Annotated in this window: 113 protein-coding genes (2 of these 113 cut by a window edge); 72 read left to right on the top strand and 41 right to left on the bottom strand. The window is 42.7% G+C overall.

Annotated features, from left to right (window positions below; all coding sequences use genetic code 11):
- Positions 1 to 463, top strand: the 3' portion of a protein-coding gene (kduI, locus tag ACVW0P_RS06620; RefSeq protein WP_457131372.1) for a 5-dehydro-4-deoxy-D-glucuronate isomerase. 368 nt of this gene lie to the left of the window's left edge; only the last 463 of its 831 coding nucleotides appear in the window; the start codon falls outside the window, past its left edge; it ends in the stop codon at positions 461 to 463.
- A 23-nt stretch (positions 464 to 486) separates the two neighbouring features.
- The gene (locus ACVW0P_RS06625; protein WP_457131373.1) at positions 487 to 1086 is read left to right on the top strand and encodes a TMEM175 family protein; all 600 of its coding nucleotides are present in this window, start codon (positions 487 to 489) and stop codon (positions 1084 to 1086) included.
- Here the strand turns inward: ACVW0P_RS06625 and ACVW0P_RS06630 are convergent.
- Positions 1079 to 1726 carry a YceH family protein gene (locus tag ACVW0P_RS06630; RefSeq protein ID WP_457131374.1) on the bottom strand — a complete coding sequence of 216 codons (648 nt, stop codon included), beginning with the start codon at positions 1724 to 1726 and terminating at the stop codon, positions 1079 to 1081. The two genes, ACVW0P_RS06625 and ACVW0P_RS06630, sit on opposite strands and share 8 nt — an antisense overlap.
- A gap of 88 nt (positions 1727 to 1814) precedes the next feature.
- On the opposite strand from ACVW0P_RS06630, the gene ACVW0P_RS06635 reads away from it, so the two are divergent.
- The 3 genes from ACVW0P_RS06635 to ACVW0P_RS06645 are packed head-to-tail and all read left to right on the top strand — an operon-like array spanning position 1815 to position 3445.
- Complete coding sequence (locus tag ACVW0P_RS06635) at positions 1815 to 2180, top strand: hypothetical protein (protein ID WP_457131375.1); 366 nt, start codon at positions 1815 to 1817, stop codon at positions 2178 to 2180.
- A 19-nt stretch (positions 2181 to 2199) separates the two neighbouring features.
- Positions 2200 to 3015 carry an SDR family oxidoreductase gene (locus tag ACVW0P_RS06640; protein WP_457131376.1) on the top strand — a complete coding sequence of 272 codons (816 nt, stop codon included), beginning with the start codon at positions 2200 to 2202 and terminating at the stop codon, positions 3013 to 3015.
- A gap of 40 nt (positions 3016 to 3055) precedes the next feature.
- Positions 3056 to 3445, top strand: coding sequence for a hypothetical protein (locus tag ACVW0P_RS06645; RefSeq protein ID WP_354429771.1), 390 nt, complete (start codon positions 3056 to 3058; stop codon positions 3443 to 3445).
- A gap of 13 nt (positions 3446 to 3458) precedes the next feature.
- Here the strand turns inward: ACVW0P_RS06645 and ACVW0P_RS06650 are convergent, their stop codons facing one another.
- The 8 genes from ACVW0P_RS06650 to ACVW0P_RS06685 form a co-directional block, all read right to left on the bottom strand.
- Entirely contained in the window at positions 3459 to 3848 is a 390-nt protein-coding gene (locus ACVW0P_RS06650; RefSeq protein WP_457131377.1) for a group III truncated hemoglobin, read from the bottom strand.
- A gap of 164 nt (positions 3849 to 4012) precedes the next feature.
- A complete protein-coding gene (locus tag ACVW0P_RS06655) occupies positions 4013 to 6679 on the bottom strand; it encodes a family 78 glycoside hydrolase catalytic domain (protein ID WP_457131378.1) in 2667 nt (888 codons plus the stop codon).
- A 139-nt stretch (positions 6680 to 6818) separates the two neighbouring features.
- Positions 6819 to 7556, bottom strand: coding sequence for a 3-keto-disaccharide hydrolase (locus tag ACVW0P_RS06660; RefSeq protein WP_457131379.1), 738 nt, complete (start codon positions 7554 to 7556; stop codon positions 6819 to 6821).
- A gap of 9 nt (positions 7557 to 7565) precedes the next feature.
- A complete protein-coding gene (locus tag ACVW0P_RS06665; RefSeq protein WP_457131380.1) occupies positions 7566 to 9293 on the bottom strand; it encodes a GMC oxidoreductase in 1728 nt (575 codons plus the stop codon).
- A gap of 211 nt (positions 9294 to 9504) precedes the next feature.
- Positions 9505 to 10638: a PfkB family carbohydrate kinase gene (locus ACVW0P_RS06670; RefSeq protein ID WP_457131381.1), complete on the bottom strand. Its 1134-nt coding sequence runs from the start codon at positions 10636 to 10638 to the stop codon at positions 9505 to 9507.
- Complete coding sequence (locus ACVW0P_RS06675) at positions 10598 to 11332, bottom strand: glucosamine-6-phosphate deaminase (RefSeq protein ID WP_457131382.1); 735 nt, start codon at positions 11330 to 11332, stop codon at positions 10598 to 10600. Before ACVW0P_RS06675 ends, ACVW0P_RS06670 begins: the two co-directional genes overlap by 41 nt.
- 3 nt (positions 11333 to 11335) lie before the next feature.
- Entirely contained in the window at positions 11336 to 12427 is a 1092-nt protein-coding gene (locus ACVW0P_RS06680) for a Gfo/Idh/MocA family protein (RefSeq protein WP_457131383.1), read from the bottom strand.
- Positions 12428 to 12442: 15 nt separating this feature from the next.
- On the bottom strand, positions 12443 to 13126 hold the full coding sequence (locus ACVW0P_RS06685; RefSeq protein ID WP_457131384.1) for a GDSL-type esterase/lipase family protein: 684 nt from the start codon (positions 13124 to 13126) through the stop codon (positions 12443 to 12445).
- A gap of 133 nt (positions 13127 to 13259) precedes the next feature.
- On the opposite strand from ACVW0P_RS06685, the gene ACVW0P_RS06690 reads away from it, so the two are divergent.
- From ACVW0P_RS06690 to ACVW0P_RS06775, 18 genes are all read left to right on the top strand, one after another.
- Positions 13260 to 13517, top strand: a complete 258-nt coding sequence (locus ACVW0P_RS06690; protein WP_457131385.1) for a hypothetical protein — start codon at positions 13260 to 13262, stop codon at positions 13515 to 13517.
- A 38-nt stretch (positions 13518 to 13555) separates the two neighbouring features.
- The gene (locus tag ACVW0P_RS06695) at positions 13556 to 14029 is read left to right on the top strand and encodes an inorganic diphosphatase (protein ID WP_457131386.1); all 474 of its coding nucleotides are present in this window, start codon (positions 13556 to 13558) and stop codon (positions 14027 to 14029) included.
- Between the two features lie 280 nt (positions 14030 to 14309).
- Entirely contained in the window at positions 14310 to 14756 is a 447-nt protein-coding gene (locus tag ACVW0P_RS06700; RefSeq protein WP_354429791.1) for a MerC domain-containing protein, read from the top strand.
- Between the two features lie 28 nt (positions 14757 to 14784).
- Entirely contained in the window at positions 14785 to 15237 is a 453-nt protein-coding gene (locus tag ACVW0P_RS06705; protein ID WP_457131387.1) for a Fur family transcriptional regulator, read from the top strand.
- A gap of 60 nt (positions 15238 to 15297) precedes the next feature.
- Complete coding sequence (locus ACVW0P_RS06710) at positions 15298 to 16548, top strand: cation:proton antiporter (protein ID WP_354429795.1); 1251 nt, start codon at positions 15298 to 15300, stop codon at positions 16546 to 16548.
- Positions 16548 to 17867: a TIGR00341 family protein gene (locus ACVW0P_RS06715; RefSeq protein ID WP_354429797.1), complete on the top strand. Its 1320-nt coding sequence runs from the start codon at positions 16548 to 16550 to the stop codon at positions 17865 to 17867. The genes ACVW0P_RS06710 and ACVW0P_RS06715 overlap by 1 nt, the downstream gene beginning before the upstream one ends.
- A gap of 158 nt (positions 17868 to 18025) precedes the next feature.
- A complete protein-coding gene (locus tag ACVW0P_RS06720) occupies positions 18026 to 18844 on the top strand; it encodes an N-acetylmuramoyl-L-alanine amidase family protein (protein ID WP_457131388.1) in 819 nt (272 codons plus the stop codon).
- A 237-nt stretch (positions 18845 to 19081) separates the two neighbouring features.
- The gene (locus ACVW0P_RS06725; RefSeq protein WP_457131389.1) at positions 19082 to 19786 is read left to right on the top strand and encodes an HAD family hydrolase; all 705 of its coding nucleotides are present in this window, start codon (positions 19082 to 19084) and stop codon (positions 19784 to 19786) included.
- A 134-nt stretch (positions 19787 to 19920) separates the two neighbouring features.
- Positions 19921 to 20784: a phosphoribosyltransferase family protein gene (locus ACVW0P_RS06730; RefSeq protein ID WP_457131390.1), complete on the top strand. Its 864-nt coding sequence runs from the start codon at positions 19921 to 19923 to the stop codon at positions 20782 to 20784.
- A 65-nt stretch (positions 20785 to 20849) separates the two neighbouring features.
- Positions 20850 to 21404 (top strand): TerD family protein, encoded by a 555-nt coding sequence (locus ACVW0P_RS06735; protein ID WP_457131391.1) that lies wholly within the window; start codon positions 20850 to 20852, stop codon positions 21402 to 21404.
- 96 nt (positions 21405 to 21500) lie between these two features.
- Positions 21501 to 22115, top strand: coding sequence for a TerD family protein (locus tag ACVW0P_RS06740; protein ID WP_457131392.1), 615 nt, complete (start codon positions 21501 to 21503; stop codon positions 22113 to 22115).
- A gap of 119 nt (positions 22116 to 22234) precedes the next feature.
- Positions 22235 to 23374, top strand: coding sequence for a toxic anion resistance protein (locus ACVW0P_RS06745; protein ID WP_457131393.1), 1140 nt, complete (start codon positions 22235 to 22237; stop codon positions 23372 to 23374).
- Positions 23375 to 23381: 7 nt separating this feature from the next.
- Positions 23382 to 24344: a hypothetical protein gene (locus tag ACVW0P_RS06750; protein WP_354429809.1), complete on the top strand. Its 963-nt coding sequence runs from the start codon at positions 23382 to 23384 to the stop codon at positions 24342 to 24344.
- Positions 24345 to 24354: 10 nt separating this feature from the next.
- A complete protein-coding gene (locus ACVW0P_RS06755) occupies positions 24355 to 25176 on the top strand; it encodes a TerC family protein (RefSeq protein WP_457131394.1) in 822 nt (273 codons plus the stop codon).
- Positions 25177 to 25300: 124 nt separating this feature from the next.
- A complete protein-coding gene (locus tag ACVW0P_RS06760; RefSeq protein ID WP_457131395.1) occupies positions 25301 to 25747 on the top strand; it encodes a phosphatidylglycerophosphatase A family protein in 447 nt (148 codons plus the stop codon).
- Between the two features lie 67 nt (positions 25748 to 25814).
- On the top strand, positions 25815 to 27134 hold the full coding sequence (locus ACVW0P_RS06765) for a sensor histidine kinase (protein ID WP_457131396.1): 1320 nt from the start codon (positions 25815 to 25817) through the stop codon (positions 27132 to 27134).
- A 51-nt stretch (positions 27135 to 27185) separates the two neighbouring features.
- Positions 27186 to 27560: a response regulator gene (locus tag ACVW0P_RS06770; RefSeq protein ID WP_354429817.1), complete on the top strand. Its 375-nt coding sequence runs from the start codon at positions 27186 to 27188 to the stop codon at positions 27558 to 27560.
- Positions 27561 to 27564: 4 nt separating this feature from the next.
- On the top strand, positions 27565 to 28611 hold the full coding sequence (locus ACVW0P_RS06775; protein ID WP_457131397.1) for an adenylate/guanylate cyclase domain-containing protein: 1047 nt from the start codon (positions 27565 to 27567) through the stop codon (positions 28609 to 28611).
- Between the two features lie 116 nt (positions 28612 to 28727).
- On the opposite strand, the gene ACVW0P_RS06780 is transcribed toward ACVW0P_RS06775, so the two are convergent.
- The gene (locus ACVW0P_RS06780; protein WP_457131398.1) at positions 28728 to 30197 is read right to left on the bottom strand and encodes a YitT family protein; all 1470 of its coding nucleotides are present in this window, start codon (positions 30195 to 30197) and stop codon (positions 28728 to 28730) included.
- A gap of 423 nt (positions 30198 to 30620) precedes the next feature.
- Here ACVW0P_RS06780 and ACVW0P_RS06785 point away from each other — a divergent pair, with 423 nt between their 5' ends.
- The 8 genes from ACVW0P_RS06785 (at position 30621) to ACVW0P_RS06820 (ending at position 42919) form a co-directional block, all read left to right on the top strand.
- Complete coding sequence (locus ACVW0P_RS06785; protein ID WP_457131399.1) at positions 30621 to 31703, top strand: LLM class flavin-dependent oxidoreductase; 1083 nt, start codon at positions 30621 to 30623, stop codon at positions 31701 to 31703.
- A gap of 159 nt (positions 31704 to 31862) precedes the next feature.
- Entirely contained in the window at positions 31863 to 33233 is a 1371-nt protein-coding gene (locus ACVW0P_RS06790) for a serine/threonine protein kinase (protein WP_457131400.1), read from the top strand.
- 95 nt (positions 33234 to 33328) lie between these two features.
- Entirely contained in the window at positions 33329 to 34273 is a 945-nt protein-coding gene (locus ACVW0P_RS06795) for a hypothetical protein (RefSeq protein ID WP_457131401.1), read from the top strand.
- A 97-nt stretch (positions 34274 to 34370) separates the two neighbouring features.
- Positions 34371 to 35828, top strand: a complete 1458-nt coding sequence (locus ACVW0P_RS06800; RefSeq protein WP_457131402.1) for a PP2C family protein-serine/threonine phosphatase — start codon at positions 34371 to 34373, stop codon at positions 35826 to 35828.
- Complete coding sequence (locus tag ACVW0P_RS06805) at positions 35815 to 39885, top strand: FtsW/RodA/SpoVE family cell cycle protein (RefSeq protein WP_457131403.1); 4071 nt, start codon at positions 35815 to 35817, stop codon at positions 39883 to 39885. The genes ACVW0P_RS06800 and ACVW0P_RS06805 overlap by 14 nt, the downstream gene beginning before the upstream one ends.
- A gap of 66 nt (positions 39886 to 39951) precedes the next feature.
- Positions 39952 to 40743 (top strand): FHA domain-containing protein, encoded by a 792-nt coding sequence (locus ACVW0P_RS06810; RefSeq protein ID WP_354429831.1) that lies wholly within the window; start codon positions 39952 to 39954, stop codon positions 40741 to 40743.
- Positions 40736 to 42151: a serine/threonine protein kinase gene (locus ACVW0P_RS06815; RefSeq protein ID WP_457131404.1), complete on the top strand. Its 1416-nt coding sequence runs from the start codon at positions 40736 to 40738 to the stop codon at positions 42149 to 42151. The genes ACVW0P_RS06810 and ACVW0P_RS06815 overlap by 8 nt, the downstream gene beginning before the upstream one ends.
- A gap of 9 nt (positions 42152 to 42160) precedes the next feature.
- Positions 42161 to 42919, top strand: coding sequence for a ThuA domain-containing protein (locus tag ACVW0P_RS06820; protein ID WP_457131405.1), 759 nt, complete (start codon positions 42161 to 42163; stop codon positions 42917 to 42919).
- Here the strand turns inward: ACVW0P_RS06820 and ACVW0P_RS06825 are convergent, their stop codons facing one another.
- Positions 42920 to 44068, bottom strand: a complete 1149-nt coding sequence (locus ACVW0P_RS06825; RefSeq protein WP_457131406.1) for a hypothetical protein — start codon at positions 44066 to 44068, stop codon at positions 42920 to 42922. It abuts the gene before it with no gap.
- Positions 44069 to 44292: 224 nt separating this feature from the next.
- On the opposite strand from ACVW0P_RS06825, the gene ACVW0P_RS06830 reads away from it, so the two are divergent.
- From ACVW0P_RS06830 to ACVW0P_RS06840, 3 genes are all read left to right on the top strand, one after another.
- On the top strand, positions 44293 to 44745 hold the full coding sequence (locus ACVW0P_RS06830) for a DUF4395 domain-containing protein (RefSeq protein ID WP_457131407.1): 453 nt from the start codon (positions 44293 to 44295) through the stop codon (positions 44743 to 44745).
- A gap of 150 nt (positions 44746 to 44895) precedes the next feature.
- Positions 44896 to 45489, top strand: coding sequence for a cupin domain-containing protein (locus tag ACVW0P_RS06835; protein WP_457131408.1), 594 nt, complete (start codon positions 44896 to 44898; stop codon positions 45487 to 45489).
- A 77-nt stretch (positions 45490 to 45566) separates the two neighbouring features.
- The gene (locus ACVW0P_RS06840; RefSeq protein ID WP_457131409.1) at positions 45567 to 45914 is read left to right on the top strand and encodes a cupin domain-containing protein; all 348 of its coding nucleotides are present in this window, start codon (positions 45567 to 45569) and stop codon (positions 45912 to 45914) included.
- Positions 45915 to 46028: 114 nt separating this feature from the next.
- On the opposite strand, the gene ACVW0P_RS06845 is transcribed toward ACVW0P_RS06840, so the two are convergent.
- The gene (locus ACVW0P_RS06845; RefSeq protein WP_354429842.1) at positions 46029 to 46247 is read right to left on the bottom strand and encodes a DUF6965 family protein; all 219 of its coding nucleotides are present in this window, start codon (positions 46245 to 46247) and stop codon (positions 46029 to 46031) included.
- A 128-nt stretch (positions 46248 to 46375) separates the two neighbouring features.
- Here ACVW0P_RS06845 and msrA point away from each other — a divergent pair, with 128 nt between their 5' ends.
- Positions 46376 to 46867, top strand: coding sequence for a peptide-methionine (S)-S-oxide reductase MsrA (gene msrA, locus ACVW0P_RS06850; protein ID WP_457131410.1), 492 nt, complete (start codon positions 46376 to 46378; stop codon positions 46865 to 46867).
- Between the two features lie 73 nt (positions 46868 to 46940).
- Here the strand turns inward: msrA and ACVW0P_RS06855 are convergent, their stop codons facing one another.
- Positions 46941 to 48608 (bottom strand): hypothetical protein, encoded by a 1668-nt coding sequence (locus ACVW0P_RS06855; protein WP_457131411.1) that lies wholly within the window; start codon positions 48606 to 48608, stop codon positions 46941 to 46943.
- Positions 48609 to 48810: 202 nt separating this feature from the next.
- Here ACVW0P_RS06855 and ACVW0P_RS06860 point away from each other — a divergent pair, with 202 nt between their 5' ends.
- The 6 genes from ACVW0P_RS06860 (at position 48811) to ACVW0P_RS06885 (ending at position 58462) form a co-directional block, all read left to right on the top strand.
- A complete protein-coding gene (locus ACVW0P_RS06860; RefSeq protein WP_457131412.1) occupies positions 48811 to 49809 on the top strand; it encodes a FecR family protein in 999 nt (332 codons plus the stop codon).
- Between the two features lie 40 nt (positions 49810 to 49849).
- On the top strand, positions 49850 to 53494 hold the full coding sequence (locus ACVW0P_RS06865; protein WP_457131413.1) for a SusC/RagA family TonB-linked outer membrane protein: 3645 nt from the start codon (positions 49850 to 49852) through the stop codon (positions 53492 to 53494).
- A 13-nt stretch (positions 53495 to 53507) separates the two neighbouring features.
- Entirely contained in the window at positions 53508 to 54977 is a 1470-nt protein-coding gene (locus tag ACVW0P_RS06870) for a RagB/SusD family nutrient uptake outer membrane protein (RefSeq protein WP_457131414.1), read from the top strand.
- A 19-nt stretch (positions 54978 to 54996) separates the two neighbouring features.
- A complete protein-coding gene (locus ACVW0P_RS06875; RefSeq protein ID WP_457131415.1) occupies positions 54997 to 56340 on the top strand; it encodes a zinc-binding metallopeptidase in 1344 nt (447 codons plus the stop codon).
- A gap of 21 nt (positions 56341 to 56361) precedes the next feature.
- Positions 56362 to 57675 (top strand): DUF4302 domain-containing protein, encoded by a 1314-nt coding sequence (locus ACVW0P_RS06880; protein ID WP_457131416.1) that lies wholly within the window; start codon positions 56362 to 56364, stop codon positions 57673 to 57675.
- Between the two features lie 223 nt (positions 57676 to 57898).
- Complete coding sequence (locus ACVW0P_RS06885; RefSeq protein WP_457131417.1) at positions 57899 to 58462, top strand: RNA polymerase sigma-70 factor; 564 nt, start codon at positions 57899 to 57901, stop codon at positions 58460 to 58462.
- 7 nt (positions 58463 to 58469) lie between these two features.
- On the opposite strand, the gene ACVW0P_RS06890 is transcribed toward ACVW0P_RS06885, so the two are convergent.
- The 5 genes from ACVW0P_RS06890 to ACVW0P_RS06910 all read right to left on the bottom strand — a co-directional run bounded on the left by ACVW0P_RS06890 (position 58470) and on the right by ACVW0P_RS06910 (position 65208).
- Positions 58470 to 58715 (bottom strand): hypothetical protein, encoded by a 246-nt coding sequence (locus ACVW0P_RS06890; protein WP_457131418.1) that lies wholly within the window; start codon positions 58713 to 58715, stop codon positions 58470 to 58472.
- Between the two features lie 28 nt (positions 58716 to 58743).
- Positions 58744 to 59634, bottom strand: coding sequence for a hypothetical protein (locus ACVW0P_RS06895; RefSeq protein WP_457131419.1), 891 nt, complete (start codon positions 59632 to 59634; stop codon positions 58744 to 58746).
- 47 nt (positions 59635 to 59681) lie between these two features.
- Positions 59682 to 60908, bottom strand: a complete 1227-nt coding sequence (locus ACVW0P_RS06900) for a family 16 glycosylhydrolase (RefSeq protein WP_457131420.1) — start codon at positions 60906 to 60908, stop codon at positions 59682 to 59684.
- 17 nt (positions 60909 to 60925) lie between these two features.
- On the bottom strand, positions 60926 to 62800 hold the full coding sequence (locus ACVW0P_RS06905) for a glycoside hydrolase family 30 beta sandwich domain-containing protein (protein WP_457131421.1): 1875 nt from the start codon (positions 62798 to 62800) through the stop codon (positions 60926 to 60928).
- Positions 62801 to 63297: 497 nt separating this feature from the next.
- Positions 63298 to 65208 (bottom strand): 7TM diverse intracellular signaling domain-containing protein, encoded by a 1911-nt coding sequence (locus ACVW0P_RS06910; RefSeq protein ID WP_457131422.1) that lies wholly within the window; start codon positions 65206 to 65208, stop codon positions 63298 to 63300.
- A 339-nt stretch (positions 65209 to 65547) separates the two neighbouring features.
- Between ACVW0P_RS06910 and ACVW0P_RS06915 the strand changes: the two genes are divergently transcribed.
- From ACVW0P_RS06915 to ACVW0P_RS06965, 11 genes are all read left to right on the top strand, one after another.
- Entirely contained in the window at positions 65548 to 66237 is a 690-nt protein-coding gene (locus tag ACVW0P_RS06915; protein ID WP_457131423.1) for a VIT1/CCC1 transporter family protein, read from the top strand.
- A 542-nt stretch (positions 66238 to 66779) separates the two neighbouring features.
- The gene (locus ACVW0P_RS06920) at positions 66780 to 67580 is read left to right on the top strand and encodes an extracellular catalytic domain type 1 short-chain-length polyhydroxyalkanoate depolymerase (RefSeq protein ID WP_457131424.1); all 801 of its coding nucleotides are present in this window, start codon (positions 66780 to 66782) and stop codon (positions 67578 to 67580) included.
- Positions 67581 to 67633: 53 nt separating this feature from the next.
- The gene (gene acpS / locus ACVW0P_RS06925; RefSeq protein WP_457131425.1) at positions 67634 to 68014 is read left to right on the top strand and encodes a holo-ACP synthase; all 381 of its coding nucleotides are present in this window, start codon (positions 67634 to 67636) and stop codon (positions 68012 to 68014) included.
- Complete coding sequence (locus ACVW0P_RS06930) at positions 68011 to 69288, top strand: phenylacetate--CoA ligase family protein (protein ID WP_457131426.1); 1278 nt, start codon at positions 68011 to 68013, stop codon at positions 69286 to 69288. The genes acpS and ACVW0P_RS06930 overlap by 4 nt, the downstream gene beginning before the upstream one ends.
- Before the next feature lie 114 nt (positions 69289 to 69402).
- On the top strand, positions 69403 to 70953 hold the full coding sequence (locus ACVW0P_RS06935; RefSeq protein ID WP_457131427.1) for an HAL/PAL/TAL family ammonia-lyase: 1551 nt from the start codon (positions 69403 to 69405) through the stop codon (positions 70951 to 70953).
- Between the two features lie 10 nt (positions 70954 to 70963).
- The gene (gene fabG / locus ACVW0P_RS06940) at positions 70964 to 71692 is read left to right on the top strand and encodes a 3-oxoacyl-ACP reductase FabG (protein ID WP_457131428.1); all 729 of its coding nucleotides are present in this window, start codon (positions 70964 to 70966) and stop codon (positions 71690 to 71692) included.
- 8 nt (positions 71693 to 71700) lie between these two features.
- Positions 71701 to 72114, top strand: coding sequence for a 3-hydroxyacyl-ACP dehydratase (locus tag ACVW0P_RS06945; protein ID WP_354429880.1), 414 nt, complete (start codon positions 71701 to 71703; stop codon positions 72112 to 72114).
- Positions 72114 to 73241, top strand: coding sequence for a beta-ketoacyl synthase N-terminal-like domain-containing protein (locus tag ACVW0P_RS06950; protein ID WP_457131429.1), 1128 nt, complete (start codon positions 72114 to 72116; stop codon positions 73239 to 73241). Before ACVW0P_RS06945 ends, ACVW0P_RS06950 begins: the two co-directional genes overlap by 1 nt.
- Before the next feature lie 7 nt (positions 73242 to 73248).
- A complete protein-coding gene (locus ACVW0P_RS06955) occupies positions 73249 to 75072 on the top strand; it encodes a beta-ketoacyl synthase N-terminal-like domain-containing protein (protein ID WP_457131430.1) in 1824 nt (607 codons plus the stop codon).
- 1 nt (position 75073) lies between these two features.
- Positions 75074 to 76138, top strand: a complete 1065-nt coding sequence (locus ACVW0P_RS06960; protein WP_354429885.1) for a beta-ketoacyl synthase chain length factor — start codon at positions 75074 to 75076, stop codon at positions 76136 to 76138.
- The gene (locus ACVW0P_RS06965) at positions 76132 to 76500 is read left to right on the top strand and encodes a hypothetical protein (protein ID WP_457131431.1); all 369 of its coding nucleotides are present in this window, start codon (positions 76132 to 76134) and stop codon (positions 76498 to 76500) included. The genes ACVW0P_RS06960 and ACVW0P_RS06965 overlap by 7 nt, the downstream gene beginning before the upstream one ends.
- Here ACVW0P_RS06965 and ACVW0P_RS06970 read toward each other — a convergent pair.
- Genes ACVW0P_RS06970 through ACVW0P_RS07005 form a run of 8 tightly spaced genes read right to left on the bottom strand, consistent with a single transcriptional unit; the run spans position 76493 to position 82759 of the window.
- Complete coding sequence (locus ACVW0P_RS06970; RefSeq protein WP_354429887.1) at positions 76493 to 76756, bottom strand: phosphopantetheine-binding protein; 264 nt, start codon at positions 76754 to 76756, stop codon at positions 76493 to 76495. The genes ACVW0P_RS06965 and ACVW0P_RS06970 overlap by 8 nt on opposite strands.
- A 14-nt stretch (positions 76757 to 76770) precedes the next feature.
- On the bottom strand, positions 76771 to 78051 hold the full coding sequence (locus tag ACVW0P_RS06975) for an ABC transporter permease (protein WP_354429889.1): 1281 nt from the start codon (positions 78049 to 78051) through the stop codon (positions 76771 to 76773).
- Positions 78044 to 78793: an ABC transporter ATP-binding protein gene (locus tag ACVW0P_RS06980; protein WP_457131432.1), complete on the bottom strand. Its 750-nt coding sequence runs from the start codon at positions 78791 to 78793 to the stop codon at positions 78044 to 78046. The genes ACVW0P_RS06975 and ACVW0P_RS06980 overlap by 8 nt, the downstream gene beginning before the upstream one ends.
- Complete coding sequence (locus ACVW0P_RS06985; RefSeq protein WP_457131433.1) at positions 78790 to 79803, bottom strand: BtrH N-terminal domain-containing protein; 1014 nt, start codon at positions 79801 to 79803, stop codon at positions 78790 to 78792. The genes ACVW0P_RS06980 and ACVW0P_RS06985 overlap by 4 nt, the downstream gene beginning before the upstream one ends.
- Positions 79793 to 80200 (bottom strand): hypothetical protein, encoded by a 408-nt coding sequence (locus tag ACVW0P_RS06990; protein WP_457131434.1) that lies wholly within the window; start codon positions 80198 to 80200, stop codon positions 79793 to 79795. Before ACVW0P_RS06990 ends, ACVW0P_RS06985 begins: the two co-directional genes overlap by 11 nt.
- Before the next feature lie 9 nt (positions 80201 to 80209).
- A complete protein-coding gene (locus ACVW0P_RS06995) occupies positions 80210 to 81352 on the bottom strand; it encodes a beta-ketoacyl-ACP synthase III (RefSeq protein WP_457131435.1) in 1143 nt (380 codons plus the stop codon).
- A gap of 10 nt (positions 81353 to 81362) precedes the next feature.
- Positions 81363 to 82262, bottom strand: a complete 900-nt coding sequence (locus ACVW0P_RS07000) for a hypothetical protein (RefSeq protein WP_457131436.1) — start codon at positions 82260 to 82262, stop codon at positions 81363 to 81365.
- Positions 82263 to 82264: 2 nt separating this feature from the next.
- Positions 82265 to 82759 carry a hypothetical protein gene (locus ACVW0P_RS07005; protein ID WP_354429901.1) on the bottom strand — a complete coding sequence of 165 codons (495 nt, stop codon included), beginning with the start codon at positions 82757 to 82759 and terminating at the stop codon, positions 82265 to 82267.
- A gap of 227 nt (positions 82760 to 82986) precedes the next feature.
- Between ACVW0P_RS07005 and ACVW0P_RS07010 the strand changes: the two genes are divergently transcribed.
- From ACVW0P_RS07010 to ACVW0P_RS07030, 5 genes are read left to right on the top strand one after another with little or no spacing between them, the layout of a single operon-like run.
- Positions 82987 to 83805, top strand: a complete 819-nt coding sequence (locus tag ACVW0P_RS07010) for an SDR family oxidoreductase (RefSeq protein ID WP_457131437.1) — start codon at positions 82987 to 82989, stop codon at positions 83803 to 83805.
- A gap of 18 nt (positions 83806 to 83823) precedes the next feature.
- Positions 83824 to 84294 (top strand): 3-hydroxyacyl-ACP dehydratase FabZ family protein, encoded by a 471-nt coding sequence (locus ACVW0P_RS07015; RefSeq protein WP_457131438.1) that lies wholly within the window; start codon positions 83824 to 83826, stop codon positions 84292 to 84294.
- Positions 84291 to 85562: a beta-ketoacyl-[acyl-carrier-protein] synthase family protein gene (locus tag ACVW0P_RS07020; protein WP_457131439.1), complete on the top strand. Its 1272-nt coding sequence runs from the start codon at positions 84291 to 84293 to the stop codon at positions 85560 to 85562. The genes ACVW0P_RS07015 and ACVW0P_RS07020 overlap by 4 nt, the downstream gene beginning before the upstream one ends.
- Before the next feature lie 2 nt (positions 85563 to 85564).
- Positions 85565 to 85822, top strand: a complete 258-nt coding sequence (locus tag ACVW0P_RS07025; protein ID WP_354429909.1) for an acyl carrier protein — start codon at positions 85565 to 85567, stop codon at positions 85820 to 85822.
- Entirely contained in the window at positions 85819 to 86469 is a 651-nt protein-coding gene (locus ACVW0P_RS07030) for a 4'-phosphopantetheinyl transferase family protein (RefSeq protein WP_457131440.1), read from the top strand. The genes ACVW0P_RS07025 and ACVW0P_RS07030 overlap by 4 nt, the downstream gene beginning before the upstream one ends.
- Before the next feature lie 1436 nt (positions 86470 to 87905).
- Here the strand turns inward: ACVW0P_RS07030 and ACVW0P_RS07035 are convergent.
- Complete coding sequence (locus ACVW0P_RS07035; RefSeq protein ID WP_457131441.1) at positions 87906 to 88193, bottom strand: hypothetical protein; 288 nt, start codon at positions 88191 to 88193, stop codon at positions 87906 to 87908.
- 232 nt (positions 88194 to 88425) lie between these two features.
- Here ACVW0P_RS07035 and ACVW0P_RS07040 point away from each other — a divergent pair, with 232 nt between their 5' ends.
- The 4 genes from ACVW0P_RS07040 to ACVW0P_RS07055 all read left to right on the top strand — a co-directional run bounded on the left by ACVW0P_RS07040 (position 88426) and on the right by ACVW0P_RS07055 (position 90219).
- Positions 88426 to 88707: a hypothetical protein gene (locus tag ACVW0P_RS07040; protein WP_457131442.1), complete on the top strand. Its 282-nt coding sequence runs from the start codon at positions 88426 to 88428 to the stop codon at positions 88705 to 88707.
- 1 nt (position 88708) lies between these two features.
- Complete coding sequence (locus ACVW0P_RS07045; RefSeq protein WP_457131443.1) at positions 88709 to 88936, top strand: hypothetical protein; 228 nt, start codon at positions 88709 to 88711, stop codon at positions 88934 to 88936.
- The gene (locus ACVW0P_RS07050; RefSeq protein ID WP_457131444.1) at positions 88917 to 89234 is read left to right on the top strand and encodes a hypothetical protein; all 318 of its coding nucleotides are present in this window, start codon (positions 88917 to 88919) and stop codon (positions 89232 to 89234) included. Before ACVW0P_RS07045 ends, ACVW0P_RS07050 begins: the two co-directional genes overlap by 20 nt.
- A 61-nt stretch (positions 89235 to 89295) precedes the next feature.
- Positions 89296 to 90219 (top strand): IS1595 family transposase, encoded by a 924-nt coding sequence (locus ACVW0P_RS07055; protein WP_457131445.1) that lies wholly within the window; start codon positions 89296 to 89298, stop codon positions 90217 to 90219.
- Positions 90220 to 90280: 61 nt separating this feature from the next.
- On the opposite strand, the gene ACVW0P_RS07060 is transcribed toward ACVW0P_RS07055, so the two are convergent.
- Entirely contained in the window at positions 90281 to 90760 is a 480-nt protein-coding gene (locus tag ACVW0P_RS07060; protein ID WP_457131446.1) for a hypothetical protein, read from the bottom strand.
- 57 nt (positions 90761 to 90817) lie between these two features.
- Here ACVW0P_RS07060 and ACVW0P_RS07065 point away from each other — a divergent pair, with 57 nt between their 5' ends.
- The 5 genes from ACVW0P_RS07065 (at position 90818) to ACVW0P_RS07085 (ending at position 92852) form a co-directional block, all read left to right on the top strand.
- On the top strand, positions 90818 to 90955 hold the full coding sequence (locus ACVW0P_RS07065; protein ID WP_457131447.1) for a hypothetical protein: 138 nt from the start codon (positions 90818 to 90820) through the stop codon (positions 90953 to 90955).
- An 88-nt stretch (positions 90956 to 91043) separates the two neighbouring features.
- Positions 91044 to 91244, top strand: coding sequence for a hypothetical protein (locus tag ACVW0P_RS07070; protein ID WP_457131448.1), 201 nt, complete (start codon positions 91044 to 91046; stop codon positions 91242 to 91244).
- Positions 91241 to 91825 (top strand): NAD(P)/FAD-dependent oxidoreductase, encoded by a 585-nt coding sequence (locus ACVW0P_RS07075; RefSeq protein ID WP_457131504.1) that lies wholly within the window; start codon positions 91241 to 91243, stop codon positions 91823 to 91825. Before ACVW0P_RS07070 ends, ACVW0P_RS07075 begins: the two co-directional genes overlap by 4 nt.
- A gap of 40 nt (positions 91826 to 91865) precedes the next feature.
- Positions 91866 to 92156, top strand: coding sequence for a DUF3606 domain-containing protein (locus ACVW0P_RS07080; RefSeq protein ID WP_457131449.1), 291 nt, complete (start codon positions 91866 to 91868; stop codon positions 92154 to 92156).
- A gap of 33 nt (positions 92157 to 92189) precedes the next feature.
- Positions 92190 to 92852 carry an ATP-binding protein gene (locus ACVW0P_RS07085; protein ID WP_457131450.1) on the top strand — a complete coding sequence of 221 codons (663 nt, stop codon included), beginning with the start codon at positions 92190 to 92192 and terminating at the stop codon, positions 92850 to 92852.
- 587 nt (positions 92853 to 93439) lie between these two features.
- Here the strand turns inward: ACVW0P_RS07085 and ACVW0P_RS07090 are convergent.
- Complete coding sequence (locus tag ACVW0P_RS07090; protein WP_457131451.1) at positions 93440 to 94498, bottom strand: PAS domain S-box protein; 1059 nt, start codon at positions 94496 to 94498, stop codon at positions 93440 to 93442.
- A 207-nt stretch (positions 94499 to 94705) separates the two neighbouring features.
- On the opposite strand from ACVW0P_RS07090, the gene ACVW0P_RS07095 reads away from it, so the two are divergent.
- The 5 genes from ACVW0P_RS07095 to ACVW0P_RS07115 all read left to right on the top strand — a co-directional run bounded on the left by ACVW0P_RS07095 (position 94706) and on the right by ACVW0P_RS07115 (position 101748).
- Positions 94706 to 95059, top strand: a complete 354-nt coding sequence (locus ACVW0P_RS07095; protein WP_457131452.1) for a hypothetical protein — start codon at positions 94706 to 94708, stop codon at positions 95057 to 95059.
- Positions 95028 to 98300, top strand: coding sequence for a PAS domain S-box protein (locus tag ACVW0P_RS07100; RefSeq protein ID WP_457131453.1), 3273 nt, complete (start codon positions 95028 to 95030; stop codon positions 98298 to 98300). Before ACVW0P_RS07095 ends, ACVW0P_RS07100 begins: the two co-directional genes overlap by 32 nt.
- 738 nt (positions 98301 to 99038) lie before the next feature.
- Entirely contained in the window at positions 99039 to 99368 is a 330-nt protein-coding gene (locus ACVW0P_RS07105; RefSeq protein ID WP_457131454.1) for an adenylate/guanylate cyclase domain-containing protein, read from the top strand.
- Between the two features lie 295 nt (positions 99369 to 99663).
- Positions 99664 to 100524, top strand: coding sequence for a helix-turn-helix domain-containing protein (locus tag ACVW0P_RS07110; protein WP_457131455.1), 861 nt, complete (start codon positions 99664 to 99666; stop codon positions 100522 to 100524).
- A 123-nt stretch (positions 100525 to 100647) separates the two neighbouring features.
- Complete coding sequence (locus tag ACVW0P_RS07115) at positions 100648 to 101748, top strand: medium chain dehydrogenase/reductase family protein (protein WP_457131456.1); 1101 nt, start codon at positions 100648 to 100650, stop codon at positions 101746 to 101748.
- Between the two features lie 214 nt (positions 101749 to 101962).
- Here ACVW0P_RS07115 and ACVW0P_RS07120 read toward each other — a convergent pair whose 3' ends face one another.
- Both ACVW0P_RS07120 and ACVW0P_RS07125 read right to left on the bottom strand, forming a co-directional pair.
- Positions 101963 to 102352, bottom strand: coding sequence for a tyrosine-type recombinase/integrase (locus tag ACVW0P_RS07120; RefSeq protein ID WP_457131457.1), 390 nt, complete (start codon positions 102350 to 102352; stop codon positions 101963 to 101965).
- A 1021-nt stretch (positions 102353 to 103373) separates the two neighbouring features.
- Complete coding sequence (locus tag ACVW0P_RS07125; RefSeq protein ID WP_354429940.1) at positions 103374 to 103598, bottom strand: helix-turn-helix domain-containing protein; 225 nt, start codon at positions 103596 to 103598, stop codon at positions 103374 to 103376.
- Between the two features lie 128 nt (positions 103599 to 103726).
- Here ACVW0P_RS07125 and ACVW0P_RS07130 point away from each other — a divergent pair, with 128 nt between their 5' ends.
- On the top strand, positions 103727 to 104788 hold the full coding sequence (locus tag ACVW0P_RS07130) for an IS110 family RNA-guided transposase (protein WP_457131458.1): 1062 nt from the start codon (positions 103727 to 103729) through the stop codon (positions 104786 to 104788).
- 296 nt (positions 104789 to 105084) lie between these two features.
- Here ACVW0P_RS07130 and ACVW0P_RS07135 read toward each other — a convergent pair whose 3' ends face one another.
- From ACVW0P_RS07135 to ACVW0P_RS07180, 10 genes are all read right to left on the bottom strand, one after another.
- Complete coding sequence (locus ACVW0P_RS07135; protein WP_457131459.1) at positions 105085 to 106662, bottom strand: hypothetical protein; 1578 nt, start codon at positions 106660 to 106662, stop codon at positions 105085 to 105087.
- 9 nt (positions 106663 to 106671) lie between these two features.
- The gene (locus ACVW0P_RS07140; RefSeq protein ID WP_457131460.1) at positions 106672 to 107223 is read right to left on the bottom strand and encodes a WcaF family extracellular polysaccharide biosynthesis acetyltransferase; all 552 of its coding nucleotides are present in this window, start codon (positions 107221 to 107223) and stop codon (positions 106672 to 106674) included.
- Positions 107210 to 107779 (bottom strand): exosortase Y, encoded by a 570-nt coding sequence (gene xrtY, locus ACVW0P_RS07145; RefSeq protein WP_457131461.1) that lies wholly within the window; start codon positions 107777 to 107779, stop codon positions 107210 to 107212. The genes ACVW0P_RS07140 and xrtY overlap by 14 nt, the downstream gene beginning before the upstream one ends.
- The gene (locus tag ACVW0P_RS07150; protein WP_354429949.1) at positions 107769 to 108650 is read right to left on the bottom strand and encodes a glycosyltransferase family 2 protein; all 882 of its coding nucleotides are present in this window, start codon (positions 108648 to 108650) and stop codon (positions 107769 to 107771) included. The genes xrtY and ACVW0P_RS07150 overlap by 11 nt, the downstream gene beginning before the upstream one ends.
- Positions 108651 to 108688: 38 nt before the next feature.
- Positions 108689 to 109828 carry an XrtY-associated glycosyltransferase XYAG1 gene (locus ACVW0P_RS07155; RefSeq protein WP_457131462.1) on the bottom strand — a complete coding sequence of 380 codons (1140 nt, stop codon included), beginning with the start codon at positions 109826 to 109828 and terminating at the stop codon, positions 108689 to 108691.
- Positions 109825 to 111225 carry an exosortase Y-associated Wzy-like protein gene (locus tag ACVW0P_RS07160; protein ID WP_457131505.1) on the bottom strand — a complete coding sequence of 467 codons (1401 nt, stop codon included), beginning with the start codon at positions 111223 to 111225 and terminating at the stop codon, positions 109825 to 109827. The genes ACVW0P_RS07155 and ACVW0P_RS07160 overlap by 4 nt, the downstream gene beginning before the upstream one ends.
- Complete coding sequence (locus ACVW0P_RS07165; protein WP_457131463.1) at positions 111215 to 112396, bottom strand: glycosyltransferase family 4 protein; 1182 nt, start codon at positions 112394 to 112396, stop codon at positions 111215 to 111217. Before ACVW0P_RS07165 ends, ACVW0P_RS07160 begins: the two co-directional genes overlap by 11 nt.
- Before the next feature lie 276 nt (positions 112397 to 112672).
- On the bottom strand, positions 112673 to 113944 hold the full coding sequence (locus ACVW0P_RS07170) for a glycosyltransferase (protein ID WP_457131464.1): 1272 nt from the start codon (positions 113942 to 113944) through the stop codon (positions 112673 to 112675).
- 159 nt (positions 113945 to 114103) lie between these two features.
- Positions 114104 to 115060 (bottom strand): hypothetical protein, encoded by a 957-nt coding sequence (locus ACVW0P_RS07175; protein ID WP_457131465.1) that lies wholly within the window; start codon positions 115058 to 115060, stop codon positions 114104 to 114106.
- Positions 115044 to 115343 carry the end of a glycosyltransferase gene (locus ACVW0P_RS07180; protein WP_457131466.1) on the bottom strand. Its footprint extends 924 nt past the window's final position, so 300 of the gene's 1224 nt are visible here — the last part of the coding sequence; the start codon falls outside the window, past its right edge; it ends in the stop codon at positions 115044 to 115046. Before ACVW0P_RS07180 ends, ACVW0P_RS07175 begins: the two co-directional genes overlap by 17 nt.

Here is a 115343-nt window from a genome sequence, read left to right on the forward strand (position 1 = left end):
GTTTTATATTCTATCAGCACCGGCGCATGCATCCCACCCAACAGCACTATTATCGCATGCGGATGCTGTTAAAGTTACTTTGGGCAGTACGGCAACATCAAACCTGCGTACTATTAATAAATATATCCATTTGGAGGGTATTCAAAGTTGCCAGCTGGTGATGGGCCTTACCATTTTGCACGACGGCAGTGTTTGGAACACCATGCCCGCCCACGTGCACGACAGGCGGATGGAGGCCTATTTCTATTTTGACCTGCCGGAAGGGCAACGAATTTTCCATTACATGGGGGAGGGGGAAGAAACACGCCACGTGGTGATGGATAATTACGATGCCATTGTTTCGCCGCCATGGAGCATCCACTCGGGTAGTGGCACGGCGAGCTATAGTTTTATATGGGGCATGGCCGGCGAAAATCTGGATTATACCGATATGGAACCCGTAGCGATAACAGATCTTAAATAACGACAGGGATACAATAAATAAATATGGGTAAAGGACGTTTAGAAGCATTTAGCGATGGGGTAATCGCGATCATTATCACTATTATGGTGCTGGAACTTAAAGTGCCGCACGATGCCAGCTGGGAGGCCCTGCGCCATCTCGGCCCGATATTTCTGAGCTATGTGTTGAGTTTTGTTTACGTGGGTATTTATTGGAATAACCACCATCACTTACTGCACGCGGCAAAGTCTGTTAACGGGCCTATTTTATGGGCTAACCTGTTCCTGCTATTCTGGTTGTCCGTGGTGCCATTTGTAACTGCATGGATGGGAGAGAACCATTTTGCGCAGGTGCCGGTTATTTGTTATGGAGTAGTGCTCATTATGAGTTCGATATCCTATGGCATTTTAGTGAATCTACTCGTTAAGCATCATGGCGAGAATTCTGTTTTAGCCTATGCCGTAGGTAATGATACCAAAGGGAAGGTCTCTACCGGGATCTATGCCGCTGCTATCGCAGTGTCATTCATCCACTCGTGGATTGCTTTTTTGATGTATTTTGTTGTTGCGCTGATCTGGTTGGTACCCGATAAACGGATAGAACGAAAATTGAACGACGATAACGCCGCTCATCACATTAACTAAGCTCTTTCATCAACTTATCAAATGCTTCTTTCAATTCGGCCAGTTCGGTTTCTACCTTGCTTAGGCGTTCTTCCAGTTCGGATGTGTTTGCACGGCGGCTCGGTTCATCTTGCGTGTCGTCTTCTGTAATTGTCCCGCCTAACAGATGACGGTAGCGCATTTCTTTTTGGCCGGGGCGTTTGGGTAATTGTATTACAAATGGGGTTTCGCCGGTAGCCAGTTTCTCCAGCATCGCTTGTACTTCGTCCAGGTCCTCAAACTCATACAACCTGCCCGAGTTAGTGTTGATCTCGCCCGGGGTTTGTGGCCCGCGCAGTATCAGCAAACAAATCACCGCAACTTCTGATGGTACAACCGGAAACACTATGCCAAAATTGTGTTTGTACTTGGTAGCCCTGCTGCTGCCACCTGTTGCGGTACTTATCAATCCTTTTCGTTTTAGGGTATCCAGCGCAAGCATTACTGTGTTCTCGTCATAATCAACAACCGGGCGGCGTGCTGTTTTTTGGTTGCAGGCAGCGGTAAGGCCATTAAGCGTCATGGGGTAATAATCGGGTGTGGTTTTGCTTTTTTCCATTAGCGAGCCAAGCACACGTAATTCGGTATCGATTAAAACGGGTAAAGTTTGTGGAGTCTCCATGCACAAATATAACATTGGTTTTTGTTGACGGAATTTTTTGTTTCGTTGCATATCTTGAAACTTATAAAAAGATATATTTACACAGGTTATGACAATTCAACAAAAACTCATCAACACTATAAAACACCAGGCTGAAGTGTTTCTTTTAGATGCAGGTGAATTTTATCCGTTTGGAACATACATTGATAAAGAAGATTGCGTAGTACCCGTTGGCGTCGGTTCAGAAATTGATACGCCTGCGTCACAAGAGTTGATTGAAGTTCTCGAAAATCACTTCAGGTCAGAGATAGCAAATAATTATAAATTAGCTGCATTAATAGTTGATGTGCGTGTAACCGAAAACGGACAAAAAGTTGATGGTTTACAGATAAGGTTGTTTGAACATGGGAACGAAGTGTCGGAAACTATTCTAAAATATATAGTTAACGAAACGCACGTTGAATTCAGTGGTTGATAATTATCTTAGCCCTAATATGACGGTTAGTATTTTGGGTTGCGGATGGTACGGCTTGGCACTTGCCAAAGCGCTTGTTGTACGTGGTACACGCGTTAAGGGTTCTACCACCTCGCCAGAGAAATTACATGTTTTAAAAGAAGCGGGTATTGAACCCTATCTTATCGATCTGTCAGCCGATCAACTTAAATATGACCCCGGTTTTTTTGCCTGCGATGTATTGATAATTGCCATCCCGCCAAAAGCCCGCTCGGGCGCAGGGGCGGAGTATGTGCCCAAGTTGAAAAACGTTATCAATGTTGTTGAGAAGCACGGAATAAATAAAATAAATAAGATCATCCTCATCAGCTCCACCGGTGTTTATGCCGACCAAAACCTGGAACTAAATGAGCTAAGCGACCCCAAACCGAACACGCCATCGGGACTGATACTATTTGAGGCCGAAGAACTTTTTAGGCAACAAGCCGCTTTTAAAACTACCATCATCCGCTTTGGTGGGTTAATTGGGCCAGGCCGCGAACCGGGCAGGTTCTTCGCAGGGAAGAAAGAAATCCCCAATGGTTTAGCACCTGTAAATATGATCCATCAAAAGGATTGCGTTGGCTTTACACTTACTGTGATCGATAAAGATGCCTTTGGGTACACGCTTAACGCCTGCACACCACACCATCCTCCCAAACTTGAATTTTATACCCAAGCTGCCGCAAGGGCAGGATTGGATGCGCCGGAGTTTTTGCCCGAACTAAAGGAGTGGAAAATTATATCAAGCATAAATAACAACAAGTATTTAGGTTACGAATACCATATCAAAAACTGGTACGACTGGCTTAAATAGGCTGTATGGCAATAAAATAATTTATTATTTTAGCAGTACCATGTCGCAATACGTTATTCCCCTAAAATACCGCAGGATGGAAAACCTGCACATCGTTTTCTGGCTTTTTAAAGATATTGGCTGGTGCCTTTTGTGGAAACCGCTGGGCTTGGTAATGATAATCCCGACGTTGTTTATTTCGATAATGATAGCCTACCGCACCCGCGATATGGTATCCGAACTTTGCCACAACCTGGCTATCACTTTTTGGATCAGCGCAAATTCGTACTGGATGATAAGTGAGTTTATGGGTTTCGACGGGCACCGCGTTTATGGAACAATAACGTATAAACAGCTCGCCATAATCCCATTTATGCTTGGCGTATTTTGCCTGGTTTATTATTATGGCTACTGGCAGCCTAAGCATCCGAACGAGGTAGAAACGTTGTAGTTTAAAATTCAGCCTAAACGATGTTCCACGGGTTACTTTTCAAATAAGCGATCTTATGTTGAAACATCTCGGCCATTTTGCCGGCGCGCCATTTTGCTTCGGTTGCTTTATCGCCTGTAAAAAGTTCGTCCACGGTTTGGGTGAAAAAGGCCAGCCATTGCGTAAAATGCTCCGGCCCAACAGGCAACTGGGCATGCGGCGGAAACGGCCTGCCGTTGTAAGTATATTCCTCCAATAAAACGGTTTGCCAAAAGCGGTACATTTTCTCGAGGTGGATGGGCCAATTGTCCTTTATCCGCTCATTAAATATCGGCCCTAATAACCCGTCAGACTGGATGCGATTGTAGAAGGTATCAACAAGGAGTTTAATATCATCAAGGGTTAATATTAGGCTATTGGGCATAGTGTAAAGGTAAGTATTAAGTCATCGAAGTCCGCAGTCCGAAGGTCCGAAGAAAGTCAAATCCCCTTGTCATGCTGAACGTAGTGAAGTATCTATTCGCCACCATGCATTCACGTCATGCAAAGTTCAATAATAGATCCTTCGCTATCGCTCAGGATGACAAATTATTTGATAGTAAACGTATAACTCCCCGCACCCACATGGTAAATACCGTTAACCGGCTTGCCAGCTAACGATGCCTTTTTACCACCGCTAAGGGGAAAAGTAATATCTGCTGATGTATTAGCCGGTACTGTAACGGAATATTCCACGGCGTCGCCGGTGCGTTTCCACGAGGAAATAACTTTGCCGTATGGGCTTTCATGCTCTGCAGTAAACTGTTCTAAACCTGTTACAAAATTTGGCTGTAGGACCAAATTTTTAAAACCGGGTTGTTTTTCATCTGGCTTAATACCTGCAATGCCGCTGTACAACCATGCACCTATATTGCCAAACATAATGTGGTTTAGGGATATATCGTTCTTGGCATCAATGTTCCAATTCTCGTAGAGGGTGGTTGCTCCATTCACCATCCACCAACCCCATGACGGATAGGTTTCCTGCGATGCGATTTTGTAGGCAACATCCGGGTAGCCGTTATCACTTAAAGCACCTAAAATAGCTTTGCCGCCCAAGATCCCCACATCCAGGTGGAAGTTATCTGCTTTAACACGCGCTGCTAAACGCGCTGCAATTTTACCTTTGTAGGCATCGGGTACCATGCCCCAGTAAAGCGGTACAGCAAGTTCTGTTTGCAGGCCTTTGTTGTAATTACCGGTTTGTTCATTAAGGTATTTGTCGTTAAAGGCCTTCTTTATTTTATTGGCTAACGCGGTGTATTTCTGCTGATCGGCCTTGTTGCCCAATATCCCCGCGACTTTAGCCGCGATTGTAACATCCGCAAAGTAGTAAGCTGTTGACGTAACCTCGACAGGTGATACCGATTTTACAGGCACCCAATCGCCAAGTCCCCAGGTGGTAAGGCCGGTAGGGTATAGGTCATTAATGTGGTTTACATATCGGGTAATATTTTCATAGTTATCTTTCAGCACTTTGGTATCGCCATAAAACATATAAATATCCCATGGGATAAGGGCGATGGTACTGGTCCAATCCGGCCCGTTGCCCCATTCGTAACCCCAGCCGGCAGTAGGGATTATAGATGGCAGCGTACCGTTTGGCTGCTGCTCGTCGCGGTGGTCTGCCATCCATTTTTCATAAACGGTAATGCCGTCAAAGTTGTACAGGCCAGTTTCGGCTGCTATATGCGCATCACCCGTCCAGCCGTTCTTTTCGCGTTGCGGGCAGTCGGTAGGGTAGCCAAAAAGGTTGCTCAGGTACGAATTATTCGTTGCCGACCAGATCTGATTAATGGTTGGATTTGATGAATTTACCTTGCCTATTGGCGGCACATCGCTGTGCATAAAATACCCGGTAAGGCTTTTTGTGCTCAGTTCTATAGGCTCGCTGCTGGTAACCTCTACATACTGGAAGCCCTTATAATTAAACTTAGGCATAAAGGTTTCTTCGCCTTTGCCACTTAGCGTAAAAATATCAACCTGGAACGGGTCTTTATCATCAGTAGGGCGGTAGTGCAGGTCGATATTAGATAAGTCTACGTGACCATTTTTATAAAGTCTTTCACCATGTTTAAGGCGAATCACCGTACCTTCTTTACCTTTTACGGTGAATTTAGTAACGCCGGAGATATTCCTGCCCAGGTCAAAAACGATTGCACCATCATCCATCTTGGTCATCGTTTTTGTAGGGATCTCATCCACATTACGGATGGGGTGCAGGGCCTGCGCGGTTACATTTTGTGATGGCACAGGGCGGGCAAAAGCCGGTTTCCATTTGGTATCATCAAAATTGATGGTATTCCAGCCGGGTTGGTCAAGGCGGGCATCGTAATGCTCGGCAGTATAGATGCTGTTTAAAGTAATCGGGCTAAAGCTTGTTTTCCATTGCTCGCTCGAGCGTACGGTTTCAAATGTGCCATCCTCATAAGTAATTCTCAAATCCAAACAAAAAGTTGGGCGGTTGCGCCACGATGCTTTGTCGAAATCCCAAACAGCGGTGCTTTGGTGGTTGTACCAACCATTGCCGAGCAATACGCCGATGGCATTTTTCCCGGCTATAATGTTTTTTGTAACGTCGTAAGTTACGTATAAGGTACGCCTGTCAAAACGGGTGTACATCGGGTCTAAACGGTGGGTTCCAATTTTTTTGCCATTGATGTAAAGTTCATACAAACCCGCAACAGCAATATAAGCCCTTGCCGATTTTACCTTTTTACCCGTACCAAACGTAGTGCGAAAGTAAGGGGCGGGTTTTACATTTACGCCCTGCTCGTCGCTTATCCAGGTGCCTTTCCAATTGGTCATTTTTAGCATGCCCATTTCAAAGCTGCTTACTGCCGATGATGCAGCCTTTACGCCATCTTTATCCCATACATCAACCTTCCAGTAATACTTTTTGAAGGGTTGCAACACTTTGCCGTTATAGGTAGCTAATATATTTGATGAAGTTGTTTTGGCAGATGCCCAGTCGCCGCCTTTACCACGACTAACTTCTGCCGAATCCATCCCCACAAAAACCTGGTAAGCGGTTTGTTTTGCGCCCTGGCGGCTATCTGCCAACATCCAGGTTAAACGGGGGTGTATGTTATCTAAACCAATTGGGTTAACCAGATATTCTGCACGTAGGTTAATAGCTTTTGCAGGCGTAGCGGCTTTTGTAGTAAAAGAAAGGGATAAAAAAGTACCAATCAGTATGTTCTGAAATAGGCGCATAGTATCGAAGATGTTGTTAATTGGTTATTTATAATCTGGTAAGATAAAATGTTTTTGATAGAAAACTGTTACCCGCTGTCTTTATAAAACAGCAAAGCCTTCCGTGCTGGCAGGGAAGGCTTTGTGTATCAATCTGTTTTTAGAGTTTCTTTATTTCGACGTTTTTAAACCATACATCTGCGCCATGGTCTTGCAGGGCTATGTGGCCTTTTTTATAAGTGCCAAAGCCCGGCCACTCTTTAAATTTGCTGCCGGCTATCAATTTGTTCCATTTGGTATCCCACATACTGGTTTGCAGCACCACTTCGTGGTTAATCAATATGGTAAGTTTGCCTTTGTTGGCTATCACCTCGGTTTTGTTCCAGCTGCCTGCCTTGTTTACTATCTCTTTATCTATCGACATCATATCGTACAGGTCGCCTGCGCGGTGTTTAATAAGTTTGCCATCCTCGTTTTCTAAATTATCCGCAATTTGCGTTTCGGGGCCGGTTTGCCATGGGTATTTGTATTTGGAGGTGTCCTCGTGCACATAAAACATAATACCGCTGTTACCCGCGCGGCTTATCTTCCATTCCACCTTCAAATCAAAATTTTCGTATTCGTCATTAGTGACAATATCGCCGCCACCCGCGCTTTGCCATTCGGCTTTTTTAGAAGCATTAAGGTGCAGCTCGCCATCTTTCAATTTCCAGGATGAACCAACAGCGCCTTTGCCATAAGTATGCCAGCCCGCCATTGTAGTATCGGCCAAAAGATCTATCCATTCGCCGGGTTTTTCTGTTGATGCAGTTGTACTGTCCTGGTAGTTTGCGGCCCTTTTGCCTTTGCAGCCGCTAATCGCTATAGCGGCCAATAATATAAAGCTCAGTTTTCTCATTGATAATTTTTACAGGTTACCTTTTTTTATCTCGTTAACAGCAAACGTGGCCGCCCTTGCAGTAAGTGCCATGTAAAGTATAGATGGGCTTTGGTTACCGGTACTGGTCATACAGGCGCCATCGGTTACAAATACATTTTTGCAGGCATGCAGCTGGTTGTTTGCGTTTAGTAATGAACTTTTTGGGTCTTTACCCATGCGCACACCGCCCATTTCATGGATATCTAACCCCGGCGACTGCTTATTGTTGTATTTGCTGATATTTTTTACACCCGCTTTCTCCAGCATTTCGGCAGTTGTATTCAAAAAATCTTCGGTCATGAGGTCATCGTTGGGGTGATACTCAACTGATGTTACCAGCAATGGAATGCCCCACTGATCTTTTTCATTTTCGCTGAGGCGTACGTGGTTGCTCTCTACAGGCACAGTTTCGCCCTGCAGGTAGGCAAATACATGCCAGCCCCCCGGTTCGCAAAGATCGTCTTTATATTGTGCGCCAACCTGTCCCTGTTCGCTATCGTTGGGGTGCTGGTCGCGGTAGGCATTCATGAAGGTAGTGTAACCGCCAAAATAATTGGTATCGCGCTTATGCAGGTTGCGGTAATTCACCAGGATAAGATCCGTTGGGTTGCGGCCGAAATAGTACTTATCAAGGTGGCCATCCAACGTTCCCGAAACTGAGGCGCGGTAATTATGGAAAGCGATGTATTTACCCAGCATCCCGCTATCGTTACCCAAACCGTTAGGGAACCTTTTTGATTTTGAGTTGAGCAGGATAAGGTTGGTATTTAACGCCGAGGCATTTATGAAGATCACCTTTGCGTGGTATTCGATAACTTCTTTAGTGTTGGCATCTATGACGCGCACGCCGGTTGCCTTGCCTAACTGCTCATCATAAATAACAGAGTGCACAACCGAGTGCGGGCGGATTGTAAGGTTGCCAGTTTTTTGCGCCCAGGGCAGTGTAGAACTCACCGAACTGAAATACCCGCCAAACGGGCATCCGCGCATACACATATTACGCGCCTGGCATTTGCCGCGGCCTTGATCAAGGTGAACCTGTTGCGGGTCGGTTAGGTGGGCCCAGCGGGCATGTACCAGATGGCGGTCGGTATAGTTATCTTTTAACGATTGCTTAATGTGTTGCAGTGGTACGTTCATCTCAAACGGGTTCTGGAACTCGCCATCAGGCATAGCCTCCAATCCGTCTTTGCTGCCGCAGATGCCTATAAATTTTTCTACATGCGAGTACCACGGGGCAACATCGTTATAACCGATGGGCCAGCCGATGCCGTAGCCAAAACGCTCGGGCGCGGTAAATTCAAACTCGCTCCAACGCTGGGTGGCGCGCCCCCAGGTAAGCGATTTTCCGCCAACCTGATACCCGCGGATCCAATCAAACGGTTTTTCCTGCACGTAAGGGTGGTCGGCATCTTTCACAAAAAAGTGTTCGCAGTCGTCGCCATAGCCGGCTGCTTTGGTAATTAGCGGATTTTCTTTGTTGTGTTTTAAACTCATACGGCCGCGGTAAGGAAACTCCCATGGCGGGGTAGTGGCTGTAGGATAATCTTTTAAATGTTTTACATCGCGGCCACGTTCTAAAACGAGGGTTTTTAATCCCTGCTCGCAAAGTTCTTTGGCTGCCCAGCCGCCGCTAATACCCGACCCTATTACGATTGCATCAAAAGTATTGGTTGCCGTTGCACCCAAACCTTTATCCGTAGAATTTGCTGACATGAAAGTTTATAATTTTGGTATCCTAAAGATGCAATAATTTATCTGGAAAAGGAAAACGAAGAATTTTACTCACCCTGCGGTACTGCGTGCGCGACCTTCTCTTCGTTGCGCGCAAAGAGGGCAATAAAAATCGCTTCACCCTCTTTACGCAGCAGAGAGGGTGGGATAGCGTAGCGAAGCTGATAGCTATCGGGACGGGGTGAGTAGACTATCAAACTTTATTGAAATATTGAAGTAATTCCGCAATCCCCGGGCTTTCGCCGGTATTCATATAAATGTTAGATGTCGCATTAGCCATTATCAATTCCGCTTCAGCCTCTAAGCCTAATAGGATAGCCAAGCAATAACCCGCGTTAAAATTATCGCCTGCACCGGTAGAAATCTTTGGCTCAGTAATAAAATCAGGTTCGGAAATATAACTGCCCTTTTCATCCCATGCAATTGAAATTTTAGAATTGTGGATGATAAGCGTTCGAATGTTCAACGTGGCGAAAAGTTTGTCGCCAATAGCTTGCACATCGGTAGAAACTGCATCATTGATATATGTTTTGTAGAGGATGCCTGCCTCGTTGCGGTTGAGGCTAAGCGTTACTTTGCCATAATTGCCAAACAGTCTGATGAGTTTGATGGCTGACCTGATAGCTTCCGCACTACGTTTAGAGCAATCCGACAGGTCGAAAAAGAATTGCTTCGGGTTAGATGTGCCCGGTAACACATCATCTAACAAACCGTGCCACATGCTGTTGCTGTGGTCAAGTTCGCTCCAATTTACGAGGCAGATAAGCTCCGCGTTAGCGAAAACCTCTTTGAGTTTTTCCAGGCCGATGGTTTGTTTAATAGTATCCCAGTTGGCATGGTTCAGGTCCGTCATTTGTGCCAGCATGATCTTGCCGTCCGCAAATTCCATGGCGGTTGTAAAACCGGGATTGGTATAGCTATGCAAAGTGCAATTAGCATGCATGCCGGTAAATGCGGGCGCGATATTAGGCACGCCAAAGGCCCCAACACAATTTACGCCGATCCCTGTGCCAGCAAGGGCGTTAGCCATAATAGGCATATTACCGCCAAGTTTTTGTACCAGTTCTTCGCTTTCTAAACTAAAACCCGAGCCGCTTTTACTGCTAATGTAACCACCGAACTCGCCGATGGTCCGGAAGTATACCGTGCTATCAGCGCTCTTATAGTTCACCACTTTTACAATAGAATCTACAAAGCCATCAAAGCCGGCGGCGACTTCTTTGCCGGCCAACAATGTGGGAGCGTTTTGCAGCGCCTGCCTGATTTGCTTAAGCTTATCGCTCATATCAGGAAGCGTGCTCCAGTTCTGATGCTGCCTCTTTATCAAGCAAAATATGAGCGTTAGATAGCGTTTGCAGGATGGATGCAGGGACTTCCGTACCAACCAAGCCCTGTAAACTTTCGTGTATAATATTTGCTTTCTTAGCGCCTGACGCGATCAGTATGGCTTTGCCGGCTTCCGCCAGATGTTTAAGGCCGAGGGTGATACCTTCGGTAAGCGGGGTTTCTTTGAAGAAATATTTTTGACCAACTTGTACGGTTATCGGGTCGAGTTGGGAACGGTGAGCATAAAGACCGAACGGTGTGCCCGGCTCATTTAACCCCAGGTGGCCGTTCATGCCGATACCTACCATCATGATATCCAGCCCGCCTTTGCTGCTGATAAAGCTGTTCATGCGGTCGCACTCGGCGTCAAGGTCATCTGCCTTGGCATCAAATAGGGTAACGTTGTTTAATTTGATATCAAGCTTATCTAAAAAATTATGCTTCAGGTAGTATTTGCAGCTGCCCTGGTCGTTCTCATCCATGCCCACCCATTCGTCAAGACCAATGAAAAACGATTGGCTCAAGTCTATCTTGCCCTCATTTGCCCATTGCACAATATAGCCCAGCATCCTGGTAGGGGAATCGCCCGATGGGAAACAAATTACAGAAGCCGGCTTTTCGGCCAGTTGTTTGGCAACCAGTTCGGCAGCCGCTTTAGACATTTCGTCGTTGGTATCGTATATTGATATTTTCATGATCTAATCTTGTTTTGCGTTAAGCCACAGGTCAATAGGGCGGTCAACTTTTGGGGTGAACGGCAGGTTTATTTTCTTACCCTGCCCGGCAGATGCGTATGCCGCGTAAAGCATTTCCAGCACAGCGCGACCGTCTTCGCCGGTCACCAGCGGGATTTTATCTTCGCGTACGCACTCTATAAAATGTTTCAATTCGTGCGGGTAGCCCTGGTTAAACACTTCCTCGAAAATGGTAAAACTCCAACCCGCAGAAGTGTCAGCCTTTTCCATAGCGTAGCCATAGCCCTCCCTGCTGTAGGTAAGGGAAGAGCTGCCCATGAACAGATCGGCATAGATAACGCCGCCTTTTCCGTAGATCTCACATCTGTCATCCATACCGCCGTGTTTGGCCCAGCTATCTTCGGCAACACAGGTAACGCCATTCTCAAATTCTACGATCACTACGGCGTTGTCTTCGCCTTTGGTGCGGTTGCCGTGCAATACCGTACTCATGGTGGCATAAACGCTTTTTACCTTGGCATTCCCAAGCATCCAACGGAACCAGCCCATGGCATGGCAACCCATATCCATAAGCACGCCGCCCCCGGCCAGGTTGATGTCGTAAAACCAATCGGTATGCGGGCCGGAATGCTTTTCGGCTTGTTTAAGCATGTAAACCTCGCCAACGGCACCTTCTTTTACTACCTGCCTTGCACGCTCATATTTCGGCGCGAAGCAAAGTTCTTCAGCGTACATCAGTTTTACGTTGTTGGCTTTACAGGTGGCTATCATCTCGTCGGCTTCCTCTAAGGTAACAGCCAGCGGTTTTTCTATAATAATGTGTTTGCCAGCGTTTGCAGCTTTGATGGTATTAACGGCATGCAGGTAATTAGGCACGCAAATGTCAACCACGTGGCAATCGGTTTCGGCAAGCAGTTTATCCACGTGATCAAAATAAGCGGGGATGTGGTGCTTTTCGGCAAAGGCTTTGGCTTTATCAATATTACGGGCATAGACAGCCACAATTTCGGCCTCGGGAATAAAGCGCTGGTACGATTCTACGTGGATATCGGATATAAACCCGGCGCCCAATATGGCAACTTTAGTTTTGGTCATGTTTTAATAGATGTATTACAGGTATTTCATTTTTTTAAGATAAGCCACCCAAACCACGTACGCTTCGGGTTTTAGGTGCAGGCCCTCGTAAGTGTATTTGGCCATCAAGCGATTTTGTTTGTCGAGGAACAGTGGGTGCAGGTTGATATAAGTGTACCTCAAACTTGCGGCTCGCGCCTTCAGCATGGCATTTACCCGTGGGATATGCTCTGCCTTATCGTAGTGCTGCGGGAAATTCTTGACAGTTGGATTTAATGGCAAAATGCTTTGCACATAGATTTTCGTAGCAGGGCTGCCGGCTTTTACCAGCCTGATGATCTTAAAATAATTATAGGCGATAACCGAATCGGGGATGTCCTTCCCGATATCATTTATTCCCAACAATATAAACAGCTTTTTAGGCTGGCGGATGATCACATCGTTGATACGTTTTAGTACGCCATAGGTAATATCACCGCCGATGCCCCGGTTTACCACGGTGGTGTCGTTAAGTAGTTTGGCCCAGTTACCCATCTCGGTAATGCTGTTGCCCAAAAATATGATGCCACCTTTGGTTACAGGTTGCTTTTTAAATTCTTGTAACCTTTGAGTGGTATGCTCGGGAATAAAGGGGATGGTATCAAACAGGTTTTGGTTAGACGGACGGGTTTGCGCACACGCGAAGGCAGGCAGCAAAAGTATTATCAGCAGGTATTTCATATCAGTTTATGTTGGCGGTTTAAAAATACGATAATTCTTTAATGGTGATAAACTGATTTCAGGAATGGCGCATTTTAGCGTATTTATTGCCTGCTGGATAAAACCTGTCAAAACAAAAGTTGTTATATAATACATGGTTTTAGGCGAAGAGATAATGAAGATATTGAACAAATATTACGAGCCTTCAAGTTTTGTGGAAAGGAGTTTTAAACGTTACGATATCGCTTTTAAAACCGATGATGCGGGCAGGCCAATACTTTTGTTTATTGGTAAAAAAGATGAGAACGGAAAGATAAAAGGCGAACGTTTTGCAAGGCGTTTAGTATTTAGCATCGACGGCCAAATTGTGAAAGACCATTGGGACAATAAGGGTAAGGCAGACCAACATTAACCTTTAATTACCTTATTGCCAACTTTATAATTACAGACATGGAACTCATAAGTATAGTAGTAGAAACCCCTAAAGGCAGCGGCCATAAGTACGATTACGAGCCTAAGTTGAAATGCTTTAAACTGAATAAGATTTTACCTGCCGGGTTGGTGTTCCCGTTTGATTTTGGGTTTATCCCCGATACCAAAGGCGGCGACGGCGACCCGCTGGATGTGATCGTGATCTCCGAGATCAGCACCTTCCCGGGGTGCTGTATGGATTGCCGTATTATTGGCGCTTTAAAGGTGAACCAAACCGAACGCGATGGCAGCACAATGCGTAACGACCGCTATTTTGCTGTGCCCACCGTATCGCAGTTATTTAGCGAGGTTAATACGATGTTGCAATTGCCAGAAGCTATTATCAATCAGCTGGAAAGTTTCTTTAAGAATTACAATGAGCAAGCCGGGAAGAAGTTTGAGGTTATTGAAAGGGTAGAGGCAGAGGAGGCTTACCGGATGATAAATGAATAATTTTCAAGGTGTCCCGTTTTTTTGTGATAAGTGTAAAGAAAAATGGAACACTTTGATAATCAATAGATAGCGAAATATTAAAATTTACAGTTATCTCAAGTCTTTCTTTAGGTAAAAAGAAGAATATTCTGTATTATAATGCTTTAAACAATTATTAGCTACTGTTCCATTTATAAAAAAACGGTACACTGTGGGACACCATGAGACACCCATAAAATCTCTTTACAAATCATAAACAATTCTAAATACAATAATGTTGCATTTGCATTATCTTTGCAGCATGGCTTCGTTAAAAAAAGCATTTAAATTGGATAATATTGGAATGACAGCGTCTACGCTTTGTGCTATACATTGCGCGGCTGTGCCGGTGTTTTTTACCAGTTTGCCATTGTTAGGCCTCGGCTTTTTGGCCAACCCCTGGGTAGAGTGGATCATGATCATCATCGCGCTGGTTGTGGGCATTTCATCCATAGGTAATTCTTACTTTAAAGAGCACCACCGCGTGTTACCGCTGGCAATGCTAATAGCGGGCTTCCTTATCATTATTATCGGTCACCTTTTTACAACGGGTTGGGTAGAGGCCATTGTGGTGCCTTTGGGCGGTGTCACCATCGCTACAGCGCACTTTGTCAATTATAAATATGCCGGTACCTGCAGGGCGGGGGATAGTTTCTTCCATATAAAACATGCGCACCCGCACGAGCATGACAGCCATAAAGCCGCTTAACCGCTTTTTTTGTTAAATTTGAATTGTAATGGCACAAGTAAAAAATAACTATCAGTTTGAAGATATGCTGCAAAAGCATAATCTTAAAAAAACTGCGCCGAGGTTAAGGGTGCTGTCTATGATGTATTCGAAAAATACGGCTACTTCGCAGCCCGACCTGGAGAGCGTAATGAACGATATTGACCGTGTTACCCTGTACCGCATTCTAAACACGTTCGAAGAAAAAGGCATCATCCACAAAGTGTTTGACTTAAACGGTACGGCTAATTTTGCGGTTTGCCATTCGGACTGCCGCGAAAACCATCACCACGACGAGCACCTGCATTTTAACTGCACCCAGTGCAAAAATGTGTATTGTATTAACGAATTAAACATGCCAAAGCTTACCCTGCCCGCTGGTTTCGAGGCGCAGGGTTTTACGCTTTATGCATCCGGGCTATGCCCTAACTGCAGCAAAAAAGAACAAGCTAAATTAAATTGATTTGCAACAACATTGCTATTAAACTGCTTTGCAGGTTAGCTTAGTTTACTATACATATTTATGGATACCCGAGAAATAATTACCATTACCATTGTATTGGCAGCCTTGTTTGCCTACATAAATCACCGCTTTATAAAGTGGCCGCCCACTATTGGTATCATGGCCTTGTCGCTCATATCGTCGGTACTGCTGGTTTTGTTAGGAAGCTCGCGATCCTTGCTATCTACAAAGGCAATACAGTTAGCCAACTCCGTCGATTTTCAGGATATACTGATGAATTTTATGCTGAGTTTTTTGCTTTTTGCAGGGGCTATTCATATTGATGCAGGCAAACTGAAAAAAGAACGTTGGCCAGTATTGTTGCTGGCAACTATGGGTATCCTCATCTCTACAGCCTTAGTTGGTGGTATGACATGGTTATTATTCCGGTTGTTTGCTATGCCCATCCCATTTATTTATTGCCTGTTATTTGGTTCGCTTATATCGCCAACAGACCCCATTGCAGTTATGGGAATCCTTAAACAGGCAAAAATCCCATCTTCGCTTGAAGTAAAAATATCCGGAGAATCGCTGTTTAATGACGGTGTTGCCGTTGTTATCTTCATCAGCATCGCGCAAATAGCACGATCTGCCGGTGGCGAATTTTCTGCAGCTGATATTGGCAAGCTTTTTTTACAAGAGGCTGTTGGCGGGTTAATATTTGGTGCAGTGCTTGGTTATTTGGGTTTTTTGGCTTTGCGGTCTATTGATGATTACAAGGTAGAGGTATTGATTACGCTGGCTATTGTTATGGGCGGTTATACACTTGCATCGCATTTGCAAGTTTCCGGTCCCTTGGCTATGGTGGTGGCGGGTATCATTACCGGCAATAAAGCAAAAGAGGAGGGCATGTCTGACGAGACGAGAGATTACCTTGGTAAATTTTGGCATATGATAGATGAAATTTTAAATGCAGTATTGTTTTTGCTTATTGGGCTAGAAATGCTGATCATCAAAATTAATTCGACCGTTATGATCATTGGCGGCATCACTATTTTAATAGTGCTTTTAGCCCGGTGGTTGTCGGTTATTTTCCCGGTGATGCTTTTAAGGTATAAGATAAAATTTGAAAATAATGCCATTGCTATTTTGACCTGGGGGGGATTAAGAGGTGGTATTTCGGTTGCACTTGCACTTTCTCTTAGCAGTAACATGTACCGCGATGAGTTTGTATTGATCACTTACATCATTGTAGTGTTCTCTATTTTAGTGCAAGGGTTAACCATAGGCAAATTTGCTAAAAGGCTGCAGGCTAAAAGCGTAAAACAATAATGAGTGATTTTTTGCACCGCATCAGGCATTTTTTAACCCATAGGTTCAATTTGCAGGAAGATAAGGCCGAAGACAATGATATTATTTATTCGATCCGTAAGAATATTGATTTTCGTGGTGCAAATCTTTGGGCGCTCATCTTTGCCATATTTATTGCCTCTATCGGCCTTAATGTAAACTCTACGGCGGTTATTATAGGCGCAATGCTGGTATCGCCAATAATGGGGCCAATAACTGGTATTGGATTGGGTATCGGCATCAATGACCTGGAAATGGTTAAAAAGGGTGGTAAAAACCTGCTCATAGCCACCTTTATAGGTATTGTAACATCATCCATTTATTTTTCTGTCACCCCGCTTCACGAAGCACAGTCAGAGTTGCTTGCCCGTACTTCTCCGTCAATATGGGATGTATTTATCGCTTTGTTTGGCGGTATGGCGGGTATGGTGGCAGCATCCCGTAAGGAAAAGAACAACGTAATACCCGGTGTGGCTATTGCTACCGCGTTAATGCCGCCATTGTGCACTGCGGGTTTTGGCCTTGCCATGGGCAACTGGTATTTCTTTCTTGGCGCTATCTACCTTTATTTTATTAACAGCGTATTTATTACCATTGCCACGTTTTTAATAACGAGGTATTTAAAAATGCACAAAAAGGTTTTTGAAGACCCCGGCGTTGAGAAAAAAGTAACAAGGTACCTTGTGGTGATCGTTTTAGTGACGGTTTTACCAAGTGTTTACATGGCTTATGGCATTGTTAACAAAAGTATATTTGAAAGTAATGCCCGCAAATTTGTTGAACAGGAGTTTAATTTCAAAAACACACAGGTAGTGTCTAAATCATTTAAGTACACAAATAGTAATAAGACCATTAACCTTTTGCTGATTGGTGCTGTGCTGGATAAGCCGGTTACAGATTCACTTAAACACCTTATGAATAATTATCGATTGCGAAATGTGAAATTACTTATCCGGCAGGGGATAAATGCGAAACAACAGCTCGATCTTTCGCAAATAAAAGCCAGCATACTCGAGGATGTATTTAGCAATCAGCCAAAAACAAATAATGTTACGATAGCGCCTAAAATAATTAATATAGATAGCGCAGTGCTTATAGAAATGAAGGCGCTATACCCGGCTATGCAGTCATTCGGTGTTAATAGAATTGCCATATTGCACCCGGATACGACATTGGTAGATACACAAAGGGTGGCCCTGGCCCGTTTTGCAAAACCCATAAATAAGGCGGATGCTCTAAAACTACAACTGTGGTTGCAAAAACGTTATCAGTCGCCCAATTTAAAACTCATCACTCAATAATCCTGTTTATAAGCACATGCAGATGCCATATATAAATTTAGAATACGGTATCACCGGTTAATCCTTACCTATTTAATTAAGTCAAAACCAGCAAACGCTGTAATTATTTTTGTGAGTTAATAAAGTGATACTTAAATTAGCGTTCCCTAATTAAATACATGATCAAAAAATACCAAGGGCCGATATTATCGGTTTGCATATTAAGTTTTTACCTGTTGTTGTGTTCGTTTACGCCCGGGGCAGATACCATTAAGGCCGCCGGTTTTAAACTGAAAACCGTAATTATCGATGCAGGCCACGGAGGTAAGGATGCCGGCGCAAGGGGGTTGACATCGTTCGAAAAAAACGTTACCCTTTCCATCGCCCAGAAATTACAGGATGCGATCAAAGTACAGATCCCCGATCTGAATACCATTATGACCCGTTCTGATGATACATTCATAGAGTTAAGACGCCGGTCGGATATTGCCAATAAATCGCTAGGTAACCTGTTCATCTCTATCCATTGTAACTCATCTGCCGAAGGTACTGCCCACCGCGAACATAAACAAAGTGGTGTAATGTTGCTGGTATATGCTTCAAAGCGTACCGGGGAACAAATGGAGGCCGTGCGCGAGAATGCATCCATCCTGATAGAAAAAGATCAGTCCAAATATGACGCCCTTGATACCGCCGACCCGGCCAATGCCATTATACTGGATGCCTTCACCAAAAAATACCGTAAGCAAAGCATCCGCTTCGGCGAATTTTTAAACCAGGAATTTACCATTACCGACGGCCGCCCATCCATAGGTGTGCGCGAGCAAAGCCTTTATGTGCTGGCTAACAGCGGGATGCCCGCGGTGCTGATAGAAACAGGTTTCATTAATAATCCGGAAGAGGAAATTTTTCTGAATTCGGACGAAGGCCAGGCCCAGATCGTGCAAACCATTATCCGTTCTATTATGGCGTATAGGGCCGCGCAAATGGCGCAATAGTAGCCTCATCTCAGTAAAACTAATCGGCTACTTTACCCTTTATGAACGTTCCCGCGAAATTGCAATGGGCAGTAGTAAAGCAGTTGCGCTAATAAAGGGTAAGTATTTAGGCGGAAGGGGAGTTTCTTAACATAAACTTTATTTGAATTTTTAAACTAATGGGTATAAAAGGCATATATTAGATAAAGTTTGGAGGGCGCTTGCCGCATCTACATGTAAACTGTTTACATCTATTTAATGCCTTATTATCAGCACTATTCTTTTGATCTGTGGTTAACACTTATCAAGTCCGACCCTGAATTTAAAATTCAGCGCGCGCGGTTCTTTCACCAAAATTTCAATAACACAGGCTTATCGGTTGATGATGTTGCCGGGGTTTTTCGCCGGGTAGATCTAATGTGCAATGCCGTGAACGAGAAAACGGGCAAAAACATTGATGCCGACGAAATGTACCTGATGGTTATAAGCCTTATCAACGGCGATCAATTTAATATAGATGATGTTGACTACCCCGCGCTGCACCTGCAAATGGAGGCACTGCTGTTTAAATACCCGCCCCGCATGTATGCCGATGTAACAATTGACACCCTGCAGCATCTAAAACTAAAAAGCGGGGCAACTTTTAGTTTGTTGAGCAACACAGGATACATCACCGGGAAAACATTAAGAAAAGTGTTGGCACTTTACGGGCTGGATACCTATTTCGATTTCCAGCTATACTCGGACGAGGCAGGTATGTCAAAACCAAATCCCGAATTTTTTAAGGCCATGCTTAACAACATAGATATATGCAACGGGGGGAAGAATATCCCGCTGAAAAGTATTATCCATATAGGCGATAACCCTAAAAATGATGTAAAACCTGCCGTTGAACTGGGCATCAGCTCGTTGCTCATCAATTCAAACCAAAACAGCATTTTAAGCCTTATAAATGAGAATTAAAAGTCAAGACATGAGAACCAAGAACCGGAAAGGCAAATTATACGAAACGAGTTTTATTTTGACACGGTGCGGGGTTACACGATTTTTATCTTGATTCTTGACTCATAATTTTTGATTCTTTTAATTTTGAAACGATGATAACCACCACCTATTCGTTACACCACATCCATCACGACGATGATTTTGGCTTTGATGCCGATGATTACAGCCGTTTTAAATTTGGCGACGGCGGCGTATCAAAAGATTTTGGTGTTGCCCTGGCGGATGGTTTTATAAATGAATATTTAACCAATAACCCTGTCGATAAGCAGATCGTGGTTATTTCGAGCCCGTATTCGTTCATCCCAACGGCAACTTTTGCCATGAAAAATTGGTTTGTTTACCGCTTGAATAATTGGCTGGCAGGGCAGGGCTTACCCGTAGTGCAGGAAACCAAGGTGCACCGCACCATTACCTATAAGGAAGATTATGGTGAACTGGATGCCGAGCAACGGATGAAGCTGATAGGCAACGACCAGTTCCATATCGATAAGGAGTTTTTGACGGGTAAAACGCTAATATTTTTAGATGACATACGTATAACGGGCAGCCACGAACGTATGATAATGAAAATGGTTGACGCTTATGGTTTAAAGAACGACATCCACATGCTGTACTTTGCCGAGCTGATCAATAAAAACATCCACCCCAATGTAGAGAACCACCTGAACTATCACCACGTGAAATCTATTTTTGATTTGGATGATATCATCAAAAGCGGAAATTTTTGCATCAATACCCGTATTGTAAAATATATTTTAAACTATAGTTTTGATGGCTTTAGGGTGTTTATTCAGAACCAGCCTGCCGATTTTGTCGAATTGCTTTATAACATGGCTTTGGGTAATGGGTACCATACCATTGAGGCATACGAACAAAACCTTACATTTACAAAACAACAATTAGCCTCTCCCCAACCCCTCTCCGAAGGAGAGGGGCTTGAGAAACAATTTTTTTAGAACCCTCTCCTTCGGAGAGGGCAGGGAGGGGCAAAACTTTTAAACAATTATAAATTAACAATATAATGGCAATTAATCTTCAAAAAGGGCAGCGCGAAGCTATCGACGCTCCTAAATTTACGATAGGCTTAGGCTGGGATACCAACACATCTTCAACCGGGGCTGCTTTTGACCTTGACGCATCTATCTTTATTATGGGTGATAACAAAAAGATACTGAGCGACGAGCACTTTGTGTTTTACAACAACCTTAAATCTCCGGATGGCGCGGTTGAGCATACAGGCGATAACCTTACCGGTGCAGGCGATGGCGATGATGAGCAAATTAAAATTGACCTGACCACTATTGACCCGCGCGTTACCGAAATTTGCATCGTAGTAACCATCCACGAAGCAGAAAGCCGCCGCCAAAATTTTGGCCAGGTGCGCAACTCGTTTGTACGCGTCTTTGATGCGGCTACAAATGCCGATATTTTGAAATACGAGCTTGAGGAGGATTTCTCGATAGAAACAGCTGTAGAGTTTGGCCGTATTTACAAACGCGATAACAGATGGAAATTTGAAGCAGTAGGCGCGGGCATGAAAGGTGGCCTGCAAGATTATTTAAATAAATATAATTAAGCAGAAAGGTCAAAGCAGAAAGCTAAAAGCTGGAATAATAGACCAGCAGCTTTCTGTTTTAGACTTTTAGCTTTCAGCTAATTAAAATAAAAAGAGATGGCAATTAATCTTCAAAAGGGGCAACGTATTAGCCTCGAAAAAACTAACGGCAGCAAACTGCAAAGTGTTTGTGTAGGTATAAACTGGGGCGCGATAGAAAAAAAGGGGTTGTTTGGCTTTGGCGGCAGCAAAGAAGCGGTTGACCTTGACGCAAGCTGTGCTTTGTTTGATGAGAACAAAAAGCTGATAGACGTAGTTTACTTTGGCAACCTAAAATCTAAAGACAACGCCGTGCGCCACAGTGGTGATGACCTTACCGGTGATATGGGCGGCGATGATGGCCTTGATAACGAGGTGATCACGCTTGACCTGGGCAGCCTTAATCCTGCAGTTAAACACGTAGCATTTGTGCTGAACAGCTTTAGGGGCCAGGATTTTGGTACCATCCCTTTCGCGTCTATCCGTATTTATGAGGGTACCCCAAAACGGGTTAACGAGATCTTCGCCAAGTATGATATTGCTAATGGTTCTGATTTTAAGGGCCATATATCCATGGTGATGGGCGTCTTTTACGTTAAAAACGATGAGTGGAAATTTAACGCCATCGGCGAACCCACCAAAGACCGCAAACTGGAAGAAACCGTGAACACCGTAATGCGTAATTATTTGTAATTTAAGAAGCCTCTCCCCAACCCCTCTCCGAAGGAGAGGGGCTTTGAGAAGCATTTTTAGAGCCCTCTCCTTCGGAGAAGGCAGGGAGAGGCCTACATAGGTATTAAAAAAACAAAACAATGGAAACCAACCTAACCAACGATGGGGCCGGGCTGCCTGACTTTACACCAACACCGGTTGCCGCAAGCACAAATACCCCGGTTAAATTAGATAAAGAAGGCAACGTAGACCTAACCAATATCACTCCCGATGAGGTTAAAAAGTTCAGCGAAAAAGGCAAGGACTTAAACCCAAGCGATGTAAACTCGATATTGAATTACGGTACCGACGTGCAAGCCTCAATGGAGCGTTACAGCAATACATTCCTTACATCGGTACGTACGTTTGATTCTGGCGAGGTGGGCACTCTAATTACCGACCTGCTGCACGAGTTAAACTACATTGATGTTGATGAGCTGGAGCAAAACGCTTTTATGAGGATCGTATCCCGTATACCAATTTTGCGTACGCTGGTTATGGATACCAAAAAGATGTTTGCCAAGTATGACCTGGTGGTAAACAACGTTGATAAGATCACCAACAAAATAAAAGCGGGCCGCGTAAATTCTATCAAGGATAATGCATCGCTGCAAACCATGTTTGATAGCAATGTAAACTACATCCATCAAATGGAAGAGTTGATCATTGCCGGCCAGTTACGATATGCAGAACTTAGTGAGCAGCTTGCCGTAATGGATGGTAACCCATCGGCCTATCAGGATTACGAAATTGCCGACCTGCGCGATTACGTGAACCGGTTGGATAAACGCCTTGCCGATATGAAAGTGGTTCGTTTTATTATGCTGCAATCGCTGGCGCAGATCCGCGTGGTGCAAAACAACAATACCACCATTGCAGAAAAAGCACAGTCGATAGTATCTACCACCATCCCGGTTTGGAAAAATCAGTTGACCATTGCCGTTGCTTTGAACAGGCAAAAGGCCAATGTAGAGATGCAGAAAAAGATCTCGGACACTACAAATACCATTTTGCTTAAAAATGCCGAGCTTTTAAAAACAAACAGCATTGATGTTGCCCGCGAAAATGAGAAAACTGTGGTATCTTTGGATACTTTAAAACGTACCACACAATCGTTAATAGAAACGTTAACTGAGGTTAAACGCATCCATGACGAGGGTACACAAAACAGGAAAACGCTTAATACGGAGTTGCAAACTTTAGAAACTGAGTTGAAAAAGAATGTGACCAATACACGTTAATTGGCATATGGATGAAAACAGGCTAAACATATTAAATGCGTCCACACGTGATATTAGCAAACTACAGTTGCTATCGGTGTTTTTTAATAACGACGTTATTTATAAGATTTACCTGCGCACCCAAGTGCTTCATCAGCTGTTTCAAACCAACCCCGAGCTTGATATTAACCAGCTGGAGATGTTTCATCTCCAGTTTACACAAACCCTTATTGATCTGTTGAAAAAGATCAAAAAGAATAACGAAGCCCAGGCCGGCCTGTTGCTTGACGAAGTGCAGCTAAACCACCAACTGATAGAGCAAATGGAAGGCTCTGCCTATAGCGAGCAAAGTTATGTGAACGATAAACAGCGGCAGTCGCTAAAAATGAGCCAGTCGTTACGTAAGCTGTTCCGGGTGCTGTCAGATAATTCGGCCGAGTACCCATTCGCGGCAAATATCAATAAGTTTAGCGCGCATTTCTCGGCCGATTACTTTTATAGTATCTCTACCGAATTGGTTTACGAATTGCTTGCTTACAGCCCCGCCGATGTTTACTCTAACGAGTATGCCACTATTCAGCGTAAGCTTATGGGCAGCCTTTGCAAGTACGATTTTAAGATCGAATTTTACTGCGGCGTAAGGGCAAATGATATTGTATTGGAGGTTTACCGCTTCGCGGATGTAAACAAATATTTCTTGTATTCGCCGCTTAACAATGTGCTGCTGTTTTGCGATGTAGCCAAATTAGGCGACCTCGACCTGAAGAACACCGTTAGCAAACGCGAACGCATGATGCGCGAACTGCGCGACAAGAATGTACAGCTAACAGGCAAGGCCGGTTTAATAAAAACCAACCTGCCGCAAAATATCACGGCCCTGCTGGCCGATGACTACAAAAAAATAGCCGATGTAAACTTTATGGCGCACATGAACGCGTTTGACGTTCAGGCTAATATTTTAAAAACGATGTTAAACACCGATATACTTTAAACTAAATACAATGGATTTTTTACACACCCTACTTGGCGAGGATATTAAAGCAGGCTTGCTTATCGTCTTAAACTTGATCGTTATTGAAAGCCTGCTCTCTGTAGATAATGCCGCGGTGCTGGCTACCATGGTTATCGATCTGCCAAAGCAGCAGCGTAGCCGTGCTTTGCGTTACGGTATTATCGGCGCTTATGTGCTGCGCGGGGTGTGTTTGTTCCTGGCGGCGTGGCTGGTGAAGATCTGGTGGTTAAAGCCATTGGGCGGGTTGTATTTACTTTACCTGGCTTTCGATTATTTTAAGGGCAAGCTTGCCAAGAAGAATGCTGACGGTGGTGATGAATCGGTAGATAAGAACAAGAACTGGCTGTACAAATCAACCGTTGGCCTTATCGGTACCTTTTGGGCTACCGTTGCGCTGGTGGAGTTGATGGATCTAGCCTTTTCTATAGACAATGTATTTGCCGCCGTAGCCTTTACAGATCATGTATTTTTGATCTACACCGGTGTATTCATCGGTATACTGGCTATGCGTTTTGTAGCGCAGGCCTTTGTGAAACTGATGGAGAAATTCACCTTCCTGGAAACGGTCGCCTTTATGGTGATAGGTGTACTGGGTATCAAACTTACGGCATCACTATATGTGCATTTTTTCCCGGAGGCAGGCTTTTCTAAATTTATGGAAAGCGAAACCGCGGATATAGCCGTATCGGTTTTTACGGTGGCGGTATTCCTGATCCCGGTAGTTACGTCAATGCTGTTTAATTTTCCAAGAAAGAACATCATCAAACCCGAGATAGCCGAAGAGGCCGAAAGTGTACTGGATAAAAGCTAAATAAGGGGCTGAATAATTACACAACATTTCATTGCGAGGAGCGTATCGACGCGGCAATCTCAGCATATCTGCATGTCTATGAGATTGCCACTATCGCTCGCAATGACATAGCTAATTTTAAAAAATGAATAAACTTATTGCATCAATTTTCGGCATTGGCTATGTAAAGGGTGGGGGCACGCTTGCTGCTATTGTTACCTGTCCGTTTATTTGGTTATTGTGGCGCTCTGATATGAATAGTCCGCTATATTTATTAGGGGCTACCATCATCATAACCCTGCTGGGTATTTACGTTGGCGATAAGGTTGAACCAGCCTGGGGTAAGGATAGTTACCGCGTAGTAATTGATGAGGTTGCCGGCATGCTGGTAACCATGCTGTTTATCCCGCCAAATTTGTATTACCTATTAATAGGCCTGGTGCTGTTCCGCTTTTTTGATATTTTAAAACCGCTTGGCATCCGCAAAATGGAAGCTTTACCCGGTGGCACAGGCGTAATGATGGATGATGTACTGGCCGGCGTTTATGGCAATATTGTGCTACAGGTAATAGTGCATTTTGTAAAGTTTTAGGCGATACATTTACGTTGTTCCGCAATAATAATTATCTTAGTTTCTAACTTTAAACTTTAATCCGGGTATGCATTTTTTTTCCTTCCTCGCGGCCAGTTTGCTTGCTCTGCGAATTAGCAGGGCCATTAAATTTTCGGAACTGCGCGATAAATGGCAAACTATTCTCAGGATCTCGGCAGGCATCCCGGTAGTGCTGTTTTTTGTATTTAATGAAAATATTAATGATGACTGGATCACTGTTATCGCAGGTATTTACCTGCTTATTTACATGGAATATCTTAAAAAACAAGGTGATTTTAAATCATTCTCAATATTAATTTATTCCCATTATCCTATGGCGATTGCCGCTATAATTAGCGGTCTCACCGCTTTAATAGCGAGCGGTTTTTACGACAAATGGGAGAATTTTTTCGTTTGTGCCCAGTTAGGCGCTTTTGCATGGGTTTACCTACGCCTTTCCACATCTAAAAAACAGCAGCACGAGATACATCGCATCAATCAGCGTAAAGATGAACTTGAAGCGATGGTTGCCGAACGTACCGCCCAAATTACCAAACAGCGTAACGAATTGCAGGAAACCGTAAAGGAATTACAATCCACACAGGCGCAGCTTATCCAGCAGGAAAAACTGGCATCGCTTGGTGAGCTAACCGCAGGTATTGCCCACGAGATCCAGAACCCTTTGAACTTCGTCAACAACTTCTCTGAAGTAAGTATGGAGTTGATTGAAGAGATGCAGGAAGAAATGGCTAAAGGCGATACGGAAGAAGCCACGGCTATAGCTAACGATATCAAGCAAAATCTCGAAAAGATCCGCCATCACGGTAAACGTGCCGATAGCATTGTTAAAGGCATGTTGCAACACAGCCGCGCCAGCAGCAATGTAAAAGAGCCAACCAACCTCAATACCATTGCCGACGAGTATTTTCGCCTGGCCTACCACGGCTTGCGCGCCAAGGATAAATCATTCAATGCCGATCTGGTATCAAATTTCGACCCTAATTTGCCGGAAGTTAATATTGTATCGCAGGATGTTGGGCGGGTGTTGCTTAATATGTTCACCAACGCGTTTTACGCCGTACACCAAAAGCAAAAAACCGTAGGCGGCGACTTTAAACCAAAGGTAGAAGTAAGTACGAAAGTTATATCATCTGCAAAGGGGAAAGAGGTCGAGATCATCGTAAAAGACAATGGCAGCGGCATCCCGGATGCTATCAAGGATAAAATTATGCAGCCCTTCTTCACCACTAAACCGGCAGGTGAGGGTACAGGCCTGGGCTTATCACTTAGTTATGATATCATTGTTAAAGCCCACAAAGGGCACATCAATATCGAAAGCAAAGAGGGTGAAGGCACATCATTTGTCATTACCTTACCGCTGGCATAATTTGCGGTTCAACATTACCATAAAACAGAATTAACTACCTTTACCTGCCATATGAAAATATTAGTTGTAGACGACGAAGCAGACGTTCAGCCGCTTTTTTTACAGCGTTTCCGGAAGGAAATCAAAAACCACGAAGTAGAATTTGACTTTGCACAGTCGGGCGAGGACGCATTGGACTACCTGAAAGACAAGCACTCGGAAGTGGTGCTCATCCTGTCGGACATTAACATGCCTGGCATGAGCGGGATAGAGTTGCTTATACACATCCGCGAGGATTTCCCTACCCCGCCACCACCCGTGGTAATGATGATAACCGCCTATGGCGACGACGAGAATTACGAGCAGGCGATGGCTAAAGGCGCGGATGATTTCCTGACCAAGCCGCTTGATTTTAACTTACTGAAAGAAAAACTTAAAACCTTATAGCACAATGGCTAAGATACTGGTAGTGGATGACGAGGCTGATTTGGAGGTACTGGTAAAACAGAAGTTTCGGCGCAAGATAAGGGAAAGTGAGTATGAATTTATCTTCGCGGCCAACGGCGAAGAGGCTTTAGCGCGCATTAAAGAGCACCCCGATCTGGATATTATCCTGTCGGATATTAATATGCCCGTGATGGACGGCCTTACCCTGCTTACGCACCTGCCCGATGCCAACCCCATGTTAAAAGCGGTTGTAGTATCTGCCTATGGCGATATGCAAAACATCCGTACCGCCATGAACCGTGGCGCTTATGATTTTGTGATGAAGCCGGTAGACTTTGAGGACCTGGAACTGACCATGCAGCGTACCATTACCTATGTAAGGCAATTGCAGGCAACGTTTAAGGCCATTAAGGAGAACAATATCCTAAAGATGTACGTGGACGAGAATGTGCTGAATTTTATGGCCCACAAGGAGTTTGAAGGCAGCCTCATGAAGAACGAGTTGCTGGAAGCGACCGTGATGTTTGTGGATGTTTGCGGCTTTACAGCCATTACCGAGCATATCCCGGCCAACACTGTGGTTAACCTGCTAAACGGACTGTTCGATAAAATAGTAAAGGAAATTATAGCCCAGGGTGGGCATGTAGATAAATTTATGGGCGATGCTATTATGGCGGTTTTCCGTGGCGAATTCCATTTGGATAGGGCGATAGATGCGGCCCTGTCTGTAAAGGCGCACCTATCCAACGAGCCCAAGATAGACGCCGGTAACGGTAAGATCTTCAAACCAAATATTTCGGTAGGGATCAACAGCGGCGAAATGATATCGGGCAACATCGGTTCAGCATCATTAAAAAGGCTGGATTATACCGTAATAGGCGACTCCGTAAACCTCGCCCAGCGCCTGCAAGGTATAGCCACCGCCGGCCAGATCATCATCACCGAGGATGTGTTCCACAAAACCAAAGAATCGTTCCAATGCAGACCAAATGGCGAGTTTACGCTGAAAAATAAGCTAAAACCTGTTAATACTTATGAGGTAGTAGAGTAAGGGGGAATAATAATATGAATGATGAATTTCGAATATTCAATGTCGAATTTACTTCATTATTCTGTGTTCGATATTAAAAATTCGTTATTCCTTTTGACTTTAAACCTTCTACTTCCTCAGTGCCTTGCCCTGCGTTTCAATACCCCACCCGCGGCTTCTTTGATAATACTGGTAAAGATGAATGCTTTAGGGTCTATCTCGTGCACCATGTTGCGCAATCGCCTTAACTCTAAACGGGTTACTACGGTAAACACAATATCTACTGGGTGGCTTACGTCGAAGCTTTCTTTCAGGAAACCGCGCTCGCCTTTGTAAATGGTAATGCCGCGACTAAGCTGTTTAACCAGCATCTCTTTGATCAGCGCGTTTTGGCCGGAGATGATGGTTACGCCGGTGTATTCTTCCAATCCTTCTATCACAAAGTTGATCATCCGGGAAGCTGTATAATAGGTGATGATAGAGTATAGAGAGGTAACAAAACCCACCTCTAAGGCTGCTATCAGGAAAATGACAACATTGATGCCGAGTATGATCTCGCTTATGGTAAAGCTGATGCGTTTGCCGGTATAAAGTGCCAATACTTCTATACCATCCAGCGCGCAGCCGCCACGTATGGCCAAACCAATACCAGTGCCCATAAATACGCCGCCAAAAATGGATACCAATAGTTTATCTGAAGTGATCTTATCCGGGTAAGGCAGGTAAAGCAGGCATAGGGCCAACCCGATTATAGCCAGCATAGTGCGTATAGCAAATGTTTTATTTACCTGCAGCGCGCCCATAATAATGAAGGGTATGTTAGCCAGTATAATTACGTAGGCGATATTAACATGGTAAAGCTCGTGGATCAACAGTGAGATACCCGTTACCCCGCCATCAAAAAAGGCATTGGGTATCAGGAAGCTTTTTAAGGCAAACCCGCAAAACAAAATGCCTATAATAGTATAAATGGTGTCTGTTACAATTGATTTAGCATTTGGGGGTGTACTCATTTCGGCGATAGTAGTTTTATTTTGTAAATCTCTTAAATTTTCCTGTTTTTTTGGAGACCTATTTTTTAACGATGTGGCGGTGAAATAATGATGGCTTTGCAGAAAGGTAATCTGCGTTTTGTCCCACTCGTTGATGTCGGCTCCAGATCCAAGCGCCTGCATTTCCTTGAAAAGCTTATTACCTATTGGGATAAAATCCTTTCGGCCCAAATAATCCAGGTCGGCATCGCAAATGATCTCCTCCAGCAGGCTGGCAGGTTGTTGCGGCAATTGGGTGGCCATTATTATGGTGCAAATCCGGGCTATATCATCAGCGCTGTAGCCAAACCGCGGCAGTGCATCACGGGCAATATCGCAGGAGGCCAGTTCATGGTCTTTAACGCTTTTCAGATATCCGCTATCGTGGTAAAGGGCGGCAACAAGTAGAAGCTTCGTATCGGTTTCGTTTATGTTTTCATACTCCGCGATGGTTGCGGCAGAATGATAAACATCGAGGGTATGGTCCACATTGTGGTAGTAGAATTGTACGGGCAATTCGTCCCGTAGCTTGTCTAAAACATATTTTCCCTCGGGGCTATTAACCAGATCCATCATTGTTGCGCTAAGATATTAATTTGAGGGGAAAGTAAGGGCTTTGCTGTTTAAGAGTTTACTCACCCCGACTACGCTCCGCTGGTCGACCCTCTGTGCTTCGCAAAGAGGGTAAGAAAAAATAAATTTTTTTACCAGCTTTCCACTCAACGAAGAGAGGGTGGCCGAGCGAAGCAAGGACCGGGTAATAAAATAGCCGATAGAGGAGGTTTTTTTCACCCAGTCTGCTTCACAAAGAAGATGGGAAAAAAAAAAATTTTTTTAAACCCTCTTTCCGCGCAGCGAAGAGAGGGTGGTCTGGCAAAGCAATGACAGGGTGAGTAAATTAGCCGATAGAGGAGGCTTTTTGTCACCCCAACCTGATTTTGTGACCAGAACGTCATATAAACACGGTTTAGATGCAACAGCACATGTTTAGCACTAATTTTGACTAACAATTACAACAAAGCGGCTGTTATTATCCGCAGTAATATGACTACCATGAGCGCAAACAATTTAGCAGATATAAAATATTCGGTATTAGACCTGGCGTCCGTTACGGAGGGCAGCACCCCGGCAAATAGCTTCAAAAAAAGCATGGACGTAGCCCAACTTGCCGAAAAGATTGGATACACGCGTTACTGGTTTGCCGAACATCATAACATGATGAACGTTGCCAGTTCGGCTACATCGGTACTTATCGGGTATATAGCCGGTGGTACGTCGAAAATTCGTGTTGGCTCAGGTGGTATCATGCTGCCCAACCACGCGCCGCTTATTGTGGCCGAGCAATTTGGCACGCTTGCATCGCTTTACCCCGGCAGGATAGATTTAGGTTTAGGCCGCGCGCCGGGCACCGACCAGGTAACCGCCCTTGCCATCCGTGGCGAAAATTTTAACGCAGCGCATAATTTCCCCCGGGACATCGTAAAACTGCAAACTTATTTCTCGGCAGATAACGCCAATAGTAAGGTAAGGGCGATCCCCGGCGAAGGATTGGACATCCCTATCTGGGTATTAGGTTCCAGTACCGATAGTGCCAAGGTTGCCGCCGCGTTTGGTTTGCCGTATGCCTTTGCCAGTCATTTTGCGCCAACTTATTTTAAAGAGGCTATCCAGATCTACCGTGATAACTTTAAACCATCCGAATACCTGCAAAAGCCTTACGTAATGGCTTGCGTTAACGTGGTTGCTGCCGACACGGATAAAGAAGCGGAATACTTGTCTACCTCCGTGAAGCAATTTTTTATGGGTGTAGTAACCGGCAAACGCCAACTATTGCCACCTCCTGTTAAAAGCATGGATAGCGTTTGGAACGTTTTCGAAGAAGAAGCCGTAATGCAGATGCTGGCTTATTCGTTTATTGGCGGCCCGGAAAAGATCAAGGCAGAATTAGATGCTTTTGTAGAAGAAACCGGCATAGATGAGATTATGGCGACCACGCATATCTTTGACCATCAATCTCGTATGTACTCTTACAAGGTTTTTGCGGATATCATTCGCACAGCGGCCTTTGCGCCTTTAGCATAATTAACCATAACAGTATATACTGCCCGCATCCGCAAGGATAGCGGGCTTTTTTGTGAAAATTTCTAAATTTCTTAACAATTACCTACAACAAACAGGCGTATTAAATGTACTTTAGTCTGTAAAATGCTGTTTCAATAATTTACGGCACAATATCTATCAATGAGTAAAGTATTTACAATAACAGAGGGACTTGAAAACTTAGGCGCCATGAGCACCGGTGGCCAGGGCTCGGTATATAAAGGCCGACGCATGGGGCCCGTACTAACAGCCATAAAACTGCTGCCAACACCGATACATACCGAAAGCGAGGATGATAAAAACTTTCGCAATTTTAGGAATGAGGTTACCAAGCTGCAAAAGGTAAACGAGCAGCCAAACCCAAATGTGGTAAAGATTTTAAGTTCGGGTATTACCGATAGCGGCTCGTTCCCCTACATCGAGATGGAATACATCGAAGGCCCCGACCTTTGCGAACTGCTTAAATCGCCACACGAGAAGATCTTCATGCTTAAGGAAGTGATCCGCGTGGCAGATCAGCTGGCGAGTGCCCTGGCGCATTGCCACAACGTAGGGGTAAAGCATGGGGATGTTAAAAGCAATAATGTAAAATATAACATCCATAACGGTAACTACGTGCTCCTGGACTTTGGTTTAGCTATTATGAGTGAGGAGCAGCGCCGCACCAGCATTCGCCATGCGGGGGCTATCGAATTTATGGCACCCGAGCAGCACGAGGGCAAAATGCTGATGGAAACGGATATTTATAGTTACGGTATTATCTTGTATGAACTGCTTACCGGCGAGGTTCCGTTCCCGCTGCATGGCGGTGGCGATGCAGGCCGTAACGCGGTAATGCTGGCTCATATAGAAACCCCTGTACCCGATCTGCTCACGGCCCGCCGTAATTCGCTTCCCGATAGTTGGGACGATGAAAAGAAAGGCCACGAAATGCAGGTGCCCAAATGGTTATTGAACCTGATCGAAAAATGCCTGCAAAAAGCACCTAAAGACAGATTTAGCAATGGTACGCTTTTGCACGATGCGATTATAAAGGGCAGCATCAGCGCATCTGATGGTTTCGACTTGACAGGTGGATTGAGTAACGCCGCCCTGCGCAGCGAGAATGAACGCCTCCACAACAAACTGATGCTGTACCAACAGGCTGGCCCGCCGCCTGCACCGGTTGTTAGCGAACCTATTGAAGATCCATCGCGGGTATCGCTGTCAAAGCCGTATTACTATACGGTGATGACTTTGCTGGTTTTGTTTATGGGCTTTTCGGTTTACTCAACCCTATTGAAAAAGCAAGGTCCGCCAAAACAGATCAACCAGGATTCGTTACAGAATAGTGCGAGCAAAGGTGATCCGGGTGTGAATTTCGGCTCAAAATTCCCGACGGATAATGCAGCCAAAGTGGATAGCGTACCAAAGGTTAGGGATACGGTTGTTAAGAAGCCTGTAGTAATACCACCACAAAAGCCCGAGCCGGATACTGCTAAAACAGAACCGGACACAACAATTAATCCGTAAGGAATTTCCGTCCCGATAATTATTGGGATTAGTAATAAACGTATAGAATTTAGTGCCGAGAGCTATCGGGATTATTAATTAGAATTGAAATATAAATGACCTCAACACCAAATTTTTGGCAACGAATAGGTATTCAGGATTGGTTTTTGACCAACGAAAGCACTGAGAAGGCAAAGGCCAAAGCTCTTACGCCCGATACGGTTTACAGCTACATAGTAGATAAATTCCGCGACTCTATCAAGGACCTTTCCTTTGCAGACCGGGTGGTGTTTTACCATGAGTTTATCATCAGCTTTAATGCCGACGATTACAAGGAGTTTGTAGCCGATAAACAGGGCATCTTTGGCTTGATAGTACAGGAAACGGTTACCAAGTTTTACGAGATATTGAAGGAATACCGCGCGCAGGGTAAAACCGTGAAACCATCGGGCTCTAAGTGGGTGTTCCGCCTGGTATCGCACCCGGATTATGCCCGTGGCGATAAAGGGTTTATAGGTAAATTACTGCCGGACAATAACCAGAAGGAGCAAAACCTGCGGGTGACTTTTATCCCTCGCCAAACGGGTATCGCCCAAACATTTGATGTAAGCCAGGAAGCTTTAAAAGGCTTTACCTACTATAGCGAGGGTTATTTCGAGATCCCGTATGAAGAGGAACTGGAGCCGCAGGAAGAAAAAGCCGCCAAAGCATCGGCCAATATCGCAAGGTTAGAAACCATTATTCCCGACCAGCAATTCGCAGGCAAAAAGGTGGAATACTTTATGACGGATGAAGACCTTATCGTATCCGGCAGTGAAGAAACCCGCGAGGATTCGAACATATTTACTATCCCAAGCGATTGGGTGAATGCGCCGCACCTGCACATCAGGTATAACAAGGCCGATGGTAAATTTTACCTGGCATCTTTCGGTGAGATAACTACATTGAATGAAGTTACGGTTGAGCGTAGTGAGATCAACGCGCCAAAATGGGTGGAGTTGCCCGTAAACTCGCGTATGTTGCTGAACGGTATCATCGGTTTAAATCTCTTTAAAGCATAAGTATATATGTCGCAAATATTATCCATAGGCTTATTAGGTATAGGGTTTTGCCTGTTGGTAACCCATTTTATTGATATTAAAAAATCAGGTAAACGCAATGGCTGAAAACTATTTTGGATTAACCGACACCGGCAAGGTACGTACCAATAACGAGGACACCTTTATCACCCAAAAGGTAATGGGCGGCCGCATGTTATTGGCTTCGGTAATAGACGGGGTTGGGGGCTACAACGGCGGCGAAGTTGCTGCGGCCATAGCTAAAGATATTTTCATTGATCGCCTTAGCGGCCTGCAGGGCGAGATCATCCCGGGTATGATAGATGCCTTTAAATTGGCAAGTGCTAAAATCTCTGATAAAAAGGCAAGCGACAAAGAACTGGATAGCATGGCCTGCGTAGCAACCATGGCTTTGGTTGACGTGGAGCATAACCAGTTTTTTTACGCGCATGTTGGCGATACCCGTTTATATTTATTGCGCGATAATTCTCTGGTGAAGATCTCTAAAGACCATTCTTTTGTAGGCTTTTTAGAGGATAGCGGGAGGCTTACAGAAGATGCCGCCATGAACCACCCCAAACGTAACGAAATAAACAAAGCCCTTGGTTTTACCAGCCAGATAGATACCGACGAAAGTTTTATAGAAACAGGCCAATCGCCGTTTTTACCGGGGGATATGCTGCTGCTTTGCAGCGATGGCCTTACCGACATGGTAGACCGCACCGCTATATTGGATATTATCACCCAGAATATTCCGTTGCAGGAAAAAGCTGTTCAGCTTATAAATACCGCCAATGATAACGGCGGCCGTGATAACGTAACGGTTGTATTGGTACAAAACGATAAACCACAACAAAGGCCGCAGGCCACCATGCCGGCGTCATCGCCCTTAAAAAGGAATGATGAGAACGATGATGGCATAACATCGGTGCGTACCGCATCAAAACCACTCCAACAAACAGAACCCCCTATGGCTCAAAATAAAAGTAACGGACTATCTATTATACTCGGGCTGCTTTGCCTCGTGTTTTTAGCTTCAACCATTTGGTTGTATATGTCGCAACACAAACCGGCAAAAGCAATGGTTGCAGGCGGTACACCAACACAAAAGCTGCGCAACGCCGATGAGGTGAAACTACAGGATGCCATAGATGCTTTTAAGGGTGATACATTAGTACTGTCGGACACTTCATTTAAGAAACCTATCATTATTACCGATACCCTGCACATTGACCAGGATAGCATATATATCCGTATAATAGGTGATATAGTTTTGCAGCGCGATACCGCATACAAAGGCCCGGCATTATCCGTAGCTAAGGATAGCAAAGTGGTGGTTTTAGAAAATCTTAAATTTGAGGGTTTCGATGTAGCTATCGACCTGCAAAATACGGACTTGTTTTTAAAAAACACGCAGTTTATGAATTGCCGCCTGCCCCTCCAACGTAAATACGAACTGGTTGCCAATAAATCCGTAACCGCCGATTTCCCGGCTACAAAAATTAACCCGCAAGCTGTTAAACCCAAAACCCCTGAAAAGCCAAATGGAGCCCGATAAGATCCAAACGGAAACCCGCTGGAAGGAAAGGGTTTTCCTGTTACTGATAAGTGTTTTATTTGTGTTCCTGTTCTTCAGGCTTTACACCGTTGTGCAAACCCGTTTTGCTGATGTGGATAAGCGGATGGGCGACGGCACCATGATAAACCTAAACGCGCCCGACCCGGCAGGGCAGTTAAAAACCTTGCTTACCAAAGGCTATTACTTTGAAGATAAGCGCGATATCAACCTTATTACCCAAACGGTTGCCAACAACATAGGCACCGGGCAAAAAATTGATAATATAGGAGAACTAAACAAGCGCAAATATTTTATTACTGCCGATGACGCTTTTCAGCAAGGCGGCGAATCATTTAAGGCGCGGGTTAATGCATCGCGGTCGTTATTAGGATACACGGGCGAAGATTCCACGCTGTTTGTAAGCGAGCGTAGTAATCCTGTAAAAGTACCTGCCGTTACCGATTTGGCTATGGGCAAGTACAGTATCAGCGGCATTATCACTAATAAAAAACAGCCTGTGGCGGGCGTGTTGATCCGTATGGATATGATATTGCCGCAGGATAGTATTTTTACCGATGAAGAGCTTGACGAACTAAAGCCTGTTACCGAAACCGGCAATGGCTTAAAAAAAACTTACCTGCCCGATAGTGCCGGCAAAAAACGCCTGCAAGCCTTAACTGCCTATGCCCGTACTAACGAGCAGGGCGTTGCCGAGTTTAAAAATTTACCCGAAGGCAAAGCCTTTAAATTATTGCCATTGCAACCCGGCTTTCAGTTTGGTACATCGCAGGGTGTGCAAAATTTGGATGAGGATGCAAGTTTAACTTTTAGCCAGTCGCCCCATACCATCAGGTTGTTTTCTACAAGAGACTTTAACATCCTTAAGAAAGAGAAATCTCTCATTATCCGTACCCCGGCCGAGTTTAATAAATGGTTCCTGATTATCGCGGGTACGTTTATTGGGGCGTTCCTGTTTGTGCATGTTTTACTGTCGTGGAAGTTCAGCACATCAGATCAGCTGATCTTACCTGTGGTGATGATTCTCGCTGGCTTGTCATTCCTCACCTTGCTAAGCTTACAAGACCCGCTTCGCGATAGGTTTTTGGCGAAAGATATGCTGGTTTTCCTGGGCATTGGTTTGGTGGCCATGCTGGTAATGCTGCAATTGAAGCTACGCCGCTTTACGCCCGATTCATGGATTTATCGCATGCTGGTATTCAAAAACAGCCGTAACGCGGCTAATGGCTGGCCATGGGTGGTGCTTGCTGCAACCTTATTAGCCATGACCATTAAGTTTGGTACCGGCCCAGAGGGTAGCGGTGTAAAGGTTAACCTCTTCGGTTTTCAGCCCAGCGAGATCGTTAAATACCTCATTATCCTTTTCCTGGCGGGATTTTTTGCCGCTAATGAAAAGTTGATCAGCGAGTACACCAGTTGGAGCAAACGCTGGTCGTTTTTCTCCTTCGCGTTAATAGCCATTTTGGTTACGCTGCTGTTGTTCCTGCTACTGGGCGATCTGGGGCCGGCGATGGTGGTATGCTTTACGTTTATCGTATTGTTCTCTTTCTCTCGTGGTGATTTTATGTTTATGGCGGGCGCGGTGGTGCTATACGTCATCGTATCATGGGTAGTGAAGAATGTTTGGCTTTCGGCGTTGATAACCGCGGCTATTGCAGCCCTGTTCATGCTTTTCAAACGCAAGCAATTGAGCGAATCTGCCATGATGGTACTCATTATTATGGCGGCCTTTTTAACTATTGATCAGATACCATACTTAGGTAAGCTGTTCCCCGGCCCGGTACAGCGTCTTGTAGATCGTAAAGCCATTTGGCAGGATGCCTGGAATAACGAAGTTTACGGTGGTGACCAGGTTGCCAACGGCCTTTGGGCCATGAGCAGCGGCGGCGTAAGCGGCCAGGGCGTAGGCGAGGGCTTTGCCAAAACCATCCCCGAGGCGCATACTGATATGATATTGCCATCAATGGGCGAGGAATTTGGGTGGACTGGTATCGTCTGCATCTTCGTACTATTTTTGGTTTACCTGCACCGGTCTATACTTATAGGGCGGCGAACGGGTACACCGTTCCTGTTTTACCTTTGCGCGGGGATAGGCGTATCTACCTTTGTGCAATTCCTGCTGATAGCAGGTGGCTCAACCGGGGCATTGCCGTTGTCGGGGGTGTCGTTACCATTCCAGAGTTACGGCGGGTCGTCGTTGGTGGCCAACTTGCTGGCGTCTGGCTTTTTGCTGTCGGCATCGTTGGTGAGGGGCACACCGATACAAATGAATTATATATCCCGCCAGCAGGATAAAAACCTGGTGCCGGCGTTGATGGCCGCTTTTGTGGCCGTTACATTATTAACGGTAAACGTATCGCGTTACCTGTTCAACAATAAAAAGTGGGTGGTGCAACCGGCTTTAGTTGCCGATAAAAGCGGCGCGAGGATGTTCAGTTATAACCCGCGGATAGCTATTTTGATGAACAGGCTACAAGCTGGTGATCTGTACGACCGTACCGGGACATTACTTGCAACCAGCAAGCCCGACCTGGTGAAAAAGCAACACCGCAAACTGGTACTGGCAGGTGCACAGGATTATAACATCGATTCGGCCATGCATAAAAGGCTGGACAGGTATTACCCGTTTGACGCGCAAATGTTCTTTTGGACAGGTGATGCCAATACCGGCGTTTTCAACGGCAGCCCCAACGGGTACTTTGCCGAATATGAGCATGCTGCAGAACTTCGGGGTTTTAAAATGCCCACGGAAAAATATAATGTTACCGCCAACCGCTACCAGGAAGACCGCTTTTTAGCGAGAGGCGTTAAAGAAATGGCAGTAGTTAAAAAAGACTATAGCGAGATAGCCCCATTGCTTATTGCAGGTATCAACAGTAAAGAGGTGGAAGCCTTTAAAAACCGTAACCGGGATGTAAAACTGACGATGGATGCAGGCCTGCAAACCAGCATCCAAACTTCTATGGCTACCGATACTTCCTTGCTGGATAACCGCGTATCTGTAGTGGTGATGGAATCTAATACAGGGGATGTGCTTACATCTGCCAATTACCCGTTGCCACCCGTTCACGATTGGGAAAAGCTGACCATGAGTTACTACGAGCAAAATCAGCTTTCGCAATGGACAACCACGCAGGACCTGGGTTTCACCCTCGCAACGCAACCCGGCTCAACAGCTAAATTGGCTACATCCATAGCGTCGTTCAATAAATTGGGGTTGGCCGCTGCCGATAAAAAGTTTAATGTTGAAAGTTACGAGCGCATCCGTACCAAAGGTTTGGAGCCTGATGAAACAGGTTTGATAACCCTGGAGCGTGCCGTAGCTAAATCAAATAACGTGTATTTTATTAAGTTGGCTAACCAGGAACACTTGCAGGAAGATATGGCAACCGTGTACTTAAAAACCGGGATGTTCCTTCATGGGGTAGGCGGTTACTACTACGGTCGCGGTAAAGAAAACGCCGCGCAGGAAGATAAGTGGCGCGAGCTATGGCGCAAAACAGAGTTTAACACCAAACCGAAATACAACCCTAATAATATCCGCAAAACCCGTGCAAAGGGTATCTCGGGTATGGCATGGGGGCAAGGCGAGTTGATCGCTACGCCGGCATCTGTCGCGCGTATGGCATCAGGTATCGCCAATCAGGGTACTATACTACCAAACCGATATGTGTTAAAGGTGGCAGATTCGGCAACAACGGTTAAAACCGGCATCAAACTGACCAATGATCCTAAATACGCGGCCTTGCTTCGCCAGTATATGATAGAGCAAAGCGCGCCGAAAGAATCGATCTTGGGCCTTGCGGTTGCAGGTAAAACAGGTACGCCCGAACGGATCTGGAAAAAACAGCAAATAAATGATGGCTGGTATGTATTTTTCGCGCCAAAGGCGGATGGCAGCGGTAATATGGTGGTTTGCGTGCGGATAGAGTCGACAAAAGGCTCGTCTGATGCGGTGAGATTGGCAGCCAAGCATGTGATACCGTTCCTTAAAGAAAAAGGATACATTAAAAGCATCAAAGAGCAAACAAGTGAATAACCCTTGGGTTTAGCATAATATATATACGATTTTTTGGTTCAATAATAAGTACTACAGCGAAGCATTATGTTTAATTTGTTCAAGAGTGATAAAGCCGACAGGCCGGCAGATGTAAAAAGCATCCGTTACGAGTTGCTGCAATTTATTAAACAGGAATTGCAAAAGGCCGAAGGCGGCGAGGGTGGCAATATAAAAGGCTTGAACCTTTATGTGAATGCCCCCGCATCTGATATCCCGATGTATGAGGCTGCTGTTTACGCCGAACAACCTGAATTATTTAAGGACGAAGTGCAGCGTATTGCCGATGATTACGCGGTTAACCTGCCCCAGAGCTGGTTGATGGAAGTGGTGTTTACAGAAGATTTTCCGCCGGAGGCGATAAAGTCGAACAAGCTGGACGCCGCGTTCTTTATCAAAACAAGTAAAAATTTTATTAAGCAAAGCGCTATAGCTTATATCCGTCCATTAAGTGGCGAAACAGAGCAGAAGGAATATCAATTAACATCCGGGGGGGAGAAGATGCATATTGGCAGAGATAAAAAAGCGCAGGGCGATGACGGTTTTTTCCGCACCAACCATATTGCGTTCCCCAGTGAAAGCCAGAGCGATGGCAATAAATATGTTAGCCGCCAACACGCCCGGATAGAGTGGAATAATGATGCTGGCAGGTTTATGCTTTTTGCTGATGAAGGCGGTGTGCCACCACGAAATAAGATCAAGATCCGCTCGGAAAAAAGTGAGGAGATCATCAAACTTACCTCTACCCATATCGGCCACCAATTACAGGAGGGCGACCAGATCATCCTGGGCGAATCGGCAGTGTTAGAGTTTAGTTATCAACCGGGAGCAAATGAGTAAAGTTTTTACTATAACAGAAGGCTTAGAAAACCTGGGCGCGCTACGCACAGGCGGGCAGGGCTCGGTATATAAAGGCCGGCGCATGGGGCCTGTGCTTACCGCTGTTAAGCTGTTGCCCACACCTATCCACTCAGAAAGTGAGGATGATAAGAACTTCCGCAACTTTAGTAACGAGGTTGCCAAACTGCAAAAGGTAAACGAAGAACCCAATCCCAACGTTGTAAAAATCTTAAGCTCGGGCATTACCGAAAGCGGCTCGTTGCCATATATCGAGATGGAGTACATTGAGGGGCCCGACCTTTGCGAGTTATTGCAGCCACCACACGAAAAGGTCTTCATGCTAAAAGAGGCCATCCGCGTGGCCGACCAGTTGGCTGGGGCTTTGGCGCATTGCCATAAGGTGGGCGTAAAGCATGGCGATATTAAAAGTAATAACGTAAAATATAACGTCCACACCGGTAATTACGTACTGCTTGATTTTGGCCTCGCCATTATGAGCGAGGAAGAGCGCCGGAGCAGCATCCGCCATGCCGGGGCTATTGAATTTATGGCACCCGAGCAGCATGATGGCGCTATGCTATTGCAAACGGATGTTTATAGCTACGGTATCATCCTTTACGAATTATTGACAGGCCAGGTGCCGTTCCCGCTTACAGGCAATGGCGAAACCGGCCGTAATGCCATTATGCTTGCCCACATGGAAGCCCCCGTCCCAGACCTGCGGGATGCCCGGAGAAAAAGCATGACGAATGCATGGACTACCCTAAAGCAAACCCAGGAACTTCAAGTACCCCAATGGCTGTTGAATGTAATAGATAAATGCCTGCAAAAATCACCCAATGCCCGTTTTAAAAATGGGATGGAACTGCATGATGCCATTATTAATGGCAGCCTATCTGCAGATGGTAAGTTAAGCACAGCCGCTATCCAGGTAGAGAACGAGCGGTTGGAGATGATGGTAGCTCAATACCAGCAGGACGAGGCTAAAAAAGAAGGGCAACTGATTTCCTTAAAACATTACGCCAACGAAACCGGAGCGCATTTTAATGATGCCAAAGGTGTTTACGAGCGGAACAACGAACTAGTGTTTTTGCCTAAGAAAGCGCTTGCAGGCATTGTAACCGTATCATTAATACTTTTAGCGTTGTCAGTATATTCGTTTTTTAATAGGTCCGCTACAGATAATGTTAAAACAGTTTATATAAGCCCTACAGATTATTTAAAACCGCCGATGATATTGAGGCCATATGCTCACGATAGCGTGATGAGGGCTTATAACCGCAAGCTAAATGCAGCGAAAAGAGCTGCCGCAAGCAAGGCAATACTTGCTGCCTCAACAGATTCTATAACTGTAAAACCTTATCCTGTTAAGAAGAAGAAGCGTAAAAAGTTCCTCGGAATTTTCTAAATTTCGTAGATGAAAAAGATTTTGCTACTTTTGTGGATTATTTGCATTGGCTTCACTACCGTTGCTCAAAAGGTTAAGCCCTTTAAGGTGCTTGCGCTTTATGAGAATGGCGGCCATCATGTGGAATATTCTAAACGCGCCAAGATTTGGCTAAACCAATTGGCAACCAAAAAAGGTTTTACGATAGATTATATCCAAAACACCGGCGAGATCAACGAGGCTTTTTTAACCAAATACCAACTTTTCATTCAGCTTGATTATGCCCCCTATGCCTGGAAACCGGCGGCATCCGCAGCGTTTGAAAAATACATCAACGAGGGCAGGGGAGGCTGGATAGGTTTCCATCACGCTACTTTGCTGGGCGAGTTTGACGGTTACCCTATGTGGGATTGGTTCTCGCGATTTATGGGCGGCATAAAGTGGACGGATTATATAGCCACATTTGCAAGCGGTAAGGTAAATGTGGAGGATAAGCAGCATCCGTTGATGAGGGGTGTGCCGGCATCGTTCATCGTTAAACAGGAGGAGTGGTACACTTACGATAAAAGCCCACGGCCAAATGTGCGTGTGCTGGCCGGTGTTGATGAAAAAAGCTATCGGCCCAAACAAACTAAAGTTACCATGGGCGACCATCCCGTAGTGTGGACAAACCCGCATTATAAAGCACGAAACGTTTATATTTTTATGGGGCATTCACCCAACTTGTTTGATAACCCGGCTTACACCAGGTTGTTTAGCAACGCTATTTTTTGGGCTGCAGGCAGGTAATTATTTAACAGGAGAGTCGATATTCAAACTCTTGAATATGTTGGTATCCGGTTGTTTATCGGTGTTGTTATAGCCACCGTTTAAAATACTTTGACCAGTTGTAGCGGGATTAGCACCATAACCTAAAGGCCATTTATCTTTAGTGTTGGTGATGTTTAAACCGGCCATTGAAGCGGCTTGCAAGCAAAAATCAGTACAGTTATTATTGCTGAGATGATAATCCAGGTCGCCGTATTTTTTGGTAAGGTTAAGGATGCGTTCAAAACTCTTTTTAGAAATAAATTTGCCCACTACCTCGTCCCACTGGTGGCTGGCATCGTCTTTCAGTTGCCCTTCGGCAGATGGATCCCACGGAGTGGCGAACAGAATCTTTTCTTTTTTTGGATAAAAACCGAATGAACAGGTTACGTAGGTAGAATCAGCGTTATATTTAATCAGCGTAATAAAAGTATGGCCTGTATTGCTGAATTTAAATACCTGCGGCTTGCCAGATACCGGTTGCTTCACGTGGAAAAGCAAGGCGTACGCAACAGTGGCTTTACCGTCATTAAAAGTACCTGCTATCTTTTTGTAATTTGTAAATTTGCTTTTGGATCTTTTTAAAATCTCGTTTTGCCGGTTAAGTAACGAATCATCTTTGGCATTGATGGGCAGTTCTTCTATATTAAGATCGTCGTCGTCTTCGGCTAAATTAGCTTCGCTTTTGCGGGCTTTTTTATTAGCCTTGTCAATTGTTTTGAAAAAACATTTCATAGCCAGTGGGTACAGTTTTAACCGTGCAAAAAGGTTGGCAAAACGATATAGGGCTTTATTGTTCTTTTCGTTCTCGGCTACGGTGTTGCCTAACTCCAGTTGTTTTAAGTAACTCATTAACTGCTTGCGCTCCTGTGATTTGTTCAGGTTTAGCGATATTGTTTTTTGCAGTTTATTATCATCATCGTCATCAAAAATGTTGGCGGCGGTGGCGGTAGTGAAAGCGGTAGTTTCTTTTCCTTCGCTAAATGGCAGGGGTTGGTTGGTGGTATCGGGCCTTGGTGCACGGTAAGGCATAGATGCCGACATTTGGGCACGGGCTATTGTAAAGCTGCTGCTTATGAGCAGTACTAAAAGTATCGGCTTAAATAAAAAGTATAGTGTAGGGCTCTTCATTTTTAATATTGTGATTGATAAGGTAACGCGTTTAGGCGGGAGGAATCCTATCAGCAACAACAATATGCTTTTATTATAACACATACCAACATACATGCATTATGTGATAAATATAGTAACTAATAAACGCGTTACACAAACGACACAATAATTTTACATTATTTAACATTGCAACTACATATTTTTAGCTTTGCGCTACGTTTAATAGCTACTAATTAATTTGAATGAGCAACGACCTGCACTGCCCGGTAGACCATATTAAAGTGAACGAGAATAAAATTAGAATGATTGCCTTGTTGGTACTTATCCTTGCCGTGTTCTTTGTGTTCACAGGTTATAATTTCATCATAATGCTGCTGGTGTTCGATTTTTTTACCCGCACTTTTAATAAGCAAAAGTATAGTCCGCTGGGATGGCTGGCCGATAGGTTGGTAGTCCGTTTCAAGATTCCCTACAAACCTACCGACCGTGGCCCCAAGCGCTTCGCGGCAGGCATGGGTTTCTTTTTTGTATCGATAATGCTTACTGGGGCCATTGCAGAATGGACAGTTTTGTTGCTGCCTATTGCCGCACTGCTCTGCATTTTTGCCTTTCTGGAGTCGTTCAGTGGGTTTTGTGTGGGGTGTTATGTATATACAGGTTTAAAATGGGTAAGAGGGAGGTTTGCTAAAGGGTAATCCAGAACCACTACATTTATAACTTATGTAGTCCTATACAACTAGTTAGAATAATTTACTCTTAAAACGGCTAATATTGAATAACAATGCTAATAACCAAATACTTACATTTGTTTAACGTCAATTTTATTTGACGTGCCCGGTTAACTAATGGATATAAAACAATATATAGAAAGCGGCATCCTCGAGGAGTATATCCTCGGTTTACTTAACAATGAACAACAACAAGACGTTGATCGCTTAAGCTTACTATATCCTGAAATTAAATCTGAGCTAACCGCTATTGAGCTCGCTATAGAAAAACTGGGAACCCTTATCGCTATTGCGCCGTCTGAGAAGGCTAAAAGCAGGTTGCTGTCTACCCTTGGTTTTTATGCGCCTTTGGACATAAACAATCTACCGCTAACCAATAGCGAAGCTAATCACCTGCAATGGTTAGAGGCCTTGAAACATCTTATCCCCGAAAATCCTGACCAGGATGTTTTTGCTGAGGTTTTAACTAACGTTCCACAATTGTCCCAAGTATTAGTGGTGACAAAATGTGATGTTCCCGAAGAGATCCACGGCGATCTAATAGAAAGTTTTTTTATTTTGAAAGGCGAATGTGTGTGTACTGTTGGTGATGAAACATTTCACCTGCACGGCGGTAGTTTCCTGGAGATCCCGTTGAACGTAGAGCATACTATCAAAATTGTATCGCCTTACGTAGTTGGTATTTTGCAGCACAGGATGCTGGAGGAATAAGCTAATCCATAATTATTCTTTGGTTCTATTTAATTGTCAGTTTTTGTCGACCTTTAGAGTTTGCAACACCTAAAACCATGGAAATTCAACACCTCACTATAATTGATATCGCGCAACACGCCAATACTGATGTTTACAAGAATATCCCGGTTGCGTTGGTGAACAACCATGTGGTGAGAATGAGCGTGATGACCGAAGCTTACTTCTGGCATCTCCATCCAAATTCAGACGAAACCTTTCTGGTTATAGAGGGTTCGATATTTATTGATTTGGAAGATAAAACGGTCGAATTGTCAACAAATCAGATATTTACTATCCCCAAAAACGTAATTCACCGCACCCGCCCAAACGGGCGCAGGTCGGTTAACCTAACGTTCGAGAGCGGCAATATGGAAACGGTGCGTATAGAAGCAGCTGCGAAGTAAATATATCGCCTTATAAAATAAGTAAATACCCCGCTATCATGGATTAATACGCCTTGAGTTTTGCATGCACATTGGTGACGGGTTATATAGACTTTGGATGTATTAAAAAGCCTTTTAAAATCTAGGTATCTCTGGTCCGTCGTAGGGTTTCTCAAATGCTGCGGCTATTCTGTGCAAACGGTGCCTGCAACGATGGTTACTTAAGTCGGCCATTAGATCCATATTGTTTTTTACGGCCTGTGCTACGTTATGCTGTGTGGTAGCGCGGTCTACACGTAAGGTTTCGGGTAATTTGGCGTGCTCAAAATATGCCATCAGTTCCTCATCTGTCATGCATCAAAAGTAAAAATAAATGCCATGCTGCGGTCAACATTTAAAAACAATTTGCGCTTTACACCGCTTCTGTTTATAATTGATGTAACAGGGGATATGCCCCTGATATGCTATTTAAACTATAATATATGAATATTGAAAAAGCCATTTTGGCTGGCGGATGCTTTTGGGGGGTTGAGGAATTAATAAGGCACCAACCGGGAGTTATTTCAACTATAGTGGGTTATACAGGCGGCGATGTACCTAACGCCACATATCGTAACCACGGCACACATGCCGAAGGTATAGAAGTTGCTTTTGACCCTGCAGAAACATCTTATCGTAAACTGCTGGAGTACTTTTTCCAGATCCACGACCCAACTACCCGCAACAGGCAGGGGAATGATATAGGGGCATCGTACCGGTCCGCTATTTTTTATTTGGATGAGGCCCAACGCGAAACCGCAAACGCATTAATTGCCGAAATGGAAGCATCGGGCAAATGGCCGGGTAAAATTATAACCGAGGTGGTACCCGCAAGCGATTTTTGGAACGCAGAAGCAGAACACCAGGACTACCTGCAGAAAAACCCATATGGCTACACTTGCCATTTTGAACGCCCGGAATGGAATTTGAGTTAAATGATCTTAATTAAACAAGAAACGCCTTTAGATTTTACCTAAAGGCGTTTCTTGTTTAAATTGATTGCAGAATTTACTTACCTGCAAAAACGAGAGTCATTTTGTTTTTACCGGGTTTGATGCGAATGATCTTGCCGTTATCGGGTTTAGAAAATTTGGCGTCGGGGGTGGCTACCTTGTATGCTAACCCCTGGAATTTGCTGTTGATGCTTTTACTTTCAATTGTGGTGAACGGCAGTTCGGCTTTTGGGGCTACGTTCAGATCTAAAAACCAATTGGTAGCATCCTTACCATTTACCGTTATGGTTAGTTTACGCTCATCCAGATCCATTACCAACATGCCGTTACCAGATTTTAACGGCCAGGCAATATGAAGCTTGCCAGGTTGGGGGTTGGTAATCTTTGGGTTGCCGCCTGTTAGCAAAATCTCTTTGCCGTTCTCGATAGTTTTAAACCGCAGCCCTGCAATATCATCAGGTGTGCTCCATAAGTAGCCATCAACAAACGGTAGGGTATAAAACGAACACACATTGGTTTCTACCTTTTTAGTAAGATAAGCCGATGGTAGTTTTTCATCAAATAAATGGATATCCCTAAAAAGCAACGTGCCCTTTTCCCAAAGCAAATTGGCGCGGTAAAACCTGCTGTTAAACCAAACGGTTTTACGATCGCTGGTGCCAAGGTCATTATTAACCGTTATGGATGTTGCCGGGGTAGTTTTGTACCTTTTACGGAACCAGGTGCCCGATTCTAAAAGTGTTTCAACTTTAACTTTCTTCTCATCCCTCAGCTTTGCTATCAAAGGCATTTGTATCTCAAATCCTTTAGACATGGCATCCCACGTAAACGAATTTTCCTGCCCGGCCTGCGTATATGCAAATTCCATCGATTCGCCCTCTACCATTTCTTTAAAAAACCAATCAACCCATTCCTTGCTTCCGCCTGCTTTGGGGTACACGGGTTCAAGGGTTATAACGCCCTGCCAGGTTGTGCCAAAGCCGGTATCATATTGCCTTACCGGGTCGCTGCCCAGCATCCTGAAAATAGGTACAGGGATTTGGTTCTCGGCGTTTTGGGCCGGCATGTATGAGTTTAACTTGCTTGGATAATAGGCCTGGTTCCAGTAACCGCCCCAAAGAGTGTACCCATCGGTGCCATACTGGTCCTTACAGTTACTGGATGCAACAATGTGATATTTTTGGTAAAGGTAATTTAACGTATGCTCATCAATAAACCACGAGCCAACAGATTTTGGATAGTAACCAAAGATCTGTTTAAAATCTTCCATGTAAACGTCGGCCAGTTTTTCTCTTTCTTCGGGTGTGTAACCTGTAGAGAAGCCGATGTTGGCGTGCCAGTCCCAGGGGTAGCGGCCGCGCCATTTTAACCCCGCTTTTTCTACCATTGGCTGCGGGATCTCCCACCAGGCGCCAATTTCGAAAGAACCGGGAGCAAGGCTTTTAAGTAATTTTTGATAACGTGTATCCATCAGCGCATCATATTGTAACAAAAAGGTTCCGCGCAGTTTGTACTTGTTCATGATCTGCACTTGCTTTACCACGGTTTGGTACAACACGTCCTCGGTCACCAGCGGGTCTCGTGGCTCTAACAGGCGAATAAAGTTTACAATGTTGACTATTTTGGGTTTGACCTTTGGTTTTGGCTTTTCGTTAAATGATGAAAGCGCAGCAATGCAGCTTATGCCCATTATTAAAGCTTTGGCCTTTACGTTTAGTTTCATAGTGATAGTATTGTTTTGTGTATTGTTTAGGCAAACACTACTGGATCAATATCCGAAAGTACGGGTAAAAAAGAATATACAGCCAGTCAACTGTGCCCATCTGTTTCTGTAAGGCTTTTTTTACGGGCAAAAATTAAATTAATTGAAATTTCTTTAGGGGTAAGCATACCGGTTAATTGTCTAATGTCGAAAACCGCGATATATGCAACTGAAAGATTCTGATTTATTAAGAATTACCCGCCATTTAAATGAACCGGCTGATGAACAATTGGGCCATGAAATTGATGTATGGCGGTCTGAATCACCTGACAACGATAAAGCGTACAACGAGCTTTTAAAAGTTTGGAACCTTACCCCGGGCACCCGTGTGCTGGAGCAAATAGATGTAGCGGCAGCTGTTAGCAGGCTCGCTCTTGAATTAACTAATCACGAAGAATACGAACCTGAACCAACAATAACTCCGATACGCAGATCAGCCCTTTGGGGCTGGGCTGCCGGTGTTGCAGCTGCTCTGTTGGTTTCATTTGCTGCTTACTTGTTATACAGCAGTTACAACACTGTAAATTATCTAACCAAAACCACGCAGGGCGCAAAAGATTCGGTATTACTGGCAGATGGGTCTAAAGTTTATATGGATGTATATACCACCGTAAAATATCCCGAAGAATTTAAGGGTAACACCAGGCAGATCTCATTTGTATCAGGTAACGCGTTTTTTAAGATTGCCAAGAATCCGGCTAAGCCATTCCTGATACAAATGGATAGTGTAACCGTAAAGGTTTTAGGTACCTCCTTTAATATTCACGACACTAAAGAGATGGTTAACATTGATGTTAAAACCGGCCGGGTGATGTTTTTTGTGAATGATGTTGAAAAAACGGTTTTAGTAGCCGGCAAAGGGGCGGAGTTTAACAAACATAACGGCAGCCTGCAACTGTTTGACAGCGTTAACCAAAACAGCGATTCGTGGTTAACCGGCGAACTGATCTTTGTAGATGAGCCACTTGCCAAAGTGTTCAAAAAATTAGCAGACCAGTATAAGGTAGAGATCGACCTTGATACAAACCTTAGCGGCCTGGGCAAGCTTAACGCGAAATTTGATAATAGCAAGCTGGAAGAAATTACCGGCGTACTGGTACAAACTTATCCTATTGTTATTAATCGCCTGCCGGGTAAACTGGTGATAAGAAAAGCAAAATAAAACAACTTTACTAAACTATATCTACTTACTAACTGACTCTATGAAAGAAAACTTTTACAAAAAGAAAACTTTTACGGCTCGTAACTTACTGCTCCCCGGGCTATTGCTTTTTTCGGCAGTTAGCGGTAACAGCAGCGCGGCACAGGTTTCGCAGCCATCGAACGGAAAACTCGAACCCTATCTCAAAACCCTTGAGGGCAAGTACCACGTTAGCTTTGTGTACGATGCTGCAGAAATTAATAAGGGGGCATTTATCTCTTACAATCCGCGTTCGTCCAGTATTAATGATGCGTTAAGGCAGTTGCCTGCTACAGCCGGTATCAACTACACCATTGTTGGCGACAAAGTAATCCTTAAAAAAAAATCGGTGTCATCTATTCCGGACGATTATGTTATTGTAAGGGGAAAGGTATCGGCCAGGGCAGGAAAAGGCATCGAAACATTGCCGGGTGCAACCGTATCTGAAAAAGGTACTAAAAACGTGGTTTCTACCAACAACAACGGCGAGTTTAGCATTCGGGTAAAAAATGATGCAGTTTTAACCATTACTATGGTGGGATATAAACCACAAGAGCATAAGGTTACCGCGGCAAATCTATTTGTTGATATTTTGCTGGTTGAAGATAATATGCAACTTGAAGATGTTAATATAGTATCTACCGGTTATCAAAAACTGGATAGGAAACTATTTACCGGCGCTGCAGCCAGCTTAAAAGGCGGCGATGTAAAGCGCGAGGGTATTACCGATGTAAGCAGGATGCTTGAAGGCCGCGTAGCGGGTGTATCGGTACAAAATGTTTCAGGTACATTTGGTGCCGCGCCAAAGATCCGCGTACGTGGGGCTACTTCTATCAACGGCGATAACAAACCTTTGTGGGTGGTTGATGGTGTGGTGTTGGAAGATGTGGTGAACATATCTAATGAGCAATTATCAACAGGTGATGCCAATACATTGATCGGCTCATCGGTAGCTGGTTTAAATGCCGACGATATCGAGAGCTTTACCATCCTGAAGGATGCTGCCGCCACCGCGCAATACGGCGCAAGGGCCATGAACGGTGTGGTAGTAGTAACCACTAAAAAAGGTAGAAAAACTGATGGTAAGCCAATTGTATCGTACACAGGTAACTTCTCCAGCTACCTGAAACCATCTTACAGTAATTATGATATCCTGAACTCTGCCGACCAGATGAATGTTTACCTGGAAATGCAGAACAAGGGCTGGTTAAATCATTCCTCGGTTGCCAATAACCCTACCGGTGGCGTATTTACCAAAATGTTCAATGAAATGTACAAGTACGACCCGGCTACGCAAAAATACGCGCTAACCAACAACGTACCAAGCCAAAAGGCTTTTTTACAGCGTTACGCAAATGCCAATACCGATTGGTTTGATGTATTGTTTAAAAACTCGCTGATGATGGAGCATTCGCTGAGTGTAACATCAGGTACCGAAAATTCGCAGTACTATGCATCAACCAGTTTTTTAAATGATAACGGGTGGACTATTGGCGACCACGTAAAGCGTTTTACAGGTAACCTTCGCGGTACTTTCAAGATCAGCGAAAAACTATCTTTCGAGTTATTAACCCAGGGATCTGTTCGTGACCAGGTTGCTCCGGGTACACTTGGCAGGAACAGCAACCCTGTTTTTGGCAGTTACGACCGCGATTTCGACATCAATCCGTTCAGCTATTCCTTAAATACCAGCAGGGTACTAACCCCTTATGATGGTAACGGTAAACTGGAGTATTTTACAAGGGATTACGCGCCGTTCAACATCATTAACGAACTGCAAAATAACACACTTGGCTTAACGCAAATTGATTTTAAAGGGCAGGCAGGCGTTAAATACAAGATCATTAAAGATCTGCAATACAGCTTTGACGGTGCGTATCGTTTCGCCAAAACCAACCAGGAGCATAAGGTTACCGAAAACTCTAACCAGGCGCAGGCTTACCGCGCTGGTGTAGCAGAGCAAAACGCAACCATTATGGGCGGTAACCGTTTTTTATACCGCAACCCGGATAACCCGAATGATTTGCCGGTAACGGTATTGCCATACGGTGGTTTTTACAACACGGTAGATGACAATATCACCAACTATTATTTCAGGAACGCGCTCGAGTATAACAAAACCTTCAATGGCGTGCATTTGGTAAATATTTATGGTGCACAGGAGTTGCGTTATATAAACCGCCAACACAAAACATTTGACGGCTATGGCTATCAGTATGACCAGGGTGGTGTACCATTTATCGACCCTAATATTGTAAAGCAAAATGTTGAATCGAACTTCAACTATTACAGCATGAACTATAACTACGAGCGGTATTTAAACTACCAGCTTCGTACGGCTTACTCGTATAAAGGTAAATATAGCATCAACGCAACAGGCCGTTACGATGGTTCTAACCTGCTTGGCGAATCGCGTACTGCACGCTGGTTGCCTACCTGGAACATTTCTGGCGCATGGAACATGGACACCGAAGATTTTATGATGAAAGAAAGCATCAGCAAAATCATTAACCGTGCTACCCTACGCGCTACTTACGGCCTTACAGCAAGCATGGGCCCGGCTACAAACTCGAGCCTGTACCTGCTGGCGCGAAATACTAACCGCCCGTATGCATCAGAGAAGGAAACCGCTTTATATATTGCAGGTTTAGAAAACTCTGAACTTACGTTCGAAAAGCAAAAAGAACTGAATATTGGTGTAGACCTTGGCTTTTTTAAAGATCGCCTTACCTTAACGGTTGACTGGTACAAAAGGAGGGGGTTTGACCTGATCGGCTTGATCCGTACATCTGGTATCGGTGGCGAAGAAACCAAAGTAGCCAACTACGCCGACCTACAATCGAAAGGTATAGAGGTAACCCTTGGGGCTGCAATTATCAAACAAAAAGATTTTTCGTGGAACACACAGTTAAACTTTGCACATAATACCAATAAGATCACTAACCTTAAAAACCAGCCGTTAATATTTAACCTGGTTAATGCTGATGGTGGTGCGCAACAAGGCTATCCGCAACGTGGCTTGTTTTCTATCGATTTCCAGGGCTTAGACCATGATACCGGCAAGCCGTTGTTTATTAACGAGAATGGAACTTTGGGTACCAACGTTTACATGCAAAGTGATGTTACAAAATACCTTAAGTACGAAGGCCCTATAGATCCAACCTTAAACGGTGGTTTTTATAACGCGTTCAAGTATAAAAACTTTACCTTCTCAGCGTTGGTAACCTTTAGCGCGGGTAACAAAGTAAGGTTGTCTCCACAGTTTAAAACAAGTTACAGCGATCTGGATGCTATGTCATCGGTATTCCTGAACCGTTGGGTGATGCCGGGCGATGAGACCCATACCAACGTACCATCTATTCTAAGTCCGCGCGAAGTGGGTCAGTTGGACGGTTACCCATATAATAATTACAATTATTCATCGGCGCGCATTGCAGATGGTGGCTTTGTGAGGCTTAAGCAAGTATCAATGGGATATTTTATCCCAACCCAGTTGATCAAAAAGTTTGGCTTTAATAACGCATCTTTAACTGTAGTGGCCAATAACGTATTATTGCTTTACAGCGATAAAGCATTAAACGGGCAAGATCCTGAATTCTTTGGCTCGGGCGGGGTTGCTTTACCTATACCACGTCAGTTCACTTTATCACTAAAGGTTGGATTTTAATTAGCATCATATCATGACAAAAAAATACTTTATTATCATACTTACACTTGCAGCTGTATCAGCCACATCCTGCAAGAAATTTTTGGAGCAGGCACCAGATCAGCGAACCAAGTTGAACACGGTTGAAAAGGTTAGCGAAATACTGGCTACAGCTTACACCCAGGCAGATTTTGCAACCTTTACCGAAGCAGCATCAGACAATGCCGAGGATAAAGGTGTAAACGTTGGGGAGTTAAACCCTGCCAACCAGGACCCTTACTTGTGGAAAGATGTAGAAAGCAGGGATACCGGCACACCAACGTTTTTCTGGAATGCAAGTTACGCCGCAATTGCCGCGTCGAATGCTGCACTTGCCGCTATTGACGAGGCGCCCGATCAAACAGATTATCTGCCATACAAAGGCGAAGCGTTAATTGCCCGCGCATATGCACACTTTATGCTGGTGACGTTATACGCCAAGGTGTACGACCCTACAACGGCTAACGATTCGCCGGGGATACCTTACGTAACTACTCCCGAGAAAGTAGTTTTTCAGAAATACACCCGTGGAACCGTTGCATCAACTTACGCGGCTATAGAAAAAGACCTTTTAGACGGTTTGCCGCTAATTAAAAACAGCGCTTACAGGGTAGTTAAATACCACTTTAACCAAACCGCGGCTTATGCTTTCGCGGCACGTTTTTACCTGTTCAAACGCGAGTACGATAAGGTTATCCAATATGCCACGCAGGCTTTCCCGGGCAATAGTTATGCAAGTAACCTGCGCCCATGGAACACCAAGTATTACGAAGCATCGGCAGGTGAGCAAGAGATTATGTTTACCCAGGCAGCAGAAAATCCAAACCTTTTGTTAACAGAAGCGCCTTCATCATGGGCACGCAGCTATGCAGGTTTCAGGTACGGTATGGGTTTAACCTTAAACGTTGCCCTGCAGCAGCCAAATGTAACCGGCAGCAACTGGAGCGGTATTAAGGTTTACTCGGTTGGCGTGCCAAACTATAAGATACTGAAATACAGGGAACTATTTATCCGTTCGAGCCCCAACGCCAACATCGGTTTGGCTTTTACCATTTTGCCACAATTTACGACCGATGAAATGCTTATAAACAGGGCAGAGGCCTACATTAACACCGGCGATTACACCAAGGCCCTTGCAGATCTTAACACTTTTGCGAGCGTACGGATAAGGGATTATGACCCGGCTACCGATGCGGTAACTCTTGAGAAAGTAGCGCTCTTTTACAATACCGACGATATTAAACAGGGCTTGATAAATACCGTGCTCGATTTTAAAAAGACAGAATTTATACAGGAAGGCTTACGCTGGTTAGATATCGTAAGGCTTAAGTTACCTGTAACGCATAATATAAAAGCGGTTAACGGTACCAACACTTATATCACTTTAGAGGCTGAAGATCCGAGGCGTTTATTCCAGCTCCCATCAGAGGTCTCGCTTTCAGGCATCCCGTTAAACCCAAGATAATCACTCTTAATACAAGAAAATGAAAAAGATATTTTACAGATCAATCTTAATGCTCGCGATAGTAGCGATGGCATCATGTAAAAAGGAGGGCACGCTAAATGCTAATCTGGATGCTATTGACCGTAACAACCCGGCTAATATCGCGGTTGATACCTGGCTGAACGATAATTATGTTGTGCCTTACAACATCGAGGTTAAATACCGCTGGGATGCTTTTGAATTAGACCTTTCAAAAGATATGACCCCGCCAAAAGAAGAAATGGTGATCCCCGCCATGGAAACCGTACGCGATATATGGATAAAGCCTTACGAAAAAGTTGGCGGTGCCAATTTTATGAAGGTTAACTCGCCCAAGCAATTTGTTTTGGTGGGTAGCCCGCAATTTAATGGTGATGGTACCATCACCTTAGGTACTGCAGATGGTGGCCGCAAGATAGTGTTGTATGTGATCAACAACTTCTCTAAAACCAACCGCAGCGGCATTAAAGGAATGGCTAACCTGATGTACCACGAGTTTACACACATTTTAAACCAAAAGCTTGCTTTTCAAACACAGTTTGCGTTAGTAACAAAGGCAGATTATACTGCCAACTGGAACATCCCAAGTTTGGAAGAAGCACGCTCGTTAGGTTTTATCACCCAATACTCGCGCTCTAACCCTATTGAAGATTTTGCCGAGATGGTTTGTAACATGATCGTAATGGGCAGGCCCTTGTTTGATGCTACCGTTGATGCCCTGCCTGATGATCCGCGTACCAAGCTTCGTAAAAAAGAACAGTTAGTGGTAGAGTATTTTAAAACCGCATGGAACATCGATTTTTATGAGTTACAGAGCACCGTGCAGGATGCGATAGACCAACTGGCACCTGTCATCCTTAAAAACTCTATCGGCCCCAACAATTTGTATTCCACCTTTACTGCTAAACCTTCAGAGGAGCCGCAATCGGCAGATTTCCTGGCCAAATGGAATACAGCTAAGGCCTCTATGGACGCTGTTGGCTTTAAGTTAAAGGAATATAGCTTTACTTACCTGGCTAATAACATTGTAACGCTGCGTTACACATTCACCAATAGTGCCGGTACCACAACTTACTATGGTGATGCCGATTATAAATACACGATAGACAATGCCGGGGTTACGAAGTTTACGTTAGTTAATCCTCAAACCAGCGGAACAACCTATGGTAATATGGGTGTTATAAAACCATTTATGACAGCTGTTGACAGTTATATACAAGGCAACGATTTTAAAATAGATTGGGCGCCGGGTATCGATAACAGCACCAAAGGGTTGCCAGGGGCGCGCGGCGCGTTCTATAAGGTAACCGATCCAAGTTCGTATTTAACCGGGGCTTTAAACTAACCTCTTTAATCTTACTTACAAATGAAAAAATATTTAATATATAGTTTTATCACCATCGCCCTATTTGCAAGCTGCAAAAAAGGCGTAGACCCTGCCGCAGGCGAAAGGCCCGAAGAGCGAACTGCCACGACACTCAAAATATACGATGATGCCCTAACGGGTGCCCCGAATGGCTGGAAGGCTTACCTGTATCCATCGGGTGGCAGCGGCTTTTCATTTTACATGACTTTTAACACCAGCAACCGGGTAAGTATGTATGCCGACATCAACAGCACATCTACCCAAACAAGCTCGGAAAGCAGCTACCGTTTGAAAGCGGTGCTTGCACCGTCGTTATTGTTTGACACTTACAACTACATGCATATACTTGCAGATCCTGCGCCTGAAGTTAACGGTGGGACAGCGGGGTGGGGCTTGTATTCAGATTTTGAGTTTACGTTTGATAAATTATCGGGTGATAGCATCCTGCTGCACGGTAATATGTTAAAAAGCCAGCTGATATTGGTAAAGGCGACAGCCGCAGAAGCGGCTGCTTACAAAGCCAAAAGGTTAAACACTTTGGTGAACAACATTGTTGATTATACAGCCGCTAACAAAAATCTGTACCTGCAACTTGGCGATAATATCAAAATCCAAACCACGCTTAACATTACCTCAAAAGTATTGAGCTTGAACTGGGTTAAAGATAATACGGTATCGCAAAGCACTTCGGCATTTGCATTTACGCTTACCGGCGTGGTGTTAAAGCAACCCGTGGTTTACGAGGGTAAGAAGATAACCGAGTTAACCTGGGATGCTGCAGCCAAAAACCTATACACTACATTAGGCGGGGAGAAGGTTGTTATACAAGCATCGCCAACACCTATTTTGCCTTTACATTTACTTATTGGGGTAAGTTATAATAATATTATTGTACCTAACGCCATCAATTATGCGGGCTGGTCTGCAGATTTTGTAACCAGGCGCGCAACTGCCGCATTGGCAACACAAAAAGGCCCTTACGGTTTAAGGTTGGATAGGATGCAGTTTATATTTAATGTGTTAGAAAATAGCCTAACCGTTACTGTAGATATTTACCAGGGCAACAATAAGTTTTTGGCCGATTTCCCTTACGCTTACACCAAAACCGGCGACGGCGTTTACAAGTTTAACGCAACCCCGCCCACGGGTAATGCAGGGCTTATTGTAAATGAGATGGCACCGCTTACAACACAACGTATAGGTGCCGACCACTTTATATTAGACTATTTCTTTGACGCTAATACCGGCCAAACCCTGGGGCAGTTCAAAAGTGTTGAACATCCCGATTTTGCTTTTACTGGCTCACTAAATTAAATAACAATTCAAACAGGGCCGGCTAATTACCGGCCTCGTTTTATTCAAATAGTGCGCTGTTGTCGTTTAAGTAAATATTTCATAAATTAATTTCGTATCTTGAAATATCATCTGTCCTGAAAAAATGCAATTAACTGTTAAGCTTAACAGGTTGTTTATCAATTGTCTGTGTTCAAATAATGTTTTAATTATTTGATGTTTTATGTTTTAATAACGTACGGAATTGAATATTGTAACTGATCAAAACACTTTTACAAAATTTTACGGCACTCACTTTCAAACATATGCGCTACTTGCTATGCAATATGTCGACGATATATTTGTGGCAGAAGACATTGTACAAAACGTATTTGTTAAATATTGGGAAAACCCCGCTGTATTAGAAAATCCATCTGCATTAAAGGCCTACCTGGGCCGTATGGTAATAAACAACGCTATCAATCATTTGAAAAGAAATAAAGACCTGGAGAGGCACCACAACACTATCGGTAACGAGTTTGACGAACAAGATGTTTACCAGCAATTTTACGAGCAGGAACTTAAAGTAGCCATCTATAAAGAAATTGATCTGCTGCCCGAGCAGTGTAAAAAAGTATTTAAACTAAGCCGGTTTGATGGCTTAAAGTACAAAGAGATAGCCCACATGCTTGACCTAAGCGACCGTACTGTAGAAAACCATATTGCCAATGCGTTAAAGGTGCTCCGTAAAAAGATATTTACCGATACCGTAACCGTAGAAGCAAATCTGGCTAAATATAAATTTCTGCTGGTGTTTATTGGTGTTTAATAGTCTGTTAAAAAATATAAACACTATAAGCCAAACCCTTTGCTGCGCTTTTAAAGTTATCGCCCGGGTTTAAGTTAACATGCGGAAAACGCTTCTGGGGCAACTTTTGAATACTACCAACCATAGATATACCACTCGTTAAAACGAGGCTATCGATGTTTTTTGGGTCGATACCATTTTGCAGCATAAACGCATCAAGATAGTTTGCTATGCGGTTTACATCCTTTGCAATAATACCTTCATAAACCTTCATTCGCTTCAAAAAGTTAAGGTTTACATCGCTACAGGGTTAATGCTATCCCCATTGATATCTGGTAACCATTACGTTCCACTTTGTTTAGTTGTGTTTTATTGCTTTCCCCACTATTAAAAAAAAGTTCATCTATGCCTTTGCCGGTTTGCCATGTGTAGTAATTACCCCCGGCTTGGATAGTGATATTTTTAAAAAGTCTGTATACCAAAAAAAGCTCACCGTCGATACCAAAACCTTTAGCGGTGTGACGGTAGCTGACCGGGTGCTGAAAGGTTTGGATCAGGTTCCAATCCGCAGCGGCATTATAGCTTACCTGGTTGTAGGTGGCAGCTACGGATACTTTAAGTTTATTGGTGATGCCAAATGCTGATTCCGCTCTACCGAAAGGGCCTTTCCAGTTGGCTTTATAGGTGCTGTTAAGGTCAGGGAAGTTACCGGTCCGGTCCAAAATATAAAATGACTGTGTGCTGATGCCGTAACCTGCATAAGCATTCAAATTAAACCTTGATTTGTTGATTAGTTGGTATCCTGCCGCCGCCGACCAATCCCTTGAATATCCTTTATCCGCATTGAAGCGTTCATTATAGACCACATCGGTCCGGTTCTCGCCGTTATAATCATTATCTGTAACCGTACCCGAATGAACAAACACATGTGAGTAACGGGCATCTAATAATAGCTTGCCCCAATAATTCCATTGCAAAGCCGCGGTAAAAGCTTTTCCGGCAATTTTTTTCCATTGCAATTCCGAGTAAACATTGGGGCTTTCGCCTGCAAGATTACCCGCGATAGACCACTTTAGGTTCTGCTGGGCATAGCCTGTAGTTAAGCTTAACGATATTTTTCGGGGTATATTTTGCGCAAACACAGTGCTTATGCAGATGACTGCAAACAGGCCGGTAAAAAAGGATCTTCTCATCAGAAAAATAAAAAGCCTGCCCTTTGGGGCAGGCCTAAACAGGTGATCTATTGGTTAATGCCAAACGCTTCCCAACCGGATGCCGTAGCTCTTGTACAGGTCATGGCCTGGGTGCCGTTCTCGCTGGAAATGAACTTGCCGTTATTGCCCCTAAGCGTTATTTTACCATCGCCGGTGGGCACCCAATCAAACTTTTCCCAGTCGCCAATGGTGGTTCGGTTACAGGTGATCGCTTGTGTTCCGTTTTCTGATGATACGTATTTATTAATAGCGCGCAAGGCAACCTTACCATTGCCCGCATCAACTATAGTAAATTGCTCCCATGCTTGCGCGGCTGCGCTGGTACAGGTCATAGCCTGAGTGCCATTCTGGCTATTAACGTACTGGTTGTTAAAGCCTTTAAGCGTAACCGTTTGGCCAACTGGCGCTGTGGAACCAGTGCCGCCGGTTATGTTGTACACACGCACATAATCTACCAGCATGTTGGCTGGCAGCGCGCCGTTATTAATCGTGTTCCCGGGCAGGTCGCCGCCTACTGCAAGGTTCAGGATCAGGAAGAAGGGTAACTGAAACTCTTCGGTGCTATTGATGTTGTTTTGGATACTGCCCGTATGAAACAGTGTGCCATCTACAAACCATTTAATACTGTTGGCGTCCCATTCAACCGCGTACAGGTGGTAATCTGTAACGTTATTGACCTGGGTGTTGCCGCCGTAATAAACATGGCCATTATTGTTCCAGTGCATGGTGCCCAGTGTAGTATTGCTGGTATTGGTTTGCTCCATAATATCAATTTCGCCACACTGCGGCCAGTTTACCTGGCCTATATTGGCGCCCAGCATCCAAAATGCAGGCCAGCTCCCCTGAAAAGCGGGTAGTTTAATACGCGCCTCTATCCGGCCATACTTGACCGTAAACTTACCTGCGGTGGTTATTTTACCGGATGTGTACGGCTGCCCGCCCATGCTTTGGTTTTTAGCAGTTATAACAAGGTTGCCACCGGTTACGGCAACGTTTGCCGATGAATAATACTCTTTTTCGTTATTTACGTTCGGGTTGCCGTTGTCGATGTTCCATTTGCTGCCGTCTACGCCGCTGCCGTTAAATTCGTCCGACCATGCCAGCGTTAAAGCCCTTGGCGTGGTGGTAGCATTTTCGGCACCTGCCTTAACATCCGCGGATTGGCTGATATCCTTCTTACAGGATATTAGAACGATCCCCGCCGCCAGGACAAGGCCGGCGCCTTTTAGCATTTTCATTAATCGCTTTTTCATATAGTTTAGTGTTTGGTTTATTGGTTAATGCCAAATGCTTCCCAGCCCGATGTAGTAGCGCGGGTACAGGTCATTGCTTGTGTGCCGTTTTCGCTGGAAATGAATTTGCCGTTATTGCCCCTGAAGGTAACTTTGCCATCGGTTGTAGGCACCCAATCAAATTTTTCCCAGTCACCAATGGTGGTACGGCTACAGGTTATGGCCTGCGTGCCATTTTCTGAGGACACATATTTATTCATTGCGCGGAGCGCAATTTTACCGCCGCCGGCATCAACTAAGGTAAACTGTTCCCAGGTAGAAGCAACAGCGCTGCTGCAAGTTATGGCTTGCGTGCCGTTTTGGCTATTTACATATTGGTTATTAAAACCTTTTAGTGTGATGGTTGACCCTATTGGTGCACCGGTTCCGCCACTACCGCCGCTGCCCGGTGAGCCGGTCCATATAAAGGTTGCAACTGCACCCGCAGCTAAAGTATAACTAAACGATTCGCTGCCCCATTTTACCTTGAAGTTTACATCGCCGCTACCGCTGTTTGAGGCGATAAGCACTTTTGATCCATCACTATTTTTAAAGGCCACGTTCTGGATGCTCCCCGCGATGTTAGAGCTGATACGCACCGCGCCCGGCCTAACAAATTTTGAAGCGTGCGCTATAATATAGTAGCCCACATTACGGGTTATAGATGTACCGCTAACCGTGATGCCACCTAAACAGGTGCTGCAACCGCCGTTGGTGTGCGGGTTGTTATTTGGATCGGCGGCTAAATTCCATTCCAAAACATTGCGGCTCCAGTTACGGGTTGCGCCAATGATCAGGGTGTTGATATGCCAGCCAAGGTCGCCGCTAAAGTTGCTTGGTGCGCCTACCCATTGTTCGGTGAAATACACATTTTTATTTGGATAAGCATTGTGCACATCTGTAAGCGTGCCAATATTTCCTGCGTATAAGTGAAAAGCAGAGCCATCTACATATTGGCCGGCATTACCTACAACAGTAGTAGCATAACTTGGCACATCGGTGTTATGGTCATAAGCAATGATCTTGGTATTTAACCCCGCGTTGCGCAATTGGGGGCCAAGGTTATTGTTAATGAAATTTACCTGCTCATTTGCCTGCATAACCATACTTGGATTGTTGTAGGGGTTAAGCGGTTCGTTTTGCGGGGTAATGGCATCAATGGTGATACCCTGTGCTTTCATGGCCTGGATATATTTTACAAAATACCGGGCGTAGGCATCATAATAAGCGGTGTTTAAGCTCCCGCCGGTATAACCATTGTTGCCTGTAGTATTAACCTTCATCCAGGTAGGGGCGGTCCACGGCGTAGCCAATATTTTAATGTTTGGGTTTATGGCCAGGATAGCCTTGAGGATCGGCAGGAAGTCGGTGTTTTCCTGCGCCAGGCTAAAGTTATTCATGTTCACATCGCCCGACGTTTGGTTATAGGTAAAATCGGATGAACTTAAGTCAGATGCACCTATACTTATGCGAAGGTAACTGATGCCTATTTGCCCACTGCCGGTGCCAAATAACTCGTTCAGTACGGCGGCTTTATTGCCGCCTAAGCCATTTAATAAGCTTGCGCTGCCACCGGTAAGGGTAAAACCGAAGCCGTCGATCCCCTGGTAAGTTACGCCTTCGTCAACCGTAATGGTATTCGCGTTTGTACCAGCGTCGGCGGCAAAATTAACTGTGCTCTGGGATAAGAGCGCGCTTTTATCCCCTTTGGTTAAAAATACGCTAACCGGCCCGGTGGCAGCGCGGGCCGTAGTACCAGTTGCGCCGGGGACATCTGCGGCCGGCGGCCGAACGTCTTTTTTACATGCGTAATTCAGCAGTACAAAGGCGAGCAGCACCGCCGCGATCAATTTTAAACTGTAATTAATTTTCATAATAGTTATTTGGTTTGAGTAATTGGTTTGCATATTTTGGTTTTAACGGGCAAAAGCGCTATTAACTGATATTTAAAAAGCAAGAATACGTGATTCGAAAGACGAAGCCTTGAACTTTAAGTTTTTCAGTAAGATAGCAGATGTCGTTACAATTGGTTAAGACAAATTTAAAGCAATTTCTACGTTATAAACAAATATATATTTTTATAAATAGCTGATAATTAGTTAATTAAATATTATCTGATACGCTTGAATCACAATGGGTTTTTATTAATAGCTATCTTTAAACGATTTAAAGCACTATTGATAAGAAATAAAAAAAAGTGTTGATACGCTTTCGTCGCAATTAATTATAGCGGAAAAAGTTGTAAATCATACACCAACTTAACTATTAGATAAATAAAGTTGCGGCGATTTTTTAATTTCGTAAGGAAAGTGTTTTCGGGTTGCGCGCTATCAGAGGAACCGGCGCATCCCAAAAACTTTAATTTATGTAATTATTCTGCTGCCGATGTATCTATAACAAGTTTACTCCAGCCCTTACTACCAGCGTTACGCAGTTCTTTTTTCATACCATCCATCGCCTTTTTGATACGCGTGCTGTACGCCCAGCAGGTACTTTGCCGGATAGCGAGTAACTCAGATAATTTATGCGAGGAGATCTGGCCTTTTGTGGAGTACATCAGGAAGATAATATAAAATGCTTTGTTGATGGGTATACGGGTGTTTTGCAGAATAGTATAAGCGATAACCGATTCCTCGTACCCGCATTTAGAACATCGGCGGCTATAAGGCTGGTGCCCGTTACCATAGTGATCGTTCGGGCATTTTTTGCAGGCGTACCCATTGACCCATTTGATTTCAGCCAGGAATTTGAAACAGGTATCTCTATCCGGGTAAATTTTGCTAAACTCTTCAAAACCAACGTCAGTGAGCATAACCCGGTCATGTGTTATTTTTTCAATATTGTTGTATAGTAAAATATTGTCCGTTTCCAGTAAAACGTTCATCCTGGAGATCTCCCCGGCCTGTTCTTGCAGTAGCTTATTCACCTCGGTAAGTTTCGTATTCTGTGTCGCAATTACCGATGTTTGGTCCAGGATCTCTTTTGTGCGAACGGCAACTTGCTCTTCCAAGCTCCTGTTAAGCATGTCTTTCAATTCCTCGTTCTTTTGCAGTTGCCTGATCATGCGCTCCTGTGCCTGGTCTTTTTCGCGCTTTAGCAGGCGCAAGCGGTCGCCAATGGCGAAAGTAATGAACAGCATTTCCATAATGAAACAAAAGCTAAGGCTGTAAAAATTAATAGCGGTAACCGGCAACCACCAAAGATTTAAAGCAATAAGCGTTTTTATAACAAAACCGAAAAACAGGAAGCTATAGCCGATCACAAAGAAACGCGCCGGCCTGTAACCTTTATATAATACATACCACCCTGCCGCATACGAGGCAGACAAAGGAATCAATTCTATGATTTTGTATTCGAACCAAGCCTTGTTGATAAGCAGGCATGCAATAAAAAACAGGCACCGCGCCAGGAGTATACCCGTTATGATTTTATTGTAGTGCGGGGCACGCTCTTTTAAATTGAGCAGGCTTTGCGCAAAAAGGGTGGCGAATATACTGGCCAAAAATAGTGCTATTCCATAAGCATAATGGTTCCATGCGGGGGCCATTTGCCACAAATATTGGTAAGCAATACCGTCGGTACACATTTCATAAAGGCCTATGCTTAGGTTATAAGCTATGTAATAAAGGTATTGCCGTTGCCGCATGGCAATGAACATCATAGAGTTATAGAGGCCAAAGACCAAAATCATACCGTAGAATATCCCGAAGAAGAAATACTCGTCAAGCGCATAGCTTATAAACCAGTTTACAGACCGCAGCACGATAATAACATTAGCAGACTGGTTGGAGCGCAGGCGAAAGTAATATGTATTCCTTTGCCTAAGATCGTCATCAAGGTTAAGTCCGAAGTTTTTATGGCTGTATACGCGGTCAGAGAATGGGCGGTTACTGCCCAGTTGCTTTACCGCATACCTGTTGTGAGCAGCCGGCGAATAAACGGTGATACTATCGATGGTTTGATCAAAAAACTCCAGGATCCAATTGTTCTTTGTGGCGATAGATTGATCGAGCGTAATGCGGTACCAATAGGTCGCATTAATATCGTTTAGCTGCGGGGTAGGATTAAGATTGGGTTTGAACTTGTTATTAAAAGCGGGGCCGCTAACCCGATTGATGTTTAACTGGTTGCCATGCTCTATATAATATTGTATTTCGCCGTACCGGAATACGTGCTGCTTTGCAGTATCGGTCACGGGGATAGCCACCTGCGCTTTAAGCGGAGTTAAACAGCCGTTCAATAAAAAAACAAGGCATAGAAAGCCAGGGTAAACTATATACATGCTAAAGTAGGTATGTTGTAGCTGTTTTGCTTTTGCGCCCGGGCAGGCCAGCAAAAGCAGGTTTATAATTCGAAAAGCAATCTAATGATTTTATTACAATTCATAGGTCACAATAGATTTAATATGCAAAAAGTAACCGGCCTTCATTAAATGTAAGATGATGCTTATAATATAAATAGCATAAAATTTCTTTAGACATAAAACTATAGAGTCAACTAAATTAGCATAGTGGACCTTCATTATTTTTATATGTCTTAGTTCAGAATGAAATCAGATTTTCAGTCTATCTTTAGATAAAATTACATTTTATCTGCTTGGATACCATCTGATTTACAAGAAATGCATAAAGAACATCATGTTACCGGCTCAGAAACGATCAGGGATATAGTAATAGGCATGTCCGATGGTTTAACAGTACCATTCGCGCTTGCTGCCGGTTTAAGTGGCGCCATAAGTTCGTCGACTATCGTTGTTACGGCCGGTATCGCCGAGATTGTTGCCGGGTCTATCGCAATGGGTTTAGGTGGCTTTTTGGCAGGCCGTACCGAAGTGGATCATTACAATTCTGAATTAAAGCGGGAATATGATGAAGTAGACCGTGTGCCCGAGCAAGAAAAAGCCGAGGTGAAAGAGGTTTTTGCTGGTTTCGGATTATCCGAAACCCTGCAACAACAAATTGCCAATGAAATGGCAAAAGATAAAGATAAGTGGGTTGATTTTATGATGCGTTATGAATTAGGCCTTGAGGAACCCCACGCCAACCGCGCTACAAAAAGTGCAATTACTATTGGATTATCCTATATAGTAGGCGGTGTAATACCTCTTTCGCCCTACATTTTAGTTGAGAGTACTCAAACAGCATTATACTACTCCTGCATAGTTACCTTGATAAGCCTATTTATTTTTGGCTATTTTAAAAGTAAGTTAACAGGGCAACGTGCTATAAGCGGTGCTTTTAAAGTGGTGATTATTGGCGCGCTGGCGGCAGGCGCTGCATTTGCTATGGCAAAGCTTATCAATGGTAACTAATAGCGGTGGAACTTTTATGTAAATATAAAGACCCTGGCCGATGCTGAACTTGCGCGAAAGTCAGTAAGGTTAAGCGGTGTTCCCGCCTTCGTTACAGTCGCCAACGAAATTATTTTAATGACGGGATTTATTGTATCATTAATTATGATGATAAACTCTTATTCGGCGGCGATGCAGTACAACTGCCGGTGGCCTACGGCGTGGTGGAGCAGGTGGGCGTTTTAGATGTAAACTTATATGCGGTAGAGGCGGATGGGGCGGTGGTGGTGGTAATCTCAATTGCGCATCGGCCTTAGTAAAAACAAACATAGCCACAAAGGCCAAAATCAATACTTTAAAGGTTTTCATTTGTTGCGATATAAATTATATAAGCATAACCGTGTTTGCATGATATTGTTTAAATTAAATCTATGTTAAAACTAAATGGCGTTTTTTACAGTATGTAATAAGAAAAACTTATTCTAATGAATTGTATTCTTTTATCGCTGTGTTTGTTTTTTAATAATCCGAATAAGTACAATGGCGATCAAAAACGAGAAAGCATGGATGTTAACGGCATCGAACGCGCGTACGTAAGGTACATTCCACAAACGGCCAAGAAAGAAATTATAAAAATGCCCTTGGTTATTTCGTTGCATGGAGGCTTTGCAACACCAAAGGGGCAGTTTCATTTAGCTGATTTCAGGCGATTGGCAGATAAAGATAAATTTATTGTTGTTTGCCCTGCATCAAAACACATATGGCATGAAGGGCGTAATAATAAAGGTATTGATGATGTTAAATTCATAGATCAACTCATCACCTACATGGTCAAAACATACCATGCCGACCCGCAACGTGTTTACGTTACAGGTATATCTAATGGAGGGTTTATGACTTCGCGCCTTGCGTGCCAACTGAGCAACCGGATTGCGGCGATTGCGGTTGTGGCGGGTAGTATGAACGAAAATGAAGGCTATGCGCCGGTAAAGCCAATGCCGGTAATATACATGCACGGAACCAAAGACCCGGTTTTTTCAAATAAAGGAGGTAAGTTTTTTGGCCGGCTAACATATTCACAAGATCGGGTAATTAAGTTATGGGCCACAATTGACAAGTGTTCGTCGACACCCGTTGTTAGTAGTTTACCCGATACGGCAAATGACGGAACCAGCATTGTTAAAGAAGAATACAGCAATCCAAATAATGGGGTTAAAGTTGTAGGTTACACCATTAATAATGGCGGGCACACTTGGCCCGGCGGTTGGCAGTACCTGCCCAGATTTATTGTAGGAAAAACCACAAAAAATTTAGATGCCTGCCAGGTAATTTGGGATTTTTTTAAGCAATATAAACTAAATTAAACTGGTTTGGTTAATTTAGCCAAGGCGGAAATTTAGTATTATCAAATCCAATTATGCTTAAAGGAGTAGGGACAGATCTTGTGGACGTTGAACGTATTGCTCAAAAGTTGATAAAAACCAATGGATTTAAAGAACTGGTATTCTCCGAACGCGAAATAACTTATTGCGAATTAAAAACAAATAAATTTGAACATTACGCTGCTCGTTTTGCTGCCAAAGAAGCATTTTTTAAGGCGTTGGGAACCGGCTGGGCAGACCACACCAGCTTTAACGAAGTAGAAGTGATAAATGATCTCTCGGGCAAACCGGATTTGATTTTAACAGGCCAAACACAAAAAACGCTGAGCGGACAACGCATTGCTAAAATTTTGGTTTCTTTGTCTCACACCAAATCGATGGCTTCGGCAGTAGTTATAATAGAAATAGCAGAATGAGTTCGTCTACATTAGATAGCTTCGTAATAGTACAAGAGCAAAAACTGAAGCAACTGCTACAGTACGTTAACCAACACTCACCTTTTTACAAGGAATTGTTCGCTAAAAATGCGGTAGACGTTTCCAATATTAAAACCATTGCAGATCTTTCGGCGCTGCCAACTACAACCAAGGAAGATTTACAGCGACGGAATGATGACTTTTTATGTGTAAATAGCGATAAGATCATTGAGTACGCGTCCACATCTGGCACGTTAGGCAGTCCTGTTATAATTGCGCTTACTGAGAGCGACTTACGTAGGCTGACGCTGAATGAATATAATTCGTTTGTGTGCGCCGATGGATCGGCCAGCGATATTTATCAGTTGATGCTGACGCTGGATAGGCAGTTTATGGCAGGGATAGCTTACTACTCGGGTTTACGCAAATTGGGCGCGGGCATTATCCGGTTAGGTCCGGGCGTTCCGTCCTTGCAATGGGAAACTATAGAGCGTTTAAAACCTACGGGTATTGTGGCAGTTCCCTCATTTATTTTAAAACTCATTCAATTTGCCCGGGATAACAATATAGATATCAATAGGTCGTCGGTAAAGAAAGCGATCTGTATCGGCGAAAATATTCGTAATGCCGACTTCAGCTATAACGTTCTGGGGAAAAAGATAACCGAGGTTTGGGATATTCAACTATATTCCACATATGCTTCAACAGAAATGCAAACCGCGTTTACAGAATGTAGCGCCGGTAATGGCGGCCATTTGCAACCTGAGTTGCTTATTGTTGAGCTACTTGATGATAATGATCAACAAGTACCTCCCAATACGCCCGGCGAAGTTACCATTACAACTTTAGGTGTTGAAGGCATGCCTTTACTACGATATAAAACAGGCGATATTTGTATGTATTTTGACGACGCCTGCGCCTGCGGCCGCAACAGTTTGCGTTTATCGTCCGTCATTGGGCGGAAAAGGCAGATGATCAAATTTAAGGGCACCACGCTTTACCCCCCTGCGTTATTCGACTTGCTTACCGAGATTGAAGATGTTCTTGATTTTGTTGTTGAAGTTTACTCAAACGAGATAGGGATGGACGAAGTGTTGCTGTATATAGTGCCGCTTAACACGACCAAAGCCTGTGATAACGGGATAAGGGCTTATCTGCAGGCCCGCCTAAGGGTTAGCCCCCATGTAGAATATGTAACTTATGAACAACTAAAAAAAATGCAGGACCAGGAAACTGGCCGAAAAATAACTAAGTTTTTTGATAAAAGAATTTGAACGTATAACAACATCTACCTAAGTTTTGACCGTCAACGGGATTATAAACCACCGATTGAATAAACAAAAACCTATATTTGATGGTAGATGCTTTTGAACTAACATAATTAGCCTATGATACCAATTGGACAAAGCGTCCTTACTTTAAATGACCTCTCTGACGTCCTATTCAAGAACAAAGCTATTACCCTACCCGAAGCTGCTTTAGAAAAGATAAACACCAACTTTGAGTTTCTCCAGCAATTTTCGTCTAACAAACTTATTTATGGTATAAATACGGGCTTTGGGCCAATGGCCCAATACAAAGTAAGTGAAGAGAATTTATTGCAGCTGCAATATAATTTGATTCGCAGCCATAGTTCGGGCAGCGGGGTGCTTTTATCTCCGTTACTTGTAAAAGCGTTGATGGTGGCGCGGTTGAACAGTTTAATGCAGGGCTTTTCGGGTATACATCATGATATCGTGGAACTACTTCGCGATCTGATCAATAAAAATGTAACGCCATGTATTTACGAACACGGAGGTGTGGGCGCCAGCGGCGACCTGGTTCAGTTAGCCCATTTGGGTTTGGTGCTCATAGGCGAAGGTGAGGTGATATACGAAGACTGCTTACGCCCCACTGCCGACGTATTTAAAAGCCTCGGCATTAAACCTTTGTCCATTCATATCCGCGAAGGTTTGGCAACTATCAATGGAACATCGGCAATGACGGGCATCGGCCTGGTGAACATTATACAAGCGCAGAAACTATTGGGTTGGTCGGCAATGCTTTCGGCAATGACCAACGAGGTAGTTGAGGCATATGATGATCATTACTCACAACAATTAAACGTTGTTAAGCATCACATAGGCCAAAACAAGGTAGCGGCAATGCTACGCGATATTTTAGAGGGTAGTAAAATGATACGAAGCCGCTCAAAACATTTGTACCATGCAGATGGAATAAAACATGATGTTTTTGAAGATAAGGTGCAAGAGTATTACTCGCTCCGTTGTGTTACGCAGGTTCTGGGCCCAATATATGATACCATAATTAATGCCGAAAACGTATTGGTGAATGAGCTGAATTCTGTTAACGATAATCCGGTAGTGGATCATGTTAATCAAAATATTTTCCACGGAGGCAATTTTCATGGCGATTATGTATCGCTTGAGATGGATAAGCTAAAGATCGCCATTACTAAATTGTCCATGCTGGCAGAGCGCCAGCTAAATTACTTGTTGAATGATAAGCTAAATCAAAAATTTCCACCGTTTATAAATCTTGGTGTTTTAGGTTTAAACTTCGGTATGCAGGGAATGCAGTTTACAGCAACATCAACCGTTGCCGAAAACCAAACATTGTCGTTCCCGATGTATGTTCATAGTATCCCTAATAATAATGATAATCAGGATATAGTAAGCATGGGGTGCAACGCCGCGTTAATGACAAAAAAAGTTATAGATAATACATTTGCGGTGTTGGGCATACAACTAATGACCATAGCGCAAGCGATTGATCACTTAAATTGCCAGCAAAAACTCTCGCCAAAAACACTGGAGTTGTATAACCAGGTTCGTGAGATGTTTCCTAAATTTATTGAAGATCAGCCGAAATATAAAGAAATGGAGGCGGTACGGCTGTTCCTTGAAACAAACCACCCTGCAATTTCAATTAAATCTTAAACTTGGTAAGATGAAAACTGCATTAGTTACTGGAGGATCAAGAGGGATAGGCAGGGCAATTTGCCTTAAATTTGCCTCTATGGGTTACCATGTACTGGTAAATTATAAAAGCAATGCACCTGAAGCGCAACAAACTCTTTTGCAGATAGAGCAAAGTGGTGGTACCGGGGTGTTACTGCAATTTGATGTGGTAAACAGAGCTGAAATAAAGAGTGTTTTGAGTGGTTGGATAAAAGATAACCCCGAAAATGTGATAGAGTTATTGGTGAACAATGCCGGCGTTAGAGATGATAGCCTGATGGCTTGGATGACCGATGAACAGTGGGATAATGTGATGCATACGGGTGTTGACGCTTTCTTTTTTGTTACCCGCATGTTATTGGATGGCATGATGATGAACAGGTATGGGCGGGTGATCAATATTGTATCCTTATCAGGATTAAAAGGCTTGCCTGGTCAAACTAATTACTCAGCAGCTAAAGCAGGTATTATTGGTGCTACCAAAGCCTTGGCACAAGAAGTTGGCCGAAGCGGGATCACCGTGAATGCGGTTGCCCCCGGTTTTATAAAAACTGATATGACCGCGGATCTCGATGAAAAGGAACTCAAACGATCAATACCTGTAAACAGGTTTGGCACAGCCCAAGAAGTTGCGTCCGCAGTGGGATTTTTGGCCTCCGCTGATGCATCGTATATTACCGGCCAGGTGCTGTCTGTAAACGGAGGGTTGTATTCTTAAAATTTGAGATGACCTACCCGGAAATTTTGTTATTTATCCCTCAAAAACCACCGTTTGTAATGGTTGATGAGTTGCTTTACGCAGATGGCACGGGCACGCAAACTGCCTTCACGGTTAGCGCCGAAAATGCGTTGGTTGTAGACGGCCGGTTTACTGACGGCGGCCTTATGGAAAATATGGCGCAGACGGCCGCTGCGGGCTTAGGGTACCACAATTCGATTAAAAACAAAGTGATAGGTAAAGGATTTATTGGGTCTGTAAAGAATTTTGAGGTTTTTGACTTGCCCCGTGTTGCCGACAAATTAATAACCGATGTGCGCATAGTAGAAAAAGTGCTTAACGCAACCATCATTTCGGGGGTTGTAAGATCTAACGGCAACCTTGTTGCACAATGTGAAATGAACGTTTATATTGATCAATAATGGCAGATGTTTTTATTACTGGCGATAATATTTTATCGCCAATTGGTGCTACCACCGCCGATAATTTTGAGCGCCTCAAAGCCGGTACAACGGGCATCCGGAAACATCATAATAAGCTGCTTGCTGACGAGCCATTCTATGCGTCTCTGTTTGATGGTAATGAAGCTATCTTAATGGCGGGGAGCATGCATTGCACTAAATTTGAACGGCTGATCATCGCATCCATAACAGATGCGCTTAAGCAGTATCCCTGCAATTTAGCTTACAGAACAGCTCTAATTATTTGCTCAACTAAGGGCAATATTAGCCTATTAGAGACAGGGGACAATGCCCCGGCGTTGCAGCGTATTTCTTTGTCCGCGTCAGCTAAATTGATAGCAGATCATTTTGGTTTTACCGGCCCACCTTTGGTTATTTCCAATGCCTGTATATCTGGTTTAATGGGTATTATTACCGGGAAGCGATTAATACTATCGGGCGAATATGACAATGTAGTAATTGCCGGGGCCGATGAGATCTCGAAGTTTATTCTTTCAGGTTTTGGGTCATTTCAAGCCATCAGTTCAGGCCCGTGCAAACCTTTTGACATTCGTCGTGATGGCATTACGTTGGGCGAAGGTGCCGCTACCATGATTTTATCTGCACATCAAAATAGCGGCGATGACGTTAAAGTGACTGGTGGCGCTGTAAGTAACGATGCTAATCATATTTCGGCCCCATCACGCACGGGCGAAGAACTTAAACAGGCAATCACCAAATCGCTTGCTGAGGCAAATTTGAGTAACACCGATATCGATTTTATTTCGGCGCATGGTACAGCCACCGTATATAACGATGAAATGGAAGCCAAAGCCATAACCCTTGCCAATATGCAATACATACCTTTAAATAGTTTAAAAGGCTATTATGGGCATACACTGGGAGCCGCGGGTTTAATAGAGTCCATTATCGCCATACAATCATTAAAGCAAAATATTATGGTTCCTTCGTTAGGTTTCGAGGAAACCGGCACAACCAATAGCTTAAATATTTGCACCGAATTATTGAGTGGACATTATCAAAACTGTCTTAAAACGGCCTCAGGTTTTGGCGGATGTAATGCCGCCGTAATATTCAGCAAAAAATAAAAAGGTTTTGAAACAGGATAACTATATTACGTCGAGTTGTATTATCAGTAACCATACGGTTTACAAAAACGGCGCTGTTTTATTTTCAGAGCAGGCTGCTACGGATGTTCCGGTATTTTTGAACGCCGTTTATAAAACGCTGGATACCAACTACGCCAGGTATTATAAAATGGATAACCTGAACAAGTTAGGTTGGCTCGCATCCGAAATACTGTTAAGTGGGGGTTTTGATAAAACAAAATATAGGCCCGAAGATATTGGCGTTATCTTGTCAAATCGAAATTCGAGTTTGGATACCGACCAGCGATATTTAAAAAGCGTAGCTGACGGTGCTAGTCCATCGTTATTTGTTTATACACTTCCCAATATTGTAACCGGCGAAATATGTATTCGTAATCACTTTAAGGGCGAAGACGCCTTTTTTATCGCGGAAGATTTTGATGCCGATTTCATCACAAATTACGTTGGTAAGCTGCTTGATGATGACGTTTTACAGGCTTGTATTTGCGGCTGGGTTGAATTGCTCGGCAAGGAATACAAAGCTGCATTATTTTTGATAGAAAAAGTAAAAACTGGCGATGTGCCGCTGTTTACAAAAGAAAAAGTGACTAAGATATTTGAGAATAAAAAGCCCCTGCAAGACGTGTTTATAGCTGGTATTGGAGTTATTACTGCAATCGGCAATAATGTTGCCGATTGCTTATCATCCTTTGAGAAAGGCGAGGCGGGGATGGCTGATATTACGCATTTAAATACCGTACATGCGGGCAAAGTGCCTGTAGCCGAAGTAAAAATGACGAACGTAGAACTTGCTGATATGAATGGCATGGAGGTGTCAATGAGCCGAACTACCTTGTTAAGCTTAACTGCTGCCAAAGAGGCGCTGAAGGACGCTGCGGTTCCCGGCATAGAAACATTGCGCGTTGGCTTTGTTTCGGCCAATACCGTGGGCGGAATGGATAAGAGTGAGGATTTTTTTATCGATTTTATTGCCGATAACAGCAAAGGAAAGCTTAAAAATGTTTTTGATCACGAATGCGGCAGCATGACAGAAGTTGTGGCAAACCAACTAGGGATAAAAGATTATATGACCACCATTAGCACCGCTTGTTCGTCATCGGCTAATGCCATATTTTATGGAGCGAGACTCATCAGAAATGATGTGGTAGATATAGTGGTAGCAGGCGGGGCAGATGCTTTAACAAAATTCACACTCAATGGCTTTAACACCCTAATGATATTAGATAAGGAATTTTGTAAACCCTTTGATGAAAATCGGCGCGGCTTAAATTTAGGTGAGGGTGCCGGGTATGTTGTATTGGTTTCTGAAAAAGTGATGAAAACATTAAACCGTTCTGCTTACTGCAAATTGAGCGGATATAATAACAGTAACGATGCTTTCCATCAAACAGCGTCGTCGCCTGAGGGAACTGGCTCATACCTGGCTATGAAGGGGGCTTTAGAAAAGGCGGGATTAACAACATCTGATATTGATTATATCAATCTTCATGGAACGGGTACGCCAAATAACGACAATGCCGAAGGAACAGCCGTTAAACGTTTGTTTGATCCCCATTATCCGCCTATTAGCTCTACCAAATCATTTACAGGGCACACTCTCGGAGCCAGCGGGGGTATCGAAGCTGTATTTTCTGTATTGGCTATAAAACATGGGCTAATTTATCCAAACCTGCGGTTCGAAACACGCATGCACGAGTTTTCATTTGAGCCCGAAACACGGTTCAAAAAAGGGGAGGCAGTTAGCCACGTTATGTCTAATTCGTTTGGTTTTGGCGGTAATTGTTCATCATTAATATTTTCTAAAATTTAATATGAAAATTTATATCCGCTCGGCCGCCTGCATTTCACCGCAAAAAACATTGCACCAAGACGATTTGCTTACCAACCCGGTTGAATATAATGATACACGATTAAAGGCAATTGAGCCGGATTACTCTGCCTATCTCGACCCGAAACTTACCAGGAGAATGAGCCACATGATTAAAATGGGTGTGGGGGCAGCTATAGAATGTTTACGAAATGGCGAAATAACTATGCCGGGTGCCGTAATAACCGGTACAGCTTATGGCTGCCTGGAAGATACGGTGACGTTTTTAACCAGGATGATTGATATGGATGAAGAAATGCTTCCGCCGACGGCATTTATTCAATCAACCCATAATACAGTTGCAGCGCAAATTGCCTTAATGCTAAAATGCCATAGCTACAATAACACTTTCGTACACAAAGGGATTTCGTTTGAAAGCGCGTTACTTGATGGTATAATGTTATTGAACGAAGGCGAGGCTGATAATGTGCTGGTTGGCGGTACCGACGAAATGACGGATGTTAGTTATACTATTTTGACAAGGCTCGGCTTATATAAAAGGTTTCCCGTTTCAAATTTATCGCTGTATAAAACCAAGTCTACAGGTACTATTGGAGGCGAAGGTGCCGCCTTTGTTTTGTTGAGCGATAAGCCATCTGCCGTTAACATGGCGGAGTTAACAGGATTTCAAAATTTCTATAAACCGACAGACATAGAAGATATAGAAGCACGCATAGTAGCATTTTTAAAGACCTATAATTTAAGTATTGCTCAGGTTGACCTGGTAATAACCGGAAAAAACGGCGATCTTAAAAATGATGCGGGCTACAATCAATTAGCGAACACCATTTTTAACAATTGCGCCAGAGCAAATTACAAGCATCTATGTGGCGAATATCCAACCTCGTCTGCTTTCGCTCTTTGGCTGGCTGCCAACATTATTAAAAGCGGAAAGGTGCCCGCTTCAGTATTGGAAGCTGGGGCTGAAAACATCAGGCCCAAAACGATACTTATTTATAATCACTACCTCAACTTATATCATTCACTAATGTTGGTATCTACATGTTGAAAAACAGCCTTTTTGCTATCACTACAATAGCACGCCAAGAAACGGTAATTGAAGCTGCGGTTATGATTAATGCAGATGATAGGATATTTGAAGGCCATTTTCCAGGCCACCCGGTTTTGCCGGGTGCCTGTATGCTGCAAATAATAAAAGAGGTTTTGCAAGAAGCTCTCGGCGAACAATTAATACTAAAAAAGGCAAGCAGCATTAAATTTTTAATACAGGTAGATCCAACTATAATTAATTGTTTAAAGGTTATTATCAACTATAAAAAAATAGATGCATTAGTCGAAATCATCGGGGCTATGATGGCCGGCGATTCGGCGTGCCTAAAACTAAAAGCGATTTTCGCGAAGCTTACTTAGTCCTGTTTTTATGAATGTAATCAACTATAGTGTTCACGTCTACTAATATTTTGCGGCCTTCTTTGGGGTCCTGAATAATTATCCCATACTCTTTTTTGAGTAAAACGATCAGTTCAAGCGAATCTATCGAATCCAATCCAAGCCCGTCGCCAAATAATGGTTCATCGTCTTTAATTTCTTCGGAGGTTAGAGGCGACAGGTTAAGAAACTCTATGATTTGTAATTTTAATTGTTGTTTTAATTCTTGAACTTCCATTTAGCTTTATTTAATCAAATTAAATTTTTCATTTTCAAACCAGCAATACTTAACGCTTGCAGGCATATTGTAATCAGCAATAAAGGTATAATATTTATCAAAACATCGTTCAGTGTGCCACCCTCTAAAAACAAACCGTAGTAAGCTTCAAGGCACCAATGCATTGGTGAAAGCTTCATCACCAGGGCAAATGATTGGGGCATTGCAAAACTGGGCACCATTAATCCACCAATTGCGGCGAGTATAACGATAGACACCGCACCAAACCCGTTCGCCTGCTCTGGCGTATGTGCAAAAACGCCAATACAAATGGCATAACTAACAGCGCACCAACCGCATATTAAGGACACAATGACTAATCCAAAAACATCAACCGGCAGATTTAGCGCCGGTAGATGGATCAACGGAAATAACCAAATACCTATAGCAAATATGACAGCCGCCTGCAACATTGTAACTGCGAGGTAGGTTATTTGTTTGGAGATTAGCGTAACCATGTAGTTAGTAGGAAGCGTTTTAAGTCTGATAAAGCTTCCACTCAATTTTTCGCGAACCATGCTTCCACCTAAGGAAATTACTACGAAAAACATGGCGAAGAGGGTCCACGCAGGCACATTATGCTGCGACGCATTGGGGTTGCTGTGGCTCCCACTTTTGGAAACTGGTATTTCGTTTATTGTTATCTTGTTATCAAGTAATTCGTTCTCCAGCCGTGCCGGCAACGGCTTTTCGTTTATAGAAAAGTATAGATTTTTTAATATTAGCTTACTTTCAATTAGTTGTAGCGCGCTATATATGGCACCTTGGACAGATCGCCGGAACGACTCTTGTAGTATAGGTTGGTAATATAAAGTTATAGGGCCAACATCGCCAGCGTTGGGGTCAGTTTTATTACTCTCCAAACCAAAGGTATTTAGTGCTTTATCTGCTATTATTTTCGCCTTTCCTTCCATCTTCACAGAAAAATTGTTTGGGATGATGATGGCAAGCAACGCATCTTTACCTTTCATGCGCGCCATTACTGTAGCATTACTCTCGTTTTTTGGGAGCGGGACGAGTTTGAACATTCCTATTTTATCTATAGATTGAATAAACTCTTTGCTAACCCTTCCTGTATCTCTATTGGCTATCAATAACGATATTTTATTTTTATCGATCAATTGGAACGTGCTGTTCTGGATGCTGGTAACAATAATTACCAAAAGTATGGGCATGCCGAACATCAGCAATATTCCAACCTTGTCTCGGGTTAGTATGCGAATGTCCTTAATAATGGTAGCCCAAAGTTTAAACATCCCTGTAATTTTTGCCCGTTAAATTTAAAAACAGGCCCTCAAGCCCAAGTTGTTTGTGCTTTACCAACAAAGCGTCCAAGTTATCGTTAGCAATTATTTTTCCATCATCAATTAGTGCTATCCGCTCGCACAGGCCTTCAGCCTCACTTAATTGGTGTGATGTGTAGATTAGGGTGGTGCCGCTTTCGTTTAATTGTTTAAGGTAATCAATTATAGCAAAACGGGTTTGCACATCAACACCCACGGTCGGCTCGTCTAAAAATAGCAACTCAGGGTTGTGCATTACACCTATAGCCAAATTCACCCGCCTTTTCATACCACCGGAAAATTTCTCTACCGGCTTATTTCGTACGTCCTCCAATCCTAAAACATTTAATAACTCATTTGTTCTAAGTTTTATTTGTTGCCTGCTTAAGCCATACCAGGCGCCAAAAAACTCTAGGTTTTCGGCCGGGCTAAGTTCCTGGTAAAACGAAAAATCTTGTGGCACATAGCCAAATAACCTATTTGCCAATTTTCGATGGCTTTTGATTTTAACACCAAGAAGCTGAATACTACCTGTTTCGAAAATCAACAAGCCGGTCATCAAATTCATTAGGGTCGTTTTGCCAGCGCCATTTGGCCCAAACAAGCCAAATCGCTCGCCTTTGGCTATTTCAAGATCGAAGTTTGACAGTACTGGAACAAGTTGCCCGGGATAGCTAAAGCTTAAATCGCTGATGTTTATCGCAGATAGCTTCATTCCTTCCAGTTAATTTTAGATAAAGCTACAAAGGCTCTCCGTTCTATTTCGGATATCTCTAATAAATAATCTCCCATTACATTAAAATCGTGCTGGCTGCCAATGCGGCCCTTAAAAATACCAGCCGCCTGTACAGCAGCAGTGCGCCAAAGATCGCCCGATTGGGTAAATGTTTTTGAGATCTCCAATAACTCATCGACCTGGTGATAGGCGTGGGCCTCTTGCAGAAACGCAGCATAAATATAACGGAAACCGCCGCCACCGGTGCCTATTTCTTCCTGCATGCGTACAAGTTGTGCAAGGTATAAACCTGATTTTTTTTCGCCCAAGCTGTCGCGCCATTTTTTTATACGGTTGGCGGTATATCTAATTCCATTTACGCCCAATATTGGCATTGGCGATAGCATATCGTTTGCAGTTTTTTTAATTCCGGTTACGATCCCTTTTTTTATTTGGTCGTTAGTAACAACGGACGCGGTTTTTGGATAGTAGATTTGCCCATTAGGAGCCAGCGTCCCTTTAGCAAATCGAACACGCTCCAATTCATAATCGCTTAACGCGGTAGTATTTTCCATTATGGGATCGCTGATCAGATAATGATCTTCAACGTGCCCATAAACGATAAGGTTATGTGCATTAAAGTGGAAGCGGTATTCTTTAGGGAAATACGAAAGATAGTATACGCCAACCTGGCAACCTACCGGATGCCCATAGGCAAGGCATTCATCTAAAAATACTTTTGCTTTTTCCTTCGAGCTAAACTTTTTTCGAACAACCTCAATCCCCAAAGCTTTGCAAGTGCGTTTAAATATCAATCCGGGCATTACCCTAAAAGCTATCACCGGCCCGTTGTTTATTTTGAGTAATGGAATGTAAACGAAGAATAATCCCGACCCAATGCCAAATGCCAGCGGTTCTGTTATCTGGCTAACGCCTATGTTGTTTAACAAACTTCGGGTAACCCCATTTTCGCAGTGCGCCGACTGTAAGTGTTCAAAACTAAGTTCCATGTACAGTCATGTTTTTAAGATTATCAACACTTACATTAAATACTTCAGCGTAGTTTTGTAATTTTTCAAGAGGTAATTTGGCAAAAACATTGGGTTTTAGGTGTCGTTTTATCTGCCATTTCCAAAAGCCGGTATAACCAGCTAAAATACCAATATCCATTAAGCCTTTTTCCATAAAAAACAATATCGGGCTTGCTTGCTTATCCAATACTTTTTGGCGTGCATCCGCAATCCGCAATTCAACGTCGCCCCATGCAGTATCCAGCGCGGTAATTTTTATATCCCAACCACGGCTAAGTTCTGTCACGTACTTCCCCGATTCGTCAGTAGCGTAGCATACCTCTTTGGTTACCTTACCCAACGAGCTCAAGTCCTGCGGAACGTCTTGCTTTTTCATTTAGCTGTGTTAACAAACGGTAAGCATGGCGTACATGTAAGAAAAACGGGCACTTTCTGGAACGAGTAACAAAATTTTCTCACCTTTTTTTAATGTGCCGTTATTAAATAATTCGTTTATCATCAGAAAAACTGAAGCAGCACCTACATTTCCAACAGTATATAAGTTAATAAACCATTTTTCGTAAGGTATACCACCACCATACAGCTCTACCATATCATAGATTTTCGACCTGAAAAAGTCACTGGAGATGTGGGGTAAAAAATGATCAATATCGGAAGCCGCAAGGCCTTTCCTATCGAATATTTCTTTGATTTTTTTTCCGCCAAGGGGTACTATATTATCACTCAACAAATTAATATCCTGTTTAACGCTGAATATAGATTGCGTCATGATCTCTTCAGGGGTATAATCCATAAAACCCTTTAACGTACCGTCTAGCAGTTTATCGCCGCCCATGTACATACAGGTTTGCATTTCGTTAGCATAAGATACACCCTCGATCCAGTCTAACCGAAGGCTAAGCCCGGTTTCATTAGGTTTATCAGACATCAGGAATGCGGATGCACCATCGGATAGCATCCATCGTAAAAAATCTTTTTGAAAAGCAATATAGGGGTTGTCGCTCAACTCTTTTAGCTTAAGCGCTTCTTCTTCAAAAACATCTGCCACAAGCAACCCCGAAAACCTTTCGGAACCGGTTGCCACAGCTAATTGCACATCGCCGGTTTTAATGGCCAGGTAGGCATATTTAATAGCATGCATGCCCGCACAACATACTCCCGATGGGGATACCACTTCAATAGCTTCCGCCTCGGGCAACCACCCATGCGTCATTACGCCATGGCTGGGCATTACTTGGTCAGGCGAAGATGTTCCGCAAGAAAGCAATTCAATGTCCTTTATTTTGGTGGGGTTGGTTTTAAATAACTCTTTCACAGCCAGCGCGGTCATCTGAGCATTTGTGTGGGTAGGTTTACCGCCTTTAGTTAGGGCGTAATAACGATTTTTTATACCGTTATTCCGTAGTACGATATTTTTCGACTTGGAAGGTTTACCATTAATAAACCCCAGATATTCTTCCATAGCATCGTTGGCAACGGGTTCGTTCGGAAAATAAGCCGATGTACTGTTAATAAAAACTTCGGGCATGAGACATATATCAGTTTAAATTTAAAAAATATTGTTTTCTTGCTGCTATTCGTTTAGGGCTAAAAAATTTAAAAAAAATGGCATCGATGGTTATAACTATAGGGGCACCTATCCAAAAAGCTATTAATAAATAGTACTTGAACGCGGATAGCCAAAACGCCCTGTTTCTTCTTTTTACTATAAAATTGGCCCAGAGACCGAATATTTTGCCGGCTACAGTTTCAATGATCATTAAATTGTAATTCAATTTAACAGCGCCTTTTTTAACAAGCTCAGTTTGTAATCCAGCCCAATTGTCATTATTCAAATGCGTTAAAACACTTTGGCCAAAAACGCCGGCATGTTTGATATCACTTTCCGAAACGCCCGGTGGGGGGAAAATGTTTAGGTATTTGTCTTTTTTTCCGTGCAGCATCCAATGGAAAATGGTGATAAAACTAATTGGATTTGGATGCGTGTCAACTAAAGCAATATTACCAACAAGTTTAGCTCCCGCCGCGTTAATCAGTTTTTTTACCCTCACAAAAGCGTTGAGCCACATATTTCGCGCTCCTGTAACCGTAATAACGGGTGTGTTTTTTATTGCTGCCTTTAGTTTTGCTTGCTGCATTAAGGAGTTAAAAGGGATGCTGGGCGATAAAAACCAAGCTTGATAACCTAATATCACCAGGTCATAACTTGTTTCTTTTAATTCAAATGGTTCCAATTCAGCCGTTATATCTAAAACGCAATCGGGCATAACACTGAAAAAAGTGTCAGCGGTCCACGGAAAAGGAAAAGGCTTGGTAAGTTGAATATTTACTATCTCGACCGAAGCACCTGCCTCAACAAGGGGTGTTGTTAAATAGTCAATAATCTGACCCAATTGGCCGGATTGTGAGTAATAAATAGCCAATACTTTTTTATTCATGCTTACAAAGAAAGATCTTGCGGGCGCAGTATTTTTGAATTTTTGCTGTAATCAGAGATCGCCTGCTGAACATTAAATGGCAGACTCTTGTACGTTGTTTTTACTAAAAGCTTATCTGCTTCAATTTCCTTCCTGTATTTTACAATCTTAGGTGCATGCTCTTGTATGATAAGGCGTAAAAAATGAAATTCGCCATTATTGTTATTGTTGAGTAAAGCAGATTCTAACTTAATCCGGCCTTTTTTAAAAAATATTAATTTTTGGCCGGGTATTTTTACTAACCCCGCTTTTCTCATCAGCAAAGTGCCTTCATAAGCTTGTTTTTCAGGCAATTCAATATCGGCCAATAATGTTAATTCCTGGTTAATTTCTTCAAGCTTACCGGATGCCAGTATGGCGTAAAAAGCAGTTTTGCTAAAGTTTTGTGCCTGGCTTTTATTAGTTGCCGAATGCAGCACCGAACTACAAAACAAGAATATTAATGTGGCTATTTTCATAGTTTGTATGCGTACGTATCTGCAAATATATTAATTATAATGGTTGCCAGCTAATAACCGCAATGCTGTGTTTTTGTTGTGTGGATCGCCGATAAAAAAGTAAGATGATTTTTATTGGCTGTAGATTTCGGATCTTTTGTTATCTTAACACCGAATATCTTAACGCCAATGGTAGCGATAAACTGAGTAGCTAAAACAATTGGTGATAAAAAGCATTAAATAATTACGTGTACGATAAAAGGAAATTTAGTGATTCCTGGGCAATCATCCTGGGCGGATCAAGCGGTTTTGGGTTGGCAACCGTTGAAAAACTGGCAAAATATGGTATGAATAGCGTAGTAGCGTACCGCGAAACGGCTATGCAAGAACGCATTCTGAAACTCAGAATGGCGGCGCTGGCCGAGAAACAAAACGTTTCAATTGAATTATTTAACGTCAACGCCTTAGATACGGTAGCCCGGCAGGCGCTTATCCAAAAATTAACAGAAGATAAGCAAAAGAAAGGCGCGGTGAGGCTATTACTTCATTCGATAGCCAGGGGAAACCTAAAACCGTTGATGCCGCAAACGGGTATGAATGTTGAGTCTATTGAAACACTGTCAGTTGAAGATTTAACATACACTACATACGCAATGTCTACAAGTTTGCTCGATTGGGCAAGAGAACTTTTAGCAGCCGAACTTTTCCAAAAAGACGGGCGTATTATTGGTTTAACCAGCGAAGGAGCCCATAAATATTGGGATGGCTATGCCGCGGTATCAATCGCTAAATCATCATTGGAAAGCTTAAGCACTTATATGGCAGTAGAGTTGGGGCGGTTTGGCCTCAAAACTAATTTGATTCAAGCGGGAATAACAGAAACGCCCTCGCTTAATAAGATACCCGGAAGCGAAAAACTGATACAGATAGCAAAAGAAAAAAACCCTTTGGGCCGTGTAACCCAAACAACAGATGTTGCCAATGTTATTTACCTGTTGTGTATGGATGAAGCGGGATGGATAAATGGTTCGGTGATTCACGTGGATGGGGGCGAACATTGCCGGTAATTTGTTAAAGTTTTTGAGATGTATAACAAAATCATAGCCTGTTTACCTTACAAATCATCGTTTCTTTTTGTTGATAACGTTACGGCGTTGAGTGATAATGGGGTTACCGGAGACTATACTTTAAAACACGATTCTTTTTTTTATGAAGACCATTTTATAGGAAACCCGGTAACACCGGGCGTGATTATCACCGAAATAATGGCGCAAATAGGATTAGTTGTATTGGCCACCTATTTAATGATAGATGATAAGATTAGTACAGATGTAGTAATGAGTGAAGATTCGTTTCCGCTGCTAACTTCAACCGAGGTGTCTTTTTTTAAGATGGTATTGCCTGGCGAAAAAGTAACTGTAAGTTCTGCAAAGGAGTATTTTCGTTTCGGTAAATTGAAATGCAAAGTGGAAATGCATAATGAGCATGCAGAATTGGTGGCGAGGGGTGTATTTTCGGGCATCGTAAAAAATGCGCTAATAAAAAAACAAAAATGAGCAAGCGCGTAGTTATAACTGGTTTAGGTGTGATATCACCAAACGCAATGGATGTCCCCAGTTTTCTCCATGCGATCAAGAATGGTGTTTCGGGTATAAAATTTATGCCGCAATACGAAGAGCTAAGATTTAATTGCCAGGTAGCCGGCTCACCGGCATTTGAGTGGGACGATTTGAGAAACTATCTCACCGAAACGAGTTTGTATGGTTTAAAGGGTAAAGGCATAGCATTTGGAATAAAAGCAGCGCTTGACGCCTGGATGGATGCCGGTAATGAGATAGCCAGCCAAGAAACACTGTGGGAGACAGGGTGTGTTTTTGGCAGCAGTGTGGCTGATACTGATGTAATAAAAAACGCCATTACCAGGGTAGACGCTAAGGAGTCCAGGAAACTGGGTTCGAGGGTGGTAGAGCAGATTATGAACAGCGGTGTAACCGCTTACATATCTGGCAGGCTTGGATTAGGCAATAAGATCATAAGTAATTCGTCGGCCTGTGCCACAGGTACGCAGGCTATATTAATGGGATATGAGTATATCAAATACGGCATGGCCAAACGCATGGTGGTGGGTAGCAGCGAATACGTTGATGCTTACATATTTGGGGCATTTGATTCTATGCGGGTGTTATCCAGGAAATACAATGACGAACCTGCGAGGGCGTCAAGGCCGATGAGCCTCACAGCCGGTGGTTTTGTTCCCGGCTCAGGCGCTGGTGCTTTAATATTAGAAGATCTTGATTTCGCACTTGCCCGTAGTGCACGTATTTATGGCGAAGTGCTTGGCGGAAGTAACAATTCGGGCGGCCAGCGTGGTGGTGGATCAATGACCGCGCCAGCTGCTACAGGCGTTATCAGGTGTATACAGGAGGCTATGAATAATGCCGGCATAAACGGACAGCAGGTGGACCTGGTAAGCGGACATTTAACCGCTACGATAGCAGATACCTTAGAGATACAAAACTGGGCGCTGGCTTTGGGCCGTACAGCCGATGATTTTCCGATGGTTAATTCATTAAAATCAATGATCGGCCATTGCCTTAGTGCTGCCGGCTCAATTGAGACCGTAGCCGCGGTTTTACAAATAGTTCATGGTTTTGTACATCCAAATATTAACCTGGAAGATGCTAACCCAGAAATTATAAATTTAATTGGTGCAAACAATTTGCCCACAAAAATCGTAAACAAAAAGATTAATATTGTTGCAAAAGCTAATTTTGGCTTTGGCGATATTAATACCTGTTTAATTATTTCCAGATACTACAAATAAATATGGATAGAACAACTATTTTAACTGAACTAAAAAAAGTGCTTGCGCCTTACACGGAAGATAAAACAATGCTTGAGGGGATCACCGAGGAAACAGATCTTATAAAAGATCTTAAAATAAACTCGGCTAACCTGGTTGATGTCATTATAGATGCAGAATCGCAATACAATATCGAAATTGATTTTGATTCCGCAGAAAAAATGTACCTGATAGGAAATTGCATAGATATAATATCTGATAAACTAAATAGACCTGCTTGATAAGCACCGGCAACGATATTGTAGCCCTTGATCTGATAGATATCAACCGAACCAAACAGGTTCGGTTTTATACACAAATACTTTCAAGCTCCGAACAAAGATTATATCAGCAGCTGGTGTGCCCGCAACTGAGTTTTGAACTTTACCTATGGCTGCTATGGTCAGCTAAAGAGTCCGCATTTAAGTATCTCAAAAGGTTGACTCCAGAATTAGTGTTCTCGCCAACGCAAATCATCATTCAGGACCTTAAATTTACAGGTAGCCAAAAGAATGATGTAAATACAGGGCATTGGGAAAGCATAGATGGCGATGTGTTTTATAACGGTACAATTATGCACCTGTCAAACACTCTTTATTTTCGCTCAAAAATTTCTGAAAGTTGGATAGCTACCGTCGTCAATCATCACGAAAGTTTTAAAAATATTTATTGGGGCGTTAAATCGATTAGAGAAAACTCAGCAGAATCTCAATCAGTTGAGGCGCGTTTATTTTTGATAGACAAACTACGCCCTTATTTTAATGATCTTCACATCAAAAAAAGCCCAATAGGATACCCTGTTATCTTCAATAATGGCAACGAGCTTAGTGTACCAGTGTCTATTGCGCATCATGGTAAATACGTAAGTTATTCTTTTGTATTGGATTAGGCTGATCAGATTAAGAGTTAGATTGATCGGAAGGCGTAGCCTCGACCCCTCCCGCAAGGTTCATAACAGCTGTATTAAATTCGCTTCTCGGGCGAGCCTTTTGAAAGTACAGGGAATTTGGCGCGCTGATGGTATTACTGATACTCTGCGTTACGTGCTGTAATCAAGATGTTCAATCGATGAACGGGTTGTATTACAGCAACTTATAAGGTTTGTGTTGACCTGGCGGTCTTTCCATGCAACAGGTTACCAATAGGATGCGATTTAATGAACAATTCGGATAGGTCTTAAAACAAAAAACGCCTTAAATGATGCATTTAAGGCGTTTTGAAATTGTTTGATATACAATCAGCGGAGAGATAGGGAACAAAAATAGATTTACTATCTCCTATAAATCAATGCGTTATATATCTAAAATCTATGAAGGTAACCTAACAGGTTACCCGAAAAATGTTAAATTATCGCTAATGCTTATAATGTAGATATTGAAAAATCTTACTTACAACTAATATTTAATTTTCTTTAGATAATGAATGTTATTGAACACTTAAGGAAATGTTTCAGACATCACTTAAAGGTTTTTTAAAACGTTGCTTAATGAAAGTAGTTGCGGGTAGAAAATTTAGTTCTTACTACGCGTCCAATATTTCAACCACAGTAGCTTTTGCCAGCAATTTTGAACTCCTGGCAATCCTTAAACTTACCCTATCGGTTTGCTGTATTTTGTAAGGCTTGTCGTCCGGTCCCCGGCTAATTTTCGACGGCTCTTAGTTTAGGCTGGTTAATTAAAAGTCTAAATTTTTGTAGATTGAGTTATGATTATGTTCAATATGTCACAAATGCGCCTGTTATTTATTCATGATTAATTTAATTAACTTCAACAATAAACAATATTTGAACAACCCTGTTCAATAAAAAAGGATGTTATGAATACAAAGCCAATTTCCTCTAAAGTGCACAGCTTTATTGATTATGCCCTGGTCGGCAATTTACTATCCGTTCCTTACTTGTTAGGGTTTAGTGAAAAAGTAAGCAGTTATACACAGTCGAGGGCTTGGTGCTTTAGTGTATGTAGCGCTAATTAAACAACCTGCTGCCGTTAAACTGCTTATTCTTTTACGGTGCTGATATAATAGACCTTTTTAATGTATGACAATTTGTTTTGCAAACATTTTTAAAACCGTTTAAAAAAAGAAAACAGGTACGGTTATGTAATACAGGTTTCACCATCGTCGCAGTACTTACAGTATTGCTGACTGATTGGCATGGCCGAACAAAAATTAAGGTAACTACATACCACATGGGACAGGTTTCCGCTTTTAGGAGTAGGTTATAGACTGCACACCACATTTTATTTACTCAGGGCTCAATGATATTTAGGACAATGTTGTCCTATTTTAAATTAAGAGTAATGAGTAAAAAACAGTTAAAAGGGTTTATTTCTTCCCCCAGTGAATTAAAAGAGATTTCAAAGTTCCGTATTCCAAAGGTTGAGAATCTAACCAATTCGGAAGGTCGTAAAGTACAAATAATTCGTACTCCTTATGCTGTTGGTTTGGCCAATATTCGCCGTGTTGGAGTAACTGACGAGCAACTTGCCCAATTGCAAGTAAATCCGCATCCTTTTCCATGAGGATAATATTTGATATTTCTTTACCCTTATATTTTCTACCAATCAAATGCTCGTTATCTGCGAGCATTTTTTTTGCTTCGTCTAATGTCATAGGATAAAAATAGCAATTAAAACTTATAGGTGTTTTATTATCTTAGCAGTGTTTAAAATACTGTACTAATCGGAGTGCTATCCTGAATTACCACAATAGTATGCACGCAAACCGAGATTTAAGTACGCTGTAAAAGCGTGGCTGTATCTTTTTGCGTGTAAGGCTGTGGTAAGCCGAGGATAGTAAAGAGGTTAAACAGTCACGCTTTATTTTTATCCTCAAATTACCACGAATGAAAAAACTACTATTTGTTGTTCTTGCAACATCCTTATTTGCATGCTCTCAAAAAACATTAACCCTTGGCACATCGGAAGCAGATTTCTTAAAGCAGCGTAAAAACGCAAGTTTAGTTATGATGTCGCCCGAAATGACGGTGTACAAAATATTTAAGGGGCCTTATAATCGAGATCGCGGTACACGGTTTTATTACTTCCATGACGGCAAATTATTTCTAATTGACCAAGGCGAAAAAAGGCCAAATATAGTTATTGATCAGACCATACATAATCAGTAATATGACCACCAAAGAGAGATTTAACAGCCTAATACTACCTATCGGTTGCGCTGTTGTAATATCGCTGATATTAGCCTATAACATTTATAACGATAGGCCCGCACCTAAATTTAAGAGCAAAGTTATTTGGGTTAAAGGCAAGAAGTACACAAGGGAGGAAGTAGACAGCCTGGAATACTTACAGGGCATAGAAGAAGCGGAGGCACACGATGAAAAAGTTGGTTTTTAATTTTCTTATTTCTGTTATTGCCGGTTTTATAGATTTCTGTGGTGAAGTTGTAGATTTTTTGGAAAAAGACGTAAAGAAAAAAGTACCAATGAAAGTTCAAATAAAGAACCTTGCTTTATTATTAATAATATTCTTGTTTATAACAAATCCATCAATGAATACTTTTAAAGAATTTCGTAATAGAAATTCCGAACATAACGAATTTATGTACAGAGTAAATAACTGTTTTTTATTTTCTATTTACAACAGCGATTACGGTAAATACATAGGTATAGCAGGTAATTTCTTTCGGATATAATTAAACTTTATTTGTCCCGTATTGTTATTAATATTATATTTGAGTGTTAATACAATATACCATGACTACAAACTTTAAAAGCCTGTTACAAGTGTTGGATTTCTTCAAGGAGGAAACCACATGTATAAGCTACTTAGCGCAATCACGTTGGGGAGATACCCCATCATGTCCCCATTGCGGTAATGTGGGCGCATACGTCACCAATAGGGGCTATAAATGCAAGGCTAAAGAGTGCCATAAGAAATTTAGCGTTACTACTGGCACCATCTTCGAGAATACTAAAATTAGCCTTAGAACATGGTTTGCAGCAATGTATTTATGTACCGCACATAAGAAAGGTATTAGCAGTTTACAGTTAAGCAGGGATTTAAATATCACTCAAAAAACAGCTTGGTTTTTATTACATCGCATTCGTGAAATGCTGAACAATAACGAAGTGGAACAATTAGACGGAGTTGTTGAAATTGATGAAACTTATGTTGGTGGCAAGTTTAAGAATAAGCACGTATCTAAAAGGCCGGCAAATAGTCAAGGCAGAAGCGGAAACGGTAAAACTGCCGTTGTAGGCTTGCTACAGCGCAACGGATCTGTTAAAACATTTGTGATTAAAAACACAGAGGCAGGAACATTGCAACCAATTATGTTAGCACATGTAAGCCCTAATGCAACAGTAGTGACAGATGCATACAGTTCATATAATGGCCTGTCAAGGACTTACAACCACATAAAGGTAAAACACATCGAAAACAATTATATAACCATTGGGGACGACCATACAAACAGTATAGAAGGCTTTTGGAGTTTGCTAAAGCGTGGTATTGTTGGCATATATCATTATGTATCACCGAAGCACTTACACAGGTATTGCAATGAATTTGGGTACAGGTATAACACCCGTCACAATCGCGATACTACAAGGTTTGAGGACGTGTTTAATAACTGCAATAATGTTAGGTTAACATACAAGGTTTTGATTTCTCAATAATTATCCTTTACCTTTGTATTGGTATCCCCCCTATGACGGTTTAGAAGCAGAGCGCTTGGTTCTACTCAAGAGGGGGCGTTACTAAATTATAGATAACCTTCTTATATTTTTCAATATTGGTAAGCGTTTTTTCAATATCTGCAGCTGTAAAGGCAATTGATGGGAAAACTTTTTTTGCCTTTATAAAGTGAATTTCCCCCTTATCAATACCAGTATCGGATGTGTCTAAAAGCCAATGAGCTAAAATATTTCTTTTCTCTGCAATTTCATTTAAATCTTTTGCCAAATAGGGGTATGTTTTTAAAAAATCCTTGCAATGACTTTGAATTATGAAAACAAATACCGCAACTTTACTACTGTAAGTAAGTCTATCGTGACAAAGTATTAAATCAAAAAATTCGTTTTTTCTTTTCTCATTATTGCAAAAATATTTTGCGAGCCAGTTATCAATTATTTTTTCAAGTAGTATAACTTCATTAATTAATCCGCCCCTTAATACGATTGCATCAACAGTTAAATCTTTCAGTTTTTTTTTACTCATTATAATATCATTAGGCTGTACGCTAAATCTAAAAATAAAACTCCTTATCTTTACATCATGGCAGAAAATAAAAAAGAAGCTAAACCAAGAGCCGAGCAGTACGACCCCAAAGTAAAATTTGATGGTACACTTGAGCAAATGATTAAAATTGCTGTTAAGCCTCAAATACAGGCCAAAGACAAAGCAAAAAAATAACGGCTATATCCCTATAACCGTCAATATCCTTTTATATCCCATTTGTCCCAACAGCTATATAGTTACCAAAATTAATTAATACCGTCAAATGAAAACTAAAACACAAAAAGATACAACTTCGCCAAGAGATGGCAACAAATTAAGCCCTTGGCAAACAGGTATCCAACAAAAGCCTGCTGCTACGGTGTTATACGGCACCGATAAGTTTGATGTGCTCATTATTGGTGCAGGCATCACCGGGTATCGGCCGGGTTACTTTTACAAAAAACCTGCAAAAAGGTACTCATAGTTGATGCACACACGCCAGGTTTTGGCACTACCGGCGGTACAAGCGCGCACATCAACACCTTTGCCGATACTACTTACAAAGAAGCGGAAAGCGCATTTGGAAACGAGGGCGCCCAACTGTTTGCCGATGCGGTAAACGAGGGCTTTGCACTGATCAAAGACAATATTAATCGATACAAAATCAATTGTGATTTCGAGGACAAGCCCGGTTACCTGTATGCGGAAGATGAAGATCAGGCAAAGCAACTGGATGATATTTACCAGGGTGCAAACCAGGTTGGTGTAGCTGCAGCATATATGCAAGAGGTACCTACGCCGGTTGATTATGTGAAAGCTTTGCTATTTGAGGGGCAGGCGCAATTTCATCCTTTAAAATATTTACAGGGGCTATTGGCTGAGTTTAAAAGTAGTGGGGGTAAGCTGCTTGAAAATAGCATGGTTGACGAAGTATTAAAGGATGGTGAGGTGTATATTGCTAAAGCCGGCGAACTTGATATTAAGGCCGCAAGCATCATTTATGCTACACATCTCCCACCTAAGATAACCTCGTTCAGCTTTAGGTGCGCACCTTATCGCGGTTAAACTTAAAGGAAATGATTATCCTAATGCTCTTATTTATGATATGCAAGAGCCTTCCCATTATTTCCGTACGCATGAAATAGACGGGCAGCCATTACTATTGGTAGGTGGTAATGATCATAAAACCGGCCATGATGATCCTGAAACGGCTTTCGCCGACCTTGAGAAGTACACCCGCAAGCATTATTCTGTTTCTTCGGTAAAATACCGCTGGTCAAGCGATAGCAAATTCATTAATGTAAACGAAGATTACGAAGTGCAATACTGGACAAAAGAACTGGCTGTAAGCAAGCAGGAACTGGAAGATGCGGTAAAACCGCCGGGACTACAGTAATTGCTATACCCTAACATCTTACAAATAAGTGCCTTGAGAATCATTATAAACCTGTTAGGAGGGCTGGCCGGCTCGGCAGCTCTTAACCTGCTTCACGAAACTGTGAAGCGGTTTGACCACGATGCACCCCGGGTTGACCTGGTAGGTGAAGAAGCGATAGTTAAAGGTATGGAAGCGATAGGTAAAGAGCCGCTATCCGGCGATGCACTGTATGCCGCAACGTTAGCCGGCGATTTGTTAAGTAATGCCTTTTATTACAGCCTGATAGGTGCCGGAAAGCAAAAGAACCTGCTTTTACGCGGTATAGTTTATGGTGCCTTTCCAGGGTTTGGCGCAATAAAACTTACCAAGCCCGTAGGCTTGAGTGATGCGCCGGTAACCCGTACAGATAAAACAAAGATATTAACCGTTGCTTACTACACTTTTGGCGGGTTAGTTACGGCATTAAGTGATATAAACAACTATACCGTTAAGTTGTCGGTAAGGGATTTTGGCATCGGTATACCACCCGAAAAACAACAGTACGTTTTTGACAGGTTTTATCGTGTACAAGAATCGTCAAAAAAATTTTCAGGCCTGGGGTTAGGATTATATATATCGGCAGAGATCATCAAACGCCACGGTGGAACCGTAGGTGTAAACAGCGATGCCTCCGGGTCAGAGTTTTACTTTACATTACCTTTAGTAAACTCCTAAGGAGATCGACTAAGACTTTGCCTCTGGGTTATGAACCAATCTTTACTGCTGCGGTTAGCTGTGATAACGATTATTTTTAAGCGAAGAAATATTACAGCCTCCGGCAACAAAGAGGGTGCAATTCCCAGCATTTTTGAAAGTCCCCGAGGGCGCGTTAGTGTACAAGCAAACTCGCTTTTTATGGTTAACGCCCATAAAAATTAATAAAATCAATGTCAGTATTCGATAGTATATTAGAGATATAAAATGATTGGAACAGGCGGGATAACATCTTTACCGAAGACGGAAAGGTACTCGCTGAAAGATGGTTATAACTTGCCCTAATGATGTTGAAGGAATTTACAGAAGCTATAATCAAGTCCGTTCTTCAACACCCCGTAAAGAAAAAAAATACTTTGCTTTCCAAAAGGGATGTTGTTGTAAACCAATAATTTGCTTAAGACTAGAAAAAGTGTTCACAAAAGGTAAAGGAATATTGAAATACTTGGGCCGGATCTGATCACGCAGATCAAATACAGTTTTTATATGTTAAAAAAGTGAGGTTAATGAGTGATCTGTCGAATAATGTTCGGGAAACTTTTAGCATCTCAGTGAATGGTATCAATCTTATCATGGATGAGCCTAACCATACCATCTAGTTCATCGGCGCATTTGCCAACCAACTTGATTAACTCTTCTTTTTCATCGTGATCAGTAGATTTTTCGATCAGGTCCATCAATCCTTGTATAGAAGCAACCGGACGGCGCATTTCGTGAGAACTGGTCCATGATATTTCCCGAAGGACGGTGTTGTGGCGAAGTATTTCATTGTCGGCCGCCACACGGCTACTGATATCCCGGAAATTACAGACGATAGCGTTGACACTGGGCTCCGCCAACATATTGGTAAACAAGCATTCCAGCCAAATATAATGCCCATCTTGGTGGCGGGAGCGAAAGCTAACCATCACCGGTTCAGTGGGATTCAAAATTATCTCATCAATTGAGGCGTGTACCCGCTCTTTATCGTCCGGGTAGACAAGTTCGTCAATGTCCGTGTACTGCTGCTCATTGCTCCAGCCATTGATGCGTGTGGCCGAGAGGCTTCTGTAGAAAACGCGAAAGTTCCGGTCCAGCAGGGTAATACCATCGTAACTATGCTCAATCAATTTGCGAAAGCGCAGCTCGGTTGCAACTATCCGGCCGGTTTGTTCTTTTACCCGGCGCTCTAATTCATGTTGCATTGCCTCACGCTGGTCTTCCGTTATCTTTCGCTCGGTCTGGTCACGGGTCATTTTTGCAAACCCGATATGCTTATTATTTTGATACAAGGGTGTAAATACGATATTTGCCCAGAATTGCGAGCCATTCCGACGGATCCGCCAGCCTTCACTTTCATGGGCACCGCTTTCCAGGGCTTGGGATAGGTTGTGTTGAGGCTCGTTGTTGAGGATGTCTTCCGGGGTGTAGAAAATCGAAATATGCTTACCAACAACATCAATTTCCTTATAGCCCTTGATCCTCGCAGCCCCATCGTTCCACGTGAGGATATATCCTTCGGGGTCAATCATAAAAATAGCGTACTCCTTAACGCTGGCAACTAATAGTTGGAATAGCGCCTCGTCAGGATTGGAAGATTCTTGTACGATACTTTGCTTAGCGATCACGATGGTTTGGTGGCTAAATATTTAGTTGTTTACGCAATTTATTATTTTCCCCTCGATATTTCAAATTCTTTTGTTAACCAATTATAAGCGACGATTTAATTGTAACGGAAGTTGACTTAGAACTTAAATATATTTCTGCTTTTACTTGAAATAGCAAAACACTTTTGTTTAAATTGCATATATGCTTTATAACCTATTATAGCCAATATGTCCAAACTGCCATCATTAGTTTTTGCTATTGTGTTCCTGGTCATGTTGGCGCTAACCCAATTGCTAACCTATCAGCAGTATAAATTTTCAATCAACAAACACAAGAATGAACTTATACAAGAGGCCGCCACAGCAAAAGATCGTTTCCGGAATATATTATTCAACGACATCGCCGCAGCTAATACCCTTGCTATTATTTACAAACAATACGGCGTTCCTGCCAAATTTGACAGCGTCGCCCGTCAAATAATATATAACAGCCGATATGCCCAGGCGTTACAGATTACTGAAAATGGAATAGTAAAAAATGCTTACCCCGATGCTCGTTATAAAAAGCACTATTGGCACTAATGTAAATGCTGATCCGACACGTAAGGCCGAAGAGGCGCGTGCTGTTGACCGAAAGGATATTTATTTTGCAGGCCCGCGTCGTCTACGTTTTGGCGATACAGGGATACTGGGCAAAGTACCTGTCATTGTAAACAACAAGGTCGTGGCAGTTGCGACAGTGCTTACACGGCTTAACATTATAAAACAACAGCTTCAGCATCCAGGCAACGATAAGAAATTTGCTTATCAATTGGTGAAAACTGAGAAGAAACGCTCTGTACCGTTCCTGATATCTACTGCTAAACCTGCCAAAGAAAGTGAGCATGTTTATACCCAGATACCCGAAGGCGACTGGTTGTTGCGTGTAAGCTATGCTGATGGCTATGCTTTAGATAGATTTCCATTTGAAGTGTCAGTTTTGGGCATCTTATTATCGCTTGCCGCAGGTGTGCTTGCCTACAGAAAAGTGAGGGAACCCTACAAACTTAATGCAATAATTGATGTTAAAACAGCACAAGCTAATAAAGCTGTTAAAGAGTTAAACCTGCTTAATCATGTAAATGATATTATCCTGACCGAGCAAGACATTCCTAACCTGTTTAACAAGGTTTGTTGTTGCATAGGTGAGTCGGATAGATATTTACTTGTCTGGATATGCGAAAAACCGCCTGAAAGTGCAGTCGATCAAACAATAGTTCCGCTGGTGGCAATTGGCGCTACCGACTATTTGAAGGATGCAAAGATAGTGCTCAATGACCCCGAGCGATCTAACGGGCCTACCGCGAGGACTCTACTTACCGGAAAAACTGTTATAAATAATGATGTTGCCCATTCCGCGTATTTTGGTCAGTTTGTAAAAGATGCAGATAGGTTTGGCATCCGTTCATCGGCCGCATTGCACCTTAACCTTGGCAGCGACGAAAGCGGGGCGTTAGTCATTTACGCGGGGCAGGCCAACGCATTCGATGAGCATGAGGTATCAACACTTAACCGCCTTGCGGCAAATTTATCCATTGCAGTACAAAACATTAACACCCGCAAAGAAAAAGAAAGCACCAGGCGTCAATTGCAGGAACGGGTAAAAGAATTGACCACTATCTATAAGGTTAACCAATTACTTCAGCAGGAGCATTTGGATACGGACACCCTGTTACAGGAGATAGTAGAAGCGTTGCCTCCAGGCTGGCAATATCCTGATGTATGCCAGGCAAGGATATGGTTTGATAATAAGGAGTATAAAACAGAAAGATACACAGATTCAGTATTTAAACAGACAGCTGATTTTGGTTTGCTTGACGGCAGAAAAGGAAGTGTAGAAGTTATATATACTGAAAACAAACCACCCGAAGCGGAAGGGATATTCCTGGAAGAAGAGCGCAGCCTAATTAATTCTATAGCCGAAGCCATAGAGGTTTATTTTGACGAGGATATTCAGCAGTCGGAACTTGCGAAATCTGAAAACAGATTCAGGGGAGCTTTTGAGGATTCAGCAATAGGAATGGGGCTTACCTCGGTAGAAGAAAACTCTATGGGGCGATGGATAAAGGTAAACCGATCATTACACGAAATGCTGGGCTATACCGAAGACGAACTTTTATTGCTCACTTTCATGCAAATTACGCACCCCGATGATTTGGCAAAAGATCTGGCAGCTCATGACCGTATCTTGAGGGGAGAAGCAGATACCTATCGTTTAGAAAAACGGTATATCCATAAAAATGGAAGCATAATTTGGATAAATCTTAATGTGTCACTTATCAGAGATAAAGATAGCCGTCCGCTGTACCTTGTTGCCCAGATGGAAAACATTACTGAAAAAGTAGAATCTCAGTTTAAGTTTCAAAATCTGGTAGAGAACTTTACGGTAGGGGTGTACATAATCCAGAATGAAAAAATGGTATACGTAAATCCGAGAATTGTAGAAGAGATGGGGTATGCCGAAGAGGAGATAATTGGACAGCCATTTGAGAAGTTTATTTACAAGGACGATATCAAGCTGGTTAGAGGAAACATGAGGGAGCGGGTAGAAAAAGACATCAAATCTACCAGCAGGTATGAAGCTCGGATAGTAAAAAAAGACGGACAGTCGTTATGGTTCGAGATATTAGGCGGGGCAACTTTATACGGTGGACAGCCTGCCCTGATAGGTACAATGGTGAACATTACCGAACGAAAGGCAGTTTATGATGAACTGGAAAGGTCAGAGGCTAATTTGAAGTCGATGTTCGAAACTACAGATGTATCATACATGTTGTTTGATACCGAATACAATATTATTGCCATTAACAAGCACATGAAAGATATTTACTTACATGCTGCCGGTACGGAATTAAAAGCAGGAAGTAATATGGCCGATTCGCTCTTACCCGAAAGACGGGAGAAAGCCCTTGAAAGATACGATCGCGTATTACAAACAAATCAAGCAGAAGATTACGAAATATCCTATACAAAAGATGGTGTTTCCCGTTATTATATAGCCAACGTAAAACCTGTTCATGATGGCAAAAAGGTGATAGGTTTATGCGTTTCGGGTATTGACATTACCGAACGGAGAAATGCCCTTGAGCAGTTAAAAAATGCTAATACGGACCTGCAACAACGCGCCGGAGAGCTGGCTGTCTCAAACGCCGACCTGGAGCTTTCGAAAAAAATGTATAGCGAGCTGTTTAATTTCAGCCCCTTACCGGCATGGGTTGCGGATATTAATACTTTACGATTTTTGGACGTTAATAATGCTGCCGTACTACATTATGGCTATACACGTGAGGAGTTTTTGTCAATGAGTTTGCATGTGATAAGGCCTACAGCAGAAATTCCTGACATGGAACGTGCTGTTAACGAACGTGCCAACCAAAACGAGGGCATTTACAGTACGATATTGACCCATAAAAAAAAGAATGGCGAATTAATGAGTGTCGAAATCCAAGTTGCGCCAATTTTCTATTCGGGTGTTAAAGCCAATATTGCGATAGCTACAGATATAACAGAAAGAGAGCATTATATCAAGGCAATTGAGGCGCAAAATGCGCGCTTACTTGAAATATCGTGGATCCAATCTCATATAGTGCGCGCACCTCTTTCACGAATGATGGGACTGATCCCCTTGCTAAAGGGTTCAACCAATACCGCGGAGGAACAGAAGATAATACTTGATTACCTTTTAATATCGGCTCATGAGTTGGATGAAGTTATAAAAACGGTTACTGATAAATCAAAAATTGAAGACTTCCAAACATTAACGCCCGATATAAAACGTAGATAATGTTGCTTGCTCAGCTTAAAAAACTCCGGACTAATGCTTCCCATTCCTGGGGCAAAGATACGTGAGGCCGACTTGGCCAGCTCTCCGGTACCAGTAATCGGCGCCCAGGTCACCCTCTTTACGATGCAGATAATCATGAACCCAGGCGGATTCCCGGTCGCTGAGCTGGTCGACCAGTTTGTGGGCTGATTGCCAATCGCCCTTCGCATTGTACCAAAGGCTTTAAGCTGCAAAGGCAACCCGCAATTGGGCTCATTTGCATTCAAAGAAGTGTTAAGTCAGTTACCGTTTGCATTTCCGGAATAAAAAATCTATAAGTGGATGCTACAGGTTATTTAATTTTCGCTGTTCCTCGTCGGAAAACTGCACATGCCGAGACAAGTCTTTCACCAATAGTACCGGTAGCAAAATCTATCCTTCCAGCGCCTTCATTGATCATTGTGTTGCTAGAACACCTCAATGATCATTTTTGGTTTTCAATATTTCCCGTTAAAATATCCTTCATGGCTACTGCTGAAATGACACTGTCAGAGTAATTCAGCATCCGCTTTACATGAAATACGTGCTGTTCAAAGGAATCAAGGAATTGGTTTAATTCCTTGGCCGACTCTTGGACCTGTCAGGTGCTGTAATTGACCATGCCGGTGCAATCATCAATACGCAGGCGATGAGATGATCGTTAGCTGGAATCTAAAGGACGGATTTAAAAGCAACAACAGTAATGATTGCTTCTTCGCTATGAGACGCGCGCTCGAAATACAGGAAGATAAGTACAACAGCAAATTTGGTTTACTACCAGGGTTCAAAGCGGGACTGCATTATGGTAAAGTCACTGCCGGGGAGATTGGATCTCTTAAAAAGGAAATCATATTTACAGGTGATGTCCTCAATACCGCAGCAAAGATACAAAGTCTATGTAATCAATTGGGGGCCGACCTTCTGGTATCGGAGCACCTAATTAAAATACTTCGCCTCCCTGCCGGCTACGCGATAACATCAGTTGGCGATAAACTGCTTAAAGGCAGAAGTAAACCAATGGAGCTATTTGTTATTTCAACCTTGTTTTAAGGATAAACAATTAAGATAAGCCTTTTAAAAGGAGCTTTAGCCCTGCTAATGAATTAAAATACGCATTTTGGAATATCCCATTAAAATAAGGAAGGTCAGAAAGTTCAAAATTACAGGCGATTACAAAAGCTGAGGACAGGAAGTTAATCAGGCAGATCGTTTTCATTGTCTTAAATGATATTTGTTATGGTGAAATTTAAAGGGGGTTGTCTAATTGTAAATGGTTTCGTTAAATTTGATAAGGCAAACATAGCTCGGTAACGCATCCTGGAATTGTAAGAAAACGAAAAGATTAATGGAACAAGCGGATATAGACGAAGCGTTATTTTTGGTGGATGCGCCGTTAGATGAAGTGATCAATAGCTTCTATCACCTGATGGTTGCCTCAGACGGAGAAGCTATCACCAGGCATGTTTGTCCAAATTTGGAAATGATGTTGGTATTTAACTTCGGAGTACCTGTACGCATTTCCTTTCACAATACTCCCCTGGATACTGAAGTAATCAGGCGTACCGCGGTAATCGGGCCACTCCGGCAGATGCTGAACTATGAACTGCTGCCAGGTGCAGACGGCCTTGTGGTTAACTTTAAGTTCAATGGTTTTCGGCGCTTGTTTGGTGTGCCATTAAGGGGACTGACTGGCCAGGATCTTACAGGTGCAGAGATTATAACAGATGACGGCAGGTTTGATAGCCTCTGGGCGGAATTAAAAGCCCTGCCCACAGCAGAGCAAAGAGTGAATTTATTGAAGCAGTCAGCCATAGGCTTACTAAAAGAAAATGATCAGGTAATACAGATAGTAATCGGTAACCTGGCACAGTTTTTCAACCCTTGTGTTGATCCTATAAAGGCCATAGCAGCTGATACCCGTCTTTCAGAAAGAAGTATTCAGCTAAAATTTCAAAAGCATACCGGCTATTCTGTTAAAGAGCTGCTCCGTTTTTTGCGCTTTAAAGAAGTGATAGCTTATATCCTTGCCCGGAGCGATCAGAAAATTGCTATTTTTGATCTGATCGCCATGCACGATTATCATGATCAAAGCCACCTAATTAAAGACTTCCAATATTTTTTAGGCCTGGCGCCACAGCAGTTTATCAAAAACTTAAACAATGGAAGTTTCTGCGTAATTTCTGATACTTATCCGGGTCAGCCATAACCTACTTTATTTTGCTGAGCATCATGGTAAATTTTAATTGACCAGCGATTTCGTTTTCTTACAATTTCCCCCAAGTACGTCCTTATACATTTGTACTGTTCATTCAATTAAACAGCAGCAAAAATGAAATCACTTACAAAAAATAAAAACAGTATTGAGGGTAATACTACAAATCACCAAATCGTTAATCCTTTAGAACAAACCAGCTTTAATACGACAGAAGTAATTATGCCCGGTATTGTTGAGCCGGAGGGATTAATATTTAGAACCCGCGTATTAGATAACCCTGCTGCCGGGCAGGTAAGTGTAAAAGTGGAAGCCAGCGGTATAGCTTTTGCCGAGCAGGCCATGCGCCGTGGCAGGTATTATGAGCAGCCCAAGTTTCCCTTCGTTCCGGGCTATGACCTGGTTGGTAAGGTGGTTGCAACCGGCCCCGGCGTTGATACAAGCTTGGTAGGCAAACGCGTTGCTGCCATGACAAAGATTGGCGGCTGGGCAAGTTACGTGCTGCTTCCGGCCAGCGACCTGCTACCAGTTCCTGAAGCTATTGATCCTTTAGAAGCTGAAACGTTAATTGTTAACGGCATCACGGCCTGGCAAATGCTGCACGGCGAAGCCCGAATCAAGCGTGGACAAACTATCCTGGTTCACGGTGCCAATGGTGGCGTGGGGACAATTCTGACACAACTGGCCCTTTACGCTGGTGTCCGGGTAATTGGAACTGCGTCACCACGTCACCATGAAGCATTGCGCGCACAAGGCGTGCAGCCGGTAGATTATAACGATACCGATTTAGCAGGGAGTGTGCTTAAACTTGCACCCGGCGGAGTAGATGCAGTTTTTGACCATGTGGGCGGACCAAGCTTTGCCAGATCTTTCGGCCTGCTTGCCAAAGGTGGTGTGCTCGTTTGTTATGCCATAGCCTCGGCACTAAAAGAAACCGGTAACACTTTGCTACCGTTTTTAAAAGTGATAGTGCAGTTAGGTTGGTGGAACATACTGCCTAACGGCCGCAAAGCTTATTTCTACAATATCTGGGACGGAAAAGGCACCGAAGCTTTTCAAGCACAGCTAAGGGAAACTTTTGCGCAACTCACCACCTTGCTGGCCAATGGCATGCTTAAACCGCAAATTGCTGCACGGTTTCCTTTGACCGATATTACAGCTGCCATGAAATTGGCCGAATCACGGACAGCTTATGGCAAGGTTGTGCTTGTACCTTGAATTACGGAAATTATTGTTAAGATTTAGTTCAGTAACGTCTATTCTTCTTTGAATTGCGATTTAAATCACATACGAACCTTAGAGAGTACTCTCGGACGTCTTAAATATTGAAATTCTACGAAACTATAAATAACAAGTACGGGAGATGTTAGGTTCCCTCCCAAACTTCATTCTTCCTAATGAATTCTGACAAGCTATTGTAATAATATAAAAATCACCCCTTATTGGTACTAAGTAAACCTCGAAGTTTACCCATGTCGTGACCTCCTTTAATATCTAATGTCTTCGCATAATGTTGTGTCTGGATCAAATTAGAATGACCTAGCATCTTCGAAACTGATTTAATGGGGACTCCATTACTTAAAGTTATAGTAGTCGCAAAAGTGTGCCTAGCGATATGGAAAGTTAAATTTGTTTTCATACCACAGCAGTCAGCTATTTCTTTAATATAAGAATTTATTTTCTGATTGGTTAATACAGGAAATGCGAGGTTATTAATAACGCATTTTGAATGTTCGCGATAATTTCCACTAACCGCATTGCCTCTTGTAATAGCGGTATGTGTGTGATCGTCTTGGTTTTTTGTCTTTTTGTAAAAATCCATTTTTTCCCATCAGCACCTTCAGCGATGTCGCCTCTTTTCAAGTGTTGCAGATAAATCTACGTAAGACAATCCTGTATAGAATTATGCGATTATATGAATGTTTTGGTAGGATATAGAAATGAAAAAGGCCTCAAATCAACGATTTGAGGCCTTTTAGATGTTTTGATATGTATATCAGCGGAGAGCTAGGGTTCAGAACCTAAGCTCTTATGTATTAATTATCAGTACTTTGCACTTTAAAAGTTACCTTACTCTACGAATGACGCAAATAGCAAGTTTACTCTAATTGTTAAACCAAATATAAGGCATTTTTCCCTGTCTAAAGAATTTTTTAAATCAAAATCACCTCTTTCGAAGTAGAAATACTATCAATGCAATCCGTTATTCCACAAATAAGTGATGGTATATTAATATAATGTTCGGATTTACACAACAAAATGTTGGTATAAGCGTATACCTTTCTTTTATAAGCGTATGAATTTCTTAATATACTTTGCAATCTTCTTCTTGGCAATTGCCATACTCCTTATCTTAGGAATATTATTCTTTAGCTTTCTAAAGTATATTAAAAGGAAGTATTATCCCAATTGGAAGTTTCCTGATTATGTGAGTGTAGGGTATGCGGAATATCTATATCATAGGTATATTAAGAACGACCTAAAATAAAGCCCGGTTAAGGGCTTTAAATTTATGCTGGTTCCTATATTACTGATAAGATGCAATCCGCTGCGCGTTGAGCCTGTGCAGCAGCTTTTAATAACTAATGTTTATCATTCTTTAATGCTTTAAGCCAGCTTTCAAAGTAGGCTGCGCAGTTGTCGATAGCTCCATACTAATGTGATCAATGATCTTCGCTTGTAGCATCCCATCCTCATCCCTGTGCGCACCTACATTAAGACGGACGATTTTATGGCTTTCCCATAAAGGCATAATCTCACCATCATAGGCATCAATAAACTTTTCAAAAAAGGAAACCAGGTAAGATTCACTTATGTCAAGCTTAAAGGTAACTTTAGACGATTTAAAATTCAAGTAATTCTTTTGCTTCTATATTTAGGCCTTTTGCAAGTTCTTTCAATGTCAATAAGCTCAAATTGGTTTCCCCTTTCTCGTATTTTTTAATGTCCGCGTGATCAATCATGCAATTTTGTGCCATTTTCCTGTACGACAGGCCTTTGACTAATCTTAATCTAGAAAGATTTTCGCCAAAATTCTTTAAAAACGAGGTGTCTTTATAATTTTTCATTTCCGCAAACTTTGCCGTCGGGAAATTCTATTTTAAAAATGTAAAAAGTGTTGGTGAATTAACCAACACTTTTTACATTTGCAACAGATTAAAATATGTGAAAGGCAATAATTAGACTATCCAATGCTATGAATAATAATGAAATTTTTAAACCAATGAAATATAAATACTTTATTGGCATAGATATATCGAAAAACAAACTAGACTTCGCCGTAGTAAAGGATAACAAAGTGCTTTTACAGGAAGTTGCCTTGAACGAACCAAAAGCGATATTAGCGTATTTGGAGACATTGAAAGAAAGATTGAGTATCAAACCATCCACCACGCTTTTTTGTATGGAACGGACTGGCATTTATGGCAATCATCTGATTGCCATGCTTTGGAAAAGGAAATTTAAATTTGTCGTCGAACACCCGCTACATATTAAAAACTCAATGGGCTTAGTTCGTGGAAAAGATGATAAAATAGATGCATTAAGGATTGCAAAATTTGCGCAAAAGAATTGTGAAGAAATCAGGCTTTGGGTTCCTCAACGATTGGAAATGGGGCGATTGAAAAGCCTTGTCTCATTGAGAAATAAACTAATGGGAATCAGATTAAGTCTTAAAATGCCGATCGCCGACGTGGTGACATTTATGCCTAAATTGATAAAAGAACAAGCTATTCAAGCATGTGAAAAAAGTCTGGAAGCGCTAAGCGATGACCTGTCAAAAGTTGAATTAAAAATTAAGCAGGAGCTAACTGAAGACAGTAGATTCAACCGGTTATTAGAAATCCTGACATCAATCCCAAGCGTTGGAATAGTAATGGCTGTGCAATTTATCACCGCTACGAACGAATTCAAAGATATCACGAGACCAAGGCAATTTGCATGTTATGCAGGAGTAGCACCATTTCGATTTGAATCGGGAAAAATCATAAAAAAGCTTAAGGTATCTCATCAAGCTAACAAAAAAGTAAAATCGCTATTACATATGTGCGCGATAGGAAGTTTGAGAGTGGATAAAGAATTAAAAGCTTATTTTGACAGGAAAAAAAAGGAAGGGAAGCCTGGGATGCTTATTGTCAATGCAATTAGAAATAAGATTATCGTCCGCGCTTTCGCATGTGTAAATCAGGATCGACTTTATATAGCTCGCGAACAAAAAGATGACGAAGATGAAAATTGTTTAGTGATATCAAACCCTTGATTTTTGGAAATTAAATATATCGGGTTTAGCAGCAGATGATTGTCCCCAGTACAAAGTTAAAGACTTAAATGTATTTTTAATCTCTGTTGTTAACCTGATATAATTTGCATTGAAAAACTAAATAGTTTCATACTATCATTATACAGCATTTATAAAATGCGGCGGAAAACTTGCGAAAGTTAGATTTAAACTTTTTATGAGTAGCTTGAATCTTAACAGTTCAGGTGTACTAAAGAGGAAAATAATTTTAGCTTTTCAAGTTCTCGAGCCGTTTTCTTTTTTGATCAACAAAGACGTTATCGCGCCTCAGTAGCGAAATAAAGTACATAGTTATCGCTTAGTTCTTTAAGCGAAAAACCTTTGTACCCCGGGAAGGATTTTAGGATAACAGATGCCCTTATACCAATATAGTATTGGGGCATTATAATATAAAGCGGGCCCGAGTAGCCCTTGTGGATATATTGATCAAAGTCTATATTGATGTCTGTGTTAAGTGCACCCAGGGTAATTATCCGGTTATGCTGTATCTCCAGCCCAAGATCGGGGCTAAAGAAAACAAAGGTGGCATCCTTCTCTTTATGGTCGATGAGTTTAACATAATTAAGGCTTTCCTGATCAATAAATTGCTGCCCAATACCTGATGTGCCGTAAGCCGTGTAGTGATGCAGTCCATAACTACTTGTACAGTAAAATATCACCGAAAAACAGCCAATTACAGCTATAAAAGCGCCCAAGATCAGTCTATAAGCCATCTTATACCGACTAAATAAATACAGCATTCCCGGTGTAATAAGTAAACCTATAATTCTAAAGTGCCTTGCCTCATAGGAAATATCTAACCGGCGCAAAAATGCCGAACCGAAGAACAAAAGTGATACACTATAAAATATGATAATGATGTTGCGGTAATTTTTATCGGGCACGTTTATACAGATCTGGCATATCAAAACAATACTCAATAGTGCAAGCAGGATGAGTATGGCGGCGGCCCAGCCGGCAGATAGTACGGCGCTATCGTTATGAAAAATAAAGCCGTTTACCAGGTCATCAGCCGAAAAGCCCGCAAGTATTGGCGATGCGATAGGGAAAGTGAATACCTTCCAGCTCAAATCAATACCGTTTGAACCCGAAGCGGGATTTTGGCCTTTAGACAAGTATGCCCATGATATAACTACTACAGATATTAGTGCAGGTATGCCAATCCAAAATCCTTTAAAAAGCCATGCTTTGACGTTGCGGCTTTGGCCAGATAGCTGAATCCACAGGAAGAATAACCCCGCAAAATACATCCATATGAATGAGGATTTGCAGATGAATCCAATCCAGCCGGATAGCAGTACAAACAGTAGCAGTTTCCAATCGGGTTTGTTAAATACCAGGCAACCGTACAGGAACCATCCCGCGAAAGCGAATAACAATGTTTCGCCGCCGATGTAAAAGATATAGGGGGTAAAAAAAGCCTGCTGGCAAATGGTCACCAATAAACTTAAAGCGCTTATAGTTGGCGAAAAACCAACTTTTTTAAAGAATTTATAAAAGCCAATAAGCCCAAAAAATTGGCAAAGCATAGTGGTTACCGATGCAGCGTGCCCCGTATTTAATCCTAACAGGGCTTTAAAAAAATAAGGGATAAGATACTGCCCCGGCGACCACCACGATATAAACTCGCTGGTGTTTTGGGCTATATTTTGCTGGCTGGGTTTGCTGAGCACATTAAACGGCCCGCCAAACTCCATCGACCGTAAAACCTGGAACCCCCAGCTGGCATCAGGGAAAATTGCAGCCGGCGTAATAATAACTAAAATGCCCAATACAGAAACAATTGTAAAAACTGTTAGCAGGATGATACGGTGCGAAGGAAAGGTGTTAGGCATGATAGATATTTATTCGATAGAACGGCCCCGTACTTTAACGGCGGGGTTACCCTGGTATATGCTATAAGCTTCAAGATCTTTTGTAGCTACAGACCCACTGCTTAATACAGCATGGCTTGCTATGTTAAGCCCCTGGCTAACAATTGCGCCGCAACCTATCCAAACCCCATCCTCTAAAGTGATAGGCTTGGTTATCAGATCGAAAGTAGCTTTTTTATAATTATGGCTGCCGGTTTGTAAAATAGCCCCTTGCGAGATGCACACGTTACTACCGATAGTAACCGTAGTGAGGCTGTCTATCCAAACGGCTTCCCCTATCCAGCTGTGGTTGCCAATTTTGAGGTGCCATGGGTATTTGATGTTTATGCAAGGTTTTATCATAACACCTTCGCCAATTTTAGCCCCAAATAGACGCAGCAGTGCAACTTTAACACCGCTTACCGGTAACCAACCCGATTTAAAAAACAAACCGTTTACATAATACCACAATAACCTTTTGAGGGCGTTGCCACCGGGATGGTAGGGATGATTGTTGTATACCGATAGGTTAGTTTGCTGCATTTAAGGTTGTGGTTTTGTCCTGGTAACGGGTATAAAAATACAAGCTAATGGCTATAAGTATGTACACTACAATGTTAAAAATAGTGTGGTGATCGGATAAATAGACGTTTGTATTTCGTTTCCAATAAAGCGCGAGCAATACAAACCGCAATATGTTTAACAATTGAATGGTAACCACCCCTACAACCCAAAATAATACTTTAGATTTTAAGCTGCCCGGGTACGCAACTACAAACGCCGTAAAAAAACACATTACACCAAAACCAAGGCAATCATAGGCTATATGTAAAATGTTATGGCTCACTACCAATAGTTGATAATCGTTTGTACGTGTTTGGTAGCCAAGTATCCTTAAAATTGAGGCGCTGCTTTCTATTAAAATATAACGCAGGCCGCTTATCATATTCAGGTGCTTTTCAAAAAAAGGCATGTACAAACCACCCGGGCTTGTGATGCTTACATAGCCAATATAAAAGCCGTAAAGCAAGCCGAATAAGCATAAAAACTTAATCACAAAAATTAAAGCAGGGTTTAATTTGGGCCTATTACCCTTCATTTTTTTGTTGCTTTAAAAGTTCGTAAACCTTAATGTCTATCATCATCCGAAACCAAAAGCCCTGTAAAAAATGGAATACAAACCCCGTTTTACCATCTAAAAAACCAAGTTTAATAATATACCTTATAAAGTAATATAATACCGGCCGCACAAATAACGGAAACGCCTCATATTTCTTTTTCATGTAACGTCTGCGCTGCATAGGGTTGCCCCAAAACCTTGGTTCAATTAGCTGCACATCGTTATTTTTGTTGCGTTGATCAACCTGGTATTGCGCTTCAAGCGTTGCCCAGTGATTGTGCCTTATTACAAAAGTATTTATCGAATCGGTAATTATATCGATGATATCACCCTTTAATATTTTTGTTTTACCGTTAACCAGAAAATGCTGATCGTACAGCTTTACTTCGCAACTGCCAAAGCCGTTCCTAAACATATTGGCGTGGTAGGTTGGGTAGTGGCCCCCATGTTTTATCCATTTGCCCATAAACATGGTGCGGCGGCTAATTAAAAAGCCGTTTATATCGCTTACGGTTTGGGTTGTTAGGGTGGCATCAAGTTCGGTAACAAGCGCTGCGCTAACCCGGTGGTCGGCATCGAGGTTAAGTACCCAAGTGTTTTTTAAGGGCAGGTTTTGTAGCGCCCAGTTGCGTTGCGCCGCATAGTTCTCAAACGGATTGGTGTATATGTTAGCCGTGTATTGGCGGCAAATTGCCAGTGTATTATCTGTAGAACCCGAATCTACAATATAGATCGTTGCGTTGAGCGGTAGCACGCTTTGTAAGCACGCTTCAATGTTTTTTTCCTCGTTGAAAGTTAAGATAACGATGTCTAAACTTTCCGTCACTTTAATCGCGATTTGATTTGGCATGGGTTGTCGAAATTAGACCCGTAAGTGGTATATAATTATCAGTCATTTATATGTTGCTTGTAAAGGCCTGTATAAAGTTTGGTTAATGGTATTTCGTTAAAGTTGTTTCTTATGATAAGCGGCGCGTTTTTTCTAATCGCCAGTATTTCATGTGTTTTGTATGTAATGATTTGGTTGAGAGCGAAGCTTACCGAATCTGCGCTGCGTTCACATAACCAACCTAATTTGTTTTCAGTCACGTAATTTGCCAGGCCAACGTCCGTACTTATCAGCACTGGCGTACCGACGCTTAAGCTTTCGATAATTGCGTTTCCAAAATTTTCGTCGTATGATATTAAAACAAAAAGATCATGCCTGGAAAGCACATCAAACTTATCATCATTTAGGAAGCCAACCCATGTAATATGTTCAGCAATATTATTTTTTGTCGCTAATGCTTTTAGTGTTTTTATATAGCCGGGATTTCCATCACCGGCTATAGTTAGATGGTAGGGGGCAGCAACATCGGGAAGTGCATTGAAAAGTATTTCCAAATTTTTCTTTTCCTCTATACGTGATAAAAATATGAGTTTGAAAGGCTGAGCCAGGGCTAGTACATTTTGCGGGTAACCTTTACCTAACTTAACAAAGTTAGGTATCGTTGTCATACTTTTAGGTGATACAAGGCTTTGAATGGCCGTATACTCGTGTTGAGATGTTACATGGATGTGGCTGCGATTTAATAGTAACCTCCCTATTAAATTATGTAAAAGTTTTTTTATACCGCTATTTCTATTTTCAAACGAGTAAGGGCTTAGCGTACCCCTTGGTGAGATAAATACAGTTACGCCGCGCATTAAAGCAACAATGCATGATAATACCGACACGAGATTCCACCAGGCGTGGATGTGGACGGCATTATATTGTCGCGCATTTTTCCAAAGTGAGATCAGCAAAGCAGGTGAAAAATGGGTATGATCTTTGGTGATACGCTTAAAATAGATAACATTGACGCCATCAATTGTAACAGACGCGTTTGGCACAACATCCAGTTCGGCCAAGCCGTTAGCGGTTGTTGCATAAACATCTATTTGATGACCGCTCGCGACCAACTGTTCGCACAATTTAGCCACAGACATGGTTGGCCCACCATAAATATAGGCCGGTTTATATGCCGCTATTATATGCAGTAATTTCAAACCTTTTTTAAAATTTTAGCTCTTTTCAAAATCATGAAAATTACCAGCATACTGATGTAACTCCAAAATACCGAGTTAAACAAAAACTCGAAACTCAACCCGCGCCACAATATTTGGAACAATCCGCTAAAGATTAATGCTGAGCCTAAAATGTATCCGCCAAAAAGGGTTTCGGCTTTAACTGATATCAATTGGGCGACAGCGCCGTAAATAAATAAGTAAAACATTATCCCTGGCGCACCTCCGGACAAATACGCATCAACCACAAATGCCGGCTTTGCTGAAACACTGGACAATCTGTTCACTACACCAGCGTTATAAACACGTTCCATCACCAAATCTTCAGTGATCGGTTTTTCCGGCCAAAATACCCGGGGAATAATTGCTATAACGGATTGTTCTAACAAAACAGGGCCATAATAATCAACGGTTTTTGGTGTAGATTGAACGAACAAAGTAAACATGTCGATCTCGCTTAAACGATAAGCGAAAAAGTCCCAGTTCGATTCTTTGTTATCTTCGTTTAATGCAGCGTCAAGTGCGATTTGCGATGATTCTGATGCATCTGCCTCACCAGACCATGCATTTTGCCTGAAGCTATTTACGTAGGTCGGTAATATCAAAAACGCAAAAAATAGTAAGGGCCCAAAAATAACAACAACCAGTTTTTTATAAATAGGATATAAAAACACACCTAATACAAGTACACTTATAATAATTGGTTCTTTAAAGCCGGAATGAAATGCCTCGTAAAGATTAAATGCATATAACAACGAACATATGAAAGTGTTAGAAGATTTTTTTAAAGGAATAGCAAAGGCAAGCGCCAGTGTACCTGCAATAAAACTCAAAGAACTAAGCTGGTAATAGAATTGGCTGAGGCCGGGTATCTTAAGAAAAAAAATAGACACAGGAAAACTTATAACAGCGATCTTAAGTAAAAGGTTGGCTATTGTGCTATTCTCTATAAAATACGTTTTCTTGGCAGGGTATTTCATGAAGACCAAGATCCCGGTGACAAACGATGCATGTGCCAGACAATAATATCGCTGGCATTGTGCCACAAGCATCATCCGGCTTTGGTCAACTAAATAAAAGTCGCTGAGTTTTTTAAAATCATTATAGCCAAGGGTATCCAGGAAATAAAAGATTGAAGTGCAGCTCATAAACCCGGCAAATATTACCTGCATAATAAACAAAGGACGCATCAATTGCTCACCTATGCTTCTGTCTCCGGGAATTGGTTTCACCCATCCTGATAAGCTTATCAAAAAAATAAAGAATGAGCCTGCCCATGAAATTATGTATGATGTAACGGGATCTTGCTGAAATACTACAGCCAGGATCGATGGAATAAAAAGCGCTAAATATCGCTCAAATCCTTCATTATGATGCATTTTTGCGATTAAAAGTTTTTTGAATTTTTGCAGTCCTATAGGTAATTTCCCGTGCAATTTCGGCAAAATTCCAGTTTTTTATTATTTCCGCAGATTGCTTTCCAAAGTCTTGCAAAGATTTTTTGGAGGTAGTGAGTTTAGATAAATATTGATGTAATTCACGTTCGTTACCTGCTCTAAATATATAGCCATTAATGCCTGGCTTGACCAAGTCAACAGCACATCCAACCTTATCGGACACCAATATTGCTTTTCCACATGCCATAGCTTCGTTTACAGCCAGGCCCCAGGTTTCTCCAGGTCCTTTTGAAGGAAGACAAAATAAATCACAAGCCTGGTAAAATACCGGCATTTGCGTTTGATTTTGAAAATCCATAAAATGAACGCGTTCGTTTTGCACTAAACTCGTTAGTTCACCGCGTAAATCGCCATTGCCAACGAAAAGTAAGTGAGCGTTTGAAGTATCTAATCGTAAAAACGCGTTAAGCAATAAGAGTGGATCTTTTTTAACTTCGAACTTGCCTGCAAATAATAAAAGTGTGTCGGCTTCTTTAATCCCAAGGCCTGCACGCAACTGGCTTACTTCGTTGCTTCTATCCTCGGAAAACCGGTTGTTGTCGACTGCATGCGGCGCAAACGATAACTGACTGTCATTCAAACCAAACTTCTTGTAATAGTTGAAGTTATTTGTCCCAGTGTAAAACGCGTGATCTATAAAACTGTAAACCCATTTTAAAACCAAACACCTGAGCTTGTTTTTTAACCATGGTCGATTATCCAGCAAATTTGAATCACCCCGAAAAAATAGGGGAACCTTACCTTTAAAATAACGGAGCAAATTTAAATGGCTTTTAAAGGACCAGCCAAAAACTAAAATAGCATCAGGCCGCCAACTGGCAATCTGTTTTACCAAACCTGGATTTATTATACCTTTATAATTTGATGAACCCGGGTTAGCAGATGTATTATTTACCCATTCATAAGGGTAACCATCCAACAAAGGAATATCCCAACTGATTTTTTTGCCAAATCCGGGATCAAACTTATGCTGTGCAGCCTCACCCCAGGTGTAGAATACCTTGATCCCGATCTGTTGCTGCTCGTGCAGGAGTTTAAATACCGGGGCATAATATTGAATTGGATGGGTGATGATAATGGCTAACTTTTGCATCAGATAGTTTCGTTCATAACAAATTGGATTTGTCGTTTGTACGAGGATTTTTATAAAAGCCCGCTTAAAAGGATGGTAGATATAAGAATTAGCGCGGTCGGAAGTCTCCCGTTCATGGCTGTCATGTTACTTAATCCCGCTGCCTCTAAACTTAAATAAGGCTCTTGAGACCCCTGGATGGTAATTGCTATCTCATAAACGCTACAATGCTCTTGCGGACTATACATTGCCGAAAGACGGCTTATTATAAGCTCAGGGTACGTTCTGTTGATCACATCAAATTATTCTATCAAACAAACGGCACTGTGCCCGTGTCATTTCAGCCGCTGCGTATTTTTTTACGGACCCTGCATTATACTCAACCTTCTTAAAATTTCCGTTGACGAGTTGATCAAAAAACTCATAAAGATCTGAAGGGGTTACCTCATCATAATTATAAACATGCTGCACGCCGTAGTCGTGCATAATGGATATTGCCGAGCTGGCTTTGTTGAAAATGGCCAGCACCGGTTTGTTTGTAAGCAAGTATGGAAATATTTTTGATGCTGTGTACTGCGGATCATCAGATCCGGGGATGAATAATACATCGGCTTGCTGCAATGTAAGCAACGTGTGGTAATAGCTAATGCGGTTAGTCGTTTCGATAAGATTTGCCTCAATACCAAACTGTCTAGCAAGCGGTAAAATGGTGGCAATGCCATGGCCGGCCGGGGCATAACTGGTACCGATAAAATGAAACCTTACCTTTGAAAAACGCGCAGGGTCATTTGTCAAAACCGTTTTAAAAACCTCAAAAACCGGGCTGATCGCCCTGTGCATATCCTTTCCACCGCGGCCTACATATACAATATTAATAAAATCCTTGCTTAAAAGGGATTTAAAGCTCTCCCGGTTTTCTTGAGCGATCTTCAGATCCGGGGCAAAAGCGCCGAATGTAATTACAGCCGAGGGAACGTCCTTAATTTCCGGATAACGGGATTTGACCTGGTCAATGTAACCGCCAGATACGCTTATCAACCCGCTGGTGTTTTTCAGAGCGATGGGCTCCAGGTATTTATTTAGCCTGTAGGCGAACCAATATTTTGGCGGGCGCTGGCTTTTAGGTTTGTTGAGATAATAATCTGAATGCCAGGGATCTTGTATGTCTATAACATACGGAATGCCAAAGCGTTTTTTCCAATAGGCACCTAAAATACAAACCGGGAATTGGGTGGTTGAAAAATAAATAAGATCAAATCTATCCTGTCTTAAAATGCTGTTTACCTTTTGGCTATAATGCCAAAGGCTGCGCAATGCCAGACTGCCCAAGCCAATTTTGGATGTAACACTTTTTGGAAACGCTTTGACATAGTGTATTTTTACCGAAGCAGGAACACTTTGCGACAACAATTCGTCCTGAGACAAGTCGGAATATTCAGGAGCAATGGTAACCACCTCTGCCTGCCAGCCCTGATCTGTCAGGTACGGCAGACTCATGCGTACCCGCTGCATATCGGCAGCGTTTACCGGCGGAAAATACGGGGAGATGATAAGTAACTTTTTTAGCATGCTAAGATGCGTTTTCTACAAAATCGTAAAAAAACTGGGTAAAGCCCCAAAATCATGTTCAAACCGCGGCTTTGATTCAATAGCTTGATATTGCTTAGATTTGAGATTCCCTATCATACCATCATTACGATCGTATCAATAGCGTTTTCTGTTGTTTGTTTATCGTTGTCGTTTCCACCATCTGCTTTGTTTTAACTTCTGCCTTGCCTCTGTCCAATCGCAAACCTCATCAATGATATCATAAAAGCCTTGTTGCTTTTGAGGCAGATCATTGTTTTCAACCCGTTTAACAATGATGGGCAGTTGCTCATAAAATGATTTGGTACGGTAGGGTGGGTGTAACGACCACATCCCTTTGCCTGATCCTAAAAAGTCGATGCGTTTCAGGTTATGTGTTTCAATATAGCTGGCTATCAAATGTTCCGGCAGATCGGCGATATGATGCATTTCAACTAATGCTTTTAATTGATTTCGCCACGAAGGCCTGGCTAGCGAAAGCTTGTTGGTCCTGAATTTTGATGTATCCATTAGAAAAATCCTGGTGCTCATGCCGCCCAGCCGCCAGGTAAAGGGGGCTATTTTTTGGATTATGTTCTGGCTCATTAAGGTATCGTCAGCATTAGGCGGCCCGGGAAGGGGGGCCATTACAAAGCAGGCGGCATCAGCAGTGAATTGTTGTACTGCTTCCGCTATCCATTTTTTACTGCCTCCGCCCAAAAACATGTCCGAATCTAAATGAAAAACAAGGTTGTTGGCTGAAGTATATAAGCCGAAAAAGTAAGCATAAAATGGCCCTCCCCTGAAATCTTTTACCGGCATAATATCTTTCCCAAAAAAGTATTGTGCAACTTTTTGCTTAACAGCGGGCGTGTAATCAACAGGGATGATTTTAACCGGGTAATGTGGTTCAATAACTAGTGTCAAAAATTCATCAAGAGAATTTTTGTATTTGAACCAACCTTCGGCAAAGCGGCCTTTGCCCGGTTGGGTATCTACCGTTAAAATAATCTCGTCGACCTGGGACTTGAGCATCATCAATTGGTGCGGAAGCAGGTGCCGGACATGTGGATAATCGCCGGGGGCGAGGTTTATCTGTAAGCTAACTTTCTTTTTCAAAAATGCGATTGATAAGATTGACCAATTTGATGGCTTCGCCGGGCCATGAAAATTTCGATGTGTAAAAATGAAGTATCTTGCTTTTCAAACTACTTAATTCATTAGTTTGTAATTTTGAACCAACCTGATTTAAAATGCCTGTTAATTCCACTGCCTGGTTTTGTTTATACAGGAATATAAAATCTGGGCATTGAGTAGCTATCTCGGCATGCCCCTGTGTATAAGAGGCTATAACCGGCAGACCAGCGGCCATATAGTGAAAAAGTTTATTTGAAACAGTGAG

The sequence above is a fragment of the Mucilaginibacter sp. UYNi724 genome, assembly GCF_054057495.1.

Excerpts from the sequence above, each read along its gene's own strand:
- ACVW0P_RS06905 (WP_457131421.1), bottom strand. The coding sequence starts at position 62,800 with ATGAAAATTAATTACAGTTTAAAATTGATCGCGGCGGTGCTGCTCGCC.
- ACVW0P_RS06765 (WP_457131396.1), top strand. The coding sequence starts at position 25,815 with ATGCATTTTTTTTCCTTCCTCGCGGCCAGTTTGCTTGCTCTGCGAATT.
- ACVW0P_RS06740 (WP_457131392.1), top strand. The coding sequence starts at position 21,501 with ATGGCAATTAATCTTCAAAAGGGGCAACGTATTAGCCTCGAAAAAACT.
- ACVW0P_RS07120 (WP_457131457.1), bottom strand. The coding sequence starts at position 102,352 with ATGGATTTTTACAAAAAGACAAAAAACCAAGACGATCACACACATACC.
- ACVW0P_RS06725 (WP_457131389.1), top strand. The coding sequence starts at position 19,082 with ATGCCTTATTATCAGCACTATTCTTTTGATCTGTGGTTAACACTTATC.
- ACVW0P_RS06630 (WP_457131374.1), bottom strand. The coding sequence starts at position 1,726 with ATGGAGACTCCACAAACTTTACCCGTTTTAATCGATACCGAATTACGT.
- ACVW0P_RS06690 (WP_457131385.1), top strand. The coding sequence starts at position 13,260 with ATGGTTTTAGGCGAAGAGATAATGAAGATATTGAACAAATATTACGAG.
- ACVW0P_RS07040 (WP_457131442.1), top strand. The coding sequence starts at position 88,426 with ATGAAAAAACTACTATTTGTTGTTCTTGCAACATCCTTATTTGCATGC.
- ACVW0P_RS06675 (WP_457131382.1), bottom strand. The coding sequence starts at position 11,332 with ATGAAAATATCAATATACGATACCAACGACGAAATGTCTAAAGCGGCT.
- ACVW0P_RS07135 (WP_457131459.1), bottom strand. The coding sequence starts at position 106,662 with ATGCCTAACACCTTTCCTTCGCACCGTATCATCCTGCTAACAGTTTTT.
- ACVW0P_RS06890 (WP_457131418.1), bottom strand. The coding sequence starts at position 58,715 with ATGAAGGTTTATGAAGGTATTATTGCAAAGGATGTAAACCGCATAGCA.
- ACVW0P_RS06915 (WP_457131423.1), top strand. The coding sequence starts at position 65,548 with ATGCATAAAGAACATCATGTTACCGGCTCAGAAACGATCAGGGATATA.
- ACVW0P_RS06970 (WP_354429887.1), bottom strand. The coding sequence starts at position 76,756 with ATGGAAGTTCAAGAATTAAAACAACAATTAAAATTACAAATCATAGAG.
- ACVW0P_RS06880 (WP_457131416.1), top strand. The coding sequence starts at position 56,362 with ATGAAAAAATATTTAATATATAGTTTTATCACCATCGCCCTATTTGCA.
- ACVW0P_RS07170 (WP_457131464.1), bottom strand. The coding sequence starts at position 113,944 with ATGCTAAAAAAGTTACTTATCATCTCCCCGTATTTTCCGCCGGTAAAC.
- ACVW0P_RS06900 (WP_457131420.1), bottom strand. The coding sequence starts at position 60,908 with ATGAAAAAGCGATTAATGAAAATGCTAAAAGGCGCCGGCCTTGTCCTG.
- ACVW0P_RS07070 (WP_457131448.1), top strand. The coding sequence starts at position 91,044 with ATGAAAACTAAAACACAAAAAGATACAACTTCGCCAAGAGATGGCAAC.
- ACVW0P_RS07035 (WP_457131441.1), bottom strand. The coding sequence starts at position 88,193 with ATGACATTAGACGAAGCAAAAAAAATGCTCGCAGATAACGAGCATTTG.
- ACVW0P_RS06950 (WP_457131429.1), top strand. The coding sequence starts at position 72,114 with ATGGCAGATGTTTTTATTACTGGCGATAATATTTTATCGCCAATTGGT.
- ACVW0P_RS06815 (WP_457131404.1), top strand. The coding sequence starts at position 40,736 with ATGAGTAAAGTTTTTACTATAACAGAAGGCTTAGAAAACCTGGGCGCG.
- ACVW0P_RS07000 (WP_457131436.1), bottom strand. The coding sequence starts at position 82,262 with ATGAATAAAAAAGTATTGGCTATTTATTACTCACAATCCGGCCAATTG.
- ACVW0P_RS06635 (WP_457131375.1), top strand. The coding sequence starts at position 1,815 with ATGACAATTCAACAAAAACTCATCAACACTATAAAACACCAGGCTGAA.
- ACVW0P_RS06920 (WP_457131424.1), top strand. The coding sequence starts at position 66,780 with ATGGATGTTAACGGCATCGAACGCGCGTACGTAAGGTACATTCCACAA.
- ACVW0P_RS06640 (WP_457131376.1), top strand. The coding sequence starts at position 2,200 with ATGACGGTTAGTATTTTGGGTTGCGGATGGTACGGCTTGGCACTTGCC.
- ACVW0P_RS06985 (WP_457131433.1), bottom strand. The coding sequence starts at position 79,803 with ATGGAACTTAGTTTTGAACACTTACAGTCGGCGCACTGCGAAAATGGG.
- ACVW0P_RS06750 (WP_354429809.1), top strand. The coding sequence starts at position 23,382 with ATGGATGAAAACAGGCTAAACATATTAAATGCGTCCACACGTGATATT.
- ACVW0P_RS06910 (WP_457131422.1), bottom strand. The coding sequence starts at position 65,208 with ATGTATATAGTTTACCCTGGCTTTCTATGCCTTGTTTTTTTATTGAAC.
- ACVW0P_RS06655 (WP_457131378.1), bottom strand. The coding sequence starts at position 6,679 with ATGCGCCTATTTCAGAACATACTGATTGGTACTTTTTTATCCCTTTCT.
- ACVW0P_RS07110 (WP_457131455.1), top strand. The coding sequence starts at position 99,664 with ATGGAACAAGCGGATATAGACGAAGCGTTATTTTTGGTGGATGCGCCG.
- ACVW0P_RS06845 (WP_354429842.1), bottom strand. The coding sequence starts at position 46,247 with ATGACAGATGAGGAACTGATGGCATATTTTGAGCACGCCAAATTACCC.
- ACVW0P_RS06825 (WP_457131406.1), bottom strand. The coding sequence starts at position 44,068 with ATGAAGAGCCCTACACTATACTTTTTATTTAAGCCGATACTTTTAGTA.
- ACVW0P_RS06760 (WP_457131395.1), top strand. The coding sequence starts at position 25,301 with ATGAATAAACTTATTGCATCAATTTTCGGCATTGGCTATGTAAAGGGT.
- ACVW0P_RS06665 (WP_457131380.1), bottom strand. The coding sequence starts at position 9,293 with ATGTCAGCAAATTCTACGGATAAAGGTTTGGGTGCAACGGCAACCAAT.
- ACVW0P_RS07005 (WP_354429901.1), bottom strand. The coding sequence starts at position 82,759 with ATGAAAATAGCCACATTAATATTCTTGTTTTGTAGTTCGGTGCTGCAT.
- ACVW0P_RS06855 (WP_457131411.1), bottom strand. The coding sequence starts at position 48,608 with ATGAAACTAAACGTAAAGGCCAAAGCTTTAATAATGGGCATAAGCTGC.
- ACVW0P_RS07095 (WP_457131452.1), top strand. The coding sequence starts at position 94,706 with ATGTCCAAACTGCCATCATTAGTTTTTGCTATTGTGTTCCTGGTCATG.
- ACVW0P_RS07125 (WP_354429940.1), bottom strand. The coding sequence starts at position 103,598 with ATGAAAAATTATAAAGACACCTCGTTTTTAAAGAATTTTGGCGAAAAT.
- ACVW0P_RS06840 (WP_457131409.1), top strand. The coding sequence starts at position 45,567 with ATGGAAATTCAACACCTCACTATAATTGATATCGCGCAACACGCCAAT.
- ACVW0P_RS06770 (WP_354429817.1), top strand. The coding sequence starts at position 27,186 with ATGAAAATATTAGTTGTAGACGACGAAGCAGACGTTCAGCCGCTTTTT.
- ACVW0P_RS07130 (WP_457131458.1), top strand. The coding sequence starts at position 103,727 with ATGAATAATAATGAAATTTTTAAACCAATGAAATATAAATACTTTATT.
- ACVW0P_RS07065 (WP_457131447.1), top strand. The coding sequence starts at position 90,818 with ATGGCAGAAAATAAAAAAGAAGCTAAACCAAGAGCCGAGCAGTACGAC.
- ACVW0P_RS06735 (WP_457131391.1), top strand. The coding sequence starts at position 20,850 with ATGGCAATTAATCTTCAAAAAGGGCAGCGCGAAGCTATCGACGCTCCT.
- ACVW0P_RS06755 (WP_457131394.1), top strand. The coding sequence starts at position 24,355 with ATGGATTTTTTACACACCCTACTTGGCGAGGATATTAAAGCAGGCTTG.
- ACVW0P_RS06775 (WP_457131397.1), top strand. The coding sequence starts at position 27,565 with ATGGCTAAGATACTGGTAGTGGATGACGAGGCTGATTTGGAGGTACTG.
- ACVW0P_RS06795 (WP_457131401.1), top strand. The coding sequence starts at position 33,329 with ATGACCTCAACACCAAATTTTTGGCAACGAATAGGTATTCAGGATTGG.
- ACVW0P_RS06965 (WP_457131431.1), top strand. The coding sequence starts at position 76,132 with ATGTTGAAAAACAGCCTTTTTGCTATCACTACAATAGCACGCCAAGAA.
- ACVW0P_RS06980 (WP_457131432.1), bottom strand. The coding sequence starts at position 78,793 with ATGAAGCTATCTGCGATAAACATCAGCGATTTAAGCTTTAGCTATCCC.
- ACVW0P_RS06975 (WP_354429889.1), bottom strand. The coding sequence starts at position 78,051 with ATGTTTAAACTTTGGGCTACCATTATTAAGGACATTCGCATACTAACC.
- ACVW0P_RS06680 (WP_457131383.1), bottom strand. The coding sequence starts at position 12,427 with ATGACCAAAACTAAAGTTGCCATATTGGGCGCCGGGTTTATATCCGAT.
- ACVW0P_RS06870 (WP_457131414.1), top strand. The coding sequence starts at position 53,508 with ATGACAAAAAAATACTTTATTATCATACTTACACTTGCAGCTGTATCA.
- ACVW0P_RS07025 (WP_354429909.1), top strand. The coding sequence starts at position 85,565 with ATGGATAGAACAACTATTTTAACTGAACTAAAAAAAGTGCTTGCGCCT.
- ACVW0P_RS07165 (WP_457131463.1), bottom strand. The coding sequence starts at position 112,396 with ATGCAAAAGTTAGCCATTATCATCACCCATCCAATTCAATATTATGCC.
- ACVW0P_RS07060 (WP_457131446.1), bottom strand. The coding sequence starts at position 90,760 with ATGAGTAAAAAAAAACTGAAAGATTTAACTGTTGATGCAATCGTATTA.
- msrA (WP_457131410.1), top strand. The coding sequence starts at position 46,376 with ATGAATATTGAAAAAGCCATTTTGGCTGGCGGATGCTTTTGGGGGGTT.
- ACVW0P_RS06830 (WP_457131407.1), top strand. The coding sequence starts at position 44,293 with ATGAGCAACGACCTGCACTGCCCGGTAGACCATATTAAAGTGAACGAG.
- ACVW0P_RS06715 (WP_354429797.1), top strand. The coding sequence starts at position 16,548 with ATGAGTGATTTTTTGCACCGCATCAGGCATTTTTTAACCCATAGGTTC.
- fabG (WP_457131428.1), top strand. The coding sequence starts at position 70,964 with ATGAAAACTGCATTAGTTACTGGAGGATCAAGAGGGATAGGCAGGGCA.
- ACVW0P_RS06645 (WP_354429771.1), top strand. The coding sequence starts at position 3,056 with ATGTCGCAATACGTTATTCCCCTAAAATACCGCAGGATGGAAAACCTG.
- ACVW0P_RS06995 (WP_457131435.1), bottom strand. The coding sequence starts at position 81,352 with ATGCCCGAAGTTTTTATTAACAGTACATCGGCTTATTTTCCGAACGAA.
- ACVW0P_RS06790 (WP_457131400.1), top strand. The coding sequence starts at position 31,863 with ATGAGTAAAGTATTTACAATAACAGAGGGACTTGAAAACTTAGGCGCC.
- ACVW0P_RS06780 (WP_457131398.1), bottom strand. The coding sequence starts at position 30,197 with ATGATGGATCTGGTTAATAGCCCCGAGGGAAAATATGTTTTAGACAAG.
- ACVW0P_RS07080 (WP_457131449.1), top strand. The coding sequence starts at position 91,866 with ATGCAAGAGCCTTCCCATTATTTCCGTACGCATGAAATAGACGGGCAG.
- ACVW0P_RS07100 (WP_457131453.1), top strand. The coding sequence starts at position 95,028 with ATGCTCGTTATAAAAAGCACTATTGGCACTAATGTAAATGCTGATCCG.
- ACVW0P_RS06875 (WP_457131415.1), top strand. The coding sequence starts at position 54,997 with ATGAAAAAGATATTTTACAGATCAATCTTAATGCTCGCGATAGTAGCG.
- ACVW0P_RS07020 (WP_457131439.1), top strand. The coding sequence starts at position 84,291 with ATGAGCAAGCGCGTAGTTATAACTGGTTTAGGTGTGATATCACCAAAC.
- ACVW0P_RS07015 (WP_457131438.1), top strand. The coding sequence starts at position 83,824 with ATGTATAACAAAATCATAGCCTGTTTACCTTACAAATCATCGTTTCTT.
- ACVW0P_RS06930 (WP_457131426.1), top strand. The coding sequence starts at position 68,011 with ATGAGTTCGTCTACATTAGATAGCTTCGTAATAGTACAAGAGCAAAAA.
- ACVW0P_RS07150 (WP_354429949.1), bottom strand. The coding sequence starts at position 108,650 with ATGCCAAATCAAATCGCGATTAAAGTGACGGAAAGTTTAGACATCGTT.
- ACVW0P_RS06650 (WP_457131377.1), bottom strand. The coding sequence starts at position 3,848 with ATGCCCAATAGCCTAATATTAACCCTTGATGATATTAAACTCCTTGTT.
- acpS (WP_457131425.1), top strand. The coding sequence starts at position 67,634 with ATGCTTAAAGGAGTAGGGACAGATCTTGTGGACGTTGAACGTATTGCT.
- ACVW0P_RS06700 (WP_354429791.1), top strand. The coding sequence starts at position 14,310 with ATGGCTTCGTTAAAAAAAGCATTTAAATTGGATAATATTGGAATGACA.
- ACVW0P_RS07055 (WP_457131445.1), top strand. The coding sequence starts at position 89,296 with ATGACTACAAACTTTAAAAGCCTGTTACAAGTGTTGGATTTCTTCAAG.
- ACVW0P_RS06705 (WP_457131387.1), top strand. The coding sequence starts at position 14,785 with ATGGCACAAGTAAAAAATAACTATCAGTTTGAAGATATGCTGCAAAAG.
- ACVW0P_RS06625 (WP_457131373.1), top strand. The coding sequence starts at position 487 with ATGGGTAAAGGACGTTTAGAAGCATTTAGCGATGGGGTAATCGCGATC.
- ACVW0P_RS07160 (WP_457131505.1), bottom strand. The coding sequence starts at position 111,225 with ATGCATCATAATGAAGGATTTGAGCGATATTTAGCGCTTTTTATTCCA.
- ACVW0P_RS06990 (WP_457131434.1), bottom strand. The coding sequence starts at position 80,200 with ATGAAAAAGCAAGACGTTCCGCAGGACTTGAGCTCGTTGGGTAAGGTA.
- ACVW0P_RS06895 (WP_457131419.1), bottom strand. The coding sequence starts at position 59,634 with ATGAGAAGATCCTTTTTTACCGGCCTGTTTGCAGTCATCTGCATAAGC.
- ACVW0P_RS07140 (WP_457131460.1), bottom strand. The coding sequence starts at position 107,223 with ATGCAGCAAACTAACCTATCGGTATACAACAATCATCCCTACCATCCC.
- ACVW0P_RS06820 (WP_457131405.1), top strand. The coding sequence starts at position 42,161 with ATGAAAAAGATTTTGCTACTTTTGTGGATTATTTGCATTGGCTTCACT.
- ACVW0P_RS06805 (WP_457131403.1), top strand. The coding sequence starts at position 35,815 with ATGGAGCCCGATAAGATCCAAACGGAAACCCGCTGGAAGGAAAGGGTT.
- ACVW0P_RS06710 (WP_354429795.1), top strand. The coding sequence starts at position 15,298 with ATGGATACCCGAGAAATAATTACCATTACCATTGTATTGGCAGCCTTG.
- ACVW0P_RS06835 (WP_457131408.1), top strand. The coding sequence starts at position 44,896 with ATGGATATAAAACAATATATAGAAAGCGGCATCCTCGAGGAGTATATC.
- ACVW0P_RS07105 (WP_457131454.1), top strand. The coding sequence starts at position 99,039 with ATGAGACGCGCGCTCGAAATACAGGAAGATAAGTACAACAGCAAATTT.
- ACVW0P_RS06945 (WP_354429880.1), top strand. The coding sequence starts at position 71,701 with ATGACCTACCCGGAAATTTTGTTATTTATCCCTCAAAAACCACCGTTT.
- ACVW0P_RS07045 (WP_457131443.1), top strand. The coding sequence starts at position 88,709 with ATGACCACCAAAGAGAGATTTAACAGCCTAATACTACCTATCGGTTGC.
- ACVW0P_RS06695 (WP_457131386.1), top strand. The coding sequence starts at position 13,556 with ATGGAACTCATAAGTATAGTAGTAGAAACCCCTAAAGGCAGCGGCCAT.
- ACVW0P_RS06720 (WP_457131388.1), top strand. The coding sequence starts at position 18,026 with ATGATCAAAAAATACCAAGGGCCGATATTATCGGTTTGCATATTAAGT.
- ACVW0P_RS06960 (WP_354429885.1), top strand. The coding sequence starts at position 75,074 with ATGAAAATTTATATCCGCTCGGCCGCCTGCATTTCACCGCAAAAAACA.
- ACVW0P_RS06730 (WP_457131390.1), top strand. The coding sequence starts at position 19,921 with ATGATAACCACCACCTATTCGTTACACCACATCCATCACGACGATGAT.
- ACVW0P_RS07115 (WP_457131456.1), top strand. The coding sequence starts at position 100,648 with ATGAAATCACTTACAAAAAATAAAAACAGTATTGAGGGTAATACTACA.
- ACVW0P_RS06660 (WP_457131379.1), bottom strand. The coding sequence starts at position 7,556 with ATGAGAAAACTGAGCTTTATATTATTGGCCGCTATAGCGATTAGCGGC.
- ACVW0P_RS06935 (WP_457131427.1), top strand. The coding sequence starts at position 69,403 with ATGATACCAATTGGACAAAGCGTCCTTACTTTAAATGACCTCTCTGAC.
- ACVW0P_RS06800 (WP_457131402.1), top strand. The coding sequence starts at position 34,371 with ATGGCTGAAAACTATTTTGGATTAACCGACACCGGCAAGGTACGTACC.
- ACVW0P_RS06745 (WP_457131393.1), top strand. The coding sequence starts at position 22,235 with ATGGAAACCAACCTAACCAACGATGGGGCCGGGCTGCCTGACTTTACA.
- xrtY (WP_457131461.1), bottom strand. The coding sequence starts at position 107,779 with ATGAAGGGTAATAGGCCCAAATTAAACCCTGCTTTAATTTTTGTGATT.
- ACVW0P_RS06810 (WP_354429831.1), top strand. The coding sequence starts at position 39,952 with ATGTTTAATTTGTTCAAGAGTGATAAAGCCGACAGGCCGGCAGATGTA.
- ACVW0P_RS07050 (WP_457131444.1), top strand. The coding sequence starts at position 88,917 with ATGAAAAAGTTGGTTTTTAATTTTCTTATTTCTGTTATTGCCGGTTTT.
- ACVW0P_RS06865 (WP_457131413.1), top strand. The coding sequence starts at position 49,850 with ATGAAAGAAAACTTTTACAAAAAGAAAACTTTTACGGCTCGTAACTTA.
- ACVW0P_RS06860 (WP_457131412.1), top strand. The coding sequence starts at position 48,811 with ATGCAACTGAAAGATTCTGATTTATTAAGAATTACCCGCCATTTAAAT.
- ACVW0P_RS06685 (WP_457131384.1), bottom strand. The coding sequence starts at position 13,126 with ATGAAATACCTGCTGATAATACTTTTGCTGCCTGCCTTCGCGTGTGCG.